Source organism: Sphingobium soli (assembly GCF_020782245.1).
In the GTDB taxonomy this organism is placed as follows: domain Bacteria; phylum Pseudomonadota; class Alphaproteobacteria; order Sphingomonadales; family Sphingomonadaceae; genus Sphingobium; species Sphingobium soli.
The window spans coordinates 114,682-211,679 of the sequence record NZ_JAJGNP010000006.1 but is presented as its reverse complement, the minus strand read 5'-3'; the positions used below and the strand labels follow the sequence as shown (position 1 = coordinate 211,679).

At 64.6% G+C, this 96,998-nt stretch carries 81 protein-coding genes, 1 tRNA gene and 1 pseudogene; 48 read left to right on the top strand and 35 right to left on the bottom strand.

Annotation, left to right across the window (positions count from 1 at the left end):
- From LL253_RS10315 to LL253_RS10305, 3 genes are all read left to right on the top strand, one after another.
- A partial coding sequence (locus LL253_RS10315) for a hypothetical protein (RefSeq protein ID WP_228227136.1) occupies positions 1-205 on the top strand: 205 nt, incomplete at its 5' end.
- A 21-nt stretch (positions 206-226) separates the two neighbouring features.
- Complete coding sequence (locus tag LL253_RS10310) at positions 227-814, top strand: hypothetical protein (RefSeq protein WP_228227135.1); 588 nt, start codon at positions 227-229, stop codon at positions 812-814.
- 53 nt (positions 815-867) lie between these two features.
- A complete protein-coding gene (locus LL253_RS10305; protein ID WP_228227134.1) occupies positions 868-1,149 on the top strand; it encodes a hypothetical protein in 282 nt (93 codons plus the stop codon).
- Positions 1,150-1,158: 9 nt separating this feature from the next.
- Here LL253_RS10305 and LL253_RS10300 read toward each other — a convergent pair whose 3' ends face one another.
- Positions 1,159-1,350, bottom strand: coding sequence for a hypothetical protein (locus LL253_RS10300; protein WP_228227133.1), 192 nt, complete (start codon positions 1,348-1,350; stop codon positions 1,159-1,161).
- Positions 1,347-4,268: an excinuclease ABC subunit UvrA gene (gene uvrA, locus LL253_RS10295; RefSeq protein ID WP_228227132.1), complete on the bottom strand. Its 2,922-nt coding sequence runs from the start codon at positions 4,266-4,268 to the stop codon at positions 1,347-1,349. The genes LL253_RS10300 and uvrA overlap by 4 nt, the downstream gene beginning before the upstream one ends.
- 467 nt (positions 4,269-4,735) lie before the next feature.
- Between uvrA and LL253_RS10290 the strand changes: the two genes are divergently transcribed.
- The 4 genes from LL253_RS10290 (at position 4,736) to LL253_RS10275 (ending at position 11,655) form a co-directional block, all read left to right on the top strand.
- A complete protein-coding gene (locus LL253_RS10290) occupies positions 4,736-7,816 on the top strand; it encodes a calcium-binding protein (protein WP_228227131.1) in 3,081 nt (1,026 codons plus the stop codon).
- 232 nt (positions 7,817-8,048) lie between these two features.
- Positions 8,049-9,818, top strand: coding sequence for a hypothetical protein (locus LL253_RS10285; protein ID WP_228227130.1), 1,770 nt, complete (start codon positions 8,049-8,051; stop codon positions 9,816-9,818).
- Between the two features lie 76 nt (positions 9,819-9,894).
- Positions 9,895-10,713 (top strand): phosphotransferase family protein, encoded by an 819-nt coding sequence (locus LL253_RS10280; protein WP_228227129.1) that lies wholly within the window; start codon positions 9,895-9,897, stop codon positions 10,711-10,713.
- Between the two features lie 588 nt (positions 10,714-11,301).
- On the top strand, positions 11,302-11,655 hold the full coding sequence (locus tag LL253_RS10275; RefSeq protein ID WP_228227128.1) for a UrcA family protein: 354 nt from the start codon (positions 11,302-11,304) through the stop codon (positions 11,653-11,655).
- A 72-nt stretch (positions 11,656-11,727) separates the two neighbouring features.
- Here LL253_RS10275 and LL253_RS10270 read toward each other — a convergent pair whose 3' ends face one another.
- The 10 genes from LL253_RS10270 to LL253_RS10225 all read right to left on the bottom strand — a co-directional run bounded on the left by LL253_RS10270 (position 11,728) and on the right by LL253_RS10225 (position 21,951).
- Positions 11,728-12,582, bottom strand: coding sequence for an SDR family oxidoreductase (locus LL253_RS10270; protein WP_228227127.1), 855 nt, complete (start codon positions 12,580-12,582; stop codon positions 11,728-11,730).
- Positions 12,583-12,630: 48 nt separating this feature from the next.
- Positions 12,631-13,950 (bottom strand): chloride channel protein, encoded by a 1,320-nt coding sequence (locus tag LL253_RS10265; protein ID WP_009822142.1) that lies wholly within the window; start codon positions 13,948-13,950, stop codon positions 12,631-12,633.
- A 166-nt stretch (positions 13,951-14,116) separates the two neighbouring features.
- Positions 14,117-15,253 (bottom strand): glycoside hydrolase family 43 protein, encoded by a 1,137-nt coding sequence (locus tag LL253_RS10260; RefSeq protein WP_228227126.1) that lies wholly within the window; start codon positions 15,251-15,253, stop codon positions 14,117-14,119.
- A 104-nt stretch (positions 15,254-15,357) separates the two neighbouring features.
- Positions 15,358-16,062 carry a tRNA (guanine(46)-N(7))-methyltransferase TrmB gene (gene trmB, locus LL253_RS10255; RefSeq protein ID WP_228227125.1) on the bottom strand — a complete coding sequence of 235 codons (705 nt, stop codon included), beginning with the start codon at positions 16,060-16,062 and terminating at the stop codon, positions 15,358-15,360.
- Positions 16,063-16,112: 50 nt separating this feature from the next.
- The gene (locus LL253_RS10250) at positions 16,113-16,508 is read right to left on the bottom strand and encodes an MAPEG family protein (RefSeq protein ID WP_228227124.1); all 396 of its coding nucleotides are present in this window, start codon (positions 16,506-16,508) and stop codon (positions 16,113-16,115) included.
- Positions 16,509-16,578: 70 nt separating this feature from the next.
- Positions 16,579-17,283, bottom strand: coding sequence for a TorF family putative porin (locus LL253_RS10245; RefSeq protein ID WP_228227123.1), 705 nt, complete (start codon positions 17,281-17,283; stop codon positions 16,579-16,581).
- Positions 17,284-17,314: 31 nt separating this feature from the next.
- Positions 17,315-17,722 (bottom strand): hypothetical protein, encoded by a 408-nt coding sequence (locus LL253_RS10240; RefSeq protein ID WP_228227122.1) that lies wholly within the window; start codon positions 17,720-17,722, stop codon positions 17,315-17,317.
- Positions 17,723-18,137: 415 nt separating this feature from the next.
- Positions 18,138-19,106: a TylF/MycF/NovP-related O-methyltransferase gene (locus LL253_RS10235; protein WP_228227121.1), complete on the bottom strand. Its 969-nt coding sequence runs from the start codon at positions 19,104-19,106 to the stop codon at positions 18,138-18,140.
- A 160-nt stretch (positions 19,107-19,266) separates the two neighbouring features.
- Positions 19,267-21,597, bottom strand: a complete 2,331-nt coding sequence (clpA, locus tag LL253_RS10230; RefSeq protein WP_009822111.1) for an ATP-dependent Clp protease ATP-binding subunit ClpA — start codon at positions 21,595-21,597, stop codon at positions 19,267-19,269.
- A gap of 156 nt (positions 21,598-21,753) precedes the next feature.
- Positions 21,754-21,951 (bottom strand): DUF1192 domain-containing protein, encoded by a 198-nt coding sequence (locus LL253_RS10225; protein WP_083784868.1) that lies wholly within the window; start codon positions 21,949-21,951, stop codon positions 21,754-21,756.
- A gap of 105 nt (positions 21,952-22,056) precedes the next feature.
- On the opposite strand from LL253_RS10225, the gene LL253_RS10220 reads away from it, so the two are divergent.
- The gene (locus LL253_RS10220; protein ID WP_228227120.1) at positions 22,057-23,061 is read left to right on the top strand and encodes an NAD(P)H-quinone oxidoreductase; all 1,005 of its coding nucleotides are present in this window, start codon (positions 22,057-22,059) and stop codon (positions 23,059-23,061) included.
- 15 nt (positions 23,062-23,076) lie between these two features.
- Here LL253_RS10220 and radC read toward each other — a convergent pair whose 3' ends face one another.
- The gene (gene radC, locus LL253_RS10215) at positions 23,077-23,772 is read right to left on the bottom strand and encodes a RadC family protein (RefSeq protein ID WP_009822109.1); all 696 of its coding nucleotides are present in this window, start codon (positions 23,770-23,772) and stop codon (positions 23,077-23,079) included.
- Between the two features lie 136 nt (positions 23,773-23,908).
- Here radC and LL253_RS10210 point away from each other — a divergent pair, with 136 nt between their 5' ends.
- The 9 genes from LL253_RS10210 to trxB all read left to right on the top strand — a co-directional run bounded on the left by LL253_RS10210 (position 23,909) and on the right by trxB (position 31,652).
- Positions 23,909-27,130: an intermembrane phospholipid transport protein YdbH family protein gene (locus LL253_RS10210; protein WP_228227119.1), complete on the top strand. Its 3,222-nt coding sequence runs from the start codon at positions 23,909-23,911 to the stop codon at positions 27,128-27,130.
- The gene (locus LL253_RS10205) at positions 27,130-27,318 is read left to right on the top strand and encodes a YnbE family lipoprotein (RefSeq protein ID WP_009822106.1); all 189 of its coding nucleotides are present in this window, start codon (positions 27,130-27,132) and stop codon (positions 27,316-27,318) included. Before LL253_RS10210 ends, LL253_RS10205 begins: the two co-directional genes overlap by 1 nt.
- On the top strand, positions 27,315-27,719 hold the full coding sequence (locus LL253_RS10200; RefSeq protein ID WP_228222898.1) for a YdbL family protein: 405 nt from the start codon (positions 27,315-27,317) through the stop codon (positions 27,717-27,719). Before LL253_RS10205 ends, LL253_RS10200 begins: the two co-directional genes overlap by 4 nt.
- 162 nt (positions 27,720-27,881) lie before the next feature.
- Positions 27,882-28,205 (top strand): AtpZ/AtpI family protein, encoded by a 324-nt coding sequence (locus tag LL253_RS10195; protein WP_037542806.1) that lies wholly within the window; start codon positions 27,882-27,884, stop codon positions 28,203-28,205.
- A gap of 47 nt (positions 28,206-28,252) precedes the next feature.
- Entirely contained in the window at positions 28,253-29,038 is a 786-nt protein-coding gene (locus LL253_RS10190) for a F0F1 ATP synthase subunit A (RefSeq protein WP_009822103.1), read from the top strand.
- 53 nt (positions 29,039-29,091) lie between these two features.
- Positions 29,092-29,319: a F0F1 ATP synthase subunit C gene (locus LL253_RS10185; RefSeq protein ID WP_004207392.1), complete on the top strand. Its 228-nt coding sequence runs from the start codon at positions 29,092-29,094 to the stop codon at positions 29,317-29,319.
- Between the two features lie 89 nt (positions 29,320-29,408).
- Entirely contained in the window at positions 29,409-29,903 is a 495-nt protein-coding gene (locus tag LL253_RS10180; RefSeq protein WP_228222899.1) for a F0F1 ATP synthase subunit B family protein, read from the top strand.
- Positions 29,896-30,510 carry a F0F1 ATP synthase subunit B family protein gene (locus LL253_RS10175; protein ID WP_228227118.1) on the top strand — a complete coding sequence of 205 codons (615 nt, stop codon included), beginning with the start codon at positions 29,896-29,898 and terminating at the stop codon, positions 30,508-30,510. Before LL253_RS10180 ends, LL253_RS10175 begins: the two co-directional genes overlap by 8 nt.
- A gap of 179 nt (positions 30,511-30,689) precedes the next feature.
- Complete coding sequence (gene trxB / locus LL253_RS10170) at positions 30,690-31,652, top strand: thioredoxin-disulfide reductase (RefSeq protein ID WP_037542352.1); 963 nt, start codon at positions 30,690-30,692, stop codon at positions 31,650-31,652.
- Positions 31,653-31,674: 22 nt separating this feature from the next.
- On the opposite strand, the gene LL253_RS10165 is transcribed toward trxB, so the two are convergent.
- Positions 31,675-31,962, bottom strand: a complete 288-nt coding sequence (locus LL253_RS10165) for an acyl carrier protein (protein ID WP_009822099.1) — start codon at positions 31,960-31,962, stop codon at positions 31,675-31,677.
- A gap of 28 nt (positions 31,963-31,990) precedes the next feature.
- Positions 31,991-33,001, bottom strand: a complete 1,011-nt coding sequence (locus LL253_RS10160) for a GNAT family N-acetyltransferase (RefSeq protein WP_228227117.1) — start codon at positions 32,999-33,001, stop codon at positions 31,991-31,993.
- Positions 33,002-33,078: 77 nt separating this feature from the next.
- Between LL253_RS10160 and LL253_RS10155 the strand changes: the two genes are divergently transcribed.
- The 19 genes and pseudogenes from LL253_RS10155 (at position 33,079) to LL253_RS10065 (ending at position 57,473) form a co-directional block, all read left to right on the top strand.
- Complete coding sequence (locus LL253_RS10155; protein WP_228227146.1) at positions 33,079-34,596, top strand: acyl-CoA ligase (AMP-forming), exosortase A system-associated; 1,518 nt, start codon at positions 33,079-33,081, stop codon at positions 34,594-34,596.
- Complete coding sequence (locus LL253_RS10150) at positions 34,593-35,825, top strand: pyridoxal-dependent decarboxylase, exosortase A system-associated (RefSeq protein WP_228227116.1); 1,233 nt, start codon at positions 34,593-34,595, stop codon at positions 35,823-35,825. The genes LL253_RS10155 and LL253_RS10150 overlap by 4 nt, the downstream gene beginning before the upstream one ends.
- A gap of 130 nt (positions 35,826-35,955) precedes the next feature.
- Positions 35,956-36,600: an XrtA/PEP-CTERM system exopolysaccharide export protein gene (locus LL253_RS10145; protein ID WP_009822095.1), complete on the top strand. Its 645-nt coding sequence runs from the start codon at positions 35,956-35,958 to the stop codon at positions 36,598-36,600.
- 2 nt (positions 36,601-36,602) lie between these two features.
- Positions 36,603-38,123 (top strand): XrtA system polysaccharide chain length determinant, encoded by a 1,521-nt coding sequence (locus LL253_RS10140; protein WP_228227115.1) that lies wholly within the window; start codon positions 36,603-36,605, stop codon positions 38,121-38,123.
- A gap of 14 nt (positions 38,124-38,137) precedes the next feature.
- Positions 38,138-39,061 carry a P-loop NTPase gene (locus LL253_RS10135; RefSeq protein ID WP_037542805.1) on the top strand — a complete coding sequence of 308 codons (924 nt, stop codon included), beginning with the start codon at positions 38,138-38,140 and terminating at the stop codon, positions 39,059-39,061.
- Positions 39,058-40,662, top strand: coding sequence for a hypothetical protein (locus tag LL253_RS10130; protein WP_228227114.1), 1,605 nt, complete (start codon positions 39,058-39,060; stop codon positions 40,660-40,662). Before LL253_RS10135 ends, LL253_RS10130 begins: the two co-directional genes overlap by 4 nt.
- A gap of 25 nt (positions 40,663-40,687) precedes the next feature.
- Positions 40,688-41,710, top strand: a pseudogene (locus LL253_RS10125) (XrtA/PEP-CTERM system-associated ATPase); the annotation flags it as partial.
- A 735-nt stretch (positions 41,711-42,445) separates the two neighbouring features.
- On the top strand, positions 42,446-43,291 hold the full coding sequence (locus LL253_RS10120) for an XrtA system polysaccharide deacetylase (RefSeq protein WP_228227113.1): 846 nt from the start codon (positions 42,446-42,448) through the stop codon (positions 43,289-43,291).
- A complete protein-coding gene (locus tag LL253_RS10115; RefSeq protein WP_228227112.1) occupies positions 43,288-44,358 on the top strand; it encodes a FemAB family XrtA/PEP-CTERM system-associated protein in 1,071 nt (356 codons plus the stop codon). Before LL253_RS10120 ends, LL253_RS10115 begins: the two co-directional genes overlap by 4 nt.
- Positions 44,355-45,569: a TIGR03087 family PEP-CTERM/XrtA system glycosyltransferase gene (locus tag LL253_RS10110; RefSeq protein ID WP_228227111.1), complete on the top strand. Its 1,215-nt coding sequence runs from the start codon at positions 44,355-44,357 to the stop codon at positions 45,567-45,569. Before LL253_RS10115 ends, LL253_RS10110 begins: the two co-directional genes overlap by 4 nt.
- Positions 45,566-47,101 (top strand): exosortase A, encoded by a 1,536-nt coding sequence (xrtA, locus tag LL253_RS10105; RefSeq protein WP_228227110.1) that lies wholly within the window; start codon positions 45,566-45,568, stop codon positions 47,099-47,101. The genes LL253_RS10110 and xrtA overlap by 4 nt, the downstream gene beginning before the upstream one ends.
- Positions 47,102-47,112: 11 nt before the next feature.
- Positions 47,113-49,008 carry an XrtA/PEP-CTERM system amidotransferase gene (locus LL253_RS10100; RefSeq protein ID WP_228227109.1) on the top strand — a complete coding sequence of 632 codons (1,896 nt, stop codon included), beginning with the start codon at positions 47,113-47,115 and terminating at the stop codon, positions 49,006-49,008.
- 233 nt (positions 49,009-49,241) lie between these two features.
- On the top strand, positions 49,242-50,612 hold the full coding sequence (locus tag LL253_RS10095; protein ID WP_228227108.1) for a sugar transferase: 1,371 nt from the start codon (positions 49,242-49,244) through the stop codon (positions 50,610-50,612).
- 2 nt (positions 50,613-50,614) lie between these two features.
- Positions 50,615-51,745: a glycosyltransferase family 2 protein gene (locus LL253_RS10090; protein WP_228227107.1), complete on the top strand. Its 1,131-nt coding sequence runs from the start codon at positions 50,615-50,617 to the stop codon at positions 51,743-51,745.
- Between the two features lie 62 nt (positions 51,746-51,807).
- On the top strand, positions 51,808-52,545 hold the full coding sequence (locus tag LL253_RS10085) for a class I SAM-dependent methyltransferase (protein ID WP_228227106.1): 738 nt from the start codon (positions 51,808-51,810) through the stop codon (positions 52,543-52,545).
- Entirely contained in the window at positions 52,542-53,843 is a 1,302-nt protein-coding gene (locus LL253_RS10080) for a hypothetical protein (protein ID WP_228227105.1), read from the top strand. Before LL253_RS10085 ends, LL253_RS10080 begins: the two co-directional genes overlap by 4 nt.
- Positions 53,840-54,985, top strand: a complete 1,146-nt coding sequence (locus LL253_RS10075; protein ID WP_228227104.1) for a glycosyltransferase family 4 protein — start codon at positions 53,840-53,842, stop codon at positions 54,983-54,985. The genes LL253_RS10080 and LL253_RS10075 overlap by 4 nt, the downstream gene beginning before the upstream one ends.
- Entirely contained in the window at positions 54,982-55,728 is a 747-nt protein-coding gene (locus LL253_RS10070; protein ID WP_228227103.1) for an FkbM family methyltransferase, read from the top strand. The genes LL253_RS10075 and LL253_RS10070 overlap by 4 nt, the downstream gene beginning before the upstream one ends.
- A gap of 2 nt (positions 55,729-55,730) precedes the next feature.
- Positions 55,731-57,473 (top strand): MFS transporter, encoded by a 1,743-nt coding sequence (locus LL253_RS10065; RefSeq protein ID WP_228227102.1) that lies wholly within the window; start codon positions 55,731-55,733, stop codon positions 57,471-57,473.
- A gap of 18 nt (positions 57,474-57,491) precedes the next feature.
- Here LL253_RS10065 and LL253_RS10060 read toward each other — a convergent pair whose 3' ends face one another.
- Positions 57,492-59,198 carry an amidohydrolase gene (locus tag LL253_RS10060; RefSeq protein ID WP_228227101.1) on the bottom strand — a complete coding sequence of 569 codons (1,707 nt, stop codon included), beginning with the start codon at positions 59,196-59,198 and terminating at the stop codon, positions 57,492-57,494.
- Positions 59,195-60,064 carry an NAD(P)-dependent oxidoreductase gene (locus tag LL253_RS10055; RefSeq protein WP_037542349.1) on the bottom strand — a complete coding sequence of 290 codons (870 nt, stop codon included), beginning with the start codon at positions 60,062-60,064 and terminating at the stop codon, positions 59,195-59,197. The genes LL253_RS10060 and LL253_RS10055 overlap by 4 nt, the downstream gene beginning before the upstream one ends.
- 97 nt (positions 60,065-60,161) lie before the next feature.
- Between LL253_RS10055 and LL253_RS10050 the strand changes: the two genes are divergently transcribed.
- From LL253_RS10050 to LL253_RS10040, 3 genes are all read left to right on the top strand, one after another.
- Positions 60,162-61,409 (top strand): threonine ammonia-lyase, encoded by a 1,248-nt coding sequence (locus tag LL253_RS10050; RefSeq protein WP_228222918.1) that lies wholly within the window; start codon positions 60,162-60,164, stop codon positions 61,407-61,409.
- A 114-nt stretch (positions 61,410-61,523) separates the two neighbouring features.
- A complete protein-coding gene (locus LL253_RS10045) occupies positions 61,524-62,339 on the top strand; it encodes an arginyltransferase (RefSeq protein WP_228227100.1) in 816 nt (271 codons plus the stop codon).
- Between the two features lie 112 nt (positions 62,340-62,451).
- Complete coding sequence (locus LL253_RS10040; RefSeq protein ID WP_407696092.1) at positions 62,452-64,959, top strand: EAL domain-containing protein; 2,508 nt, start codon at positions 62,452-62,454, stop codon at positions 64,957-64,959.
- Positions 64,960-65,009: 50 nt separating this feature from the next.
- Here the strand turns inward: LL253_RS10040 and LL253_RS10035 are convergent, their stop codons facing one another.
- Entirely contained in the window at positions 65,010-66,152 is a 1,143-nt protein-coding gene (locus LL253_RS10035) for an aspartyl/asparaginyl beta-hydroxylase domain-containing protein (protein ID WP_228227099.1), read from the bottom strand.
- A 41-nt stretch (positions 66,153-66,193) separates the two neighbouring features.
- A complete protein-coding gene (locus LL253_RS10030) occupies positions 66,194-67,390 on the bottom strand; it encodes an MFS transporter (RefSeq protein ID WP_228222921.1) in 1,197 nt (398 codons plus the stop codon).
- Positions 67,391-67,562: 172 nt separating this feature from the next.
- On the opposite strand from LL253_RS10030, the gene LL253_RS10025 reads away from it, so the two are divergent.
- Positions 67,563-68,450: an EamA family transporter gene (locus LL253_RS10025; protein WP_228227098.1), complete on the top strand. Its 888-nt coding sequence runs from the start codon at positions 67,563-67,565 to the stop codon at positions 68,448-68,450.
- Here LL253_RS10025 and LL253_RS10020 read toward each other — a convergent pair.
- Genes LL253_RS10020 through LL253_RS10010 form a run of 3 tightly spaced genes read right to left on the bottom strand, consistent with a single transcriptional unit; the run spans position 68,447 to position 72,396 of the window.
- The gene (locus tag LL253_RS10020) at positions 68,447-69,148 is read right to left on the bottom strand and encodes a L,D-transpeptidase family protein (RefSeq protein WP_228227097.1); all 702 of its coding nucleotides are present in this window, start codon (positions 69,146-69,148) and stop codon (positions 68,447-68,449) included. The genes LL253_RS10025 and LL253_RS10020 overlap by 4 nt on opposite strands.
- Before the next feature lie 40 nt (positions 69,149-69,188).
- A complete protein-coding gene (locus LL253_RS10015; protein ID WP_228227096.1) occupies positions 69,189-71,462 on the bottom strand; it encodes an NADP-dependent malic enzyme in 2,274 nt (757 codons plus the stop codon).
- Positions 71,463-71,472: 10 nt separating this feature from the next.
- On the bottom strand, positions 71,473-72,396 hold the full coding sequence (locus LL253_RS10010; RefSeq protein ID WP_228227095.1) for a LysR family transcriptional regulator: 924 nt from the start codon (positions 72,394-72,396) through the stop codon (positions 71,473-71,475).
- A 104-nt stretch (positions 72,397-72,500) separates the two neighbouring features.
- On the opposite strand from LL253_RS10010, the gene LL253_RS10005 reads away from it, so the two are divergent.
- The 4 genes from LL253_RS10005 to alaS all read left to right on the top strand — a co-directional run bounded on the left by LL253_RS10005 (position 72,501) and on the right by alaS (position 79,289).
- Positions 72,501-74,612, top strand: a complete 2,112-nt coding sequence (locus LL253_RS10005) for a malate synthase G (RefSeq protein WP_228227094.1) — start codon at positions 72,501-72,503, stop codon at positions 74,610-74,612.
- A gap of 93 nt (positions 74,613-74,705) precedes the next feature.
- Positions 74,706-75,332, top strand: a complete 627-nt coding sequence (locus tag LL253_RS10000) for a glutathione S-transferase family protein (RefSeq protein WP_228227093.1) — start codon at positions 74,706-74,708, stop codon at positions 75,330-75,332.
- A complete protein-coding gene (locus tag LL253_RS09995) occupies positions 75,319-76,578 on the top strand; it encodes a M24 family metallopeptidase (protein ID WP_228227092.1) in 1,260 nt (419 codons plus the stop codon). The genes LL253_RS10000 and LL253_RS09995 overlap by 14 nt, the downstream gene beginning before the upstream one ends.
- A gap of 56 nt (positions 76,579-76,634) precedes the next feature.
- The gene (alaS, locus tag LL253_RS09990) at positions 76,635-79,289 is read left to right on the top strand and encodes an alanine--tRNA ligase (RefSeq protein ID WP_228227091.1); all 2,655 of its coding nucleotides are present in this window, start codon (positions 76,635-76,637) and stop codon (positions 79,287-79,289) included.
- A gap of 47 nt (positions 79,290-79,336) precedes the next feature.
- Here the strand turns inward: alaS and LL253_RS09985 are convergent, their stop codons facing one another.
- Positions 79,337-80,059, bottom strand: a complete 723-nt coding sequence (locus tag LL253_RS09985; protein ID WP_228227090.1) for a GIN domain-containing protein — start codon at positions 80,057-80,059, stop codon at positions 79,337-79,339.
- Positions 80,011-80,643 (bottom strand): head GIN domain-containing protein, encoded by a 633-nt coding sequence (locus tag LL253_RS09980; RefSeq protein ID WP_228227089.1) that lies wholly within the window; start codon positions 80,641-80,643, stop codon positions 80,011-80,013. Before LL253_RS09980 ends, LL253_RS09985 begins: the two co-directional genes overlap by 49 nt.
- Positions 80,644-80,869: 226 nt before the next feature.
- Here LL253_RS09980 and LL253_RS09975 point away from each other — a divergent pair, with 226 nt between their 5' ends.
- Positions 80,870-82,465 (top strand): M28 family metallopeptidase, encoded by a 1,596-nt coding sequence (locus tag LL253_RS09975; RefSeq protein ID WP_228227088.1) that lies wholly within the window; start codon positions 80,870-80,872, stop codon positions 82,463-82,465.
- Between the two features lie 42 nt (positions 82,466-82,507).
- On the opposite strand, the gene LL253_RS09970 is transcribed toward LL253_RS09975, so the two are convergent.
- On the bottom strand, positions 82,508-83,566 hold the full coding sequence (locus LL253_RS09970) for a hypothetical protein (RefSeq protein WP_228227087.1): 1,059 nt from the start codon (positions 83,564-83,566) through the stop codon (positions 82,508-82,510).
- Positions 83,567-83,702: 136 nt separating this feature from the next.
- Here LL253_RS09970 and LL253_RS09965 point away from each other — a divergent pair, with 136 nt between their 5' ends.
- A complete protein-coding gene (locus LL253_RS09965) occupies positions 83,703-84,635 on the top strand; it encodes an NAD(P)H-dependent flavin oxidoreductase (RefSeq protein WP_228227086.1) in 933 nt (310 codons plus the stop codon).
- Here the strand turns inward: LL253_RS09965 and LL253_RS09960 are convergent.
- Together LL253_RS09960 and LL253_RS09955 are read right to left on the bottom strand one after the other, a co-directional pair.
- On the bottom strand, positions 84,625-85,539 hold the full coding sequence (locus LL253_RS09960; protein WP_228227085.1) for an alpha/beta fold hydrolase: 915 nt from the start codon (positions 85,537-85,539) through the stop codon (positions 84,625-84,627). The two genes, LL253_RS09965 and LL253_RS09960, sit on opposite strands and share 11 nt — an antisense overlap.
- A gap of 162 nt (positions 85,540-85,701) precedes the next feature.
- A complete protein-coding gene (locus LL253_RS09955; protein ID WP_009822054.1) occupies positions 85,702-87,663 on the bottom strand; it encodes a hybrid sensor histidine kinase/response regulator in 1,962 nt (653 codons plus the stop codon).
- Between the two features lie 167 nt (positions 87,664-87,830).
- Here LL253_RS09955 and LL253_RS09950 point away from each other — a divergent pair, with 167 nt between their 5' ends.
- Positions 87,831-88,754: a sugar kinase gene (locus LL253_RS09950; protein WP_228227084.1), complete on the top strand. Its 924-nt coding sequence runs from the start codon at positions 87,831-87,833 to the stop codon at positions 88,752-88,754.
- A 36-nt stretch (positions 88,755-88,790) separates the two neighbouring features.
- Positions 88,791-88,864: transfer RNA gene (locus LL253_RS09945), tRNA-Gly, on the top strand.
- An 89-nt stretch (positions 88,865-88,953) separates the two neighbouring features.
- Here the strand turns inward: LL253_RS09945 and LL253_RS09940 are convergent.
- The 8 genes from LL253_RS09940 to cyoA all read right to left on the bottom strand — a co-directional run bounded on the left by LL253_RS09940 (position 88,954) and on the right by cyoA (position 96,820).
- The gene (locus LL253_RS09940; protein WP_228227083.1) at positions 88,954-89,973 is read right to left on the bottom strand and encodes an extracellular catalytic domain type 1 short-chain-length polyhydroxyalkanoate depolymerase; all 1,020 of its coding nucleotides are present in this window, start codon (positions 89,971-89,973) and stop codon (positions 88,954-88,956) included.
- A gap of 68 nt (positions 89,974-90,041) precedes the next feature.
- A complete protein-coding gene (locus tag LL253_RS09935; RefSeq protein ID WP_228227082.1) occupies positions 90,042-90,575 on the bottom strand; it encodes a response regulator transcription factor in 534 nt (177 codons plus the stop codon).
- Positions 90,565-91,890, bottom strand: coding sequence for an ATP-binding protein (locus tag LL253_RS09930; protein WP_228227081.1), 1,326 nt, complete (start codon positions 91,888-91,890; stop codon positions 90,565-90,567). The genes LL253_RS09935 and LL253_RS09930 overlap by 11 nt, the downstream gene beginning before the upstream one ends.
- On the bottom strand, positions 91,887-92,612 hold the full coding sequence (locus LL253_RS09925; RefSeq protein ID WP_228227080.1) for an SURF1 family protein: 726 nt from the start codon (positions 92,610-92,612) through the stop codon (positions 91,887-91,889). The genes LL253_RS09930 and LL253_RS09925 overlap by 4 nt, the downstream gene beginning before the upstream one ends.
- Positions 92,609-93,055: a cytochrome o ubiquinol oxidase subunit IV gene (cyoD, locus tag LL253_RS09920; protein ID WP_228227079.1), complete on the bottom strand. Its 447-nt coding sequence runs from the start codon at positions 93,053-93,055 to the stop codon at positions 92,609-92,611. Before cyoD ends, LL253_RS09925 begins: the two co-directional genes overlap by 4 nt.
- The gene (cyoC, locus tag LL253_RS09915) at positions 93,052-93,681 is read right to left on the bottom strand and encodes a cytochrome o ubiquinol oxidase subunit III (protein ID WP_021224799.1); all 630 of its coding nucleotides are present in this window, start codon (positions 93,679-93,681) and stop codon (positions 93,052-93,054) included. The genes cyoD and cyoC overlap by 4 nt, the downstream gene beginning before the upstream one ends.
- Before the next feature lie 5 nt (positions 93,682-93,686).
- Complete coding sequence (cyoB, locus tag LL253_RS09910) at positions 93,687-95,687, bottom strand: cytochrome o ubiquinol oxidase subunit I (RefSeq protein WP_037542334.1); 2,001 nt, start codon at positions 95,685-95,687, stop codon at positions 93,687-93,689.
- A gap of 5 nt (positions 95,688-95,692) precedes the next feature.
- Entirely contained in the window at positions 95,693-96,820 is a 1,128-nt protein-coding gene (cyoA, locus tag LL253_RS09905) for a ubiquinol oxidase subunit II (RefSeq protein WP_228227078.1), read from the bottom strand.
- Positions 96,821-96,998: the final 178 nt, after the last annotated feature.

Here is a 96,998-nt window from a genome sequence, read left to right as displayed (position 1 = left end):
CTGTCTCGCAGCCATACTGGCCACCGTCAGGCAGAAAATCCACTTATCTCAATGTTTAGTTTTGCCAGGCCACCTCTGTGTGGTGGCAGATTTTGGGTTCCGAAGGGATCAATCTTTATGGCGACTACGCACTTTGGCAGGGCTAGCAGATGTTCTCGTTGTATTCTTTTCTTGGTCTTCATCTGTTTTCGTCTTCGTGTTATGAACTGCTGCTCAGGAGGTTCTGATGAAGATAACGCGCTCGAGAATCAGAAACTTAAATCTGTATGTTCACCCCGATTTGCAGAGCCAATTCGTCCGAGTTGTATCGTCATTTGAAGGACTTGGCGAGAAAGCTTTGAGCCGGATTGGTTTGGATTCTGCGCTTGCTGATGGCGAATCTTATTTACCACCAGCAGTTGGTCGGTTTTCAAGGTTCAATGCTGAAGGGAAATGGGTTCCTTTGCGCGACCAGCCAAAAGAGCGTCGATACATCCGAACGATCCATTGGAAGTGGAAGCAATGGGTTGGTCGCGACCAAACGGAAGATATGGAAGATTCGCGCGATATATACAGGCTTTGTTACCCAAGGAATTTGATAGAGCCACCGGCTGAGGAAGTCTTCGGATTTCCTGTAGATGCAGTCACGAACGCAGCAACTGAGGCTGTAGCGATGCCTGCTGAGGCGGATAGGCTTTTGCACCAAGTAAATTTGATGTTGGAGTTATTTGGGTCATGTGAAGTGTACGAGCAGACGGTACCTCTGCATCCCTTGCTACGACTCACAGAAGGTGGGTGTTTCTACCTCAGGGTCCATATAAAGTTGGAGATATAAGCAGATCCATCAGTTCTAATTTATCGAGATTGAGTGATGGAGATAAGATTATATTGAAAGACAGGCAGGATTTTCTGACTGGGTTAGAGCCGCAGGAGGTTGCTCAAGGATTAGGTGGATTTGGCGATTATCTCGCGTATGTTTTCCCGCAATTTGGTCGAGTTGTGTTAGAGAGTCTTAGGCGTGATAATGCGATCTATGTCTTTAAAGGAAAATGGGAATCATTTTCTCGGTTAACCAAGAGGCAAATTATTGATGCGAATGTGCATGACGCTCGAGTATTGCACACCAAAGGCTGGCAGGATCGGTTGATGACTGTGTTGCATAATAACTAAGGCGGCGGATTACGCCGCCGCCACAACCTCTAGCCCAAGCAGGGGTGCGAGATAACGCCCGGTAAAGCTCTCCGGCGCCTCCACCACCTTCTCCGGCGTGCCCTCCGCGACCATCTCACCGTCCTTGACGCCTTTCGATTGATCGCGTTCGACCATCCCTCGGACGGTCTCGGCGCTATCAAATGTTGAGGAACCCGTCATTCTGCGGCCTCGATCTTCGGCTGGGCCAAAAGGGGGGCAAGGTAGTGGCCGGTAAAGCTGCGCTTCTCCTTCACCACCTTCTCCGGGGTGCCTTCCGCGACGACTTCGCCGCCCTTGACGCCGCCTTCCGGCCCCATGTCGATGATGTAATCCGCGGTCTTGATGACGTCGAGATTATGCTCGATCACGACCACGCTGTTGCCCTGATCGACCAGCGCGTGGAGGACTTCGAGGAGTTTGCGGACGTCCTCGAAATGGAGGCCGGTGGTGGGCTCGTCCAATATGTAGAGGGTGTTGCCGGTGGCGCGGCGCGAGAGTTCCTTGGCGAGCTTGACGCGCTGGGCCTCGCCGCCCGAGAGGGTCGTCGCCTGCTGGCCAACCTTGATATAGCCGAGGCCGACTTCGGCGAGCATCGCCATCTTGTCGCGGATGGGGGGGACGGCCTTGAAGAATTCCACCGCATCCTCGACCGTCATGTCGAGCACGTCGGCGATCGACTTGCCCTTGAACTTCACCTCCAGCGTCTCGCGATTGTAGCGCGCGCCGTGGCACACGTCGCAGGTGACATAGACGTCGGGGAGGAAGTGCATCTCGATCTTGAGCACGCCGTCGCCCTGGCACGCTTCGCAGCGGCCGCCCTTGACGTTGAAGCTGAAGCGACCGGGCTTGTAGCCGCGCGCCTGCGCTTCGGGGAGGCCGGCGAACCAGTCGCGGATGTTGGTGAAGGCGCCGGTATAGGTCGCCGGGTTGGAGCGCGGGGTGCGACCGATCGGCGACTGGTCGATGTCGATCACCTTGTCGCAATGTTCGAGGCCTGTCACCTTGTCATGCGGGCCGGCGATGATGCGCGCGCCATTGAGCGCACGGGCCGACGCGGCGTAGAGCGTGTCGATGGTGAAGCTGGACTTGCCCGATCCACTGACGCCGGTGATGCAGGTGAAGGTGCCCAGCGGGATGGACGCGGTGACGCCGGTGAGGTTGTTGGCGCGGGCGTTGTGGACGGTGAGCTTCTTGCCCGTGCCTTTGCGGCGCTTGGCCGGCACGTCGATGCGGCGGGTGCCGTTCAGATAATCGGCGGTGAGGCTTTTCTTGTTCTTGAGCAGTTGCTTGAGCGTGCCTTCCGCGACGATGGTGCCGCCATGGACGCCCGCGCCCGGCCCCATGTCGACGATATAGTCGGCGGCGCGGATCGCATCCTCGTCATGCTCCACGACGATGACGCTGTTGCCGAGGTCACGCAAGCGCTTCAAGGTGACGAGCAGGCGATCATTGTCGCGCTGGTGCAGGCCGATCGAGGGTTCGTCGAGGACGTAGAGGACGCCCGAGAGGCCGCTGCCGATCTGGGAGGCGAGGCGGATGCGCTGGCTCTCGCCGCCCGACAGGGTGCCGGACGTGCGGTCGAGGTTGAGATAGTCGAGGCCGACATTGTTGAGGAAGCCGAGGCGCTCGACGATTTCCTTGAGGATGGCCCTGGCGATCTGGTTCTGTTGCTCGTTCAATTGGGCGGGGAGGGTGGAGAAGAAGCCCAGCGCGTCCACTACCGAGCGGCGTGTGGAGATGGAAATGTCCTCGCCCGCGATCTTCACGGCCAGCGCCTCAGGCTTCAAGCGGGCGCCGTGGCAGGTTTCGCAGGGCTGGGCGCGCTGATATTTGGAGAGTTCCTCGCGCATCCAGGCGCTGTCGGTCTGGAGCAGGCGGCGGTTCAAATTGCCGATGACGCCTTCAAACGCCTTTTTCACCTCATAGCTTTTGCGGCCGTCCTGGAAACGCAGCGTGACCGACTTGCCGCCGGTGCCGTATAGGATGATGCGCTTCGCCTCGTCGGGCAGGTCGGTCCAGGGCGTGTCGAGGGAGAAGCCGAATTCCCTGGCGAGGGAGCCGAGCACCTGCATATAATAAGGCGAGGGCGGGTTGGATTTCGCCCAGGGGACGACCGCGCCTTTCTTGAGGCTGAGGGCTTCGTTGGGGACGACCAGTTCGGGGTCGAACTCCTGCCGCTCGCCAAGCCCGTCGCAGGCCGGGCAGGCGCCCATGGGGGCGTTGAAGGAGAAGAGGCGCGGCTCGATCTCGGGAATCGTGAAGCCGCTGACCGGGCAGGCGAATTTTTCGGAAAAGACGATGCGGTTGGCGGGGACGCCCGCGCCCTTCATCTTCTTGTCGGGGGAGGCGGCTTCGTCTTCGCGGCCGGGAACGACGCCATCGGCCAGATCGACATAGGCGAGACCGTCCGCCAGCTTCAACGCCTGCTCGAAACTGTCGGCAAGACGCGTGCCCATGTCCGGGTCGACGGCGAGGCGGTCGACTACGACTTCGATGTCATGCTTATATTTCTTGTCGAGCGCGGGGGCGTCTTCGATCAGATACATCTCGCCGTCGATGCGGACGCGGGTGTAGCCCGCCTTCTGCCACTCCGCCAATTCCTTGCGATATTCGCCCTTGCGCCCGCGCACGACGGGGGCGAGCAGGTAGAAGCGTGTCCCTTCGGGCAGCAGCATCACGCGGTCGACCATCTGGCTGACCGTCTGCGCGCTGATGGGTTCGCCGGTGACGGGCGAATAGGGGATGCCGACCCGCGCCCAGAGCAGGCGCATATAGTCGTAGATTTCGGTGACGGTCGCGACGGTCGAGCGCGGATTGCGGCTGGTCGTCTTCTGCTCGATGGAGATGGCGGGCGAAAGGCCCTCGATATGCTCGACATCGGGCTTCTGCATCATCTCCAGGAACTGGCGCGCATAAGCGGAGAGCGATTCCACATAGCGGCGCTGTCCTTCGGCATAGATGGTGTCGAAGGCGAGCGAGGATTTGCCCGAGCCCGACAGGCCGGTGATGACGATGAGGGAGTCGCGGGGCAGATCGACGTCCACGCCCTTGAGATTATGCTCGCGCGCACCGCGGACGGAAATGTGAGTAAGGCTCATGGGGCGGGATTGTTCCAGATTTGTTCTGATCGGGCAAGATACTTGGGAGATGGCGATCCGAGGTGCGGTCGGCAAGGCTTAACCTTGGCGAAGCGCCTATGCTCTGCCCAGGCAGATGACCGTAATTGTCATGGCTGTTCGCCGCCAGTGCAGAGAAAAATGCTTGTCGAACCGAGTTTTAATCTGCTCTTTGCGCGTGGGGTGCCACGAACAGCATCGTGGTCAAATGACAGGGGTGTTTCATGGCCATTGCCGACACGACGAAGCCGGTACTGACGTCGCTGAGTTTTCCTCAGACTGTGGACGTGACGAATGGTGGGAAATATGTGACCTTCACCGCCGGAGCAACCGACGTCGGGATCGGGGTTAGTCAAGTTTCAATCAGCTTCACAAAAAGTTGGCAAGACGGTTACAGCAACTCGTCGTATTTTTATACATATGACTCGAATGACAGCTTTTCAGACGGCATGTCCTCAAAAAGCTTTTTCATCGACGCCACTTCGGGAGCCGGCACATATACTATTGATCGGGTATATGTATATGACAAGGCAGGCAATTATTCCACTTACGATGTTGGCGACCTCGATGCGATGGGGATCGCGACCAGCTTCGAGATCGAAAGCATCAACGCCGCCGACACGACGAAGCCGGTACTGACGTCGCTGAGTTTTCCTCAGATTGTGGACGTGACGAATGGTGGGAAATATGTGACCTTCACCGCCGGAGCAACCGACGTCGGGATCGGGGTTAGTCAAGTTTCAATCAGCTTCACAAAAAGTTGGCAAGACGGTTACAGCAACTCGTCGTATTTTTATACATATGACTCGAATGACAGCTTTTCAGACGGCATGTCCTCAAAAAGCTTTTTCATCGACGCCACTTCGGGAGCCGGCACATATACTATTGATCGGGTATATGTATATGACAAGGCAGGCAATTATTCCACTTACGATGTTGGTGACCTCGATACGATGGGGATCGCGACCAGCTTCGAGATCGAAAGCATCAACGCCGCCGACACGACGAAGCCGGTACTGACGTCGCTGAGCTTTCCTCAGACTGTGGACGTGACGAATGGTGGGAAATATGTGACCTTCACCGCCGGAGCAACCGACGTCGGGATCGGGGTTAGTCAAGTTTCAATCAGCTTCACAAAAAGTTGGCAAGACGGTTACAGCAACTCGTCGTATTTTTATACATATGACTCGAATGACAGCTTTTCAGACGGCATGTCCTCAAAAAGCTTTTTCATCGACGCCACTTCGGGAGCCGGCACATATACTATTGATCGGGTATATGTATATGACAAGGCAGGCAATTATTCCGCTTACGATGTCGGCGACCTCGATGCGATGGGGATCGCGACGAGCTTCGAAATCATCGACACTCATGCTGCCGTGACGGCGACCGTGAATAGTCCAGCAGCCGTTGCGGAAGGTGTGAGCAGTTCCTTCACTCCCAGCCTCACCCTTCACGCCGTGGGCAACTATATCGGGCAGGTGTCGGTGACCTTCGATGCGGATAATTCTACCATTTCGCTCAAAGACGCGGATGTGCCGTCATTCAGCGGTAGCTATAGCATCGCTCAGTCGCCAGCAGGCGATTATGTCATTGAATTGCCAACAATCAGCATCGTCGATGATCTTGCGATTGAGGGCGACGAGGTGCTGGCGTTCAGGGTGTCCGCCAGTGGCCGGATTTTCGATTCCGGATCGGATAACGACATCATAAAGGTCACGATCAAGGATAATGATCGGTATGGCACCAACGCTGACGACATCATGGAGGGGGACGCCGGGAATAATCACTTTGTTGGTCTTTCGGGCGACGATCAGTTGTTCGGCGCCGCCGGCGCTGATCGGTTGGTGGGCGATGCCGGGGATGACCTTCTGGATGGCGGGCAAGGCTCGGACACGATGTTGGGCGGCCTGGGGAATGACATTTTCGTGGTCGACCAGACAGGCGACAAGGTTTTTGAGCTCGCCGGCGAAGGCTTCGACACCGTCAATACGAGCATCAGTTATGCATTGGCGGCCAATGTTGAATCGTTGCGGATCATTGGCGCAAAGGGCGCGATCGATGCGCATGGCAATGGCGCGAACAACTGGCTGAACGCCGTGTGGGTCGATGTCGCGCCGGCCGCGGGCACGCAAATCCGGCTCTATGGCGAGGGTGGCGACGATAATCTGCTCGGTTCGCGTTATGGCGACCTGCTGGATGGCGGCACGGGTGCAGACAAGATGACCGGGGGCGCTGGCAATGACACCTATGTCGTCGACAATGTCGGGGACATGGTGGTCGAAAAGGCCGGGGCGGGTTTTGACACGGTCAATAGCAGCATCAGCTACACTCTGGCGGCGAACGTGGAATCGCTGCGACTGATCGATGTCACTGGCGCTGTCGACGCGCATGGCAATAACGGCAATAATTGGCTGAACGCGCTCTGGGTCGATGCCGAGCCGGCGGCCGGCACGATGATCCGGCTCTATGGCGAGGGCGGCAATGATAATCTGATCGGTTCGCGCTACGGCGACCTGCTGGATGGCGGGACTGGCGCGGACAAGATGACAGGTGGCAATGGTAATGACACCTACGTTGTCGATAATGCCAGTGACATAGTGGTCGAAAAGGCCGGGCAGGGATTCGATACGGTCAATAGCAGCATCAGCTACACGTTGGGCGCCAACGTCGAATCCCTGCGGCTGATCGACGTGACTGGTGCGGTCGACGCGCATGGTAATGGCGCGAAAAACTGGCTGAACGCGCTTTGGGTCGATGTCGAGCCAGCGGCAGGGACGATGATCCGTCTCTATGGCGAAGGCGGCGACGATACGCTGATCGGCTCGCGCTATGGCGACCTGCTGGATGGCGGGGCGGGGGCCGATCAAATGACGGGCGGCGATGGCAATGACAGCTATGTGGTTAATGACGCGCGCGATGTGGTGATCGAGAAAGCCGGGCAGGGCTTCGACACCGTCGATGCCAGCGTGAGCTATAATTTGTCGGCAAATGTGGAATCGCTGCGCTTCATCGGAACCACGGGGGCGGTCACGGCGCATGGCAATAACGGCAATAACTGGTTGAGCGCGATCTGGGTCGATGTCGAGCCGGCCGCCGGCACGATGATCCGCCTGTATGGCGAGGGGGGCGATGACCGGCTGACGGGGTCGCGCTATGGCGACCTGCTCGATGGCGGCGCGGGTTCGGACATGCTGAGGGGCGGAGGGGGCCGGGACCGCTTCCACTTTGGCGATCGGCTGGATGCCGCGACCAATGTGGACACGATCCTGGACTTCCAGAAAGGCATCGACAGGATCGAACTGGACGATTCCGTGTTTGCCGGGCTGGACCTTGGCAAGCTGGACGCGAGCGCGTTTGTCGCCAATGCCACAGGGGTAGCGACATCGGCAGACCAGCGCGTCATCTACGACACTGACAGCGGGCAGTTGTTCTACGATGCGGACGGGTCGCTGGGCGGCGCGGCGGTTTTGTTCGGCATTGTCACGGGCCATCCGCCGCTGACGGGGGCAGATTTCGTCGTGGTGTGATGCGGAGGGAGGACGACCGGCCTATCCAGACCGGTCGCCCTTCACCGATCCTGATGAGGCCAGGTTCGACAGAAGGACGCCCTTGGTCGGCTGCGTTCTGATGCGGTCAAAATCGCGCGACGCGAGCGTGAGACTGGATCATTCATGAACAAGGCCGCCACGGATCGTTCAGGACGGCTTGTGCATTGTCAGCGCACTTCATCATCCGGGGGGATGTAAAAGGAGATGCGCGATGCCGCCTTTGACTTTTCCCCGCCTGCGCTGGGCCGGGATCGGAACCATGGTCCTGGCTCTGTCCGCCTGCGGCGATCAACGGGCCGACGATACGGATTTCAGTCTGGCCGATAATGGCTGGATGGCGGCCTTGGGCAACGGCAGTGCGGGATTGCCGCCCCTGCCCGACGCCGAGCCGATGATGGTAGCGGATCAATCCGCGCCGCAGGCGCCTTACCGCGCGCCCCTGGTCGAGCAACTGCCGGCAACCGAACCGATTGCCTATGCGCAACCGCAGGGCGCCAGTGACTATGCCTGGATCGACCGGGCGGACATGTTTGCCCAAACGCTGGGCGATGCGCCGCCCGATTATGGCTTTGCCTATGACAATGGCGTTACGCCCTGGGCATGGCAAAGCAGCGACGACTATGTGCGCTATGCCGAGCCGATCGACGGCGGCTATCGTTATTATTATTATGAACCGGGCGCGGCGAGCCCCTGGTTGGTGAGCGATCCATGGTACAGCTATGGCTATCGGGACGATCGGTTGGTCGCGGTCTATGATCGCGGCGGTCGGGCATTGCCGTGGCGCGAGGCGCGAGCACGCGACGCCTATGCCGCGCGCTATCATGCGCGCGCGCGCGACATGCGGCGTGTGGCACGCGCGCGCGAACGTCAGCGGATTGAGGCGCGGCAATGGGCAGCGCAGCGCGCTGCGATCCGGCGCGACCGAGAACGCTGGCGCGAGGCGCGACAGACGCAAACGGCCTGGGCGCGCTATCGCGACAACCGAGCCGAAACGCGGGCGCGCCGGCACTGGGCAGCCGAGCGACAGGTGCGCGAGCGAGCAGCGGTGCGTTTCGCCAACTGGCAACGCGAGAATTTTCGGGGGGATGCGCCGCGCTTCTATGCCGAACAGCGGCGGGAGCGGCAAATGGTCGCGAGGCGTGCCCAGGCGCAGCGTCAGCGGCAGCAACGTGCCCAGGCGGAACGGCGGGTCGAACGGGCGCGTCATGACCGGATGCGTGATCGCCAGCAAATGCAGCAACGTCGGGCGCAGGCTGAACAGCGCGCGGAAGCCAGCCGTCGGCGAGCCGAGCAGCGGCAAGCGCAGGCCCAGCGGGCCGATCGCCAGCAACAGGACAGGCAGCGCGCGCGCCAATTGGCAGGGCAGCGCGAAGGTCGCGCGACCCAGCAGGGGCGAAGGACGGCGCAGCAGCGCCAAGTGCAACAGCGCAAAGTGCAACAGCGGCAGGCGGTGGAACAACGGCAGCAGCGCGCGGTCCGTCAGGCAGCGGCGCGGCAGCGGGCAACGCGCCAGCGCGAGGCAGAAGCCAGGCGGGTCCAACGTCAGCAGCGCGCACAAGCTCGGCGTTCGGCGCAGCAACAGGCTGCCGCCCGCACCGCGCGCGAGCAGGCGCAACAGGCGCGGGCAAAACGCGAGCAGGCCACGGTGCGGGCCGACCGTCAGGAGGCGCGGGCTCGGCAGAACGCCCAGCGGCAGCAACAGGCGCAGCAGCGAGAGGCGCGCCAGCAGCAGAGGCAACAGGCACAGCAGCGAGAGGCGCGTCAGCAGCAGAGGCGACAGGCGCAACAACGCCAAGCGCGCCAGCAGCAGAGGCAACAGGCACAGCAGCGAGAGGCGCGTCAGCAGCAGAGGCGACAGGCGCAACAACGCCAAGCGCGCCAGCAGCAGCGGCAGCAAGCGCAGCAGCGCCGGCCCGACGCATCGATACGGGTGGCTCAGGGCGGCGGCAAGCCGGGGCGGCCGCGGGGTGAGCGAGACTGATCCTTGCACGCCATAGCGCCGGTCCGTCGACAAACGGGCTGGCCAAGCGGCCGTCGAGCGGGCAGAGGGGCGGGCGATGCATGCGCCTGATCCTGCAACCTTCATCGCCGCGGGCGCGAGCGCGCAGGTGTATCGGCTTGAGGGCGGGCGGGTGCTCAAGCTGTTCCATGCCGGCATCGATCCGTCGATCGTCGCGCGGGAATATGCGATCGCGCGGGTGGTGCAGACGAGCGGCCTGCCGGTGCCGGCGGTGTTCGGCGAGACGCGGGTCGAAGGCCGGCAGGGGATCATCTATGCCGAGATGCGCGGCCCCAATCTGCTGACCTATATGGCCCGGCATCCGCATCGCGCGGCCTGGGCGCTGGAGCAGATGGCGCAGCTTCAGGAGCGCATCCAGCGCTGCCATGCACCGGCGCTGCGCAGCCGCAAGGCGGTGCTGGCCGAGGATATCGCCGCCGCCGACATATCCGAGCCACTGCGCGAAGCAGCGATTGCGCGGCTGGACCTGCTCAATGAAGGGGACCATCTGAGCCATGGCGACCTGCATCCCGGCAATCTGATCGTGACAGACGCGGGCGTTGGCGTGATCGACTGGTCGCGCGCGGCCTGCGGGACGATCGCCACCGATCTGGTGCGGACCGAGATGGTGATGCGCTTTGGCCCGGCGCGCGGAGGCGGCGACGTCGCGCGGGCGGAGGCGGTCATGCGGGACGCGGCGGCCGGATGGTATCTGCGGCGCTATCGTGCACGTACGGGGCTGGACAAGGAAGCACTGATCGCGTGGCGGGCGCTGGTGGCGCTGGCCTGGATGCGCCAGCGCGCGCCGGCGCGGGATGCGGCCTTTGCCGATTATGTCGCCCGAGCGCTGCGCGAGGCGGGGTTGCCGCCGCTTTAAGCAGTCGCGGGTGCGGGCCGTCCGCCCCCATGTCGTTGGTCGGCGCTGGCCCGCGCCTTGTCGACAGGAGACGCCGCCGGGCGGGACGCGGCGGCGGATCGTCGAAGGACGGCGGCGATGCACGGCCCGTCCGCTATGATCGATCATGTTAAGGCACGGTTCACCGCTAATAGCGTCGTCTGCCTTTTGACAGTTTACCCCGATCCGGAGTGCCCGACAGCGCCTGGATACGCCCCCGGCAATCCCTTGCGCCGGGGGCGTTTTCTTTATGCGGCGATTTCGTTACGATTCGCATATTCCCTTACGGTGCGCTGTCGTTCGCGGCGCTGGCCATGTCGTTCGTCGCGCCGTTCGTCCCCTGCCTGTCCCCCCTTTGTCGATGGTCGCGCCGTTCGCCGACGCGGCGTGCACCCGGTCGAAGCGGGCGAGCGACAGGCGGGCACTGGGCATAAAAGGATCAGGCGAACGGGAGAGGGCGCTTCAAACCCCATCCAGACCTCAAAGAAGCGCCGCCTGTTCGCACCCAGCGCCGCGACGCCCCCTGAACAGGCGGCGCGGGTCATGACAGCGACAAGAGGAGATTTGCCCATGTTCCGTATGTTTACGCTCGCCGCACCTGTGGCCGCCGCATTCGCCCTGACCGCAGGCGCCGCCCAGGCCGAGGATTTCATGTCCAATGGTCGGACCGCGCAAGTCTATCATGGCGACCTGAACCTGGCCGATGCCGACCAGCAGAAGACGCTGCGCAGCCGCATCGCCCGCGCCGCCGCTCGCGTCTGTTCGTCGAGCGACCGCATGACCGCGCTGTCGTGCAAGTCCAAGGCGATCGCCCATGTCGAAGCGCCCATGGCCGCGGCCATCGCCCGCGCCGAAACCGGTGAGCGCTATGCCGATGCCGGCAGTGAGAAGGTCAAGGAGACGCGCGCGATCGTCGGGAATTGACGGTGCTTGCGCCAACTGACGAACAACAAAGGCCCGGATGCGCTCCGGGCCTTTGTCATGATCAGGGCAGCATCAGCCGTTGACGATCATGCCGCCATTGGGGTGAAGCACCTGGCCGCTCATATAGCTGGCATCCTGACAGGCGAGGAAGAGGAAGGCAGGCGCGACCTCATTGGGTTGGCCGGGCCGGCCCATTGGCGTGGATTCGCCGAAATGCTCCAGCTTCTCCTCGCTCGCGCCGCCGCAGGGGTTGAGCGGGGTCCAGATCGGCCCGGGCGCGACGGCGTTGACGCGGATGCCGTGCCCGATCAGATTTTCCGACAGGCTGCGGGTGAAGGCGGTGATCGCCCCCTTGGTGCTGCTGTAATCGAGCAGTTCGGACGCGCCCTGATACATGGTGACGGACGTGCAGTTGACGATCGCCGCGCCGTCCTTGAGGTGCGGACGCGCCGCCTGCGTCAGAAAGAACATGCCGAAGATGTTGGTCTGGAACGTGCGGCGCAACTGATCCTCGGTAATGTCGGTGATGTCCTGATCGGGATGTTGTTCGCCGGCATTGTTGACCAGAATGTCGAGCTTGCCGAAGCGGTCGATCACCTGAGCGACGGCGCTGTCGCAAAAGGCCTTGTCGCCCACATCGCCCGCGATGGTCAGGGCCTCGCGTCCCTCGGCTTCGACGATGTCTGCCGTCTTGCGCGCATCATCATGTTCGCACAGATACAGGATGGCTACGTTGGCGCCTTCGCGGGCGTAAAGCGCGGCGACGGCGCGGCCGATGCCGCTGTCCGCGCCGGTGACGAGCGCCACCTTGCCTGCGAGGCGACCCGAGCCGGGATAGCGCGGTTCCCATTCGGGTTTGGGATCGACCCTGGATTCATGGCCGGGCAGGCCGTCTTCCCGGATCATTTCTTCATAGCTGTCGGACATGGGGCTCTCCTTCGCAAAAAGGGCCAACCCATGTCGCGCCGCTTTTGTTCAGCCGGGCGGGGCCGCCTTCGCGCGGTCGAGGAAATTGCGCGACAGGCCGTGATAGAGGCGTTCCTTGCACACGCGCTGCGCCGCGCCATCCGCGACCAGCGCCGCGCCCAGCAAGGGGAGCATGAAGCCGCGGCTGCCGGTGGTTTCGGAAATGATGATGACGGCGGTCAGGGGTGCACGAACCACGCCGGTGAAATAGGCGACCATGCCCAGCAGCACGACGGCGCTGCCCTGTTGCTCCGGGAACATCCAGCGCAGCAGGTTGCCGAACCCAGCGCCGGTCGCCAGCGAAGGTGCGAAAATGCCACCGGGAATGCCGGAGATGCTGGTCGCCAGCGTGCTGATGAATTTGGCCGGGGCGAACCAGAGCGGTTCCTGCCCCCCGGTGATGAGGTGGCGGGCGGGCGCGTAGCTGGTGCCCCAGGTAAGGCCGGTCAGCACGCCGATCAGCGCGACGACCGCGCCGCAGCAGGCGGCAAAGCGGATCGGATGAGCGCGGCTGAAATCAGTGAGGCGGTTGCGGCTGGTCGCCGCCGCCAGCGCCAAACGGGCGAACAGGCCACCCGACAGGCCGCCCAGCACGCCGGCGAACAGCGCGACGACCATCGCGGAGCCGAGCGGCAGATGCGCGGCCACGACGCCGAAATAGACATAGTCGCCCGCCAGCCCCAGACTGACCATGCCCGAGATGATGACGGCGGTGATGACCAGCAGCGTCATGCGCTGTTCATAGGCCGACGCCAGTTCCTCGATCGCGAAGCTGATCCCGGCGAGCGGCGTGTTGAAGGCAGCGGCGACACCGGCCGCGCCGCCCGCGACCATGACCGATGCGCGCAGAGGCACCTGAAGCACCGAATGGACGCGGGCGAGGATGGCGGCGGAAATCTGGACCGTTGGGCCTTCGCGCCCGACCGATGCACCGACCAGCAGGCCCGCCAGCGTCAGTGCGACCTTGAGCAGCGCGGTGCGCAGGTCGACCAGCCGCCCGCCAATCTGTTCGGGCAGGCGGGTGGCGGCGATGACCTGCGGAATGCCCGATCCGCCGGCGAAGGGGGCGTAGCGGCGGGTGATCCAGGCGATGCCGGCAAAACCGAGCGGGGTCAGGAGCAGCGGCAGCCAGGGCCATTGCCCCGCGAGGTGATCGAAGGCTTCGCTGCTGGCGTCGGCCGCCCGCGCGAAGAGCAGCGCGGCGAGGCCGACGAGAATAGCGCCGCCCATCAGCGCGAGACGGCGGCGGAAGATGAGCGACGTCGGGCCGGTGTGGCGGATCAGCGCGCGCACGCGCCGCATGGTCCATCGGCGGCCCGTGATGCTCATGCCCGGACGGACTTCCCGCCTGACGGAGTGGAAAGGGCGACGAGGGGGGTGGGCTGGGCCACAGGCTGCTCCGCGGTTCGGCTGAAAAGGCCAACGATCGGCCTTGCGCCTTCCCTCTATGGTCGCCAGCCCGCAGAGGCAAGACCGGCGACCGGGAAAAGCCGCATCAGGGCTTGGCCGTGCCCTGTGTTGCCTCGGTAACGAACGGGTTGATCGTCTGGATCGTGCCGTCCGGATTATAATGTAGCTCCGTCACCTTGACGTTGCGCAGGCGGGTTTGCCCCGACAATTGGGTGTCTGCGTAGAAGAGCCACCATTTGCCATTCCATTCGACAATGGAATGATGGGTGGTCCAGCCTTCCACCGGCTCCATGATCCGCCCCTTGTAGGTGAAGGGGCCATAGGGGCTGTCGCCTGTGCCATAGGCCAGATAATGGGTATCGCCGGTCGAATAGCTGAAATAATATTTGCCCTTATATTTGTGCATCCAGGATGCTTCGAAGAAACGGCGGTCATGGTCGCCCCCCAGCAGCGGCTTGCCCTGGTCATCGACGATCTGGACGACGCGGGGCGTTTCGGCAAATTCCAGCATGTCGCCGGTCATTTTCGCGACGCGCGGGGCAAGCGCGGGCTTGTCATCCTGGCCAAGGTCGGTCTTGGATCCGTTGGGATCATAGGCCCCGTTGACATTGCGTTGCAGCTGGCCGCCCCAGATGCCGCCGAAATACATATAGCTTTGCCCGTCATCGTCGGTGAAGACGGCTGGATCGATCGAATAGCTGCCCTTGATCGGCTGGGGCTGTGCCTTGAACGGACCCATAGGGTCCTTCGATGTGGCGACGCCGATGCGGAAGGCGCCCTCCTTGTCCTTGGCGGGGAAGTAGAGATAATAGGTGTCGCCCTTCTTCGCGGCGTCGGGCGCCCACATCTGCTTTTCCGCCCAAGGCACGTCATCGACGTCGAGCGCGACCGGGCCAAGCGTCACCGGGCCGCCGATGCGGTCCATGCGCAACACGCGATAGTCGCGCATTTCAAAATGACTGCCCAGATCATCCTCTGGCGTCGGGCCGTCGATATCATGGCTGGGATAGACGTAAATCTTTCCGTTCCAGACATGGGCGGACGGGTCGGCGGTGAAAATATCCTTTACCAGCGGCTGCGACAGATAGTCGGAAGCCGGGCGCTTGCCCGCCGCCTGCTGGGCGTTTGTAGCGTTGGCGCTGGTGTCGGCCGGTTGCTGGCAACCCGCCGTCAGCGCGGCGGCGGCCACGGCCCCAAAGGTCAAAATGGATTTGCGCATCATGCATCCTCTCCCGATTGCATTTATCAAGATAGCGCTACCATCGGAAGGGCGGTGACGTCCACGCTTTTGTTCCAGCGCCTTGGACGAAGATGCGCGTTTCCGCTTCAGCCTTCGGCGCGGCGGCGGTAACGAAAGTACCAGACCTCATGGCCCAGCCGCCGCGCCTTGGCCTCGTAACGGGTTTCGGGCCAGCCGCCGGGGCGGTTCTGGAAATCTTTAGGCTCGTGCGCCAGCCAGTCGAAATCGGGATGGCCGTTCATCACCATCAGCGCCCAGCGCAGATAGACGGGATGATCGGTGCCGAAGCGGAATTCGCCGCCGGGCTTGAGCTTTTTCGCGATCATCGCGACCGGGCCGGGGTTCATCATGCGGCGCTTGGCGTGGCGCGCCTTGGGCCAGGGGTCAGGGTGAAGCAGATAGACGAAGCTGAGCGCGCCGTCGGGAATGCGCGAGAGCACGTCGAGCGCGTCGCCCATATGTAGCCGGACATTGCCCAGCGCCTTGTCGCGGACATGGCCGAGCGCCTGCACGACGCCGTTCAGGAAGGGTTCGCAGCCGATGAAGCCATGATCGGGCAGCAGGTCGGCGCGCCAGGCCATATGTTCGCCGCCGCCAAAGCCGATTTCGAAATGGAGCGGGCGATCATAGCCGAACAGGTCGGCCGCCGTCACCGGCCCCTGCGCAGGCACCGAGATGGCGGGCAGCAACGTGTCGACCAGCTCCTGCTGGCCCTTGCGCAGCCTTGGCCCGGACTGGCGGCCATAGAGGCGGTTGAGGGTGGTCGGGTCGCCGGATTTATGCGCTGTCATGGGGCGCGCGCTTAGCGACGGGAGCGGGCGCAGGCAAGCAGGACGACGCGCTAGAAGCCGAGCAGCGGCCAGAGCGCGATGAGCAGGCCGACAAGGCTGGCGAGAAAGATGATCGAGCGGACCACGGGCACGCCAAAGGCATAGAGCGGCAAATAGAAGACCCGCGCGCCAAGCCAGATCCATCCCCCCAGCGCCGTCCATTCGCTGGTGCGCCCGGCCAGCACCACGCCCAGCAGGGCGACGATGGCAAGGGGGAGCGTTTCGCGATAATTGGCCTCCGCTCGGCAAAGGCGGCCGGCGACGGGATTGAGCGGCGGCAGGCTTTCGTCGCGCGCGCCCATATTCCATTTCGGGCCATATTGCTTCGTCTTGGCATGGCCGGCGGCGAAGATATGGACGAGGAGCAGGATCATGCCCCAGGCGAGGATCGTGATTTCGACGGGCATGACGGCTTGCTCCCTTTCCAGCCCCTTTTAGCAGAGGCGCTGGCGGCCGGATAGCGTTGCTATGGCTGCCTTAAAGGGTGAGGCCGACCCTTGCGATCAGGGTCGCGCCGGCATGGGCGGTGTCGGGCGCGTCAATGTCGCTATCGGCATAGCGCAGGCCCGCGGACCAGCGGCCGCGATACCAGTCGAGCGCGACGCCATGATCCCAATAATTGCCGGCGGGACGCAGGCGCGCGGCGCGTATGGGATTGCGCGTGTCGCCCGACGATCGGCCGACATGGCCCGACAAAGTCAGCGGGGTTCCGGGGATGCCGACCGCCGCGCTGGAGGACAAATAGAGATTGTCGCCCCCGATGCCGGACTGGCGCGGGGCGTAGCGCGCGCCAAGGTCCAGGCTGGCCGGGCCGAGCGAAAAGCCGGCGATCGCGCCCACTTCTCCATAGCCCCAGCCTTCGCCGCTATCGGCCGCGCCGGGGAAGATATGATAGCGGCCCTCGGCGGTCAGGCGAAGGCCGCCCAATTGCCGGGCATAGGTGCCGCCCAAGTCAAGAACGGCATCCGCGCCGCCATGGCGGTCGCTGCCCCAGAGCGTCGTTGCCGCGCCGTCAAGGCTGAGGCCCGGCGCGACCGGCACCGACACGCTGCCGCGCACCACAGGATCGCCGTCGCTCCAGCTGAGGCCCCGGCGGCGTTCGTCGCTCGCGGCCTCCAGCGTGATGGTGGGGCCGGCGGCATATTGCGCGGCGGCCGGAGCGACATGGCCGGCAAGCAGCAAGGCCCCCAGCCATGTCGTACGAGTGAGAAAGTCAATTCGAGGCAAGATTGCGTACCGAGTCCAGTTCAGCGAGCAGAACGCCGTGGTCGGCCTTCGCCGCCGCGACAAGATGCGCCTCTATCTTTTCGCGATGATTGGCAAGGGCTTGTTCGGCGGGATTGCGACCGGGCGTGCACGCGCCCGCTTCGCTGCCAGAGAATGTCTGGTCGGTGGCGATGGTGCGGGCGAGCGCCGGGCCGTGGTCGAGCTTGCGATCGACCATGATAGTCGCGCTCCAGCGGCATCGTTGCATATCCATGCGATTGGGGGTCTTCGCGCCGACAGTCTTGCTGCGCACGTCGATGCGGGCGGTATAGGTGGCGGCGATCGGCTGGCCATGATGCTGCACCGTGACGCTGTGGGTCGCGGCCGCAGCCGCCAGGGCGAGAAGGATGCTCATGTTGGTCTCCTGCATTGAACGCCGCGCTTTTGCGCGCGGTCGTCACCGCAGATGTAGGAAAGCCCTGTTGCTGATCCTTTGCCGAACTATGAAAAAGGGCAAAAGGTTTGGTGGGATGAGCAGGCCAGTCCATTTGTCTTGAACGGGGAAAAAACCGGTAACGAACTTGAACGGACAGCGAGACCGGGCGTGTGTTCATGCATATTGGGGCAGCGCGAATTGCGAGCGTGGTTCGAGGGAGGCAGGCGAGCGAGGCATGGGCTGTGCCACGGCTGCGCGGTGATTGGTCATAACCGTCCTGGAAGAAATGCGCCAATAGCGGGCCTGCTATAGTCCCCGATCCAGAAGTCGGGACGCGAGCCGCAGACCTTTGAACCGTCATACGGCGCTTGCACCCTGCCATGTCCCGTGCAGACTATTTAGCGATGACGACCGATCCGGCGAAGTCGGGGAGGGGCACCAAGCAGGCTCCGGTGGCGGCCACGAATGCGTCCACCGCCTTGCTGACGCCCATATATCGGCAGTTATTATAATCATGGACGAAAATATAGCCACCCGGGCTCAGCCGGTCGTAGAACCAGTGGAGGCCTGCGCGGGTCGGGTCATAGAGGTCGACATCGAGGCTGACGAAGGCGAATGTCTCCTCAAGGCCCTCCGCGGTTTCCGGAAAGAAGCCTGGGAAAAATTTCGCTCGATCAGGGTGCGGCAGCTTGCTTTCGACCAGTTCGATGCTTGTGTCGACGAAATCGCCGACGATCGCGGAGGAGAAATTACCTTCGCTTTCCGCGTCGAGATCACGGTCGGAAAAGCCCGAAAATGTATCAAATAGATAGAGAGTCCGATCGGCAAACAGCCGGTTGATGAGACAGGCCTGATCGCCCTTGTAGACACCAAGTTCAGCGACCGCGCCCGGCACGCCGCGATCGCGGATCTGACGGGCGGCAAGATGGAAAGCGCCGTTGCGGACATAATCGCCGGGACCCGCATCGGCTTGTTCCAAAGGCTGAGCCTTATCGAGATACATGGTGGCAAGGCCGGCCGGCCGCAGACCAAGGCCGATCGCCTCATTCAAAATCCGTATGTCGCGATTGGCCTGCTCGTGCAGTTGCCGGCTGTAGCTGGCATAATAGGTCACGATCTTGTCAGCGGCGACGCCCATTTCGATTAACCCGGCGCGGATTTGATCGACGGCGCGCGCGGTGATGACGACATAGTCGAAATTCATCCCCGTCAGGCTGGCCGGATCGAGAATTTCAAAGCCATCCACGGTAGTGCCATGTTTCGACGAATCATTGTCGCTAAGCCCGAGCACGGTAGTCTTGGCGGGAACCATGCTGAGAAAATCCTTGGCCGCGCTGCCAGAACCAAAAACAATTATCTTCATTTTTGTTTTGTCCCCCTCAATTCAACCCGAGCACGAACTTAGAAACCCAATGAGACAATAGTTTGAAAGGTGCCGGGTAGAGCAACGATTTTGGTAGGCGGGAGAAAAAAAAGGCGGCCCTTGCGAGCCGCCTTTTTATTCAGTTTCGCAACACTGCTTATTATTTAGTGCCCGCGGGCGCCTTCGCCTTGCCGCCTTTCTTCCCCTTTTTCGGGGCGGCGGGGGTGATTTCGAAGGCGAGGGCTTCGACGCCGTCGCTGTCCTTCATATGGACATGGACCTCGCCACCGTGGACCAGCTTGCCGAACAGCAATTCCTCGGCGAGCGGCTGCTTGATCTTCTCCTGCATCAAACGGCCCATCGGACGCGCGCCATAGAGCTTGTCATAGCCCTTCTTCGTGAGCCACGCCTTGGCGTCGTCATCCAACGTGATGTGGACGTCGCGGTCGGCCAGTTGCAGTTCGAGTTGCAGCACGAACTTGTCGATCACACGAGCGACGATTTCGGGCGGCAGGTAGCCGAAGGGCACGATCGCATCGAGGCGGTTGCGGAATTCGGGCGTGAAGAGCTTCTTGACCGCATCTTCCTGCACATCGTCGCGGGTGAGCTCGCCAAAGCCGATCGATTCCTTCGCCATGTCCGACGCACCCGCATTGGTGGTCATGATGAGGATGGTGTTGCGGAAATCGACGGTCTTGCCGTGATGATCGGTCAGGCGGCCATTGTCCATCACCTGGAGCAGGATGTTGAACAGGTCGGGATGCGCCTTCTCGATCTCGTCGAGCAGCAGCACGCTGTGCGGATTCTGATCGACCGCATCGGTCAGCAGGCCGCCCTGATCATAGCCGACATAGCCCGGAGGCGCGCCGATCAGCCGGCTGACCGAATGGCGTTCCATATATTCCGACATGTCGAACCGCTGGAGCGGGATGCCGAGCAGCGTCGCAAGCTGGCGCGCAACCTCCGTCTTGCCGACGCCAGTAGGGCCGGAGAAGAGATAGTTGCCGATCGGCTTGTCGGGATCGCGCAGGCCCGCGCGCGACAGCTTGATCGCGGAGGACAGGACTTCGATCGCCTTGTCCTGGCCGAACACCACGCGCTTGAGGTCCGTGGTGAGCGATTCGAGCACGCTCTTGTCATCGGACGACACCGTCTTGGGCGGGATGCGCGCCATCGTAGCGATGACCTGCTCGATTTCCTTGGGGGTGATCGTCTTCTTGCGCTTGGATGGCACGACCAGCATCTGCATCGCGCCGACCTCGTCGATCACGTCGATCGCCTTGTCTGGCAGCTTTCGATCGTTGATGTAGCGCGCCGAAAGCTCGACCGCCGCCTTGATCGCGTCGGGCGTATATTTGACGCTGTGATGTTCCTCGAACGCCGAGCGCAGGCCCGCCAGAATCTTGATGGTGTCGTCGATCGTGGGTTCGTTGACGTCGATCTTCTGGAACCGGCGCAGCAGCGCGCGGTCCTTTTCGAAATGATTGCGGAATTCCTTGTAGGTGGTCGATCCGATGCAGCGGATCGTGCCGCCCGACAAAGCGGGTTTGAGCAGGTTCGACGCATCCATCGCGCCGCCGCTGGTCGCGCCCGCGCCGATGACGGTGTGAATCTCGTCAATGAAGAGCACCGCATGCGGCATTTTTTCCAGTTCGGTGACGACCGCCTTCAGCCGCTCCTCGAAATCGCCGCGATAGCGGGTGCCGGCCAGCAGCGCGCCCATGTCGAGCGAATAGATGACCGCTTCCTTGAGCACGTCGGGCACGTCGCCTTCGATGATCTTGCGCGCCAGACCCTCCGCGATCGCGGTTTTGCCCACGCCCGGATCGCCGACATAGAGCGGGTTGTTCTTTGATCGGCGGCAGAGGATCTGCACGGTGCGGTCCACTTCGGCCGACCGGCCGATCAGCGGGTCGACCTTGCCCCGGTCCGCCTTCTCATTAAGGTTGACAGTGAACTGGTCGAGCGCGCTGTCCTTCTTGCCCTTGCCGTCCTGCACCTTCTTTTCCTCCTCGGCGGTGCCCTTGGTCTCCTGACGCTCGGGCGTGGGCGTGCCCTTGCCGACGCCGTGGCTGATGAAGCTGACGGCATCGAGACGGCTCATATCCTGCTGTTGCAGGAAATAGACAGCATAGGATTCGCGCTCGGAAAACAGCGCAACCAGCACATTGGCGCCGGTCACTTCATCCTTGCCGGAGGATTGGACATGCAGGATGGCGCGCTGCACGACGCGCTGGAAACCGCTGGTGGGCGAGGGGTCGGACGACCCTTCCACCTTGAGGCTGTCCAGTTCGGTGTCGAGATAATGGGTGACGGCGTCGCCCAGCTCGCCCAGTTCCACGCCGCACGCCTGCATCACCTTCGACGCATGGTCATCGTCGATCAGCGCGAGCAGAAGATGCTCGAGCGTCGCATATTCGTGCCGGCGTTCCGACGCGTGCGTCAGCGCGTTGTGCAGGGTTGTTTCGAGGGCGGCTGCGAAAGAAGGCATGTCTGTTCTACTCCATGCTCCCTGTCACGGGAGCGTCATCGAACCCCATGTCGGCATTGCTCGACGCTGGATCAAGGCGCGACCCCCGATCAGCGGAATTGCCAGACTGCCCAAGCCCGAAGAAGCCCTGAAGGGCGCTGGGGGCGGGGCGTCGGTTCATCGCTTGAATAGCGCCTCGGCACTTGCCTTATGGTTAACGGCGCTATCCTTGTGGCGTCTGGTTCGTTCAATCTCCGCCTCCAGGGCGGCGATGCGGTTTTCCAGTTCGCTCATGGACAATGGCCCCAGATCCTGTTTGATCAGGCGGGCCAGCGGATCATCGCCCTTGCGCGGCAGATCGTCATCCAAGTCCATGTCGGCAATGTTGACCCTTGGGGCCAGTCTGTCAATAAGGGCGCCGCAACGGCCTGCCGATTTGAGGCGGGCGCCTGGCACAAGCCACAGGCGGGGGACAGCAAGATGGCGGACGGTTATTCCATTCCGGCGGAGATGACGGCGATCGGCATCGCCGCGCCCGGCGGGCCAGAGGCGTTGGTGGCGCAGCGGCGCCCGGTGCCGGCGCCGGGCGAGGGCGAAGTGCTGATCCGGGTCGCGGCCGCCGGGGTCAACCGGCCCGACGTGCTGCAACGGCAGGGCAAATATCCGCCGCCGCCGGGCGCTTCGGACATTCCGGGGCTGGAGGTTTCCGGGACCATCGTCGCGGCGGGCGGCGGCGCGGACCAGTTGATCGGGCAGCAGGTCTGTGCGTTGCTGGCGGGCGGGGGCTATGCCGAATATGCGGTCGCGCCGGCGGGCCAATGCCTGCCGATTCCGCCGGGCTATGATCTGGTGGAGGCCGCCGCGCTGCCCGAAACCCTGTTCACGGTGTGGACCAATTTGTTCGAGCGCGCCTATGCAGCGCCAGGCGACACGGTGCTGGTGCATGGCGGCACCAGCGGCATCGGCACCATGGCGATCAGCCTGTGCCGCCTGTTCGACGTCACCATCATCGTCACCTGCGGCAGTGACGACAAATGCGCGCAGGCGCTGGAATGGGGCGCTGCCCATGCGGTGAACTACAAGACACAGGATTTCGTCGCCGAGGTGAAGCGGATCACCGATGGCAAGGGGTGCCAGGCGGTGCTCGACATGGTTGGCGGCGATTATGTGGCGCGCAATCTCGATTGCCTGGCGGAAGACGGCCGCCATGTGTCGATCGCGGTGCTGGGCGGGGCGAAGGCGGAAATCTTCATTCCGCAGATCATGCAGCGCCGCCTGACGCTGACCGCATCGACGCTGCGCGCGCGATCGGTGGGGTTCAAGAGCCTGGTCGCCGACGAACTGGTCCGCACGGTCTGGCCCTTCGTCGCGGAAGGGCGGCTGCGTCCGGCGATGGACCAGCGGTTCGACATGGCGGACGCGGCCAAGGCGCATGCGCGCATGGATTCGGGCGCCCATTTCGGGAAGATCATGCTGACCATGTGACGCGCGCGGCGGGGGCTAGAGCAGGCCCTTGGCGCGCAGGCTGACATGGCCCTGGCCCGCGATGATGACATGGTCGTGGACGCTGATGTTAAGCCGCTTGCCCGCGTCGATGATCTGCCGGGTGACGTCGATATCCTGCCGGCTGGGCGATGGGTCGCCGGACGGATGATTGTGCACCAGGATCAGCGCCGCCGACCCCAGGTCGATGGCGCGGCGAATGACTTCGCGGGTGTAGATCGCCGCCTGGTCGATCGACCCGTCGCCCATATGATCGTCGCGGATCAGCATGTTGCGGCTGTTGAGGTGCAGCACCCGCACCCGCTCGACGCCCAGATGGGCCATGTCGGCGCGCAGATAGTCGAGCAGGGCCTGCCAGTTGGCGAGCACGGGCCGCGCCGCCACCTCGTTGCGCAGCATCCGCAGCGCGGTCGCCTGCACGATCTTGATCGCGGCGACACTGGTGTCGCCCATGCCGGGTACGCGGGCGATCGCCTGCCAGTCGGCGGTCATCAGGCCGCCGATGCCGCCAAATTCCCGCAGCAGCAGCTTGGCCAACGGCTTGGTGTCGCGGCGCGGGATGGCGAGCGCCAGCAGATATTCGATCAGTTCATGATCCAGCAGCGCTTCGCCGCCAGCATCGGCCAGTTTCTGCCGCAGGCGGGCGCGGTGCCCGGCCCCGTCATGCGCGGCTTTCGCATCCTGTTCGGCCAAATTCCTGTCCCCTGAACCTGTGGACCCGACGCTATGCGTTGCGGAATCACGGGGCAAGGATATTTAGGAGCGACGGGACGTTATGATCCCGTTACGGATCATCAGTGTCGCAGCGAAGCCGGGGTTGGCCATAGGCATGGAAGAAGAAGACGGCGAAGAAGCGGTTCGCCGGGCATGGCTGCGCTGGCTGGGCGTGGGTACGGGGTCGCTGGCGCTGCTGCTGGCCGGCCTGTGGACGCAGCGCGCGCCGATCGCCGAGAATTTCGTTACGCGTGAACTCAACCGGCGGGGCGTTCAGGCGCGCTATGACCTGGTCGATGTCGGCCTGCGCACGCAGCGGATTGAAAATATCATATTGGGCGATCCTGCCCGCCCCGACCTGACCGCGCGCTGGGTGGAGGTGGACATCGCCTTTGCCGGCCTGACGCCAAAGGTGGCCGCCGTCAGGGCAGGCGGCGTGCGGCTGCGCGGATCGTTGCATGACGGCGTGCTGGAACTGGGCGATCTGGACCAGTTTCGCGATCCCAATTCGACGGCGCCGTTCAGCCTGCCGGACATCACGGTGGCGCTGACTGATGCGCGCATGACGCTGGATACCGATGTCGGCCCGGTCGGCATGGAAATGGACGGTTCGGGCAATCTCCAGTCGGGCTTCCGGGGGCAGTTGGCGGCTGCGATGCCCCGCGCGGCGATGGCGGGATGCGCGCTCACCATGATGCGCGCGTCGCTCGATATTGCGATGGACGGCGGGAAGCCGCGTCTGGCCGGGCCAGTCACCGCCGATGCGCTGGCCTGCCGGAATGCCGGCGCGGCGCTGGCGCAACCGGTCGGGCGCATCGACCTGACGTTGGGGCAGGCGCTGGATCGCTGGACCGGGCGCGCCGACCTGTCGGGCAAGGCGTTGCGCGGGGGCGGCATGGTGCTGGCCTCACCCAGGGCACGCGTCGATTTTGACGGCAGCGTCGCGCGCACGACCGGACAAATGCGGCTGGATGCGACGGGATTGAGTGGGCGCGGCGCGCTGCTGGGCCGCACATCGCTGGCCGGGCAATGGGCGATCGGTCCGGAAACCCGATTCCAGGGACAGCTGAACGGCGACAATCTGCGCCTGCCGGGGCGTGATCCATTCGGTGGGTTGCGCAGCGGGGCTGCGGGCACGCCGGTCGCGCCGCTGGCGGCGAAGCTGGCGGACGCGGTGGAGCGTGCGGGCGCGGGCAATCGGATCAGCACCACTTTGGCGCTGGTGCAGAAAGCGGGCGTGGGCAGTCTGGCGATCACCGACGCCGCCCTTGATGCGCGCAGCGGCGCGCGTATCGCCATTGCGCAAGGCGGGCAGATGACGATAGCCTGGCCAGGCAAGGCGGCGGGCATCGACTGGGCGCTTGATGGCGCGATCACGGCGGACGGGGGCGGTCTTCCCCGTGCCGCGCTGCGTCTGGCGCGGCGGCCGGGCGGCGGCTTTGGCGGCGAATTATTTGTCGATCCCTACAGCGCCGGCGATGCGCGGCTGGCGCTTGATCGGGTGCGCTTTTCTGCTGAGTCCGACGGTGCGACCCGGTTCCGGACCGCGATGCGGCTGGACGGCCCGTTGCCGGACGGACGGCTGCGCGGCCTTAGCCTGCCAGTCACTGGCCGGGTTGCTGCCAATGGCGCGGTTTCGGTCAATCCCGATTGCGTGCCGCTGTCGCTGGTCGAGGCGCACTATGGCAATTTCGCGTTGGGGCAGACGCACCAGACTTTGTGCCCAGTCGGTGGAGCGATGCTCGCCGTGGGCCCCGCAGGCGTATCGGGCGGCGTCGATCTGAAAGAGGTCGACCTGGCCGGACGCAGCGGTGACAGTCCGATGCGGCTGACCGCAAATCATGCGCGCATGCTGCTGGGCAAGCCAGGCTTCGCGCTGGACAACCCGGCGCTGACCATCGGGCAGGGGGACGCGCCCGTGCGCCTGACTGCCGCGGCGATGGATGGCGCGATGACGAAGGGTGGCTTTGCCGGCACGCTCAAGGGTGCCGGTGGCCGGATCGGCGCCGTGCCGCTGATTGTCGAACAGGGCGCGGGAGAGTGGCGCTTTGCGGACGGGACGCTCAGCCTCAACGCGGCGATGACGGTGCGCGATTCGCAGGCGCAGGCGCGGTTCAACCCGCTGTCGGTGCCCGACTTCGCGCTTTCGCTCAAGGATGGGCGGATCGCCGCCACCGGCACGCTGACCGCGCCGGGGAAGGGCGCGCGGGTCGCCACCGTCGACATTGCGCATGACCTTGGCCGAGGCACGGGCCATGCGGACCTCAAGGTGCCCGACCTGACGTTCGATGCGGGGCTGCAACCCGATGAGCTTACGCCGCTGGCGCTGGGCGTCGTCGCCAATGTGCGGGCCGGGGTGACGGGTGACGGGCGGATCGACTGGACCGGGGACAAGGTGACGAGCACCGGCACCTTCCGCACGGACAACGCCAGTCTGGCCGCCGCCTTCGGCCCGGTCGAAGGGTTGAGCGGAGAAATTCGCTTCACCGACCTTATCGGCCTGGTGACGGCGCCGGGCCAGCAAGTGACGATCAAGTCGGTCAATCCGGGTGTCGAGGTGCGCGACGGCGTCGTGCGCTACCGGCTGGAAGCGGGGCAGAAAGTGCGGGTCGAAGGGGGCGGCTGGCCCTTTTCCGGCGGGCAGCTGGTGCTGTTGCCGACAACGATGGATTTCAGCGCCGACGTCGATCGCTATTTGACGTTCCGGGTGATCGGGCTGGACGCAGGGTCCTTCATCCAGGCGATGGAATTGGACAATGTGTCGGCGACCGGCACCTTCGACGGCATCATGCCGCTAATCTTCAATTCCAGGGGCGGGCGCGTGGCGGGCGGCGTGCTGGTGGCACGGCAGGCAGGCATGGAGCCGCTGCTGATGCCCGAAGGCGTGTTGCCGACCATCCCGTGCGATCCCACGAAGATCGGGGGCACGCTATCCTATGTCGGGCCGGTGTCGAACGAGGATATCGGCGTCATGGGCAAGGTCGCCTTCGACGCCCTCAAGAATCTGCAATATAAATGCCTCACCATCCTGATGGACGGGGCGCTGGACGGCGAGATGGTGACGAATGTCGTGTTCAACGGCGTCAATCGCGACCGGCTGGGCGCGGCGCCGGGCGGACTGGCGCGCAATTTCATCGGTTTGCCCTTCATCTTCAACGTGAAGATCGCCGCGCCCTTCCGGGGACTTTTGGGCACCGCGCAGTCCTTCATCAATCCGTCGGACCTGGTGCAGGGCGAAATCGCCAAGCAGGCGCAGGAAAAGATGCGGGAAGAGAGCGCGCAACCCCTTGCGGTTCAGCCTCTGGACAGCGACAAGACGATAAACGGGGAGCCGTAATGAAGATAAAGAGCATCATGATGGCCGGCCTTGCCGGTGTGGCGCTGGGGGGGTGCATTCAGGTGAAGGCCCCGGACAAGCCGATCGAAATCAACCTGAACGTCAAGGTGCAGCAGGAAGTCGTCGTCAAGCTGCAACGCGATGCGCAGGACCTTATCCAGAATAATCCGGAGTTGTTCCCGCAATGACACGCAAGATGGTGAAATCCGCATGGATGGCCGCCGCCGCGATGGCGCTGGCGGGTGGACTTGGCTTTGCCGGCGGCGCGCAGGCGCAATCGCCCGATCTGGCGGCGGCTCTGTCGTCGGGCGCGGTGGGCGAACAGGCCGACGGCTATATGGGTGTAGCCGGATCGGTCAGCCCGACCGTGCGCAAGGAAGTCGAATCAATCAACATCAAGCGGCGGCAGGTTTATACCGACCTTGCCGGCAAGCGGGGCGTGACGGTGCAGGATGCCGCCGCCGCGACGGCTTGCCAGACACTGACCCGCCTGAAGAGCGGCCAGGCCTATCGCATCGGCGGTGGCGCGTGGCAGACCAAGGGTTCGGGGGCGATCGCGCTGCCATCCTATTGCGCGTCGGGCGGCTGACACATCCTGGCTGGTGGACTTTTCTTATCCCTTCGTATGGTAGGGAAAGTCTTGGCGCCAACCATGGTTGACTATCCGCAATCCCCTTTCTAAACGGGCCGCGCCTTGACGGGTGCAGCCGCAAGCGCCATGCCGCCGCGATACAGGATCGCGGAGGATGCCATGGCAGCGGACACACCCGGACAGGACCCGGCAGGGGAGGACGCGCGGATCGCTTCGCTGGAGGAGCGGATCGCCCGGGCCGAACATGCCGAAAAGGTCAGGCAGGGGGCCAAGGAGCAGCAGGCGGACGATGGATCGCGCCTGGGCAACCGGGTTCTTGCTGAACTGATCGGCGGTCTTGTCGGCGGTGCGTTGATCGGCTGGGTTCTGGACCGGCTGTTTGACACATCCCCATGGCTCCTGCTCGTATTCCTCGGTCTCGGGATCGTGGCGGCGTTCAGGAACATCATCAGATTGACGACGGTAAAGCGTCCCGACCAATAGGGGCGCTTTTATCTTAGTCCGAAGACGTGAACGTTACAGGGGTCAACGTGGCAGAATCCGGCAAAATCGATCCGATGCATCAATTTGCTATCGAACCCTTGTTCGGTACGGATCATCTGTCTCTTGGCGGCTTCAACATCGCCTTCACCAACAGCGCGCTCTACATGGTGCTCGCGGCGCTCGTGCTGTGGATCTTCGTGATCGGCGGCATGAAGCGCGAATTGGTGCCCGGCCGCTGGCAGATGGCGGTCGAATATATGACCGGCTTCATCAAGAACCTGCTGATCGCCAATATCGGCGACAAGGGCCGCAAATATATCCCCTACGTCTTTTCGCTTTTCATGTTCATCCTGCTGGCGAACCTGCTGGGTCTGTTGCCGCTTGGCCTGTTCGGGCTGCACCCCTTCACCTTCACCAGCCATTTCACCGCCACGGGCGTGCTGGCGATCATGAGCTTCTCGATCGTGCTGATCGTGGGCTTCGCGAAGCATGGCCTGCATTTCTTCTCGCTGTTCGTGCCGCATGGCACGCCCGCGCTGATGGTGGTGCCGCTCTTCTTCATCGAGCTCGTGTCTTTCATGGTGCGCCCATTTAGCCTCGGCCTGCGACTGTTCGTCGCGATGACCGCGGGCCACGTGCTGCTCAAGGTGCTTGCCGGCTTCGTCATCAACAGCGCAAATGCGTCTCCGCTGCTTGGCTTCACCGTGGGTTCGGCCAGCTTCATCCTGATGATCGGCATCAGTGCGCTGGAAGTGCTGGTTGCGGTGATCCAGGCCTATGTGTTCGCGCTGCTGACCTCGGTCTATCTTAACGATGCCGAGAACCTGCACTGATATTTCGCCAATTTCTTTAACGTTTTTGACTGTTTAACAAGGGAGTTTACGACATGGACGCAGAAGCCGCAAAGCTGCTCGGTGCTGGCCTGGCCGCGATCGGCGCGGGCATTGCCGCCCTCGGTGTGGGCAATGTCTTCAGCAGCTTCCTGGAAGGCGCGCTGCGCAATCCGGGTGCCGCCGACGGCCAGCAGGGCCGCCTGTTCATCGGTTTCGCCGCGGCGGAACTTCTGGGTCTGCTGGCGTTCGTTATCGCCATGATCCTGGTGTTCGTGGCCTGACACGCATTTGAGGCGGGCGGGGCGGCCATCATGTCGCGCTCGCCCGCTTCCCTGATTTTGACCGCCCTCTGACCGGACGGACCCGTAATATGCCTCAAATCGCGCAAATCGCCGAAACCTATTCCAGCCAGATATTCTGGCTGCTGTTGACGTTCGGCTTCGTCTTCTTCGTCATTGGCCTTGGCATGGTGCCAAAGGTTCAGGGCACGGCAGACGCACGCGACGCGAAGATCAGCGGGGATTTGGACGCGGCCAAGGCGGCCTTCGCCCGTGCCGATGAGGCCGAGGCCGATTACAAGGTCCGCGACGCGCAAAGCCGCACCGCGGCTCAGGCGCTGCTGGCCAAGGCGAAGTCGGACGCCGCCAAGGCGTCGGAAGCCCGCATCGCCGTGGCGGACGCGGATGTCGCGGCGATGATCGCCGCGGCCGAAGCCCGCATCCAGGCCGCGAGCAACGCGGCCATGGCAGAAATCGAAACCGTCGCCGCCGATGCGGCGCGCGACATGGTGGCCCGCATTTCCGGCGTGAACGCATCGGACGAAGCGGCCCGCAACGCAGTAAAGGCGGCACTGGCCCATGGCTGAGGCAGCAGCACAGCATCACGAAGCGACCGCCCCTTCGCTGGGCGAGGCGATCCACGCCGAAGGGCTGGAGCCGGTCGGTACCGTCGCGCATGAAGGCGTTGCCCCGCATACCGACCCCAAGGCGGTGGGCATGGACGCAACCGCCTGGGTGAGCCTCGCCATGGCGGTGTTCATCCTCATCCTGCTGGTCAAGAAGGTGCCCGCCCTGATCGGCGGCGCGCTCGATGGCCGGATCGCGCAGATCAAGGAGCAACTGGCCGAAGCATCGCGCCTGCGCGCCGAGGCCGAGGCGCTCAAGGGCGAATATGAAGCCAAGCTGGCCGCTGCCGCCGGGGAGGCCGACGCCATGCGCAAGGCCGCCGAGCATGAGGCCGAAGTGCTGGTCGACGACGCCCGCATCCATGCCGAGGAACTGGTCGTGCGCCGCCAGAAAATGGCCGAGGACAAGATCGGCGCCGCAGAACGCGCCGCGATCGCCGCGATCCGCGCCAAGGCGGTGAACGCGGCCACCAGCGCCGCCGCCACCTTGATCGCGCAGGGCCATGATGCCCAGTCCGACAAGGCGCTGGTCGACAGCGCGATCGGGAAGCTCGGCACGATCAACTGAACGCGCCTTGCCGACGGGAGAAAAGGGGCTGGTGCGGATCGCGCCGGCCCTTTTCCGTTGGCGGCGGCGACCCATCCGCAGACCAGCTTCATCGGCCCCAAGCAAATCCTTCGCTTGGCGCAGACCGCCGGGCTGCCTATCTCTCCTCCCTGATCCGAATCGCAGATTGAAGGCTTTTTATGTCCGCCACGCACAGCACCCGCATGTTGATCCTGGGGTCCGGCCCCGCCGGCTTGTCCGCCGCCATCTATGGCGCACGTGCGGGCCTCGCGCCGATCGTCGTGCAGGGGATGCAGCCGGGCGGTCAGCTGACCATCACCACCGATGTCGAAAATTATCCCGGCTTCCGCGACGTCATCCAGGGGCCGTGGCTGATGGAGCAGATGCAGGCGCAGGCCGAGCATGTCGGCGCGCAGATGATGTATGACCAGATTGTCGATGTCGACCTGTCCGAGCGCCCGTTTCGGCTGCGCGGCGACAGCGGCACGCTCTATGTCGCCGATACGCTGGTCATCTGCACCGGCGCGCAGGCCAAGTGGCTGGGCGTCGAGGGCGAGGAGCATCTTCAGGGCAAGGGCGTGTCGGCCTGCGCCACCTGCGATGGTTTCTTCTATCGCGGCAAGAAGGTCGTGGTGATCGGCGGCGGAAACACCGCGGTCGAGGAAGCGCTGTATCTCACTAACCACAGCCATGACGTCACATTGATCCACCGCCGCGATTCGCTGCGCGCGGAGAAAATCTTGCAGGAACGGCTCAAGGCCCATCCGAACATCAAGATCCTGTGGAACAAGGCGGTGGAACGCTTCGTGGGTGGCGGCACGCCCGAAGGGCTGGTCGGCGTCGACCTCATTGACACGGTGACGGGCGAGAAGAGCCATGAGGCGACCGATGGCGGCTTCGTCGCGATCGGCCATCACCCGGCGACTGAATTGTTCGCCGACAGCCTGCCGCTGGATGAGGGCTATATCCTGGTGGAAAAGGGCACGACCCATACCGCTATCCCTGGCGTCTTCGCGGCCGGCGACGTGACCGACAAGATTTATCGCCAGGCGGTGACGGCGGCGGGCATGGGTTGCATGGCAGCGCTGGATGTCGAGAAATTCCTGGCGGAGCAGGATTTCGAGGAACTGGTGGACGCGTAAGTCCGGCGCGCAGGGGCCAGGGTCAGCCGACCTTGGCCCGCGCAAAGGCGACGAGCGACCCGAAAGTCTCGAACGTATCGCCGTCGATATCCTCATCTTCGATGAGGATGGCGAAGCGATCCTCCATCTCTGTCAGCAAGCCTGCGACCGCCATGGAATCGAGTTCGGGCAATGCGCCGAACAGAGGCGTGTCGGCATGAAACGCATCGACCCGGTCCTGCGACAGGCCAAGCGCGTCGCGCAGCAGCGCCCGCATCTGGGTTTCGACAGGGATCGACTGGTCGGACGGCTGAGGATGGGCGGCGTGCATAATGCGCGCCTAACTATAGTTTCGCGTCCTAGCCGACAAGCGCGGAAATCATTGCCCGTACCGCGGCCGGCCACTGGTTGACGGCGCGCGGGTTAAAGGCATCGACGCGGGTGAGCGGGATGCGCCGCTCCATCCAATCGGTCTTGTAGCCATTGTCGCCCGTCCCATAATCGATCATCGTCACGCGATCCTGGTCGATCGCATGGCGGAACATGGCATGGCTGAGCAGGGTGCCGGGCGACCGGGCATCGAACGCCTTGTCATGCGCCAGCTTGTGGATGAGCGCGACGCCGCGATCGATCGTCCAGAGCTGCGTGGCGACCGCCTGGCCGCCTTGTCGCGCGAACCCCAGCCGCAGCCTGCCGGCCGCGCTTTCCCGCTCGGCCAGATCGCGCAGGAAATCGAGGCCGCCTTCGGGCTCGACCGATTTCCAGCTGCGCGCCTGCACCGCGACATAATCGTCCCACAGATCCGGCGTCATCCGGTCATGGATCGTGAGCGTGAAGGGATCGCCCCGGCCCTTGCGCCGGACCAGATTGCGTAGCCGACCCGGCCGCGCGCGCCAGTAGGTCGCGAAATCCTGCCCATCGAGCGAGAGAAGATGGCGCCCGCCCATGGTCCGGCGCACGGTCCACCATCCCGCCCGGCCTAGCGCCCAACGCAATTCGGCGCAGTCTTCCAGGGGGTAGAAGCTCATCCGCGCGCTGCTGGAGCGCAGATGTCGACCCATGGCTTGCAGCATCGCGCGCCGCGCCGCCGGGTCCGGTGCACCTGTAAAAACAGGGGCAAAGGCGAAGCTGTAATAGTTGGCCAATGCCTCAAGCCGTCCGCGCGCCAGCGCCAGAAGGAACAGCCAGGCGTCGCTTTGTCCCTGCGTTGAATGAACGACGCGAAGCGGCACATCGGCGAAACAGTGGCGATGAAGCGATTCCATCCAGTCGAGCCGGTCGAACAGGCGCACGTCGTCCAGCGCGCCAGGCCTGTGCCCGAGCGCGCGTCGCACATCGGCGAAGCTGTGATATTCCCTTGGCGACTGCAACCGACTATCTCCGCCCCAACCAGCACAGCTTTAGGAGAAAATTCTGCACATGGCGTTAAGCATCCGTGGCTGAAAGCATGTCCCTGATCGATGGCGCGGCGGTCCTGCCGATCGACCATCTGCTGTTGCGGGCCGATCCTGCCGCGCCGGCGCTCGACGGCCGGTCGGGCCGCTATAGCTATGCCGAACTGGAACAGACGCTGGGGCGGCTGGCGGGATGGCTTGCGGGCTTCAGGCTGGAGCCGGGCGCGCGGGTGGCAAGCTGGATGGCAAAGGGGCCGGTGGCGGCGCTGATGCCGCTCGCCGCGCCGCGCGCGGGGCTGGTCCATGTGCCGGTCAATCCGCTGCTCAAACATGGTCAGGTCGCGCATATCCTGGCAGACAGCGGCGCCGCCATGCTGATCGGCACGGGCGCGCGGGTCGAGAGCCTGCAACCCGGTGACGTGCCGGCCGGGTGCCAGGTCCACCGTGAGGATGATGCCGCCTGCGCTATGAGCGGCGGGGATGGCATCGGCCCGTCGCAGGCCGATCCGGGCGCGCTGGCGGCCATCCTCTACACCAGCGGATCGACCGGCCGCCCCAAGGGCGTGATGCTGACCCACGCCAATCTGTGGCTGGGGGCGGTCGCGGTCGCCGACTATCTGCGCCTTTCGCCCGATGATCGCACCGCCTGCGTCCTGCCCTTCAGCTTCGACTATGGTCAGAATCAATTGTTTTCGACCTGGTATGCGGGCGGATGCGTCTACCCGCTCGATTATCTGACGCCGCGCGATGTGGTGAAGCTGGTGGATCGCCGCGATATCACGACGCTGGCGGGCGTGCCGCCACTCTGGGTGCAATTGACGGAACTGGACTGGCCGGCGGACGTGGCGGGGAAGCTCCAGCGGCTGACCAACAGCGGCGGGGCGCTGACGCGACCGCTGGTGGCGCGGTTGCGGGCGCTGTTTCCGCAGGCGGACCTTTATCCCATGTATGGCCTGACCGAAGCATTCCGCTCCACCTATCTGCCGCCCGCGCTGGTCGACAGCCATCCCGATTCGATGGGCCGCGCAATCCCCTTTGCCGAAATTCTGGTCGTGCGCGCCGATGGCAGTATCACCGACGATGAGGAGCCGGGTGAGCTGGTCCATTGCGGGCCATTGGTGGCGCAGGGCTATTGGCAAGACGCCCCGCGCACCGCTGAACGATTCCGGCCCGCGCCGTCCGCATCCCGCTATGGCGGCGTGGCGGTGTGGTCGGGCGATACGGTGCGGCGGGACGGCCAAGGCCTGCTCTATTTCGTCGGCCGCGACGATGCGATGATCAAGTCCGCCGGCAACCGCATCAGCCCGACCGAGATAGAGGAGGCCGCCGTCGCGGTGCCCGGCGTCGCCGAAGCCGTGGCGCTGGGCATAGCGGACGACCGGCTGGGGCAGGCGGTGCGGTTGCTGCTGCGGGGGCAGGGGGATGATGTACCCGGCGCCGTCGCCGCGCACCTCAAACGCGAGCTTCCCAATTTCATGCAGCCCAGGGACATCGTCATGCTGGATCAGTTTCCCCGCAACCCCAATGGCAAGATCGACCGGGTGGCGCTGGCGCGGGAGCAGGGCGCATGAAGCCGATGGGACCCATTCCGTCCGGGTTCGGATGCGAAGACGGCATGTTGCTGATTGGCGGCTGTGGTGCGGAAAGCCTGGTCGATGAAGCGGGCGACACGCCGCTGTTCGTTTATGACATGGCGCTGGTGGAGGCGAAGGTGCAGCGCTTTCGCGACGCCATGCCGGCCGGGATCGACCTCCATTATGCGATCAAGGCCAATCCCTTCGCCCCGCTGTTGAGCCGCATGGCGGTGCAGGTGGACGGCTTCGACATCGCGTCGGGTGGCGAATTGGACATGGCGCTGGAAGCGGGCATGGCGCCTGATCGCATCAGCTTCGCCGGGCCGGGCAAGCGCACGGATGAACTGACCGCCGCCATTTTCGCCGGCGTCACTATCAATCTGGAGTCCGAAGGCGAAGCGCGCCGCGCGATCGCGGCGGGGGAGGCGATCGGCAAGCAACCCCGTCTTGCCATAAGGGTCAATCCCGATTTCGACCTTAAAGGATCAGGCATGCGCATGGGCGGCGGGGCCAAGCCCTTCGGCGTCGACGCCGACCGCGCGGCGGCGCTGGCGCGCTGGATCATTGACGCGGGTGCGGATTGGCGCGGCTGGCATATTTTCGCGGGCAGCCAGAATCTGGACGCGCAGGCGATCATCGACACGCAGGCCGCGACCATCGCCCTGGCGGCGCGATTGTCGCAGGAGGTCGGCGCGACGCCGCCGCTCGTCAATCTGGGCGGCGGTTTTGGGCTTGCCTATTTCCCCGGCGACACCCCGCTCGACATTCGCCCGGTCGGCGTAGCGCTCAGCCGGGCTCTGGAGTCGCGGCCGCCTATCCTGGCCGGCAGCCGATTCGCGCTGGAACTGGGGCGCTGGCTGGTAGGGGAAGCGGGCGTTTATCTCACCCGCGTGGTCGATGTGAAAGACAGCCAGGGCGAGCGCTTCGTCGTCGTCGATGGCGGATTGCATCATCAGCTCGCCGCCAGCGGCAATTTCGGCACGGTCATCCGCCGCAACTATCCGATCGCGCTCGCGAGTCGTTTCGATGCCGCACCGGCCCTTGATCCCGTGACGATTGTGGGCTGTCTGTGCACGCCCATCGACCGGCTGGGCGAAAAGGTTGCGCTGCCGCAAATCAGCGAAGGCGACCTGATCGCGATATTTCTGGCCGGTGCCTATGGAGCATCCGCGAGCCCGATGGCCTTTTTGGGACATCCACCCGCACGGGAGCTTTTACTTGGGTGATAGTCGAATGACTTGACTCCTAACGCTATCTTTACCCTTTACCGGCATGACATTGCCCAAAGCCCGTGCGTTCCTGCCGCTGTCACTCCTTGGTGGCGGGGCGCACCGGGGCACGGCAAGGGGTGAGAATATGCGTTTCGTGTCGGTTTCCAAGTTCCTGATGGGGGTGTCGCTGCCCGCCGTCGCCTTGTCGGGCTGCGCCTCCGCGCCGTCCGGGCCGCAACTGCCGCCGGCATCCTTCGTGTCCACGCAGGAGGGGCCGGGCGAGGAATATGTCATCGGCCCGCTCGATGACCTCACCATCTTCGTCTGGCGCAACCCGGAATTGGGCGCAAAGGTGCAGGTCCGGCCCGACGGGCGGATCACCACGCCGCTCATCACCGACATGCCGGCCGTGGGCAAGACGCCCAAGATGCTGGCCGACGACATCAAGCTGGCGCTTTCGCAATATATCGAAAACCCGCTGGTGTCGGTCATCGTCAATAATTTCAGCGGCACGTTCAGCCAGCAGGTGCGGATCGTGGGGGCGACGGAAAAGCCGGCCTCCATCCCCTATCGCGCCAACATGACGCTGCTCGATGCGATGATCGCGGTCGGTGGCCTCAGCGAATTTGCCGCGGGCAACCGCGCGCGCCTGGTCCGCTTCGACAAGGAAACCGGCAAGCAGAAGGAATATCAGGTCCGCCTCAACGACCTGCTCAAGCGTGGCGACACCAAGGCCAATGTCATGCTGGCCCCCGGCGACGTCATCATCATCCCTGAAAGCATGTTCTGACCATGGCGGGCCTTTACGATGAACTGCTCGTGCTGCTGCACGGCATATGGAACCGGCGCTGGGTGGCGCTGGCGGTCGCCTGGGGCGTCGCCATGCTTGGCTGGCTGGGCGTCGCGCTCATCCCCAACAGCTACCAGTCCAAGGCGCGGGTCTATGTGAACACCCAGTCGCTGCTGGAAGACCGCATGGGTATCACCCAAGTCCAGTCGCAACAGGATCTCGACCGGCTGCGCAGCACGCTGGCAAGCGCGGAAAATCTGGAAAAGGTCGTGCGCGGCACTGACCTGTCGCAGTCCGTGTCCGGCCCGCGCGACATCGCCGCCAAGATCACGACGCTGCGCGAAAACATCAGCGTGATGGCGCAGGCCGATCCCAGCATGATCGACATCAGCGCCATTTCGGCCGATTCGAGTCTGTCGGACGGCGCCAATGCGCGCATCGCGCAGCAGGTGGTGCAAAAGCTGATCGACATTTTCCAGGAGGAAAATCTGTCGGGCGACCGCCGCGAAACCAAGCAGAGCCTGGCGTTTCTTGACCAGCAGATCGCTGGCCGCGCCAAGCAGTTGGAGGCCGCCGACCAGCGTCGCATCGAATTTGCCCAGCGTTATGCCGGGCTGCTGCCGGGCGCGGGCTCCATCAGCCAGCGCATGGACGCGGCGCGGATGGAGATCAACACCATCGATTCGCAACTGGTGCAGGCGCAAAGCGCGCTGTCGGCGATGAACGGCCAATTGGCCGGGACGCCGCAGACGCTGCCGGGCGTGGGCGCTTCGGGCGGACCGTCGGCATTGGCGCAGGCGCAGGCCAATCTCGCGTCAATGAAGGCGCGCGGCTGGACCAACAACCACCCCGACGTCATCGCCGCCCAGCGCGAGGTCGAGGCGCTGCGCAAGAACGGCGGCGGCGGTAGCGCGAGCGGCGGCGGCACGCCCAATCCCGCCTATCTGTCGATCAAGTCGATGCAGGCCGAACGCGCCGCCACGGTGCAGGCGCTCCAGGCGCGCAAGGCGCAGCTTCAGGCCGATCTCAACGCGATGATGTCACGCCAGGTCGATGAGCCGGGTATCGCATCGGAGCAGGAAAAGCTCGACCGCGACTATGAGGTTCTCAAGACCCAATATGACAAGCTGCTCGCCGACCGCGAGGAAATCCGCCTGCGCGGCGAGGTGAAGACCGAAACCGGCGCGGTGCAGTTCCGCGTGATCCAGCCGCCCAGCACGCCGACCGCGCCGACCGCACCCAACCGTCCGCTGCTGCTGCTGGGCGTGCTCGTGCTCGCCATCGCCGCCGGCATTGGCGTCGCCTTTGCCCTAGGCCAACTCAAGGGCAGCTTTTCCACCGCCGCGCGGCTGGAGCGGGCGATCGGCCTGCCGGTCGCCGGCTCGATCAGCCAGGTGCGCAGCGCTGCCCAGCAAGCGGTTGAGAAACAGCGCATGAAATGGTTTGCCGCCGCGAGCGGAGGGCTGGCGGGCGTCTGCCTGCTGCTGATCGCGGTCGAATTTGTCCAGCGCGGCATGGCGTGAAGGAGCGCGATCCCATGAACCAGCATAGCTCCATCAAGGGCCGCGGATCGCTGATAGAGCGCGCGACCCAGATTTATGACTTCTCCGCTGCCCTGAAGGGGCGCGCTGCCCCGGCGGTCGATGTGCCTGCCGATGCGCCGCTGCCGCCGCCCGTCGACGTGCCGGTTGCGCCGGGCGCGCCCGATGCGCCGGTCACGCGCGCGCCGGCCTGGACGGGCCCGGTGCAGCCGATCGACCGCGACGCGCTGGCGCAGGGCGGCTTCCTGTTGCCCGAAGGCCCGGTGACCGTGATGAGCGAGGAATTCCGGCTGCTTAAGCGCGACCTGCTGGCGCAGCTGCGCGACAATCCGCGCGGCAACCGCATCCTCGTCTGCTCCCCCAACAGCGGCGAGGGCAAGAGCTTTTGCGCGATCAACCTGGCGCTCAGCCTGGCGGCGGAGAAGGACCTGGAAATCCTGCTGGTCGATGCCGATTTCGGCAGCCCGTCGATTCCGCAGAGCCTGGGCCTCAACCCCGGTCCGGGGCTGATGGATGCGCTGGCCGACCCGATGATCGCGATCGAGGATTGCATCGTTCGCACCGACCTGCCCTCGCTTTCGGTCCTGTCCGCCGGGCAGCGCAGCAACAATGACACCGAATATCTGACCTCGAGCCGCACTCAGCATTTGCTGGCGCGCCTGACCGAAGGCCGGCCCGAACGCGTGCTGATCTTCGATTCGCCGCCTTTGCTCGGCGCGTCGCCGGCCGCGGTGCTGGCCGGCCATGCCGCCATCGCGTTGCTGGTGGTGCAGGCCGACCGGACCAGTGAAAGCGCGGTGCGCGAAGCTGCCGCCTTGCTCAAGGGCGGGGTGCAGGTGCGCCTGCTGCTCAATGCCGCGCGCTTCACGACGGGACGGCATTTCGGCCATTATCATGACAAGGGGGAGGGGCGCGGATGACGCTCCATCGCACCATCTGGCTTGCGTCTGCGGCCATCGCCGCGCTGGCGGCAAGCCCGGCCGCCGCGCAGGAGTCGCGCGCCGATCGCCGCGTCGATGTCGTGCCGTATCTGGGCATCGACCAGGTTGTGACCGCGCCGTTGAAGGGCGGTGGCGACGTGCTGACCTACACCAACGTCACCGCCGGCATCACCGCCGAAGTGCAGAATCGCCGCGTCGAAGCGGTGATCGACGCCCAATATAATCATAGCTTCGGCTGGGGCAGCCAGGCGGTCGATCAGGATGTGTTGAGCGGCATCGCCAGCGCCAATTTCAACGTGGCGCGCGGCCTGACCTTCCAGACCGGGGGCCTTGCCAGCCGCGTGCGCACCGATGGCCTGTCGGGCGCGCTGCCGCAGCGCGATACTTATACCAGCCAGGTCTGGGCCGCCTATGCCGGGCCGTCCTATACGACGCAACTGGGCGATCTCAACGTCAATGCCTCCTATCGCCTGGGCTATGCGCGGGTGGATGACAGCGTCGACCAGAATTTCGCGGGTGCGCAGCCCAATGGTTCCTTCGCCGACAGCTGGACGCACAGCCTGCTGGGATCGGTCGGCTTTTCACCTGACACGCTGCTGCCGGGCGTCGGCCTGACCGCGAGCGCGGGCTATGACCGCGAAGATGCGCGGCAGCTGGATCAGCGGTTCGAGGACGCCTGGGGCCGGGTGGACGCTACCGTGCCGATTTCCCCCACTGTCGCCCTGGTGGGGGGTGTCGGCTATGAAGACATACAGATCAGCCAGCGGTCGCCGTTGTTGGACGAAGACGGCCTGCCGGTCATCCGCAATGGCCGCTATGTCACCGACAACAGCTCGCCGCGCGCGCTGATCTATGATTTCAGCGACATCATCTGGGACGCCGGCGTGCTCTGGCGGCCCAGCCGCCGCACCTCGCTTCAGGCGCGGGTGGGCGAACGCTATGGCGGCATGACCTATCAGGGCAGCTTCCTGTGGCAGGGCCAGGACAGCCATTTCGCACTGGTCGTGTTCGACGGCATCGACAGTTTCGGGCGGGTCATCACCTCCAATGTGGGGGCGCTGTCGGGAAGCAATTTCGACGTTGCGCGCAATCCCTTCACGGGCGACATCACCGGCTGCGCCTTCTCCGTCACGGGCGGGGGACAATGTTTCAACGATGCCTTGTCGGGCATCACGGCGGCGAATTTCCGCTATCGCGGCGTGGCGGCGCAATATGCGCTGCGGCGCGGGCAATGGGGCTGGGGCCTGGGCGCCGGCTATTCGCAGCGCAAGTTCATTACGCCGCAGGGCGAAATGGTGCTGGTGCGCGGATCGCGGGACGAAAACTGGTTCGGCAATGGGTCGATGACCTATGCGTTCAACGATCGCGACAGCCTGGAAACCGTCGCTTACATCAATTATTTCGACGCCAGCGGCGGCCGCCCGGACGTGCTGAACTATGGCGGGTTCACCAGCTATTTCAAGGGGCTGAGCCGGCGCCTGTCGGCGTCCGCCTCGCTGGGTCTGGACGGGGTTCAGGCAGACGATATCGACACGGTGATCAGCGCGCTGGGGCAGGTTGGCCTGCGCTACAGCTTCTAGCGCCTGGGGGCATGGAGACGAGCTAATGTACGAGCACTATTACGGACTTCAGGGCCGCCCGTTCCAGCTGACGCCGGACCCGCATTATTATTTCGAAAGCGCGACGCACCGCAAGGCGCTGTCCTATCTGGGCTATGGCCTGGCGCAGGGCGAAGGCTTCATCGTCATCACCGGCGACATCGGCGCAGGCAAGACCACTTTGGTCGGCCATCTGATGCAGACGATCGATCCTTCGCGGCTGACCGCCGTCAAGATCGTATCGACGCAGGTGGAGGGCGACGACATGCTGCGCCTTGCCGCGCAGAGCTTTGGCCTTGTAACCGAAGGCTATACCAAGGCGGCGACGCTGCAAAAGATCGAAGGTTATCTGCATGGCCAGGCGCGCGCCGGCCGGCGGTCGCTGCTGATCGTCGATGAGGCGCAGAACCTCAGCGTTTCGGCGATCGAGGAATTGCGGATGCTGTCCAATTTTCAGCTGGGCGGCCAGTCGCTGCTGCAAATCTTCCTGCTGGGGCAGCCGGAGTTTCGCGACCTGCTGCGCTCGCCCGATCTGGAGCAGTTGCGCCAGCGCGTCATCGCCACCCATCATCTGGAACCGATGCTGCCGAGCGAAATCGAACCCTATGTGATCCATCGGCTGGGGATCGCCGGTTGGACCGGCAATCCCGCCTTCACGCCCGCCTCCTTCTCCGCGCTCTATGCCGCGACCGGCGGCGTGCCGCGCCGTTTGAATGCGCTGATCAGCCGCGTCCTGCTGCTGGGCGCGATCGAGCAAATTCATGAGATCGACGCCGACGCGGTAGCGGCGGTGGTGGCCGATATGGGGCTGGACGTCGATATCATGCCGGAACCGATCGCCGCCTCCGCGCTGGACGACGTGCAGGAGGACATGATCGCGGAGACAGTCGAAGCCGACGAGGATGCACAGCCGTTCGTGCAAGCAGAAGTCGCTGAGGAGTTCAAGGCGGTCGAGGCGGATGAAACCGCCGACCTGGTCGACGACCCCGTGTGGGACCGTGACATTGCCGCCTCGCAGGAGGAATACGCCCCGGTGCCGGAGGAGCAGGCGCAGGAGGATTGGACCCCGGTGCCCTTCACCGCGCTGGAGGAAAGCGACCCGGTGGATGCGGCCGGCCAGGATACGGAGCCAGCGCCCTTCGTCGATCCTGTCGATGCGGCCGTAAACGCCCCGATCGACGAAGCCGCGCCCTTCGCGCCACCCGCCGACCGGGCGCCCTTCGCTCCGCCGTCGGACGTGGCTCTGCGCGAGGAAGAGGATGCCGACGTGGCCGACTGGGACTCGGAGTCCTGGTCCACGCCGGAAGCCGCGCCAATCGCGGACGGCAAATGGGACATGAATGCGGAGATCGCCGACATGCAGACATCGCTCGATCATTTCGATGAGAAGGTGCTGGACGAAGGCGACGCGACCGCGCCGGTTGCGGCAACGCCCGATCCGGCAGAGGGCATGAGTGACCTGCGCCGTGACATGCAGGACGAAATCGCCGCCCTGCGCGCGGAAATCGCGTCGCTGCGCGCCGTGCAGTCGCACGCGCCGTTCACGCCGCCCCAGACGATCGATCCCGATGCGCTCAAGGATTGCTTCACCCTGATCGAGGAACGTCTGGCTTCGCTCGAATTCCGGGCGGAGGAGCATGATGTCGCGCTGCGCCGCGTGCTGACCATGCTGGTCGAATGGGTCGAGCGGGAAGACCGGATGGACGAGGTCGTGCGGGACGCGGCCGTCGCCTGATCCGCGCCGCGCCACGAAGATAGGAACGTCATGCGGAACGCCCTTTCGGTCGATGTCGAGGACTGGTTCCAGGTCGGCGCGTTCGAACGCACGATCGACCGCGCCGACTGGGACAGCCTGTCCCACCGTGTCGAGCGCAACACCGACGCGGTGCTGGATTTGTTTGCGCAAGCAGGTGTCAGCGCCACCTTCTTCACCCTGGGCTGGGTGGCGGAACGCTATCCCGCGCTGATGCGGCGGATCGTCGATGCGGGGCATGAGGTCGCCAGCCATGGCTATGACCATGCGCGCGTCTTCACCTTCACTCCAGACCAGTTCCGCGCCGACCTGCGCAAGGCGCGCGGATTGCTGGAGGATGCGAGCGGGCAGGCCGTGACCGGCTATCGTGCGCCCAGCTTCTCCATCGATCCGCGCACGCCCTGGGCGCACGCGATCCTGGCGGAAGAAGGCTATCGCTATTCCTCCAGCGTCGCCCCGATCCGTCACGATCATTATGGCTGGCCCGATTCGCCGCGTTTCGCCTGGAAGCCGGTCGCGGATTCGCCGCTTGTCGAACTGCCGGTGACGACCGCCAAATGGGGCAAGCGCACGCTCGCGGCCGGGGGCGGGGGCTTTTTCCGTCTGCTGCCTTATGGTTTTTCGCGCTGGGCGATCCGGCAGGTCAATGAAGAGGCCAAGCGGCCGGCGATCATCTATTTCCATCCGTGGGAAATCGACCCCGGCCAGCCGCGAGTCGCTGGCGCGCCGCTGCGATCGCGCCTGCGCCATTATAGCAACCTGTCGGTCATGGCCGATAAGCTGCGCCGCCTGACGCGCGATTTTGCCTGGACGCGGGTCGACGCGCTGGCCGATGCGGAGGCCGCGCGCGCAGCATGATCCAGGGTTCAGCCGCCGGACTAAGCGTCACGACGCTCGACCTGCGCGATGGCGCGCAGGCGCAAGCGGCGGAGGATTATGTCCTGGGCCACGCGGAATCGACGCCCTTTCACCGCCCGGCCTGGCTGCGCGCGATCGAGGAGGCGACGGGGAACCGCGCGCTGATGCTGGTGGCAGTGGCCCCTTCTGGCCGCATCGTCGGATTGCTGCCGCTGCATCATATGAAAAGCGCGCTGTTCGGGCAGGCTCTCGTGTCGAGCGGATTTGCCGTCGATGGCGGGATATTGGCCGATGACGCGCGCGCTGTCGCCATGCTGGCGCAGGCGGCGCGCGACCTGTCGCACGATCGCGGCGACATAGCCATCGAACTGCGCGGCGGCCCCGCGCCGGGCGGCGAATGGCAGACGCGCGAGGGGCAGCATCTGGGCTTTTCCCGTCCGCTGGCTTCCGACGAGGAGGCCGAACTCCTCGCCATCCCGCGCAAGCACCGCGCCGAATTGCGCAAGGCGCTCGCCAATTCCGCGCTGCACTTCGAGGTCGGGCGCGAGCGGCAGCATCTGCGCGACCATTATCGCGTGTACGCCACCAGCGTGCGCAACCTTGGCACGCCGGTCTTTCCGGCGCGCCTGTTCCGCGCGGTGCTGGAGCAGTTTGGCGAGGATGCCGACATATTGATCGTGCGCGAAGGGGATCGCGCCGTGTCGGCGGTGCTCACCCTCTATCATAAGGGCCGGGCCATGCCCTTTTGGGGCGGCGGCATCGGCGACGCGCGGCGGCTGCGGTCCAACGAACTCCTCTATTTTCGCCTGATGGGCCATGCCCGCGCGCGCGGCATGGAGATTTTCGATTTCGGCCGGTCGAAGGTCGGAAGCGGGCAGGCGGCTTGGAAGAAGAGCTTTGGCTTCGAACCCGTACCGCTCGCCTATCATGCCTGGTCGCCGCACGGCGCGGCGCGCGATATCGACCCCAACAGCGCCAAATATCAGCGGCGCATCGATCTGTGGAAGAAATTGCCGCTGCCGGTCGCCAACCTGATCGGCCCGCTGATCGCGCGGGGCCTGGGATGAGCGGCGACATTCTGTTCCTGTGCCATCGCGTTCCCTTTCCGCCCGATCGCGGCGACAAGATTCGCTCCTGCCATATGTTGAAGCGCCTGGCGCAGGTCGCGCCGGTGCATGTCGGCTGCTTTGCCGACGATGATCGCGATATGGGCTTGGCCGCCGATCTGGCGCAGGTCGCCGCCAGCCAATGCGTGTTGCGGCGCGACCGGTCGAAGCTGGTCGCGGGCCTCACCGGCCTTGCCAAGCGTCAGTCGATGCTGGTGTCGTTGTTCGACCATCCCGATCTGCACCAATGGGTGCGGCAGACTCTGGCCGACCGCCCGATCCGCGCGGTGTTCGCCTATTCCGCGCAAATGGCGCATTTTGTGCCGCCACTGGCGCCAAGCGTCCGCTTCATGATGGATTTCGTCGATTTCGATTCGGCCAAATATGCCGCCTATGGCCGGCAGGGCAGCGGCCCCATGGCCTGGGTCAATCGCCGCGAAGGCCGGTTGCTGTTCGATTTCGAACGCCGCGTCGCCGCCTGCGCGGACCTGTCCAGTTTCGTGAGCGAAGCGGAAGCCGCGCTGTTCCGCGATGCCACGGGACTTGGCCCCGATCGCGTCATCGCCATCGAAAATGGCGTTGCGCTCGACTATTTCGATCCCGCCGCGGCCCTAGACCCGGTCGATAGCGGGCAAGGACCGTTGCTCGTCTTCACCGGGCAGATGGACTATCGCCCCAATGTGGAGGCGGTGGAGAGTTTCGCCCGCGATGTGCTGCCCCGTGTGCAGGCAGTCCATCCGACCACACGCTTCGCCATCGTCGGCCGCAATCCGTCGCCGCAGGTGGAGGCGCTGTCCCACCTGCCCGGCGTCATCGTGACGGGCGGCGTGCCCGACGTGCGCGGTTGGCTTGCCGCCGCCGATGTCGTGGTCGCGCCGCTGCGGATCGCGCGCGGCATCCAGAACAAGGTGCTGGAAGCGATGGCGATGGCGCGCCCGGTCGTTGCCTCGCCACAGGCGGCCGAGGGCATTGACGCCACCCATGGCGATCATCTGCTGGTCGCTGCCGATCCGGCCGGCGAAGCGCAGGCGGTTCTTGATCTCTTGGCCGATCCTGCCCGCGCGCAGGCGATGGGCCGCGCCGCGCGCGCCCGGATGGAGCAGCGTTATCGCTGGAGCGCGACGCTCGCCGACTTGCCGGCCATGCTCTGCGGCGACATGCAGCCCGCATGACGAACGCCGCGATGATCCGCGAGCCGGCCTCCGCATCCGCCATCGATGGTTGGCGCGCGCATCTGTCCGCGCTCGGCCTGATCGCTGCCGCGATCCTGGCGCTGTTCCACCGCGACGTCATCGGCATGGTATCGATCTGGTGGAATGCGTCGACCTTTGGCCACTGCCTGTTCGTGCCGCTGCTGATCGGCTGGCTGGTGCAGCAGCGGCTGCCCGGCCTGCGCCAATTGCAGCCCGTCGCCTGGGCGCCAGGGCTGCTCTGGCTGGGGGCGGGGGCCTTTGTCTGGCTGCTCGGCGCGGCGGCGGGCGTTGCGCTGTTTCGTCATGGCGCGCTGGTGGTGATGCTCCAGGGCGCGACGATCGCGCTGCTGGGACCGACGGTGGCGCGCGCGCTGCTCTTCCCGCTTTTCTACGCCTTCTTCATGGTGCCCTTTGGCGAGGAACTGGTCCCGCCGCTGCAATTGCTGACCGCGCGCCTATCGATGCTGCTGCTCGACCTCACCGGCGTGCCCGCGCATCTGGAGGGCATCTTCATCACCACGCCGACCGGCTATTTCGAGGTGGCCGAGGCCTGTTCGGGCGCGAAATTCCTGATCGCCATGGCGGCTTATGGGGTGCTGGTGTGCAATGTCTGCTTCCGAAGCTGGCGGCGGCGCATCCTGTTCCTTACCGGGGCGCTCGGCCTGTCGATCCTAGCCAATGGCGTGCGCGCCTATGCCACCATTTTGGTCGCGCACCTGACCACCGTCGATGCGGCGGTGGGTTTCGACCATGTCGTCTATGGCTGGGTCTTCTTCGCCATCATCATGATCATCGTCATGGCCGTCGCCTGGCCCTTTTTCGATCGCAAGCCCGGCGATCCCTGGTTCGATCCGCGCGCGCTGCAAGCGGCGACTGTGCGCGGGCAGCCGCTGTCCTTCGTCGCGGGGGGCGCACTGGCGCTGGTCGTGGCCGCGCCGCTCTGGCTTGCCGGGACCGCAGCGACCGCCGAGCCGCTGCCGCCGACGCTTGCCCTGCCCACCATATCCGGCTGGACCCGCACCGACGCGCCCCAGGCCTATCCCTGGCGGCCGCGTTTCGACGGCGCGGATCATTTCGTCACCGCCCGCTATCGCAATGCGCGCGGGCAGGTGGTGGACATCGCCATCGCCACCTATGCGCGGCAGGCGGAGGGGCGCGAACTGGTGGGCTTCGCGCAGGGCGCGGCCGATCCCGACAGCGAATGGGTCTGGTCCTCGCCCGCTCGCGCGCCCGCCGGCGCGCTGGGCGAACAGATCACCGCGCCCGGCCCGGTCGTGCGCCATGTCGTGAGCGCTTATGCCGTGGGGGGAGGCGCGCCGACCGGCAGCAAGCCCGCGGTCAAGCTCGCCACGCTCAAGGCCCGGCTGCTGGGCGGGGACCAGCGCGCCGTCGCCATCCTGGTGTCCGCCGAGCAGACCGAGACGCAGGATGCCGACGCCGCTGTCACCGCCTTCCTCGACAATATGGGTGACATGCGGCTTTTGGCTGACCGCGCCATTGGTATCCGCTAGAGCCTGATCCCATGTGCGGCATAGCGGGCATCTTCCACCTCGAAACGGCAAAGCCCGTCGATCCTGCGCGGGTGCGCGCGATGCTGGACGCGATGCCCCATCGCGGCCCGGACGGCAGCGGCGTGTGGACAGCGCCGGGCGTCGGCCTTGGCCATCTGCGCCTGTCGATCATCGACCTGGCCGGCGGCGCGCAGCCGATGTTGACCGAGGATGAAAGCCTGGCCGTCGTCTTCAACGGCGAAATCTACAATTTCGCTGAAGTCCGCGCCGAACTGGAGGCCAAGGGGCATATTTTCCGCACTTCCAGCGACACCGAAGTCATCCTGCACGGCTACCGCCAATGGGGCGAGGACTGCGTGCATCGCTTCAACGGCATGTTCGCCTTCGCCCTGTTCGATGCGCGCGCGCAGTCGCTCTGGCTGGCGCGCGACCGGCTGGGGGTGAAGCCGCTCCATTATGCGCTGCTGTCGGATGGCAGCCTGATCTTCGGGTCGGAATTGAAAAGCCTGCTCGCCCATCCGCTGCTGCGCCGCGCGCCTGACCTGTCGGCGGTCGAGGACTATATGGCCTATGGCTATATTCCCGACGACGCCTGCCTGATCGCGGGCGTGCGCAAGCTGGGCGCGGGCGAAACGCTGCGGCTGGTGCGGGGCCGTTCCTTGCCGCAGCCGCACCGTTATTGGGACGTCAGTTTCGCCGACCGCAGCAAGGCGAAGCCAGAGGCGCTGGAGGAGGAACTGGTCGCGCTGATGCGCCAGGCGGTGCGGTCGCGCATGGTGGCGGACGTGCCGCTGGGCGCGTTCCTGTCGGGCGGGGTCGACAGCAGCAGCGTCGTCGCGCTGATGGCCGAAGCCTCGCAGCGCGCGGTCAAGACCTGCACCATCGGCTTCGACGTCGCGAGCCTGGACGAAACCGCCTATGCCGACCGCGTCGCCCGGCGCTTCGCCACCGATCACCGCGCGCGCATCGTATCACCCGATGATTATGGGTTGATCGACACGCTGGCCCATCATTTCGACGAACCCTTCGCTGACGCCTCCGCATTGCCCACCTATCGGGTGTGCGAACTGGCGCGCGAGCAGGTGACGGTGGCGCTGTCGGGTGATGGCGCGGACGAAGCCTTTGCGGGCTATCGCCGCCACCGCTTCCAGATGCAGGGGGAAAGGCTGCGCGGCCTGATCCCCGCATCGGTGCGCCAACCCTTGTTCGGAACGCTTGGCCGCTATTATCCCAAGGCCGATTGGGCGCCGCGCGTCCTGCGCGCCAAGTCGACCTTCCTGGAACTGGCGGGGGACGGTGGCGAAGCCTATGCCGCCTCCGTTGGCGTCACGCCCCACGCCCTGCGCCGGCGCCTCTTCAGCCAGGAGATGAAAAGCCGGCTGGGCGCCTATCGCGCCGAGGATCGCTACATCAAGGCGATGGCGAATGCGCCCGCGCGCGATCCGCTCGACCGCGCGCAATATGCCGATATCCGCATCTGGCTGCCCGGCGACATTTTGGCCAAGACCGACCGGATGAGCATGGCCGTCAGCCTGGAGGCGCGCGAGCCTCTGCTCGACTATCGTCTCGTCGAATTCGCCGCACGCCTGCCGGTGGCGCAACGCATTCGCGGTAACAGCGGCAAGGCGCTGATGAAGAAGGCGATGGAGCCTTTCCTGCCGCAGGACATACTTTACCGCCAGAAAATGGGCTTCGTCACGCCGATCAGCGCCTGGTTCCGAGGCGCGCTGGCGGGCGAGGCGAGCGCCATCGCCGGCGGATCGGCGCTGGCGAAGACCGACTGGTTCGACGCCCGGATGCTGGCGAAGGTCGCCGCCGACCACAAAGCTGGCGTGGCCGACCATGGCCGGCTGCTGTGGCAATTGCTGATGCTGGACAAGGCGCTGGGGCGATTGTTTGGGGGGTAGTTCAAAGAGCGCAAACCTTTCCGTTCGTCCTGAGTAGCCATTGAGCCTGGCAAAATGGCGTATCGAAGGATTTGTGCTTCGATACAGGTCTTCGCCTTCGCTCAGCCGCTGCTCAGCACCAACGGGTTTATCTCTGCCTGCTCAACGCAAAATCGAGAAGCGCAGCGCGCCAACTTATCGGTTATGGCGCTTCCCCTTGCCACCCGCCCCGCACAATGCCAACGCAGCAGCCGATGATGATGCAGAATGCCAGCATGACAGTTTCCAAGGAAATGGTGCGGTTGCGCCTTTATGCGCTGTGCCTGGCGGGGGACATGGCCGGGCTGTTCTGCGCTTTCCTGGCCGCCAACTGGTTCGTGCTGGGCGCGCTGTGGGGCGAGCCGGGCAAGCCGCACGGCATCGTCATGTTCGCCATGGTCGCGCCGCTCTACGCGCTGCTGGCGGTGCAGGGCGGGGCCTATGGCATCAACACGATCGACCATCTGCGGCGGGGGATCGTGCGGGCGCTGTGGGCGCTGGCGCAGGCGGCGCTGCTGATGCTGCTGATCGTCTATCTGGGCAAGATCGCCGAGCAATTGTCGCGCCTGACCTTCGTCACGGGGCTGGGGCTGGGCGCGCTTTGTCTGGCGCTGGTGCGGGTGGCGGTGGCGCGGCTGGCGGTCAGCCTGCTGGGCGGCGTGCCGCATCTGACCGCCGTCATCCTGGATGGCGTGACGATCGCGACGGGCTTCCATGCCAGTATCGTCGATGCCGACGCCGCCAATCTGCGCCCCGAACGGCATGACGCTGACATGGCCGCCCGGCTCGCCGCTGCCGTGGGCATGGCGGAACGGGTGATCGTCGCCTGCCCGATGGAGCGCATGGACGACTGGTCGGCGGCGCTCAAGTCGCTGTCCGCGCGCGGCGAAATCGTTGTGCCCGAATTGCTGCGCTTTGCGCCCGCGCGAGTCGATCAGTTCGATGGCCAGCCCACGATCATCGTCGCGGGCGGCCCGCTCCAGTTTCGCGATCGCCTGATCAAGCGCCTGTTCGACCTGATCGTCGCGGGGACCGCCACGATCCTGCTGTCGCCCATCCTGCTCGGCGCGGCGCTGGCGGTGCGGTTGACCAGCCCCGGCCCGGCGCTGTTTCGCCAGCCGCGCATCGGCAAGGACGCGCGGTCCTTTTCCATTTACAAGTTTCGATCGATGCGCACGGACGCCAGCGATCATCAGGCCGCGACGCTCACGCGTCGCGACGATGATCGCGTGACCCGCGTCGGCGCATTCCTGCGGCGCACCAGCATCGATGAATTGCCACAGCTTTTCAACGTGTTGAAAGGCGACATGAGCATCGTTGGTCCACGTCCCCATGCCGCGGCCGCGAAGGCGGGCAACAGCCTCTATTGGGAAGTCGACCCGCGTTACTGGGCGCGCCATTGCATCAAGCCGGGCATGACCGGCCTTGCCCAGGTGCGCGGCCATCGCGGCTCCACCGACCATCATCAGGACCTGATCGACCGGCTTCAGTCGGACCTCGAATATGTCAGCGACTGGTCGATCTGGCGCGACATGCGCATCATCGTCGCGACGCTGGGCGTGCTCGTGCATCACAAGGCTTATTAAGCATGCCCGCGATCGACCTGATTTTGCTTGTCATTCTGGCGCTGTGCCTGATCGCCGTCGCCTGGCCGTTTCTTTGCTATCCGCTGATCCTGCGCGCGCTGCCGACGCGCGCCGAACAGCCGGTCGCAGCGCCGCTCCCCAGCGCCTCGCTGCTGTTCTGCGCCTATAATGAAGCCGACGCGATGCCGGAAAAGCTCGCCAACATCGCCATGCTGTGCCAGCGCCATCCCGATCTGGAATGCCTGGCCTTCGACGACGGGTCGAGCGACGGCACTGGCGATCTGATCGCGGCCGCGGGGCATGTCACGCTGCTGCGCGGTCCCGGACGCAGCGGCAAGGCGCATGGCATGAAGCAGCTTGCCGCCCGCGCGCGCGGCGACGTGCTGATCTTCACCGACGCCAATGTGCTGCTGGACCCTGACGCCATCGACCGGCTGCTCGCCCGCTATGCCGATCCGGCGATCGGCGGCGTGCTCGGATCGCTCCACTATGTCGGCGCGGACGAAAGCGCCACCGCATCGGTCGGGTCGCTGTACTGGCGGCTTGAGGAACGGCTGAAGGACGAGGAATCGCGGACCGGCAATGTGTTGGGCGCGGATGGCTCCATCTTCTCGATCCGCCGCAGCCTCTACCCCGAATTCCCCGACAGCGTGCTCGACGACCTCACCGTGTCGATGGCGATCGTGTTCGCCGGCCGGCGGCTCATCAAGGCGAAGGATGTCATCGCCCGCGAACGGCTGGTGACGGCGCGCGGTGACGAATATCGGCGCAAGGTCCGCATCGCCGCGCGCGCCTGGCACACGCACCGTTACCTTCGCCCGCAATTGCGCCGCATGGCCGCGATCGACCGCTTCAAATATGCGTCGCGCAAGATTGTCCGCTGGTTCGGCGGGGCGTTCATCCTGACCGGCGCGCTGGCGGCCGCGATCCTCGCCTGGCGTCTCTCTCCGCTGCTTTTGGTCATCGGCGTCGCTGTCGTCGCCTTCGCCGTCCTGACGGGCACCCGCGCGCGCCGCGGCCCCCTAGCGGCGCTGGTCGACATGCTGATCGCCTATGCTGCCACCTTGCAGGGCGTGACAAAGGCGATGCGCGGGCGCACCGTCACCATCTGGAACCCGGCGCAATCGCGCTGACCCTCTCGCTTCTGCGCGACGATATAGTATAGGCGCTGGCCTGACCCCATGCGGAGACTGACGTGATTACTGTCCAGCGGGTGGCCAAGGCCGCCGGCAAGCATCTGACCCGGACTGCGCTGAAACTGCGCCAGGCGCTGGGCGCGCGCGCGTCGCGCGGCTGCCCGGCCTGCGGCAGGACGGTGGTCGGTTTCTTCCGCTATGGCGACAACCCCGAATGGGGCTGCCCGGCCTGCGGCGCGTCCCCGCGCGAGCGGCTGATGAACTGGCTGATCGGGGAAGGCCGCCTGACCGTGCCGGTCGATGGCGCGGTGCTGCACATGGCCCCCAATGAAGGCAGCCTGGTCCGCCGCTTTTCCGCTGCGGCCGATTATGTCCCCGCCGATCTCGACCCCGCGCGCTACACCGTTCCCGGAATGCAGCGCGTCGACCTGATGAAACTGGCCGACGTCGATCGCTACGACCTGTTCTACGCCAGCCATGTGATGGAGCATGTGCCCGACGATAGGGCGGTGCTGCGCAACATATTGCGCGCATTGAAGCCGGGCGGCGAGGCCTGGCTAATTGTCCCGTTATGGGACAAGCCGACCGAGGATGGCAGTTTCGCCATGCCCCCGCGCGAGCGGGAACGGCGCTTTGGCCAGTGGGACCATGTCCGCCAATATGGCCCCGATTTCGCGGACCGCATCCGCGCCGCGGGCTTCGATCTGGAGGAGATTGACGCCGCGTCGATCGACCCCGACCTGCGTCATTTCTACGCGCTCGACGACCGGCTGTTCAGGGCGCGCAAGCCACGATGAGCCGCCTCGCCCGGTTGGAGGGCAGCGCCCGCATCCTGGCCCTGGTGAAACTCGCCAATGTCGGGTTGGTGCTGATCTGGGGCTTTGCCGTCACCTTCGTATTCGTGCGCGTGCTCCCGATCGCGGAATTTCAGGCCTTCCTGCTGCTGGTCGCGTTCGGCAATTTCACCATTTCGGCGGAATTCGGCCTCACCAGCATCATCTACGCCCGCTTGCGGCGGCACTGGCTGGGGCGCGGCGAGGGCACGGACGATGGCGGCTTCCGGCTGGAGGAAATGGGCGTACTGTTCCTGTTCCTGGGCCTGCTGGTCGCGGGCGGAACGCTGATCCTAGTGATCGCGCTCGTCATGGGCTGGCTGGCGACGGCCATGCCTTTCCTGTTCCTGCTGTTCTTCCTGTCCGCCTGCCTCAACCTGCCGGCTTTGCTCGCAAAGCGCGCGCTGGCGGCGGTCGATGGCAATTTCCTGTGGGAGGCGCTCGATTGCGCGCGCCGCGTCGTCACCATCGCACTGCTGCTCGCCATCCTGGCGGGCCTCGACCCGCGCCTGTCGGTCGCGCTGCAACTGGTCGTCAGCGTCATCATGATCGGTGTCGCCATCGGCCATGTTCACCGGCGGCTGGGGATGCGCCGGCGTCACTGGCTGGCCGTGCGCGTGGGTGGGGGCCATGTGCGCAGCCACTATATGCGCGACATCGGCGCGTCGGCGGCATTCACCGTGTCGGACATCATCGCTTATAACGCGCCCTATTTCACCATTGCGGTGGTGACGTCGGACGCGCGGCCGATGCTGGTGTTCGATTTCTTCTTCAAGATGGCGCGCGCCCTGTCGATGCTGGTCCGCGCCCTGGTGGAGGCGGTGTTGCCCCGCATCACCCGCGCCTATCATGCCGGCGACCGGCCGCGGCTGCGGCAATTGCTGGGCCGCGCGCTCGCTGCCGCGATGCTGTTCGCGCTGGCGCTGGCGGCGGTCTTGTGGGGGGCGGGCGATCGGCTGTTCACGATCCTGTTCGACGGCCAGGCGAGCATCGACCGCGCGGACATCGGCCTCATCCTGCTGGCGCTCGCCGCGCTCACGGTCGTCAGCGTGTCGGTCTATGTACAGGCGGCGCTGGGCCGTTTCGCGCATCTGCTCGGCCGGTCGCTGCCCTTTCTCGCCGGATCGCTGGCGAGCGCGCCGCTCGCCCTCTCGCTGTTTCCCGGCCGCTTCGATCTCGGTTTCCTGACGCTCTATGCGCTGACCCTGATCGCGGTGGCGGGGCTGCATCTTCTCTCGCTGCGGACACTGGCGCGCGCATGAAGGTCGCGATGCTCGATCCGTCGCTCTTCACCGGGCGCTATGACGACAGCCTGTGCGCGGCGCTGGCCGCGCAGGGTGCGCAGGTAACGTTGCTCGGTCGCCCGATGCGCGCCACTGATGCGATCGAACCCCAGGGCTATCACTATCGCCCGCATTTCTTCCGCCGCAGCGAGGCGCTGCGCGACCGGCTGGGCGAAGGGCGCGCCTTTCGCCTGGCCAAGGCAGCGGAATATGGGCTGGCCTGCGCGCTAGGCGATCTGCGCCTGCTGACGCAAGCCGATGTCGTCCACGTCCAGTGGCTGCCGCTCGGACCCGCCGACCGGCTGATGCTGAAGCGACTGGCGGGCCGCGTAGCGCTGGTTCACACCGTCCACAATGCCGACGCCTATCATGCCGATGCGGGGGTTCAGGGGCGCGGCTATCGCGCGCTGCTTGACGGCTTCGATGCGCTGATCGTTCATGGGGACACGACCCGCGCAGCGTTGGTCGGGCAGGGCATCGCCCCGGCCCGCATCCATGTGACGCCGCACCCGCCCATGCGCCTGGCGCGCGCGACGCAGGCGGACCTTGACGCCGTGCCGCAACCGATGCTGCCGCGCCTGCTCTTCTTCGGCACCATCCGGCCCTATAAGGGCGTGGACGTGCTGGTCGACGCCTGCATTTTCCTTTGGCGGCAGGGTCATGGCTTTGAACTGGTGATCGCGGGCAAGCCCTTCATCGACATGACGCCGATGATCGAGGCCGTCGCGCGCGCCGGTTTTGCCGACCGGCTGGTGACGGATCTGGGCTTCCTGACCGAAGGCCGGCTCGACGCGCATATGGCGCGCGCGGACATGATCGCCTTTCCCTATCGCTATATCGATTCGAGCGGGGCGTTTCTTTCCGCGCTCCATCATGGCAAGGCGATGGTCACGTCGGACGCGGGCATGTTCGGCCAGTTGCCCGATGGCGTCGCGACGCGCGCGCCGGCCGGGGACGCAGCGGCCTTGGGCGAAGCGCTCTTGCCCCTGATCGAAAGCCCCGCCATCAGGCGGGAACAGGGCGCCCGTGCGCGCGCCTATGGAGACACTATGGGGTCCTGGCGGGAAATGGCGGCAACGACGATCGACATTTATCAGCGCGTGCTGGAGCAGCGGGCATGAGCCGCTATCGCCGCGAACTGGGCGATCGGCTGCTGGCGCTGCGGCTGGCGGCGGCGGGCCGCGTCCACCAATATCCGGAGGTGCAGGCGCTGCGCCGGTTCCTCATCAGCTTCGCCGTCGATTGCCTGTTCGATGTCGGGGCCAATCGCGGCCAATATGCGACGATGGCGCGCCGGGATGCCGGCTACAGAGGCCTCATCCTCTCCTTCGAGCCCAATCCCGATATTTTCGCGCTGCTGGAAAAGCGCGCCGCCGCCGATCCGCGCTGGCATGTGTTCAACATGGCGCTGTCCGATTTCGACGGGACGGCCAGCTTCAACATCATGGCGGCCGATCAGTTCAGTTCGTTGAAAAAGCCATCGGGTGTGCAGGACGCCATCTTCGCCGATCGCAACAAGGTGACGAAGACGGTCGAGATGCAGTGCCGCCGGCTCGATACGCTGTTGCCGGAATTGCTCGCGCAGCATGGCTTTGCCCGGCCGTTCCTCAAGATGGATACGCAGGGCCACGACCTGTCGGTGTGCGAAGGGGCGGGGGATGCCATCGGTCGGATGTTGGGCGTCCAGACCGAACTGGGCGTGCGCCCCATCTATGACGGCGGCACCGGCTATCGCGCGATGATCGACTGGCTGGAAGCGCGCGATTTCATGCCGTCCGCCTTCTTCGCCAATAATAAGGGGCATTTCCCGCTGCTGGTCGAAATGGACGGCATTTTCGTCAACCGGACGCTGGTGCGCGACTGACCATGGGCGCGCCCGGATCGTTCGTGTCCGCGCGACGCCTGTTCCTGGCGGGGGCCGTGTGCCTGACGCTCTGGGTGCTTGGCACCTTCCTGTGGCATGTCACCTATCGGCAGGGGATCAGCCTGGCCGTCATCCTGCTGCTCGATCAGGATTTGCCCGCGCTGCTGGGCGCTCTGGCGTTGCTGGCGCTCGCCGCGCCCTGGGCGGAAGGGCGTGGTTTCAGCCTGCCGCCGCCCACCGCGCGCATCGTGATACCGTTGGTCGTGCTGCTGGGCCTTGCCGCCTGGACCGGCCATTATGCGCTGTTTCAGGATTATGCGATCAGCCGGGACGAGGAAGTCGCCCGCTTCGCCGCCGCCTATATGCGCGAAGGGCTGTTCGCCCGGCCCATCCCGATCGAATGGGAACCCTATCGCCGGGCGATCATGCCCGAATTTTTCTCGCCCTTCGGTGCGGCGGATTACTGGACTGCCGCCTATCTGCCGGTGAACAGCGCGATCCAGGCTTTGTTCTGGCAATTGGGCGATCCCAATCTGGCCGGGCCGGTGCTGCTGATGACTGGCCTTATCGCCCTGTGGCGCGTGGCGCTGCGCCTGATGCCAGACCGGCCCGATGCGGTGTGGGTCACGCTGATCCTCGCCTTTTCATCCTGCCAGCTGTGGGTCACGGCCATGACGCCCTATGCGATGACGGGGCATTTCGCGCTCAACCTCGTCTGGCTTGCTCTGGTGCTGCGCGGCGGATGGCTGGGCCATGGCGCGGCGGGGCTGGTTGCGCTGATCGCGGCGGGGCTGCACCAATGGCATTTCCCGCCCTTGTTCATCGCGCCCTTCATCCTGTGGATGCTGCTGGCGCGCCGCTGGCAGGTGGCGGCCTTCCATGCGCTGACGCTGGTGGCGATCGTGATCGTGTGGGCCAAGCTGTGGCCGGGTTTCCTGTTGCACGCGCTGGGCGCGCCGGCGGATGTTCGCCCGTCGGCCGGGGTGGCGGACAAGATTGGCAGCCTGTTCGAACGGCTGGGCGATCGCTGGCAGCCGCTGGTCAACCTCACCCGCTATATCGCCTGGAACAACATATTGATGGTGCCGCTCGCCGCGCTGGGCGTCGCGGCGATGCGCTGGCGCGCGCTGCTGGCCGGTCGGGAAATCGCACTGCCGCTGGCGCTGGGCTGTGTGGCGGGGTGCGGACTGGCGTTGGCGCAGGGCTATGGCTGGGGCTTTCGCTACGCCCATGGCTTCATCGGCCCCTTCTGCCTGCTTGCCGGCCTGGGCTGGGCGCGTTTCCGCCCGCAGGACGCGATGCGGCCGGTGCTGATCGGCCTGCTCGTCACCATCCTGTCGAGCGGCTACCTTGTCTGGCGCACCTATGAATTTGTCGCGCCCTACGCCGCCAGCCATCGGCTGATCGATTCGAGCGAAGCCGACGTCGTGTTGGTCGACCCGCGCGGCGGCCTCTATGTCACCGACCTGGTGCGGGGGCGCAACGGCGTGCCGGGGCGGCCGATGGTCATGAACCTTGGCATGCTGACCATCGAGCAGGTCGATGAACTGTGCCACAATTATGTGGTGCAGCTGTTCGAGCGCGCCGACTTCCGGCCGCTGGGCGTGCCGCTGGCGCGCTGGAACCTCGACCGCATGGACATGCTGCGCGCGCATATGAAGGAAGCGGGCTGCGACAAGCCGGTCCAGCCGCCGCTGCCCGAGACTATGGAAGAGGCGTTCAACGCCGCCGACAACGCGATGTAAGGCGACAGGGAAGGGGCGTTACTGCCCCTTCACATAGACGCGCTTGCCCCCGATCCAGGTTTCCAGCACCTGCGTCGTGCGAATATCGGCCGGCTGCGCGGTCGAAATATCGCGGTCGATCAGCAGGAAATCGGCGCGTTGGCCCGGCACCAGGCTGCCGAACTTCTTTTCCGCAAAACCAGCATAGGCCGCCTGCCGGGTGAAGCCGTCGAGCGCCGCTTGAAAGCTCACGCGTTGCTGCGGCATCCATCCGCCGACCGGCTGACCCTTTGCATCCTCCCGCGACATGGCGACCGCGATGCCGGGGAAGGGATTGGGGCTTTCCACCGGCACGTCGGAGCCGAAGGCGAGCGGCACGCGATTGTCGAGCATCGTCTTCCACGCATAGGCGCCCGCCAGTCGGGCTTCGCCCAGCCGCGCCGTCGCCATGCGCCAGTCCGACGCTTCATGCACCGGCTGCATCGAAGCAACCACGCCCAGCGGACCGAAGCGCGGCAGGTCGGCCGGATCGATGATTTGCGCATGTTCGATGCGCCAGCGCCGGTCGCCCTTGTAGGTTTCGGCCAGTTCCTGAATCGCGTCCAGCGCCTCGCCATTGGCGGCATCGCCAATCGCGTGCATCGCGACCTGGAAATTGTCCATCGCCGCCCGGCTCATGATGTTGCGCAATTGCGTGTCGGGGATCAAGCGAAGGCCGCGCTGGCCCGGCGCATCGGCATAGTCGCCCTTCAGCCATGCCCCGCGCGATCCCAGCGCGCCGTCCAGCAGCAGCTTGATCCCGCCCATGCGCAGATGGTCGTCATACAGCCATGGCGTCGGTTCCGGCCCGGCGATCAGCACCATATTGTCCAGCCCCATGGCGTAGGACATGATCCGCACGCGCAGCGCGCCGCGATCGGCCGACCGGCGGAACGCCTGCCAATCCTCGATGCTGGTGCCCATGTCGGCGATGCCGGTGATGCCCATCGACAGTAGCGCGCGCTGCGCCTTTTCAAGGGCCAGGTCGCGATCCTTGGGCGCGGGCGGCGGCACGACCTTCTGCATCAGGTCCATCGCCCGGTCGACCAACACGCCCGCAGGCTTGCCGCCCGTCATTTCGATCCGCCCGCCCGCCGGCGCCTTGGTCGCGCCGGTGATCCCGGCCGCGCGGATGGCGGCGCTGTTGGCCCAGCCGGCATGGCCGTCCACCCGTTCCAGCCACACCGGAATGTCGCTGACCGCCGCGTCCAGGTCAGCGGCGGTGGGAAATCGGCCCAGACCCCATTGTTCCTGGTTCCAGCCCGTGCCGATGATCCATTTGCGGCCCGGATTGGCGGCGACATAGGCGCGGATCTTCTCCTGCGCCTGCGCCAGCGATGTCGTGTCCGACAGGTCGAGCGTGATCAGCGACAGGCCATAGCCCATCACATGGCCATGCGCGTCGATGAGGCCGGGGATCAGCGTCTTGCCGCCGCCGTCCAGCTTGAATGCCAGCCCCTTGGGCGGCTCGGGCCAGGGCTCGCCCTTCTTGCGCTTCTTGGGCCGTTTATATTCCGGTTCCTTGTAGCGGCCCTCGATCAGCTTTTCGACCTTGCCGTCATCGTCGATCATCAGCGCGCCGAAGCGCACGATCTTGCCATTGGCGTCCAGCGCGATGCCGTTCACATTGTCGATGACGCCCGCCGCCAGAACCGGCAGCGGACACAGGGCGAGCGCGATCGCGGCGCTCGAAACGAAAATCTTCATGCTCGGGTCAGTCTCCGCACCAATGCGCTCGTGTCCTGCCGATGGCCGCCCATGGCCTGCACATCGGCGTAAAATTGATCGATCATCGCCGTCACCGGCAATGTCGCGCCATTGGCGCGCGCTTCGTCCAGCGCCAGTCCCAGATCCTTGCGCATCCAGTCGACGGCGAAGCCGAAGTCGAATTCGTCGCGCGCCATCGTTCCCCAATATCGGTCCATCTGCCAGCTTTGCGCCGCGCCGCCCGAAATCGCCTCGAACACCGCGTCCAGATCCAGTTCCGCCGCCTGCGCGAACCGCAAGGCTTCGGACAGGCCCTGGATAATGCCGGCGATGCAGATCTGGTTCGCCATCTTGGCGGTCTGGCCCGCGCCCGCGCCGCCGACATGGACGATGCGCGTGGCATAGGCCTGCATCACGATCTTCGCCGCCGCGACCGCCGGTTCGCTGCCCCCGCACATGATGGCGAGCTTGCCGTCCTGCGCGCCCGAATGGCCGCCGGTGACAGGCGCGTCGACGCTGTGGATGCCGCGGCTTTCGCCTTCCACGAACAATTGCCGGGCGATGCGCGCGGATACGGTGGTGTGGTCGATGAACAGGCCGCCCGGCTGCATGGATCGGAACGCGCCTTCGCGCCCCAGCGCCACCTGCGCCAGATCATCGTCGGTGCCCACGCAACTGATGACGATGTCCGCATCCTCTGCGGCCTTGGCCGGGCTGATCGCGACCGCGCCGCCATAGGCTTCGGCCCAGCTTTTCGCCTTGCCGATGGATCGGTTGTAGACCGTCAGCTCATGCCCGGCCTTCGCCAGATGTCCAGCCATCGGAGCCCCCATGGTCCCCAGGCCGATAAACGCGATCCTAGCCATCCCGCCTCATATATTTGCGTGCTTGGACCTCCGCCATAGGGCCAGTGCCGGGACAGTTCCAGTTTCTTCGCAGCTGTTTTTGGTCTAGGGGGCGGGCATGAATACGCTCGCGAAGATCGAAAGCGCCCTGCCGCTGCCCGTCACCGTCGATGACATATTGGCCGCCCGCACCCGCATTGCCGGAGCGATCGTCAAGACGCCGACGTTGATCAGCCAGACGCTGTCCGACATGCTGGGCTGCAAGGTCTATCTGAAGTTCGAAAATCTCCAGTTCACCGCCGCCTACAAGGAACGCGGCGCGCTCAACCGTCTGCTGCAACTGGACGATGCGTCCAAGGCGAAGGGCGTCATTGCCGCTTCGGCGGGCAATCACGCGCAGGGCCTCGCCTATCATGGCAAGCGGCTGGGCGTGCCCGTCACCATCGTGATGCCCACGACCACGCCGATCATCAAGGTGACGCAGACCCGCAGCCACGGCGCGACCGTGGTGCAATTTGGCGAAAAGTTCGATGACGCCTATGCCCATGCCCGCGAACTGGAGGCGGCGCAGGGGCTGACCTTCGTCCATCCCTTCGACGAACCCGACATCATCGCGGGGCAGGGCACGGTCGCGCTTGAAATGCTGGAAGATGCGCCGGAGATCGACACTTTGGTAATCCCGATCGGCGGCGGCGGCCTGTTTTCGGGCATGGGCACGGCGGCGCGCGCCATGAAGCCGGATATTCGCCTGATCGGTGTGCAGGCGGAGCTTTATCCGTCCATGTACGGCTTCCTGAAAAGCACGGACCTGGCCTGCGACGGTGACACGCTAGCCGAGGGCATTGCCGTCAAGCAGCCCGGTTCGGTCACGCGCCGCTTCGTCGAGCGGCTGGCCGACGACATCGTGCTGGTGAATGAGCGGCGGCTGGAAGAATCGCTCAGCCTGCTGCTCCAGATCGAAAAGACGGTGGTGGAAGGGGCTGGAGGTGCGGGTCTTGCCGCCTTGCTGACGCATCGCGATCAATTTGCCGGGCGCAAGGTCGGACTGGTGCTGACCGGCGGCAATATCGACACGCGCCTGCTGGCCAATGTGCTGCTGCGCGATCTAGCCCGTTCGGGCCGGCTGGCACGGCTGCGCATCATCTTGCAGGATCGGCCGGGCGCATTGTTCAACGTCGCGCGCATCTTTGATCAGGAAGCGGTCAACATCCTGGAACTGTCGCATCAGCGCATCTTCACCAACCTGCCGGCCAAGGGCCTCAGCCTCGACGTCGAATGCGAAACGCGCGACCGCGATCATCTCCAGAACCTGCTCGGCGCGCTGCGCGCCGCCGGCTATGAGGTCGCGCCGATCGAGGTTGCATAATGGGACGCTTGACCCCCATTTTTTGATAGTAAATGCGCTTTTCTTGCGCGCGCGGGATCGGCATAACGAGCGCATGACGCAAGGGATTGACAGCACAGGACCGGGGGGAGCCGCGTGACCGCGCCGTTTCGCTTCCCGCGCTTCTTCGTGACCAATCCCAGCCCGTGCCCCTATCTGCCGGGCAAGAGCGAGCGCAAGGTTTTCACCGAGCTCTCCGGCGACAATGCGGCGGAACTCAACGACGCGCTTGGCCGCATCGGTTTTCGCCGCAGCCAGAATGTCGCCTATCGGCCCAGCTGCATCGATTGCACCGCCTGCGTGTCGGTCCGCGTCGTCACGCACGAATTTCGGCCCAATGCGACCCAGCGCAAATTGCTGCGCCGGAACGAGGATCTGGTGGTCAGCGCCTGCAAGCCCTGGTCGACGCAGGAGCAGTTCGCGCTGCTCCAGCGTTATCTGAACGTACGCCACCCCGGCGGGGGTATGACCGAAATGGACGAAATGGACTTTGCCGACATGGTCGAACAGACCCCGGTCGATAGCCATGTCGTCGAATATCGCGAGCCCGGCAGCAATGGCCGGCCGGGCAAACTGGTCGGCGCCTGTCTCACGGACCGGCAAGGCGACGGCCTGTCGATGATCTACAGTTTCTTCGACACCCAGTCCCCGGATCGCCCCGGGCTGGGCAACTATATCATCATGGACCATATCCTGCGCGCGGCCGCCGCGGACCTGCCTTATGTCTATCTGGGCTATTGGGTGAAGGGGGCGGCGCGGATGCAGTATAAGGTGCGGTACCAGCCGCTCGAAAAGCTCGGCCGCGATGGCTGGACACGCTTCGATCCGATCGAAAGCGATCCGGGAGCCGTCGGTGCAGCACCAGAGCGCGCGCCACGAACCGCCGATCTCGCGACGATTCTGCGCAGATAGGCCGCTGGTCCGGCCGGGATTGCCCGCCAGGCTGGAAAATATCCAAATTGTTTAACCTTTTCCTCTAAACGGGTCTCCATGACGCAGGAATGTGCCTGGAGGGAGAGGAGCGGTGGACCGGTTCGTTGACCACCGGTTTTTGCAGGGTTGGGACATAGCCGGACATGGCTATGTCGGCGCCGACCCGTTGCTCGCTGGCGTCGATATGGCGCCCTCTGCCGATTTCGTCGAGATGTCGCCGCGCATCATTCGATGGGTGGCCGACCGGCATGGTCGGCTGATCGGATGGTGGTCGGTATCGGGGCCGTCGCTGCGACCGGCGGTCGATCCTGTCGGCCGTGGCTGGCGGGCGCTGCTGGACGCGGCTGATCGCCGCGCCCTGATCGCCGCCAGCAAGGAACGGCAGCCGTCCCCCATCATGGTGACATTGTCGCTCGAACCGGGCCGCCCGCGCTGGTGCCGCGTCGAGATGCGGCGTCATCCCCTGCCCGGCGGGGACTGGCGCTATTACGGCATCGTGGCGGATGCTCAGCCCTATCATGAATTGCTGTCCGCAGCTGTCGCCGAAAGCCGCGATCATTATCGCTGGTCGGTCGCGCTCAGCCCGCAGGTTCCCTGGACTGCCGGGCCTGACGGAGCGATCGAGGAAGTGGGGCCTCGCTTTGCGGAAATAACCGGCATTTCGAAAGACGAAGCGCTTGGCCAGGGATGGGCCACGGTGTTGCATCCAGAGGATGAGGCCCGCGTGCTGGGGATATGGGATCGGCATCTCGCCAATGGGGAACCGGTCGATATCGAATATCGCGTGCGGTTGCGCTCTGGCCATTATCGCTGGATGCGAGCCTGCGCGGCGGCGCGACGCGACGCGGATGGCCGGATCATTCGCTGGTATGGATCGCTGGAAGACGTGCATGAACGGCATATGGCCGAGCATGATCTCGCCCAAAGCGAGGAGCGGTTCCGGCTGGCGATCCAGTCGGCCGGACTTGGGATATGGGATTTCGACAGCAGGACGGGACAGCGCAGTTGGTCGCCGGAACTGCGCGCAATGCTGGGCGTGTCCCCAGATGTCACGCCAACGACCGAACTGGCGCTGTCGCTCGTCCACGCTGATGATCGCCCGCGCTTGCAGGACAAATTGGCCGCGGTCGCCGGCGGCGGCCTGCCAGCGCATTTTGAAGACATGCTGCGGATATATCGCGCCACCGACGGCGCGCTTCGCTGGATCAAGAGCACGGGCTGGACGACGCGGTGCGACACCGACGGGTCGGTTCGCATCATCATCACGTTCCTGGACGTGACCGAACAGCAGGACAGCGAACGGCGTATTCGCTGGGCGGCCACGCATGACGCCATGACGCGACTGCCCAACCGGTCGTCATGGCAACAGACGCTGGACGACATGGCCAAGGCGGCGCGCCGGTCGGGGGACAGTTTCGCCCTTCTTTTGATGGACATAGACGACCTTAAACGGACCAATGATTCGCTGGGCCACGATGCCGGCGACGCACTGTTGTGCGCCTTTGCCGAGCGGTTGCAGGCCGCGGCTCCGCCCGATGCGGTCATCGGTCGCCTGGGCGGCGATGAATTTGGCCTTTTGTCCAGCACGTTGAGTGATGCGACCCGCGCCGAAGCCTGGGGCAAGGCGCTGATCGAAACCCTGCGCCGACCGCATATGCATGAAGGGCGCTCGCTCGATTGCGGCGTCAGCATGGGCGCGGCGCTGTTCGGCGGCGACGCCGGCAGCGAAGGGGATGAGCTGTTCAAGGCCGCCGACCTGGCCCTTTACGCGTCGAAGGCGGCCGGGCGCGGGCGGCTGACGCTGTTCCATTCCAGTCTGCGCGCCGAGGCGCAGCAGCGCAGCTCCATGATCCGAATGGCGCGCCAGATCATCGCCGACGACCTGATCATGCCCTATTACCAGCCCAAGATCGACCTGCGCACCCGTATGGTCACGGGCTATGAGGCGCTGTTGCGCTGGTGTCATCCGCGCCTGGGCGTGCAGTTGCCCGGCAGCATCGCTGCCGCCTTCGACCATGGGGAGATCGCGGTCGGACTGACCCAGACGATGCTGGACAAGCTGCTGCACGATATCATCCGATGGCTTGATGCGGGGCTTGATCCGGGCAGCGTTGCGTTCAACGCGTCGGCAGCCGATTTCACTCATGCCGGCTTTGCCGATTCGGTGTTGGAGCGACTGCGTCTAGCCAATATTCCCACGCGCCATCTTGAGTTGGAGGTGACGGAAACCGTGTTCCTGGGCCGGGGCGCGGATCAGGTCGCCACCGCGCTGCGCTGTTTCGCCAAGGAAGGGGTGCGAGTCGCACTGGACGATTTCGGCACCGGCTATGCCTCGCTCAGCCACCTCAAACATTATCCGGTCGATGTGCTCAAGATCGACCGCAGTTTCGTCAGCAACATGGACAATGACGCGGGCGACGCGGCCATTGTCGATGCGATCGTCAAGCTGGGTGACAGTTTCGGCATGGAAGTCGTGGCGGAGGGCGTCGAGACGGAACTTCAGGCGCAATTACTGCTCGCCCATGGCTGCCCCATCGGCCAGGGTTTTCATCTGGGCCGGCCCCAGCCTTTTGACGTCGTCACCGCCAAGATGCGCTAGAGCATTCCCAGGTTGCTCTCTCGCGGTCGGCGCTGCCGCGAACGTTCCATTCAGCCGCCCGTATCGACCTGCGCCGGGCCGAACCGGTCGATCGCCTGGAACAGTTGCGTCAGCGCGTCGCGTTCCTCCGCCTCGATTTCAGGCCGCCATATCTCGAACAACAGCACGACCCGCGTGTCCGAACTGCGGTTCCACGCCTCATGCTCGATGGTGTCGTCGAACAGCAGCATCTCGCCCTTGCGCCATGTCCGCGTTTCCGCACCGACCCGCAGCGCGCATCCGTCTGGCGTCAGCAGCGGCAAGTGACAGATGAGGCGGGTGTTGAGCAGGCCGTGATGCGGCTGGATATGCGTGCCGGGCTTCAATAGCGACCAGAGCGCCATGGGCGACCGGCCGACGATGACGGGAATGGGCGCCAAAGCCAAGGTCGCCATCACCGCCGGGCAGCGGTCCGCATTGGCCGCGACCTGCTCGCCATTCTGCCAGAAATACAGCGCTCCCCAGCGATCATCGTCGCGCAAGGGGTTATTGGGCGCGGGACGCAGCGGGGACGTCTGGACATAGGGGGCGAAGGCGGCGGCCTCCTGCGCACGCACCTGTTCCAGTTCCGCGACGATGGCCCCAGTCATCGCCTCCATCGGGGCGACCCAGTCAAACTCCGACCGCTCGTAAAAGGCGCGCTGCGGCAGTCCGGGGAAATAGAACATGCTGGGCTGTTGCAGGAACAGGCTCTGCTTGCCCAGCAGCAGGTCGGTCGCCAGCTGGATGCGGGGCAGGGCCGGCAGTCCGCTGATCGCATCCATCAGATGGTCTTCGAAAGTCCGGCTCGACCGTGCGACATAGTCCTGCGCCTTGTGCAACAACGGCTGGAGCTGGGGCGGCGCGCCTGTGGCCGCGGCTTGGGCCAGCGCGGACCGATACCAGCTGGTCGCGCCGCGCGCGTCGCCCCGCCGATCGGCATTCTGGCCCATGGCCAGCATCGCGGGCAGATTGCGAATGTCCTGGTCAAGGATGCGTCGCAGCGCCGCCGCCTCGCCATCCAGGTCGCCGCTGCGATTGCAGGCCTGCGCCAGCAGCATGGGCGGCGGTTCCTGCATGTCGCGCAAGGTGGCGAGTGCTCGTTGCGCATCGCCCTGCCGCAGCGCCGCCATCGCTGCGTCCGCCAGCGCCCGTTCCCGTCCCGTATCTGTCATCGCGCCTGTCTAGTCGGCGTCGGCGGCCCGCGAAAGCGCCTTTATTCGGCCGGCGCAGCGATCATGGGGGCCGCGCGCCGTTGCAGCATGATGGCGACCAGGAACACTGCAAGGCCGCCCAGCGCCAGCCCGCTGCCGATCCAGCCGGTCGACACCAGCCCATGGCCGGCGGCGATCGACAGGCCACCCAGCCATGGGCCAAGCGCATTGGCGACATTGAAGGCGCTGTGATGCAGCGCGGCGGCCAGCGTCTGCGCGTCGCCTGCCACGTCCATCAAGCGCGCCTGCAACGGCGTGCCAAGACCGCCGCCCAGTCCGATCATGAAGATGACGAGCCCCAGCGTCCACACATTGCCCGCCATCAGCGGGAACAGCGCCAGCGACGCCGCGCTCCACAGCATGATGCCGATGACGGTCCGATTGAGCGCCCGGTCCGCCAACCAGGCCGACGCCAGATTGCCCAATGTCATGCCCACGCCGAAAATGGCCAGCACCAGCGGCACATAGGCTTCCGACACATGCGTCACTTCGATCATGGTTGAAGCGACATAGGTGTAAACCGCGAACAGCCCGCCAAAGCCGATCGCCCCGGTCAGCAGCGTCAGCCACACCTGCGGGCGCTGCAACGCCGTCAACTCGCGCATCGGGCTGGCCTTGGGGTCGCCCCTGTCGCGCGGCGCATAAATGGCAACCAGGGCCACGGTGGCGATCGCCAGCACCGCCACGACGCCAAAGCCCCAGCGCCAGCCGAGCGCCTGGCCCATCCAGTTCGCCACCGGCACGCCGATGATCGTCGCGACCGTCAGACCCGCGAACATGCGCGCAATCGCCTGCGCCCGCTTTTCGATCGGCACCAGGCTGGCGGCAACCAACGCAGCGACGCCGAAATAGGCCCCATGCGGAACGCCCGACAGGAACCGGAACAGCAGCATCCAGTGATAGCTGGGCGACAGCGCCGACAACCCGTTGGCTAGCGCGAACATCGCCATCAGGCCGATCAGCAGCGTGCGTCGCGGCAGCCGGGCGCCAAAGGCCGCGATCACCGGCGCGCCGGCGACCACGCCCAACGCATAGGCGCTGATCGCATGGCCCGCCGTCGGCGCATCGATGCCCAGGTCGCGCGCGAAGAAAGGCAGCAGGCTCATCGCCGCGAATTCGGTCGTGCCGATGGCAAAGGCGCCGACCGACAGCGCGAACAGGACAAGCGCTGGGTGCGCCTGATGGGGGTGGGCGTTCATCGCCGGCTCCATGTTGCAGTGCAATATACAGAAGCGATGCAGATGGGCGCGATGACAGCGTTGGTCAATCCCGCATTCGTATGACTTTGTTGCACCTGCCTCCGCAATGCACACAATCGTACGACGATCAGAATCATGGCGCCGTCCGCGCGATAGGCTATAGCGCCCGGCGATGGCCAGCAGCGAAGAACAGGGCGCGCATGACGCGCTGATCGGCACCGGAGCTGTGATGCTGTCGCTTTTGTCGATGAATTTGGGCGCGGCCTTCGCCAAGACGCTGTTTCCGCTGGTCGGAGCGCCGGGCGTGGCGGGCTTGCGGATCGTGCTGGCGGCACTGTTGCTCCTGTCCTTCCGTCGGCCCTGGCGGCAGGCGGTGCCGCCTGGCCTGCGCTGGCCGCTGCTGGCCTATGGCGCGACGCTCGCACTTATGAACCTGTCCATCTATCAGGCGTTCGCTCGGATCCCGCTCGGCACCGCCATCGCGATCGAGGTGACGGGGCCGCTCGCCATCGTGCTGTTCGGATCGCGCCGTCCGCGCGATTTCGTTTGGCTGGCCGCAGCAGTGGCGGGCCTGCTGATCCTGCTCCCCATTCGTGCCGACGCGCGGCTTGATCCCGTGGGCGTCGCCTTTGCCTGTGGCGCGGCCTTGTGCTGGGCGCTCTACATCCTTGCGGGCAAGCGCGTGTCGGCCGGGATCGGCGGCAATGCCGTCGCCTGGGGGATGCTGGTCGCCGCCATCATCATCAACCCGGCGGCGGTTAGCGCCATCGATACGGCGGTTCATTCGCCCCACCTGCTGCTTGTCGCGCTCGCCGTCGCCTTTCTGTCCAGCGCCTTTCCCTACACGCTGGAAATGGAGGCGATGCGGCGGCTGTCCGCCCCGACCTTCGGGCTGCTGCTCAGTTCAGCGCCCGCGATCGGCGCGCTGGCGGGATTTGCCGTGCTGGGCGAGCGGCTGACGTCGATCCAGTGGATCGCGATGCTCAGCATCATGGTCGCTTCGGCCGGCAGCGCGCTGACCGCCGCGCCCAGGCCACGGATCGAAACGACGCCGCTCTAGGCGCCGACCTTCGCCTTGCCGACATTCAGCATCTTGCCGTTGGTGATGACCGCGACGTCGCCGATCTTCGTCACGCCGAACAGCTTCTTGGCAAATTCTGTCGGCACGCCGATGCAGCCATGGGTGCCGCGCCCATATTCGACATCGCTGCCATGGATGAAGACGCCGTCGCTGGTCAGCCGCTGCGCATAGGGCATGGGCGCATCATACAGGTTGGACACATGATCCGCATCCTTCTGTGTGATCGGAAAGGCGCCGAGCGGACTGGGCTTGTCCGTCGCGCCATAGAGGATGACCGCCGCGCCGATTTCATAGCCATCGCGGAAAACGGACAGCGTCTCGGCCTTGAGGTCGATGGTGATGATGACCGGCCCGGTTGCGGGCGCGCCCTTTTCATCCCAGACATAATCGCCATGACGAAATGGTCCGTCGATAGCCAGCACGCGCTTCACGGTCAGCGCGCGCGGGTCGATCTCCATCGGCTGGTCGCTGCGTCGTTCGACCGGCTGGGCGGACGTTGTGGGGGGCGCGGCGGCCTCGGCAGCGGGGGAGGCTGCCTGCGCCGCGATCGGTTCGGCATCGGGCGCGGTCGGCCGATCCAGCATCTGCATCGCCCCCCACGCCGCACCGCCCAGGCCAAGGACGATCACCAGCTTGGGACCGATGCTTTTCGCCATCGCGTTGAACCATGATGCCATTTGGCAATCTCCTTTCGCCGCGCAGGCTAGCAGGCAAAGGTTAAGTGACGCCTTCCCGCACGACCTCGGCCGCCGCAATGGCTGTCAGGTTGAGGATACCGCGCGATGTCACGCCGGGCGTCAGCACATGGATCGGCTTGGAAAGGCCCATCAGCATGGGGCCGACCGTAGGCGAACTGGACGATGCCGACAGCGCCGTCAGCGTGATGTTGGCCGCGTCCAGATTGGGCATGACCAGCAGGTTTGCCGACCCTTCAAAGCGCGAGTCGGGGATCAGCCGATCGCGCAGCGCCTGGCTGAGCGCCGCGTCGGCATGCATTTCGCCATCGGCCGCCAATTCGGGGGCCATGTCGCGTACCTTCTTGTAGGCACGGCGCATCTTGCGCGCGCTGTCGGTGTGCGATGATCCGAAATTGGAGTGGGACAGCAGCGCGACGCGCGGCTTGAGGCCGAAATGCGCGACTTCCGCGGCGGCCGCGATCGTCATCTCGGCAATCTGCTCGGTGGTCGGATCGGGCACCATATGCGTGTCGGTGATGAACAGCGCGCCCGCGTCCAGGATCAGCCCGGACAGCGCGTAGACGCGGCTGTGGCTCGGCACCCGATCGATGATGCGCAGCACATGCTCGACCTGCCCCCAATATTCCGACCGACCGCCGACCAGCGCGGCGTCGACCCGCCCGGTGCGCAGCAGCATGGCGGCGGTGACGGTCGGGCGGCGATAGACATGGCGCAGGATTTCATCCGCTGGCACGCCCTTGCGCGCGGCGACGGCGCGATAGGCCTCGACCAGTTCGCCCATGACCAGATGGTCGGTTTCCGGGTCGATCACCTCGACATCGCGGTCGAGGTCAAAGCTCAGCCCCAGTTCGGGCAGCTTCTGTTCCAGGATGCGGCGGCGGCCGACGATGGTCGGGCGGACAATCCCTTCGTCCAGCGCATCGCGGATTGCGCGCAGCACGCGGTCATCCTCGCCCTCACCATAGGCGATGCGGGTGCCGCTGCCGCGCGCGGCTTCGAACACCGGCAGCATCAACTGGCCCGACCGGGTATTCTGGTGGTTCAGGTTGCGCTTGTAATCGTCCAGATTGAGCGTCTTTTTCGCGACGCCGCTGTCCATCGCGGCCTTCGCGACGGCGACCGCAATCTCACCGATCAGGCGCGGATCGAAGGGGGTCGGGATTATGTAATCCGCGCCGAACACCAGCCTGCGCCCGCCATAGGCCTGGGCGACACTGTCATGCGCGGGCATGCGGGCGAGGGCGGCGATGGCATCGGCAGCGGCGACCTTCATCGCCTCGTTGATCTGCGTCGCGCCCACGTCCAGCGCGCCGCGGAAGATATAGGGGAAGCACAGGACGTTGTTGACCTGATTGGGATAGTCCGACCGGCCGGTCGCGATGATCGCGTCGGGGCGGACCTCGCGCGCGGCTTCGGGGCGGATTTCCGGCTCTGGATTGGCGAGCGCGAAGATCAGCGGATTGGGCGCCATCAACGGCAGCCATTCGGGCTTCAGAACGCCCGGCGCCGACAGGCCAAGGAACAGGTTCGCGCCCGGCAGCACGTCGGGCAAGGTGCGTGCATTGGTAGTGCGGGCATAGCGCGCCATATTGGGCAACATGCCCTCGCGGCCCGCATGGATGACGCCGTCCTTGTCGGTCATCGTGACATTTTCGATCGGCAGGCCCATCGACACCAGCAGATCGACGCAGGCCAGCGCCGCCGCGCCCGCGCCCGACGTCACCAGCTTCGCATCGGCCAGCGTCTTGCCCTGCAACACCAGCGCGTTGCGCACGGCGGCGGCAACGACGATCGCGGTCCCATGCTGGTCATCGTGGAAGACCGGAATGTTCATCCGCTCTTTCAGGCGCCGCTCGATCTCGAAACATTCGGGCGCCTTGATGTCTTCGAGGTTGATGCCGCCGAATGTCGGCTCCAGCAGCGCGACCGCTTCGACAAACTGGTCGGGATCGGTCGTGTCCACTTCGATGTCAAACACGTCGATGTCGGCGAATTTCTTGAAGAGGACGGCCTTGCCCTCCATTACCGGCTTGGACGCCAGCGCGCCGATCGCACCCAGCCCCAGCACCGCTGTGCCGTTCGATATGACCGCGACCAGATTGCCACGCGCGGTATAGTCCAGCGCCTTGTGGGGATCGGCGGCGATTTCGACGCAGGGCGCGGCGACGCCGGGCGAATAGGCCAGCGCCAGGTCGCGCTGGTTGACCATGCGCTTGGTGGGTTCGATCCGAAGCTTGCCGGGTTGCGGATAGCGGTGATAGTCGAGCGCGGCGCGGCGGGTATTGTCGTCCATGGACGCGGCCTTAGAGGCTTGCTTCCGCTAGGGCAATGGTGGAGCGTTCCCAGGGCGGCACCGGCCCGTAAAGGCTGGCCAGAAAGGCGATAAAGGCGCTGATCGCGCGCGGCGGATGGCTTTGCGGAAGGTGCACCGCGAACAGGGCAACATCGGCCGACCCGGCATAGGCCGGCAGGACTTGGCGCAACGCGCCCGATGCCAAGGCGTCGCTAACGTCCCAGAGCGATCGCAGCGCGATGCCGCCGCCCGCCAGCGTCAATTCGCGCACCAGTTCACTGCTATTGGTGCGCACATGGCTCTGCCCTTCGATGCTGACGGGTCCCCTGGGGCCGACCAGCCGCCACGGCATCTGCCCGTCCGCGGCGAGCAATCGGTGGGCTTTGAGCGCCGCGATCGTGTCCGGCACGCCATGACGATCGAGATAGCCCGGCGCAGCGCACAGGATGCGGCGATTGGTGGCGAGCCGCGTTGCAGATAGGCCGCGCCCGGGATCCGCAGTGATGCGCAGCGCCAGGTCCGCCCGCGCCTCGATCAGGTCGGCGAACGCGTCCGACAGGTCGATGGTTAGAGCGACCTTCGGATAGGCGTCGAGAAAGCCCTGAAGATAGGGCGCCAGATGCATGCGCCCGAAGGAGGTTGGCGCGGTCACGCGCAGTGGGCCGCTCACCATCGCCGACTGCCCCGACACCCGCCGCTCCGCTTCATCGAGCGCCGCCAATATGCCCCGCAGATCGGCATGTAGCCGCTCGCCGGCCGGGGTCAGTGCCATGCGCCGCGTCGTGCGGTGGAGCAGTTTCGCGCCAAGCCGGTCCTCCAGCCGCGCCAAGCGCTTTGACACCATCGCCGGGGAAATATGCAGCCGCCGCCCGGCCGCCGCCAGCCCGCCCTCATCGACGACGGTCACGAACAGGTCATGGTCGGGGTCCATCATATTCGTTCACCACAGGAATGACTATGTTCGCATAATAGCGGCTACACGGCATAATAGCGATAGGGTAGGGGGTGGGGCGACATATTGATGCTGGGAGAAGAGCCATGACCGACCGCATGATCGACAAGTCCGGCCTCATGGTCGCGCCGTCGTTCGCCGACTTCATCGAAACGCGTGGCTTACCCGGCACCGGGATCGACCCGCACGCCTTCTGGGCCGGAACGGCGGACATCCTGGCCCGCTTCGCGCCGGAAAACGCCGCCCTGCTGCGCAAGCGCGATACATTGCAAGCGCAGATCGACAGCTGGCACGAACAGCGCCGGGGCCAGCCCCATGATGCGCAAGCCTATCAGGCCTTTCTGCACGACATTGGGTATCTCGTTCCCGAACCTGAACCATTCGCGATCGGCAGCCAGAATGTCGATGACGAAGTCGCCCGCCTTGCCGGACCGCAGCTGGTCGTCCCGATTCTCAACGCCCGCTTCCTGCTCAACGCCGCCAATGCGCGCTGGGGCAGCCTCTATGACGCGCTCTATGGCACTGACGCCATCACGGGCGCGCCGGCCGGAAAAGGCTATGACGCTGCGCGCGGCGGGCAGGTCATCGCCTGGGCCAAGGCGTTCCTTGACGATGCCATTCCGCTCGCCGGCGGTCGCTGGGCCGACCTGACCAACGCGGACATCGTCCTGCGCGATCCTGCCCAGTTCATCGGCACCAGCGAGAAGGGCAAGCTGTTCCGTCATAACGGCCTGCATATCGAGGTTGTCTTCGACCGCGACCATCCGATCGGCGCGACCGACCCAGCCGGCATCGCGGACGTCATCCTCGAATCCGCGCTGACCGCCATTTGCGACCTGGAAGACTCCGTCGCCGCCGTCGACGCGCAGGACAAGGTCGCCGCCTATGCCAACTGGCTGGGCCTGATGCGCGGCGACCTGACCGAAACATTCGAGAAGGGCGGGACGCAAATGACGCGTGCGCTCAACCCTGATCGCGCCTACACCCCGCTGGACGGCAGCACCTTCACGCTGCCGGGCCGCAGCCTGCTGTTCGTCCGCAATGTCGGCCATCTGATGACGACGCCCGCCGTCCGCCTGCCCAATGGCGACGACGCGCCCGAAGGCATTATCGACGGCATCGTCACCAGCCTGATCGCGCTACACGATCTTAAGGGTTGTAGGGACAACAGCCGCACCGGCAGCGTCTATATCGTCAAGCCCAAGATGCACGGTCCGGACGAAGCGGCCTTCACGAATAGTCTGTTCGACGCGATCGAGGATATGCTCGGCATGGCCCGCCACACGATCAAGGTCGGCGTCATGGATGAGGAACGCCGCACATCTGCCAATCTGGCGGCCTGCATCCATGCGGTGAAGGACCGCATCGTCTTTATAAATACCGGCTTCCTCGATCGCACGGGCGACGAAATGCATACGTCGATGCAGGCTGGTCCCATGATCCGCAAGGGCGAGATGAAGTCGAGCGACTGGATCACCGCCTATGAGGATCGCAATGTCCAGATCGGCCTTGCCTGCGGCCTCAGTGGCCGGGCGCAGATCGGCAAGGGCATGTGGGCCGCGCCCGACCGCATGGCCGACATGCTGGAGCAGAAGATCGGCCATCCGATGAGCGGTGCCAACACCGCCTGGGTGCCATCGCCCACCGCCGCGACGCTGCACGCCACCCATTATCACCGCGTCGACGTCTTCGCGCGTCAGGCGGAGCGCAAGGCGGAAGCTGTCGCGCCGCTGGACATGCTGCTGTCCATTCCCGTCGCCCTCGGCCGCAACTTCTCGGAAGACGAAATTGCGCAGGAACTGGATAATAATGCGCAGGGCATACTTGGCTATGTCGTCCGCTGGGTCGATCAGGGGATCGGCTGTTCCAAGGTGCCCGATATTCACGACATCGGCCTGATGGAGGACCGCGCGACGCTGCGCATCTCGTCGCAGCATATGGCCAACTGGCTGCTGCATGGCGTTTGCACGGCGGACCAGATCGACGCCGCTTTCACCCGCATGGCGGCGAAGGTCGATGCGCAGAATGAAAGCGATCCGCTCTATCAGCCGATGAGCGGCCGGGAAGGGCAGAGCCTCGCCTATCAGGCCGCCCGCGCGCTTGTGTTCGAGGGGGTCGAACAACCCAACGGCTATACCGAGCCCCTGCTCCACGCCTTTCGCGCAAAGAAGAAGGCGGAGGTTCTGGAAGACGCCTGAAAACATATCGTCAAGGACAAGGCGCTGGCCTGAACTTGGCAACGGCCCCATGCTGCGTTAGCCATCACGCTCCGCAGCACGGGAAGGGCCGTCATGACCATCATCGTCCATCATCTCAATAACAGCCGGTCGCAACGCATCCTCTGGCTGCTGGAGGAAATGGGCGAGCCCTATGAGGTGCGCCGCTACGAACGCGACGCAAAGACCATGCGCGCGCCCGCCTCGCTCCGCGCCATCCACCCGCTCGGCCGGTCGCCGGTCGTGGAGGTCGATGGCCACCGGCTGATCGAAACCGGGGCGATCATGGACTATCTCGTCGCGCGCGCCGGCAACCGGTTCGGCGCGCCGGCGGACGCGGAAAACGCGATCCGCTATCGTCAGTTTATGCATTATGCCGAAGGGTCGATGATGCCGCCGCTGCTGGCGCTGCTCGTGGTCGGCAAGCTGGGCCTGCTCGGTCGCCCGGCCAGGCCCACGGTGCAAAAAATGCTCGATGATCATCTGGACTGGCTGGAAACCGAACTGGCGACCCGACCCTATTTCGCCGGGGATGATTTCACCGCCGCCGACATGATGATGAGCTTTCCGCTGGAAGCCTCCCGCGCGCGCGGTGGCCTCGACGAAAGCCGCCCGCACCTCATCCGCTGGTTGCACGAGATGCACGGCCGGCCCGCCTATCAGGCGGCGCTGGCGGCGGGAGGTCCCTATGCCTATGCCTGACCGCCGCGCTGTCCTGCGTCTTGCAACTGTCGGCATCGGTGTCGGCATCGTCAGCCCGCGCCTGTTCGCGCAGGAGAAAGCGGGCGAGATGCTGGCCTCGATGACCGGTGAGGTTACGCCCATCGGCACGTCCGAGCGCGCCGGCAGACTGGCCCGCGCGCAGGCAGTGATGCGGGAAGCGGGCATCGACGCCTTGCTGGTCGAACCGGGGGCGAGCCTCATCTATTATAGCGGCATCCGCTGGCATCGCTCGGAACGGCTTACGGCGCTGGTGATCCCGGCCAGCGGCGCGCCGCTCGTCGTCTGTCCCTTTTTTGAAAAGCCCTCGATCGACGAATCGCTCGCAATCCCCGCAGAGGTCCGCGTCTGGCAGGAACATGAAAGCCCCTATACGCCGATCGCCGATTTCCTGACGGCGAAGGGATTGGCCAAGGGGAGCATCGGCATCGAGGAGACGGTGCGCTATTTCGCGGTCGATGGTTTGAAGGCTGCCATACCCGCCGCCACCTTGGTGAAGGACCCCGTCACCCGTGCGCTGCGCATGCGCAAGACCGCGGCCGAAATCGCCCTGATGCAAAAGGCGGCCGATGTCACCATGGCCGCCTATCGCTGGACCTACCCCCAGGTGACGGCCGGCATGACCCCGGCCGACATCGGCGCTTTGATGAGCGCCGCGACGAGGCAGCTGGGCGGCAAGGTCGAATTCAACCTCGTCCTGCTGGGCGAAGCCGCTGCCTATCCCCATGGTTCCGGCAAGCCACAGGCCGTACGCGCCGGCGATGTGGTGCTGATGGACTGTGGTTGCACGGTGGAGGATTATCAGTCCGACATCAGCCGGACCTGGGTCCATGACGCGACCCCGACGCCGCAGCAGCGCAAGGTCTGGAACGACGTGGCGCACGGCCAGCAAATCGCCTTCGCCGCGGCGCAACTCGGCGCGCCGGCCGGTTCGGTCGATGACGCGGTGCGCGGCTGGTATGAAAAAAGCGGCTACGGCCCCGGCTACGCGCTCCCCGGCCTCTCCCACCGCACCGGCCACGGCATCGGCATGGAAGGGCATGAGCCGGTCAACCTCGTGCATGGCGAAACGACGAAGCTGGACATCGGCATGTGCTTTTCCAACGAACCGGGGCTCTATCTGCCCGGCACCATGGGCATCCGCATGGAGGACTGCTTCCACATGACGCAGCAAGGACCCGCTTGGTTCTCGAAACCGCCGGTGTCGATTGAGGAGCCGGTAGGCTGATCGCACGATCAAATCCCCCGCTTGTGCGGCGGGCCGCTTCCTCTTAAATCGCGTCCATGACCTCGACCAACGACATTCGCCGCTCTTTCCTCGATTATTTCGGAGGCAACGGCCACACCATCGTTCCCTCGGCGCCGCTGGTGCCGCATAATGATCCGACGCTGATGTTCGTCAACGCCGGCATGGTGCCGTTCAAGAATGTGTTCACAGGGCTTGAAACACGCCCCTACAAAACCGCGACATCGAGCCAGAAATGCGTGCGGGCGGGCGGCAAGCATAATGACCTCGACAATGTCGGCTATACCGCGCGCCACCATACGTTCTTCGAAATGCTCGGCAATTTCAGCTTTGGCGATTATTTCAAGGAACAGGCGATCACCCATGCCTGGACGCTGCTGACCAAGGAATGGGGTCTGCCCGCCGACAGGCTGACCGCGACCGTCTATCATACCGATGACGAGGCGTTCGACCTGTGGAAGAAGATTGCGGGCCTGCCCGAAGAGCGCATCATCCGCATCGCGACCAAAGATAATTTCTGGGCAATGGGCGACAGCGGCCCGTGCGGTCCCTGCTCGGAAATCTTCTACGATCATGGCGACCATATCTGGGGCGGTCCGCCCGGATCGCCTGAGGAGGATGGCGACCGCTTCGTCGAAATCTGGAACCTCGTCTTCATGCAATATGAGCAGGAAGCGAACGAGATCGTTTCGGAACTGCCCAGGCCCAGCATCGACACTGGCATGGGGCTGGAGCGCGTTGCCGCCGTGATGCAGGGCGTCACCGACAATTATGATACCGACACGTTCAAGGCGCTGATTGCCGAAAGCGGGGCGCTCAGTCGTACCGCGACCGACGGCGCGCATAGGGCCAGCCATCGGGTCATCGCTGATCATTTGCGCTCGACCGGGTTCCTGATTGCTGACGGCGTGCTGCCGGCCAATGAAGGACGCGGCTATGTGCTGCGCCGGATCATGCGCCGCGCCATGCGCCACGCGCACATCATCGGCGCGAAGGAGCCGCTGATGTATCGCCTCGTCTCCAGCCTCGTATCGGAAATGGGCGGTGCCTATCCCGAACTGGTCCGCGCCCAGCCGCTGATCGAGGAAACCCTGCTGCGCGAAGAAACGCGCTTTCGCAAGACTTTGGAGAACGGGCTTAAGTTGCTGGACGAAGCGACCGGCGGTTTGGATGAGGGCGGCACGCTTGCCGGTGAAACCGCCTTCAAGCTCTATGACACTTATGGCTTCCCCTATGACCTGACCGAAGACGCGCTGCGCTCGCGCGGCCTGACGGTGGATCGCGCCGGCTTCGACGCGGCCATGGCCGAACAGAAGGCCGCCGCGCGCGCAGCGTGGAAGGGATCGGGCGAAAAGGCGTCCGACGAAATCTGGTTCGACATCGCAGAAAGGGCAGGCAACACCGAATTTATCGGCTACGCCACCACGCAGGGTGAAGGCGAAGTTCTGGCAATCGTCAAGGACGGTGTGAACTTCGACAGTGCTGCGGCTGGCGACACCGTCACGATCGTCACCAATCAGACGCCCTTCTACGGCGAAAGCGGCGGCCAGATGGGCGACGCGGGCCGGATCACGACACAGGGCGGCTTTGTCGCGGTGGTCGATGATACGGCCAAGCCGCTGGGCCGCGTCCATGCCCATCACGCGACGATCGAGGCGGGCAGTATCAAGGTGGGCGACACCGTGCATCTGAGCGTCGATGTCGACCGCCGGGACCGCATTCGCGCCAACCACAGCGCCACCCATTTGCTTCACGCCGCGCTGCGCAACGAACTGGGCGCGCATGTGACGCAGAAGGGCAGCCTGGTTGCGGCTGATCGCCTGCGCTTCGACTTCTCGCATCCCGAAGCGCTGACGCATGCGCAGATCGCCGCGATCGAGGCGGATGTGAACGCGCAGGTGCGCCATAATGAGGAGGTGACGACCCGCCTCATGACCCCGGACGACGCGGTCGCGGCGGGCGCCATGGCGCTGTTTGGCGAAAAATATGGCGACGAGGTTCGCGTCCTGTCGATGGGCCGGGGGGACGATGCGCATTATTCGGTCGAACTGTGCGGCGGCACCCATGTCCGCGCGACCGGCGACATTGCTCTGTTCAAGATCGTGTCGGAAAGCGCCGTCTCCTCGGGCGTGCGCCGGATCGAAGCCTTGACCGGCGAGGCCGCGCGCCTGTGGCTGGTCGAACGCGACGACAAGCTGCGGCAGACGGCCGCCGCGCTCAAGACCACTCCGGAGGACGTGCCGGCGCGTATCGCCGCGCTGGTCGAGCAGAGCCGCAGGCTGGAGCGCGAACTGGCCGAGGCGAAGAAGGCTCTGGCGCTAGGCGGCGGTAGCGCGGCACAGGCGGCGGGGCCGGAGAAGGTCGGCAGCATCGACTTTCTGGGCCAGGTCATCGAAGGGCTCGACCCCAAGGAATTGCGCGGCATCGTCGATCAGAACAAGGCGACGCTGGGCAGCGGCGTGTCCGCCGTGCTTGCGGTGGTCGACGGCCGCGCCAGCATCGCAGTCGGCGTCACCGATGACCTCAAGGGTCAGATCAGCGCCGTCGACCTCGTCCGCGCCGGTGTTGAGGCGCTGGGCGGCAAGGGTGGCGGTGGCCGTCCCGACATGGCGCAGGGCGGTGGCCCCGATGGCGACAAGGCGGCGGCGGCGCTGGACGCGGTGAAGACGGCGCTCGCCAGCGTGCCGGCCTGAACAGGCTTAGCCCGGCCGGGTCGTATTGATGGGTAATCAGGCCGGGGTCAGTAGCTTTCCCCGCCGCACAGCACCCGGCCGGTGCCCCGATGATCGACGGTGCAGGCGGCCTTGCCGTCAATCTGAACGTCGCCTGATCCACTGGCGACGATCTTGACGGCGACGTCCCCGGTCAGCGCCACGCTGCCCGGCCCGTCATTCCCGACCTCGGCCTGTCTCGCGCGCAGGCCTTGCGCGGCGACTTCGCCCGGTCCGTTCACATGGATGTTCGCGACCCCGGCGCGTCCCGCCAGCGTCGCTCGCCCGCCACCGGCCAGCAGCAGGTCAAGCCGGTCCAATTGCACATCGCTAACGGTGACGTCGCCATTGCCGCCGAGCACGATCTGGCCCCGCAGCCCTTTCAGGTGGTCGATCTGCACGGAACCGCCGCCGGTCAGCATCACGCGGTCGATCATCCCGGTCGACAGGCGCAAGGTCGCAGCGCCGCCGCTTTTCTCGCCCGGACGCAGCCTGTCCATCCCGATGGTGAGTTGTCGCCCCGACACATCAACGTGCAAGCGATCAAGCACAGCCTGATCGCCCTCGGCACGAGCAGATGGTCCTCGCCCGGTGGCCAGGATGACATTGACCGGAGCGTCTATGCGAATGCTGTCAAAGCTGGTGATGGTATAGCCGCGCGTTGCCGCCGTCGCCGGCGATGCCGCCGCCAGCCCGAACAGGATCAGGGCGCGCAGCGCGCCTCGCCGGGGCCAAGCCCTTTTATCGTGCATTGCGCCTTGCCTTTCACCGTCACGTCGCCCGGACCCATGATGTTGATAGCGACTTTGCCGTCCGACGCGAAGTCGATGTCGCCGGCACCCAGAACGGACACGTCGGCGTCCCCGATCTTCAACGCTTCGCCATCAATGTCGCCCGCGCCGGTGATGGACAGTTTGGCCTGGTCAGTCGCGCCGGCGATCTTGATCGAGCCCGCACCGGTAATGTCGGTGGTCAAGGATTTCAGCTTCACCTTGGCGATGCGAAAATCGCCCGCGCCGGTCAGCGACAGGGTCAGGCTGTCGCCTTCCGCCCGGTCGAGATCCAAGTCGCCCGCACCGGTCAGGTCCGCGCCGGTGATGGCAGGCATCGTCACATGGATGGTGGCGCGATTCGCGATTTTAGGACCGGACCATGTGGTGCTGGACTTGCGACCGATCAGCAGCGTGTCGCCCTTCACCCGGATATCGAGGTCGGCGATTGCCCGTTCATCGCCCTGCGCCCGGACGGAAAATTGGGGGCTGATCGTAACTTTGACATTGTCGGGGCCGGTCGCGTCGATGGCGGTGAAATCGCGAAGGGAGGACCAGTCCTGCATTTTAGCCGCGCCACTCTCCGCCGTGGGCGACTCATCGGTTCGCGAGCAAGCGCTAGTGGAGAGAAGCAAGCTCGATAGCGCAAATGTCAGAAGGGGGAAGGACCGGGACATCGCAATCTCCTGATGTGTATTGCTTATATAATACACAAGATGATGGCGGTTCCAAGCCTCTTGTTCGTCGGCGCTCTTGATGATCAATGGACTTTTGGAAAAGCGGAGTGTGACCATGAAGCGCCTAGCCCTGACACTGCCATTTGCGGCGCTCATGCTCAATCCGGCGGCAGTCGGCGCCGAAGATGCCGCCCCGGACGATGGCACGCGCTGGTGGGGTCATGTGCAGGTGCTGGCCGGCGACGATATGGAAGGGCGCGGCACGGGCACGCCCGGCTATGACAGGGCTGCGGACTATGTCATCGGCGCATTCCAGTCGCTCGGTCTGAAGCCCATGGGGACCGATGGCTACAAGCAGCCGGTTGCCTTTGTCGAGCAGATCATTCGATCCGACAGCAGCAGCGCTGTCCTGCTCGGTTCGGGCGGGGAAACGCCTTTGTCCGTTCCTGGCGACCTCATCTTTTCTGGCGGCGGCGGTCCGGTTCCCGAGCGGATCGACGCGTCGATGGTCTTTGCCGGATATGGGTTGCATCTGCCCGAAGAAGGGCATGACGATTTTGCCGGCCTTGACCTTCAGGGTAAGGTCGTGGTGGTGGTTTCAGGCGGGCCGGCAACGATCTCCGGCGCGCTGAAATCTCATGCCCGGTCCGAGCGCGCACAATATCTGGCGTCGAAGGGGGCGGTCGGGCTGATCAGCCTTGTGACGCCGAGGCAGGTCGAAATCCCCTGGAAGCGGCGCGTCAATCTGGCCGGCGCGCCCGCTCTCTATTATGCGGATGCGGCTTTACGCGAAAGTGACCGCCCCTTCCTGAACGCGCAGATCGATCCAGCCCGGTCGCAGTCGGTGTTCGAAGGATCGGGTCATGATTTTGCGGCGATCGCCGCCGCAGCTGATGCTTCCGCGCCCATCGCCGGCTTTCCTTTGGCCCAGCGTTTGAGTGCGCGGGTCGCGGCGACGCGGCGAAACCTGTCGTCGCCCAATCTCATTGCGGTCATGCCCGGCAGCGACCCCAATCTGCGCGATGAGTATGTCGTCCTCTCCGCGCATCTCGATGGCTATGGCATTGGCACGCCGGTCAAGGGCGACGCCATCTATAATGGCGCGTTCGACAATGCGTCGGGTGTCGCCAGCCTGCTGGAGATCGCCCGCGCCTTGCAGCAGGCGGAGCAAAAGCCCAAACGCTCCATTCTTTTTGCTATCGTCACGGCCGAGGAGAAGGGTTTGCTTGGGTCTCGTTATTTCGCCCGGCGGCCGACAGTGCCGGCCGATGCGATGGTCGCTGACCTCAATTTCGACATGGCGCTGCCCATCTTTCCGCTGACCAGCATCACGCCGATCGGCTATGATCAAAGCTCGTTGGGCGAAGACGCCTCTGCCGTCAGCGCGGCGATGAACTTGCCTATTACGCCCGACCCGTTCCCTGATCGGAACGTCTTCATCCGGTCGGACCAATATGCCTTCATCCGCCAAGGCATTCCCGCTTTATTCTTCAAATATGGGTTTAAGGCCGGGACGCCTGAGGCTGTGGTGGAAAAGGCATGGCGCGCCAATCTCTATCATTCGCCCTTTGATGATCTCAACCAACCGGTGCTACCGGCGGAAACCGCGAAGCTGAACGCCTATGTCACGGCGGTGGCGCTGCGCGTGGCCAATGCACCGGAACGCCCAAGGTGGAATGCGGACAGCTTCTTCAAGCGGTTCGCGCAATAGAAGCCGGCGCCGATCAGGAGCCGGCTCCCATGGCTATGGACCTTAGGCTGGCGCTCGATCGAGATAGGGCAAGCGGTCGGTCAGCACCGACGGAAGGCCGTTGACGATGATCGAGCGCGCCTGATGCCAAAGCGCGGAAAGCAGCAACAGGGCCGATCCGATCACAAGACTGGTGAGCGCCCAGGAAAGCTCCACTGCGCCCGCCTGCTTGAACAGGGCGTAGAGGGCGAAGAGAACATAGGCGAGGCTGGAGACCAGCAAAGCGCGCCGGTCGATCGCAAGCGCGACAAGGCCAAAGGCGATGTAGAGCGCGACAACAAGCAAGGCGCGGCCGGCACCAATTTCGCCCCCATTCAAAACGCCCAACAGATGAAAAAGCGAATGGGCGATCATCGGGGCTGCGGCCAGATGCAACCAGAAAGCAACGTCCGATCGACGCGTCAGGCGCGCCCGGTCGGTCATGTCCCAGCGCATCGCCAGCAGGAAAATCACTAGACCCGATGCCAGCAGCATCAGGAAGGGCAGAGTGCGGTTATCCGGGAACGCGGCCATGACGAGGCCAGCCACCACGCCGGCGCCGGCCGCCGCCCCCGCGGCTACGGTGATCGGGACCATGAACCGCCGCCAGTGCAGGGCCGCGCCAGCCACGCCGACGGCGGCTGCGGCCGACAGGATCAGGGATTCGGCGCGATCGCCGGATCCGGGCCAGATTTGAGCGCCGAGCGCGCCCGCAGCGAACGCAATCCCCCCAACAAAGCCGCACAGCAATAAAATGGAGGGCAGGGCCATACGCCGCTGCCGGGTGAAATATTCCGCAAGGCCCCAGCTCGCCGCCGCGACCAGCAGGCCGGACATGAAGGTGGGATGATGGTCGGGCGCTCCGAATCGCAGGCTGTCGCCCAGCCAGCCGAGCGCGACCAGCAGGATGACGCTGGCGATAGCGACGAAGATGTCGTTGAATCCAGTCAGTAGCCGGAATTGTTCTTCATCCACCGCAACGGTCGCCCGCGATCGCGCGACATGATCGCGCAACGCCTGTGCGGCCTCGGGAGACAGAATGCCGGCCGTTACGGCATCCTGCAAATCGCTGTCGCTATACATGGCTTATCCTTCCCGAAAGGGTTCGATGCCGGGATATTAGCATCACTGTATTATTCAATCAATACAGTCGTTTTATGCTTTTTCTGCGACTTTCCCGATGTTAGCGCGGAACGATCGATAAGAGAGGACGCTGTTCATGACCTTGCCGCCGTTGCTTAGGGACCGGTTGTCGCTGCCGTTGATCGGTTCGCCGATGTTCATCATTTCGCAGCCCGATCTTGTCATTGCGCAATGCCGCAGCGGTATCGTGGGCGCCTTCCCGTCGCTCAATGCCCGACCGGTGGGCATGTTCGAAAGCTGGTTGCAGCAATTAGGGGAGACGTTGGGCGAAAGCGATGCGCCCTTTGCCGTCAACCTGATCGTCCACCGCACCAATAGCCGGCTGGAAGAGGATCTGGCGCTGTGCGTGCGCTATCGCGTGCCCATCGTCATCACGTCACTTGGCGCGCGGGAAGACGTCAATGACGCCATTCACAGCTATGGTGGCATCGTCCTGCACGATGTCATCAACAATGTCTTCGCCCGCAAGGCGGTGGAAAAGGGCGCGGACGGCCTGATCGCCGTTGCGGCAGGGGCAGGGGGCCATGCGGGCACGCTGTCGCCCTTCGCCCTGATTCAGGAAATCCGTGCGTGGTTCGATGGACCGCTCGCCCTGTCGGGATCGATCGCGACGGGCCGGGCGATCGCGGCCGCGCGCATGATGGGTGCGGACCTTGGGTATATGGGCACCCCCTTCATCGCGACCGAGGAAGCCAATGCGCAGGCGGCCTACAAGCAAATGATCGTGGACGGCAGCGCGCAGGATATCGTCTATTCCGATGTCTTTACCGGTGTACTGGGCAATTATCTGCGGCCCAGCATCGTTGCCGCGGGACTTGATCCCAACGCGCTGCCCAAGGCGAAGGATATGGATTTCGCCAGCCTGACGGGCGGAGAAAAAAAGGCATGGCGCGACGTTTGGGGCGCGGGGCAGGGCATCGGCGCCATCGCGAAGGTTCAGCCGGCCGCCGATTTCATTGCCGGGCTGAAGGCTGACTATAGAGCGGCGGTGGAGGGGTTTACGGCCTGACGCGCGCGACCGCGCCGGACGGGATGTCCGGCCGCAAGAAGCGAAGCGTCTCCGCAATGAAGCGGTCGAACTGATCATGGTGCAGCCAATGGCCGGCATTGTCGAACTCGGTCAGGCTGGCATCGCGAAAATGCGTCATGCGTCCGTCCTTGGCCGGGTTGGACGCCCAGCTGTCGCGCCCCAGATACAGCTGGACCGGACAGGTGATCCGGCTCCAGAAACCCGGCAGTTCTGAGTCCGATGCCGCCTCCGGCGCGATGCCTTTCATATAAGGATCGAATTTCCAGCTATAGCTGCCGTCTTCGTTGCGATTGATGCCATGCTGGGTCAGATGCATCGCCTGCTCCAGCGTCAGTTTCTCGTTACGTTCGCGCATCCGGCCCACTGCGGCCTCCAGCGTTGGGTAGGAACGGGGCGTGCGATGCGCGCGGGCCCGGCGACCTTCGATCCAGTCGACCCAAATGTCAGGCGCTGCCTGTTCCTGTCGTTGAGCGACGGCGTCGGGAGACAGACCCAATCCCTCGATCGCCACGATCTTATCGACCTTGTCCGGAAAGAGGCCAGCGAACCGCAGGCTGATCGATCCGCCCAGCGAATGCCCCATGATCGTCACTGGCGATCGGTCGAGCAGATCGACGAGCAGAGCAAGGTCATAGACGAAATGGGCGATCGGATATGCCCCGGTGGGCGACCAGGCGCTGTCCCCATGTCCCCGCAAATCGGGGGCGACCACGTGAAAATCCTGCGCCAGGACACGCGCGGTCCAGTCCCAGCTATGCGCATGATCGAATCCGCCATGGACCAGGATCAACAAAGGGGCAGAAGGATTTCCCCAGTCCAGATAATGGAGGCGCGACCGCAGGGAGGTGAAGAAATGCGATGTCGGAGTAGGTACAGCCGGCATGTTCCAGGATCCTGCGGTAGCGTTTTGCATGTCCGCACGACCATTGGCGCGCCCACTGCATCTTGCAAGCGCGAATAAACAATAAGGCGTATTTTCCGTGATTTCTGAGCGCTATGCGGTGAAATTGCCGTCTTGCGGCAAGATCAGGGACAATGATTGTCGTTAAAGTGGATCGGTCGATGGGCCAAACGAGATGCGCTCTTTCCCTGAGGAAAGTGCGCCGACCTGATTGACCAGGCGAGCCAGTTGCGCCTGGCGGAAGGGTTTGTCCAGTCTTGGCCGGCTGCTGGAATGGGCTGGCAGTTCGGCAAAGCCGGTGATGATAATGACGGGAAGGTGAGGATGGGCCTCCTCGATGGCGTCGGCCAACTGCGCGCCCGTCATGCCGGGCATGGCATGATCGGTGACCACCATGTCGATGCGGGATTGTTCGAGCATGCGCAACGCGTCGGCCGCACTTCCGGCCCGAAACACGGTGTGTCCCAGATCCTCCAGCATGCCAGCCGTGTTTGTCAGGACCAGGTCGTCGTCGTCGACCGCCAGGATCACGAGCGGAGTCTGCATCAGTGGGCCTTCCGGGGTGTCGGTCCCGACGATCGATGTCTCTTCCTCCTGCGAGACGGGCAACCATAGCGAGACGGTCGTGCCTGCGCCGACGGTGCTTTCGATGGTCAGCGCGCCACCGCATTGTTCGACAAAGCCGTGGACCATAGAAAGGCCAAGGCCCGTGCCCTTGCCGACGCCCTTGGTCGTGAAGAACGGCTCGCGAGCCTGTTCCAGCGTCGCGCTGTCCATGCCCTGGCCTTCGTCGATCACCGACAGCTTGACGTAGGTGCCGCTCGCAAGGCCTGGAACGGTCCCCTGCGCCGTCAGCATCTCACTGGCGCTGATCAGGATCCGCCCGCCGTCGGGCATCGCATCGCGCGCATTGACCACCAGGTTCAGTAAGGCCATTTCCAGTTGGCCGGTGTCGGCATGAGCGGGCGCAAGGCTTTTCGGGAACAGACTGTCGATGATGATGCCCGGTCCGACGCTGCTTTGCAGCATGTCGGTCATGCCGTGGACCAGCGCCAGGCAATCGACGCTTTGCAGCTTCAATTCCTGCCGTCTGGCAAAGGCGAGCATGCGTTGCGTCAAGGTGGCGCCCCGGTCTGCCGCAGCCATGGCATTGTCCAGGAAACGTTCTATGTCGCCGCCTTTGGCAAGGCGCATCCGGGCCAGCTCGAGACTACCGACGATCACGGCAAGCAGATTATTGAAGTCATGCGCGACGCCGCCCGTTAATTTGCCGATTGCGTCCATTTTCTGCGCCTGCATGATCGCTGCGCGGGCATCCTCCAGCGCCAGCTGGGATTCGCGCCTTTCGGTCAGGTCACGCGTGACCTTGGCAAATCCGATCAGCTGTCCTGCGGAATCGCGTATGGCGTCAATAACGGCATTGGCCCAGAAGCGGCTGCCATCCTTGCGGATGCGCCAGCCTTCCGATTCGAACCGGCCATCGCGCTCGGCGCTGTGCAGGGCGCGGGAAGGAAGGCCAGCAATGCGATCATCCTCCGAATAGAAAAGGGCGAAATTCTTGCCCAGAATCTCATCCGTCTTATAGCCCTTGGCGCGCTCGGCGCCCATGTTCCAGCTCGTGATGGTCCCGACGGGGTCGAGCATGTAAATGGCGTAGTCTGATACGCTCTCGACCAGCAGGCGAAACCGCTCCTCGCTTTTGCGCAGCGCTTCGTCCGCCGCGCGACGTTCGGTCAGATCGCGCGTGACCTTTGCGAAGCCCAGCAATCGCCCATCGGTATCACGGATGGGATCGATCACGACATTGGCCCAGAAATGGGTGCCGTCCTTGCGCACGCGCCAGCCTTCGGCTTCAAATCGCCCTTCCTGCTGTGCCGTCGCCAGCGCGGCTGCGGGTATCCCTGCGGCCTGATCCTGGGGTGTGTAGAAGCGGGAAAAATGCTGGCCGATAATCTCGTCGGGCTCATAGCCTTTGAAGCGGCGCGCGCCGGCATTCCAGCTGGCAATCCGGCCATCGGTATCCAGCATGAAGATCGCATAATCCGTCACGCTCTGCACCAATAATTCAAACCGGTTGCCGCTATATTCCGATGGGAGGGTGTTCATTTAGTCCCCTTATGGTTCGCTGGCCCGAGCGAACCTGCTTTTGCCTGAGCAAAACGTCCCGTGTCCCCGATCGTTCCCGTCGAGATGCGGGTGCGCCGGGCAAGGCGACTTGACTTGGCGACCACCTCTGCCCACCACGCAGGCGCGGATCAAGGAGCAGCCAAGGCATGGAAATGAAGGCAGGGACGGTCATCACGGTCATCGGCGAAGCGATGCTGGAACTCAGCCATGGTGACGGCGACAGCTGGAATTTGCGCTATGGCGGGGACGTCATCAATACGGCCGTTCATCTTGCCCGTTTCGGGGATAAGGTTCGGTTGGCGAGCGCGCTTGGCACCGATCCGATGAGCGCGCATCTTATCGCGCAATGGCAGGCGGAAGGCGTGGATACGCAGCTCGTTCTGGCTGCGGCCGATCGCCTGCCCGGCCTGTATGCGATCGAGACGGATGCCGCGGGTGAACGCAGCTTTCACTATTGGCGCAGTGAAGCGGCCGCGCGGCGCATGTTCGCCTTGCCCGACAGCGATATGATGGTGGCAAAAGCGGCGCAGTCTGACCTGCTCTACTTCTCGCTCATCACGCTGGCCATTCTTCCCGATGAAGGGCGCGAAGCGCTGCTGGCGCTGTGCGAACAAGTGCGGGCCAATGGCGGGCGCGTGGCGTTCGACGGTAATTACCGGGCGCGGCTCTGGCCCGATGTAGCGACGGCGCGGCACTGGAGGGATCGCGCGATCGCGATGGCGGATATGGGCTTGCCCACGCTGGCCGACGAGGTCGAGATGGGCGAGGCCGACGACGCGGCCGACGCGGCTGCCCGCTGGGGCGCGGGCGAGGGGCGTGAAATCATCGTGAAGCTGGGCGGCGACGGGTGTCTGGTCGATGGCCAGCAGGTCCCTCCACCACGCCGGATTGACGTGGTCGATTCGAGTGGCGCGGGCGATGCGTTCAATGCCGGCTATCTTCATGCCCGGCTCGCCGCATCCTCTCCGCTCGAAGCGGCTTTGGCCGGCCATCGCCTTGCCGGATGGAATATCGGCCGGCGCGGCGCGATCCCGGACAAGGACGCCAACGCCCCATATGACGCCCGTTGACAGTATCGGGCCGCTGCGCCATTGAGCTTCAGCCTCGCGGGTGTAGCTCAATGGTAGAGCAGCAGCTTCCCAAGCTGACGACGGGGGTTCGATTCCCCTCACCCGCTCCAATCTCACGGTTTCTTTCGGAAGCGCCAGCGCGGCGGACCTGCGGTGTCTAGTGGCCGATCGCTGCCGGTTTATGGAGGTGGGGAGCAGGTCAGACGCCCCGTCTGCGAGCGAGAAAGAAGCGCAGCATCTCGCGCGATGCATCCGGTCCGGCAGGATCGGTATGCGACCCCAGCGGACTGCCGCCCGACCAGCCATGGCCGCTACCGTGGACGATCCATTCCTCTAACAAGGCGCTTCCCGCTCGACCCTGAAAGACACGGCGCGTGAAGGCGCGGCCGCCGTCGGACATGCCCGTTACGGTCCGCAGCGTCAGCGGTCCCATGGCGGCGCGTTCCAGATTATGCAGGAAGCCTCCGGCATTGGACGGGTGTACGACCTTGTCCTGATCGCCGTGAAAGACGATGGTGGGCAATTGCCGCGGAAGCTTGCCCGTTGGCCGCGCGCCCCCCTTGCCTTGCATGGCCGTCAGCGCCGATCGCAGGGTCTGGATATCTCCCACAGCAACGCCGGAATGGACGCCGATCGCAACATATAGCCGAGGATAGGCGGCGCCGATGATCGCCGCGGCCGCGCCGCCTGCCGATATGCCGGCAATATAGATGCGGGCAGGATTAGCGTTGCAAAGGCCGATGACGTGGCGCGTCAGCGAAGCGATCATGCCGGCTTCACCAGCGCCTGCACTTTGATTTTCGGGTGTGTGCCAATTCCAGCAGCGCGCGAAATTGGCCTTCTGCGACTGTTCGGGATAGAGCACCAGCACGCCAAGCTCGTCGGCGAGCTGATTCATGCGCGTGCCTGTCGCAAAGTCTTCCGCCGTCTGGGTGCAGCCGTGCAGCATGACGAGCAGCGGCATGCGACGCCGGGACGAGCCGACCGGAGTGTAAAGACGGTAGGCGATGACGCCATATCGGCTCTTATGCTTTGCGGTGATAAAACTGCCTGGGTTCGGCCGCGTTTCCTGGGGGCCTGGTTGCGGCTTGGACCGCTTGCGAACGCGCGCCGAAGCGGCGGGCTTGAACAAATCCTGTAAGGCCAAAGCTGCTGAAATCGGGCGCCGCTTCTGCGCCAGCCGTGTCGCCTTGCGCCATGTCTTGAACATGTCGGCCATGCTGTCCCCCTTTGCGCCTGTCGGCATCCAACCATAACGTCAGTGGCGGAACAACGATCCGGCCTTGTCTAGCCGACCTGACGCTTGGCGAGCTTGCGCGCGAGTGTGCGGCGATGCATGCCCAGGCGCCGGGCCGCCTCCGATATGTTGAAGTCGCTATCCTTGAGCACTTCGTGGATATGCTCCCATTCCAGCGTCTTGATACTGGTTGGCCGAGGGGCGAGCGGCGCATCCGGGTTTCCGTCCGAACGCGCGAAAGCGGCCTCTATATCGTCGCTGTTGGAGGGTTTGGCGAGATAGTTGGTGGCACCCAGCTTGATTGCTTCGACAGCCGTCGCAATGCTGGCAAAGCCTGTCAGGACCACGATCACCATGGCAGGATCATGCGCGTGCAGCGCCTGGACGCAGGCAAGGCCCGATTGCGCGCCAAGCTTGAGATCGACGACGGCAAAGCCAGGGCGGTGTGACGCCAGCAGGACCGTCACCGTCTCCAGGCTGTTGGCCGACAAGACGTCGTAGCCCCGCCGCTCAAAGGAGCGCTTCAGCGTGCGCGCAAATCCTTCGTCATCCTCCACGATCAGCAATTGCTTGTCAGTCGACATCGCCATCCTCCTCCAGAGCGACGGTCGAAAGCGGTAGACGCATCTGGACCATCGCGCCGCCGTCCGCGCCATTGCTGGCGTCCACGCGGCCGCCCAGTTTGCGCACCACATTCACGACCAGAAACAGGCCAAGGCCGCTGCCCTGCCGATCCTTGCTCGATCGATAGGGCTTGCCGAAGTCGGCCAGCATATCCGTGCTGAAGCCCCGCCCATTGTCGCGGACCGCCATGTGGAGCCATTCCCTGTCCCGGCTGACCATCAGATTGATATAGGTCGCCCCGGCTTCGCGCGCATTGTCGAGAAGATTGGTCACGGCTTGGCGGATGACCGGATCGGCGATGATGCGCGGATAATCATGCGGGCCGAAATCGCAGCGCAGCGGCAGGTCAGGATTGGCATCACGCCATTGCTGGGCGATGTGGTCGATGAACGCGCGCACGTCGGTTACCATCGGCGCTTCGCCGCGCGCTTCGCCCGCGGACAGAAGGATGCCGCTGAGGATCGTTTTGCAGCGCTGCACGGCGGCCTGCATCTCGCCAACCTCTTCCATAAGGGTCGGATGGCGGTTGATTTCGGGCATGTGTCGCCAGTCGCCCAGCACCACGGCCAGTTGCGCCAGCGGCGTGCCCAGTTCATGCGCGGCACCCGACGCGAGCAGCCCCATGCGAACGATATGCTCTTCTTCCGCCGCATGTTGCCGCATCTTGGCCATATAGGTTTCGCGATCCTGCAGATTGCGGTTGATGCGGGTCATGAACAGCACCAGCAGCACCGCGATCATCACGAAACAGACCCAGGTGCCAAGGATATGCAGGTCGAACAAACGGCCTTCGAGCATTTCGGTAAGGTCGAGCGGCCGGTAGACGAAGGTCAGCCCGGCAGCGCAGAGCGCCGACATGGCCACGATGCCCCACGCGCTCCAATGATGCAGCAGCATGGCGCCGAGCGCCACCTGCACCAGATAGAGGGAGATGAAGGGATTGGTCGCCCCGCCGCTGAGATAAAGCTGCGTTGTCAAAGCCACGACATCGAAGAGGAGGGCGAGGAACAATTCGGCATGGCTGATATCGGTGCGCCCGCGCACAACCAATATGCTGCCCAAATTCATGGCCGCTGCGATGCAGGGGACGACGAGCATGGGCAGGATCGGCAGGCGGATGCCCATGCCAAAATGCACCAGCAAGATGGTGGCGATTTGACCGGCAATGGCGATCCAGCGCAACTGGACCAGCAGGACCATATTCTTGCGCCCGGCGGCGTCGGCCGGCCAGCGGCTCGGGAGCCAGCGCGCGCGGGTCGGCGCGGGGCTGGTCATGGGCGCTTGTCGGTTGCCGTGTGCCGCATGACGATGATGTAGGCTGCAACCGTCATGATCGCCAGAGCGAACCAGGTGATGGCATATTGCAGGTGGTTGTTGGGAAAGCGGACCACGGTCAGCCCCCCGACGGGCAACCGGTCGGGGAAGGGTTCAGCCTGCGCATCAATGAAATAGCTGGTGACGGCTGGCGCCAGCCGCCGCGCGGTGGCGATCGCGGCAATGTCGCGCGAATACCAGCGATCGTTGGATGGATCATTGGCGCGCAAGAAACCACCGCCCGGTTCGGACAGGCGCAGCAGGCCCGTCACCGTCACTTGCCCTGCGGGACGATCATACCGGGTCTTCGCATCGGGCGGCACAAAACCGCGATTGATCACTAGAAGCGCGCCGTCCCGCTGCCGCAAGGGGGTAAGGACCCAATAGCCCGCGCCGCGGACCGTCGCTGCCTGAACCAATGTGCTGCGATCATGAAGGAAGGTGCCGGTTGCAAATATATGCCGATATTCGTCGGATGGATCGGCTTTGGCGGGAGCGGGCACGGGTGTGGCATGGATCCGGGTATCCACCCGGGCGATGAGGTCCCGCTTCCAGCCGAGGCGCTGGACCTGCCACGCGCCCAGGGCGCAGAATCCGGAAAAGAGAAGCAGGGCGATCAGCGTCAGGCCGATCAGGAAGCCCGGGGACCGCCGGCGGCGCTCCCCGGTCTCGGGCGATATCACGGCATCTCGCTCATTTCGTTGGACATACGCATTTCCTGCGTCGAACCCATATCCATCTGCATGTCGGCATGCGGCATCATGTTCGCATTGAGGTGATACATGACCCACATCGAGCCCGACAGGACGATGACGACCAGCACGATGGTCAGCATCATCGCCATGAACGACCAGCCGCCTTCGACGCGGCTGTTCATGTGCAGGAAGTAGATCATGTGCACGACCACCTGGACCGCTGCGAAGGCCAGGATGATGAAGCCGGTGACCTGCGCATCGGCCAGCGTCCCGGTCATCACCAGCCAGAAGGGGATGGCCGTCAGTATGACCGACAGGGCAAAGCCGATCATGTAGCTGCGAAAGCTGCCATGCGCGCCTTCTTCATGATGATCGTCATGATGATCAGCCCCATGTCCATGGGCGTTGTGGCTGTGGACGGCGTCGCTCACCGCAGGACTCCCATCAGATAGACAAAGGTGAAGACGCCGATCCAGATGACGTCGAGAAAGTGCCAGAACATCGACAGGCACATCAGGCGGCGCTTGTTGGCGGGAATGAGGCCTTTCTTCGCGACCTGGACCATCAATGTCACCAGCCAGATCGATCCGAAGGTGACGTGCAGGCCGTGCGTGCCGACCAGCGTGAAGAAGGACGACAGGAAGGCCGAGCGCGTCGGGCCTGCGCCTTCATGGATCAGGTGCGAAAATTCATAGAGTTCAATGAAGAGGAAGGCGCCGCCGAACAACAGGGTGACGAACAGCCAGCCCTGCGTCGCGCTGATGCGGTTCTTTTCCATCGCCAGCATGGCAAAGCCATAGGTGATGGATGAAAACAGCAGCATCGCGGTGTTGAGCGCGATGAGGTTGAGATCGAACAGGTCCTTGGGACCCGGCCCGCCGGCATAGCTGCCGCCGAGCACCGCATAGGTGGCGAACAGGATGGCGAAGATGAGGCAGTCGCTCATCAGATACATCCAGAAGCCCAGCATGGTGCTGTGGCCTTCGTGGAGGTGGGGTTCCTCGGGCAGATGATAGGCCCGAGGCTCCGCTGGCGCGTTTGCAGTTGCGCTGCTCATATGGATCAGACTCCCGCCGCGAGGATGCGCGTACGCTCTTCCTCGGTGCGCGTCACTTCCTCTACGGGAATGTAGAAGTCGCGCTTGTAGTTGAAGGTATGGGCGATCGCGACCGCCACGATGCCGATGAAGCCAAGCCCTGCCAGCCACCAGATGTACCAGATGAGGGCAAAGCCGCAGAGCGTCGACAGGGCGGCGAGGATGACGCCGGTGCCGGTGCTGCTGGGCATGTGGATCGCCTTGAAGCCGGTGACGGGGCGCTGATAGCCGTGCTTCTTCATATCCGCCCAGCTGTCGGCGTCGTGGACGACCGGCGTGAAGGCAAAATTATATTCCGGCGGTGGCGAACTGGTCGCCCATTCGAGCGTGCGCCCATCCCAGGGATCGCCCTCGACCGCCAGTTCCTTGCGCTTCCAGATCGACCAGGCGAACTGGATGAGCATGGCGCCGATGCCCGCTGCGATGATGGCGGCGCCGATCGCGGCGATGACGAACCAGATTTGCAGCGACGGATCGTCGAACACGCGCATGCGGCGGGTGACGCCCATCAGGCCCAGGACATAGAGCGGACCGAAGGCCAGCCAGAAACCGATGTTCCAGCACCAGAAGCTGACCTTGCCCCAGAACTGGTTCAGGCGGAAACCGAACGCCTTGGGCCACCAATAGTTGATCGCCGCGAACAGGCCGAACAGCACGCCGCCGATGATCACATTATGGAAGTGCGCGATCAGGAACAGGGAATTGTGGAGCACGAAGTCCGCAGGCGGCACCGCAAGCAGGACGCCGGTCATGCCACCGACGGTGAAGGTCAGCATGAAGGCAACCGCCCACATCATCGGCAATTCGAACCGGATGCGGCCGCGATACATGGTGAAGAGCCAGTTGAACAGCTTCGCACCCGTCGGGATCGAGATGATCATCGTCGTGATGCCGAAGAAGCTGTTGACGCTGGCGCCCGATCCCATGGTGAAGAAGTGGTGCAGCCAGACAAGATAGGACAGCACCATGATGGTGCAGGTGGCGTAGACCATGGAGGTATAGCCGAACAGGCGCTTGCTGCAGAAGGTGGACACGACTTCCGAGAAGACGCCGAAGAGCGGCAGGATGAGGATGTAGACTTCGGGATGACCCCAGATCCAGATCAGGTTCACGTACATCATCGGGTTGCCGCCGAAGTCGTTCGTGAAGAAGTTTGTGCCAACATAGCGGTCGAGCGAGAGCAGGACCAGGGTGGCGGTCAGGATCGGGAAGGATGCGACGATTAGCACGTTCGCGCACAGCGACGTCCAGGTGAAGACGGGCATCTTCATGAGGCTCATGCCCGGCGCGCGCATCTTGACGATGGTCGCGATCAGGTTAATGCCCGATAATGTCGTGCCGACGCCCGCCACCTGCAGCGCCCAGATATAATAGTCGACGCCGGTGGCCGGGCTGTAGTCTATGCCCGACAGCGGCGGATAGGCGAGCCACCCGGTCTGGGCGAATTCGCCCAGGAACAGCGAACACATCACCAGCACCGCGCCGCCCGTCGTCATCCAGAAGCTGAAATTGTTGAGGAAGGGGAAGCTGACGTCGCGCGCGCCGATCTGGAGCGGGACGATATAGTTCATGAGGCCCGTGATGAAGGGCATGGCCACGAAAAAGATCATGATGACGCCGTGCGCGGTGAACACCTGGTCATAATGGTGGGCGTTCAGATAGCCTTCGGAACCGTTGAAGGCCCAGGCCTGTTGCAGGCGCATCATGATGGCGTCGGCAAAGCCGCGCAGGAACATGATGAGGCCCAGCACCATGTACATGATGCCGATCTTCTTGTGATCGACGCTGGTGAACCATTCCTTCCAGAGATAGCCCCACAGGCGGAAATAAGTGAGCGCGCCGACCACCGCCGCGCCGCCCAGGACGACGGCGCAGAAGGTCGCGACGACGATCGGTTCATGCCATGGGAAACTGTCCCAGGTCAGACGACCGAAGATCATCTGGGTTGTTGTGAGTGTACCAGTCATGGGCCTTACCGATGCTGCGCGTGCGCGTCAGCGCCGCTGTGGTTGCTGTGGTCGATCGCCGGTTCTTGGTGCGGACCGGGTGCGCCAGGCGCGTCGGGGGCGGTTTCCTGCCCCTTATTCTGGTCGCTCTGTTCGATCACATGGCTGTTGGGGAAGTCATATTGCAGGCCCTGCGTGTCGTGCGCCGATTCCTTGCCTGCACCGCCCATCATGTCGACGTGCATAAGCTCGCTCATGCAACGCTGGCCGGGCTTGGGGCACAGGTTGACGATGGCATCGAACAGCTTGGGGTCGGTCGCGCCGAAATAGGCGACCGGGGCCTTTTCGCTGGGCCTGGCGAGGGCCAGATAGACATTGCGATCGAGCGAGACCTTGCTGGCCCTGACCTGCGCCGCCCAGGCGTCGAACCCGGCCTTGTCCATTGCCTTGTACGCGAAGCGCATATGGGTGAAGCCAGCGCCCGAATAATTGGCGGAAAAGCCGGTGCCCGTGACGGGCTTGTTGGCGACGGCATGCAACTGCGTCTTCATCCCCGGCATAGCGTAGATCTGGCCCGCCAGTTCAGGAACGTAAAAGCTGTTCATGACGGTCGATGCGGTGATGTCGAAACGCACCGGCACATTGGTGGGCAGAACCAACTCGTTGACGGTCGCAACGCCAAGGTCGGGATAGATAAACAGCCATTTCCAGTCGAGCGCCACGACTTCCACTGTCATCGGCTTGACCTTGGGATCGACAGCGGTCTTCGCGTCGATCCGGTCGAGCGGCCGATAGGGGTCCAGCTTGTGCGTGCTGACCCAGGTCAGCGCGCCCAGCGCGATGATGATCAGCAGCGGCGCCGACCAGATCAGCAGTTCCAGCTTGGTGCTGTGATCCCAATCGGGATCATAGTCGGCATCGGTCGCCTTGTTGGTCGCGCGATAGCGCATGGCGAAGACGACGACGAGCGCCATGACCGGCAGCACGATCAGCAGCATCAGCGCCGTCGAAATCAGGATCAGGTCGCGCTGTTGCAGTGCAATATCGCCCGACGGGTTCATCACGACCCAGTTACAGCCCGCGAGCGGCGCTGCCAGAATCGGAGCGGACCAGCGCAAAAGCCTGATCCTTAGCGGAGAGTGTGGCTGTGACATGGCGCGCGCCTAGCCTGTCACGTCTGAGTCGGCCAGTGGGCAATTTGTCCAAAGCTGTGCAGGCGCAAAAATTCTGTCTGGCCTGGGATACTGCTTAGACTCTGTCGGTTTTCTGTTATGTTGCCATTCCCTGGCCGCTGGAAGACGAGCATACCGCACCGGCGGCCCAGCCAAGGAG

Coding starts and splice junctions, on each gene's coding strand:
- LL253_RS10020 (WP_228227097.1), bottom strand. CDS start 69,148: ATGGCATCATGGTTCAACGCGATGGCGAAAAGCATCGGTCCCAAGCTG.
- LL253_RS10235 (WP_228227121.1), bottom strand. CDS start 19,106: ATGAAGATAATTGTTTTTGGTTCTGGCAGCGCGGCCAAGGATTTTCTC.
- LL253_RS10280 (WP_228227129.1), top strand. CDS start 9,895: ATGCATGCGCCTGATCCTGCAACCTTCATCGCCGCGGGCGCGAGCGCG.
- LL253_RS10300 (WP_228227133.1), bottom strand. CDS start 1,350: ATGACGGGTTCCTCAACATTTGATAGCGCCGAGACCGTCCGAGGGATG.
- LL253_RS10165 (WP_009822099.1), bottom strand. CDS start 31,962: ATGCACGCCGCCCATCCTCAGCCGTCCGACCAGTCGATCCCTGTCGAA.
- LL253_RS10285 (WP_228227130.1), top strand. CDS start 8,049: ATGCCGCCTTTGACTTTTCCCCGCCTGCGCTGGGCCGGGATCGGAACC.
- LL253_RS09960 (WP_228227085.1), bottom strand. CDS start 85,539: ATGCCGGCTGTACCTACTCCGACATCGCATTTCTTCACCTCCCTGCGG.
- LL253_RS10025 (WP_228227098.1), top strand. CDS start 67,563: ATGGCCAGCAGCGAAGAACAGGGCGCGCATGACGCGCTGATCGGCACC.
- trxB (WP_037542352.1), top strand. CDS start 30,690: ATGTCCGCCACGCACAGCACCCGCATGTTGATCCTGGGGTCCGGCCCC.
- LL253_RS09935 (WP_228227082.1), bottom strand. CDS start 90,575: ATGTCGACTGACAAGCAATTGCTGATCGTGGAGGATGACGAAGGATTT.
- LL253_RS10090 (WP_228227107.1), top strand. CDS start 50,615: ATGCCCGCGATCGACCTGATTTTGCTTGTCATTCTGGCGCTGTGCCTG.
- LL253_RS10150 (WP_228227116.1), top strand. CDS start 34,593: ATGAAGCCGATGGGACCCATTCCGTCCGGGTTCGGATGCGAAGACGGC.
- xrtA (WP_228227110.1), top strand. CDS start 45,566: ATGACGAACGCCGCGATGATCCGCGAGCCGGCCTCCGCATCCGCCATC.
- LL253_RS09975 (WP_228227088.1), top strand. CDS start 80,870: ATGAAGCGCCTAGCCCTGACACTGCCATTTGCGGCGCTCATGCTCAAT.
- LL253_RS10225 (WP_083784868.1), bottom strand. CDS start 21,951: ATGGACTTGGATGACGATCTGCCGCGCAAGGGCGATGATCCGCTGGCC.
- LL253_RS10135 (WP_037542805.1), top strand. CDS start 38,138: ATGAACCAGCATAGCTCCATCAAGGGCCGCGGATCGCTGATAGAGCGC.
- LL253_RS10100 (WP_228227109.1), top strand. CDS start 47,113: ATGTGCGGCATAGCGGGCATCTTCCACCTCGAAACGGCAAAGCCCGTC.
- LL253_RS10080 (WP_228227105.1), top strand. CDS start 52,542: ATGAGCCGCCTCGCCCGGTTGGAGGGCAGCGCCCGCATCCTGGCCCTG.
- LL253_RS10185 (WP_004207392.1), top strand. CDS start 29,092: ATGGACGCAGAAGCCGCAAAGCTGCTCGGTGCTGGCCTGGCCGCGATC.
- LL253_RS10005 (WP_228227094.1), top strand. CDS start 72,501: ATGACCGACCGCATGATCGACAAGTCCGGCCTCATGGTCGCGCCGTCG.
- clpA (WP_009822111.1), bottom strand. CDS start 21,597: ATGCCTTCTTTCGCAGCCGCCCTCGAAACAACCCTGCACAACGCGCTG.
- alaS (WP_228227091.1), top strand. CDS start 76,635: ATGACCTCGACCAACGACATTCGCCGCTCTTTCCTCGATTATTTCGGA.
- LL253_RS09985 (WP_228227090.1), bottom strand. CDS start 80,059: ATGCACGATAAAAGGGCTTGGCCCCGGCGAGGCGCGCTGCGCGCCCTG.
- cyoA (WP_228227078.1), bottom strand. CDS start 96,820: ATGTCACAGCCACACTCTCCGCTAAGGATCAGGCTTTTGCGCTGGTCC.
- LL253_RS10180 (WP_228222899.1), top strand. CDS start 29,409: ATGCCTCAAATCGCGCAAATCGCCGAAACCTATTCCAGCCAGATATTC.
- LL253_RS10205 (WP_009822106.1), top strand. CDS start 27,130: ATGAAGATAAAGAGCATCATGATGGCCGGCCTTGCCGGTGTGGCGCTG.
- LL253_RS10175 (WP_228227118.1), top strand. CDS start 29,896: ATGGCTGAGGCAGCAGCACAGCATCACGAAGCGACCGCCCCTTCGCTG.
- LL253_RS10120 (WP_228227113.1), top strand. CDS start 42,446: ATGCGGAACGCCCTTTCGGTCGATGTCGAGGACTGGTTCCAGGTCGGC.
- LL253_RS10030 (WP_228222921.1), bottom strand. CDS start 67,390: ATGAACGCCCACCCCCATCAGGCGCACCCAGCGCTTGTCCTGTTCGCG.
- LL253_RS10260 (WP_228227126.1), bottom strand. CDS start 15,253: ATGATGCGCAAATCCATTTTGACCTTTGGGGCCGTGGCCGCCGCCGCG.
- LL253_RS10310 (WP_228227135.1), top strand. CDS start 227: ATGAAGATAACGCGCTCGAGAATCAGAAACTTAAATCTGTATGTTCAC.
- LL253_RS10130 (WP_228227114.1), top strand. CDS start 39,058: ATGACGCTCCATCGCACCATCTGGCTTGCGTCTGCGGCCATCGCCGCG.
- LL253_RS10195 (WP_037542806.1), top strand. CDS start 27,882: ATGGCAGCGGACACACCCGGACAGGACCCGGCAGGGGAGGACGCGCGG.
- LL253_RS10210 (WP_228227119.1), top strand. CDS start 23,909: ATGGAAGAAGAAGACGGCGAAGAAGCGGTTCGCCGGGCATGGCTGCGC.
- LL253_RS10075 (WP_228227104.1), top strand. CDS start 53,840: ATGAAGGTCGCGATGCTCGATCCGTCGCTCTTCACCGGGCGCTATGAC.
- LL253_RS09940 (WP_228227083.1), bottom strand. CDS start 89,973: ATGGCCGACATGTTCAAGACATGGCGCAAGGCGACACGGCTGGCGCAG.
- LL253_RS10140 (WP_228227115.1), top strand. CDS start 36,603: ATGGCGGGCCTTTACGATGAACTGCTCGTGCTGCTGCACGGCATATGG.
- LL253_RS10250 (WP_228227124.1), bottom strand. CDS start 16,508: ATGCCCGTCGAAATCACGATCCTCGCCTGGGGCATGATCCTGCTCCTC.
- trmB (WP_228227125.1), bottom strand. CDS start 16,062: ATGACAGCGCATAAATCCGGCGACCCGACCACCCTCAACCGCCTCTAT.
- LL253_RS10145 (WP_009822095.1), top strand. CDS start 35,956: ATGCGTTTCGTGTCGGTTTCCAAGTTCCTGATGGGGGTGTCGCTGCCC.
- LL253_RS10220 (WP_228227120.1), top strand. CDS start 22,057: ATGGCGGACGGTTATTCCATTCCGGCGGAGATGACGGCGATCGGCATC.
- LL253_RS10065 (WP_228227102.1), top strand. CDS start 55,731: ATGGGCGCGCCCGGATCGTTCGTGTCCGCGCGACGCCTGTTCCTGGCG.
- LL253_RS10240 (WP_228227122.1), bottom strand. CDS start 17,722: ATGAGCATCCTTCTCGCCCTGGCGGCTGCGGCCGCGACCCACAGCGTC.
- LL253_RS10035 (WP_228227099.1), bottom strand. CDS start 66,152: ATGACAGATACGGGACGGGAACGGGCGCTGGCGGACGCAGCGATGGCG.
- LL253_RS09995 (WP_228227092.1), top strand. CDS start 75,319: ATGCCTATGCCTGACCGCCGCGCTGTCCTGCGTCTTGCAACTGTCGGC.
- LL253_RS10115 (WP_228227112.1), top strand. CDS start 43,288: ATGATCCAGGGTTCAGCCGCCGGACTAAGCGTCACGACGCTCGACCTG.
- LL253_RS10060 (WP_228227101.1), bottom strand. CDS start 59,198: ATGAAGATTTTCGTTTCGAGCGCCGCGATCGCGCTCGCCCTGTGTCCG.
- LL253_RS09980 (WP_228227089.1), bottom strand. CDS start 80,643: ATGCAGGACTGGTCCTCCCTTCGCGATTTCACCGCCATCGACGCGACC.
- cyoC (WP_021224799.1), bottom strand. CDS start 93,681: ATGAGCAGCGCAACTGCAAACGCGCCAGCGGAGCCTCGGGCCTATCAT.
- LL253_RS09930 (WP_228227081.1), bottom strand. CDS start 91,890: ATGACCAGCCCCGCGCCGACCCGCGCGCGCTGGCTCCCGAGCCGCTGG.
- LL253_RS10265 (WP_009822142.1), bottom strand. CDS start 13,950: ATGAGCATCACGGGCCGCCGATGGACCATGCGGCGCGTGCGCGCGCTG.
- LL253_RS10275 (WP_228227128.1), top strand. CDS start 11,302: ATGTTCCGTATGTTTACGCTCGCCGCACCTGTGGCCGCCGCATTCGCC.
- LL253_RS10155 (WP_228227146.1), top strand. CDS start 33,079: ATGTCCCTGATCGATGGCGCGGCGGTCCTGCCGATCGACCATCTGCTG.
- LL253_RS10070 (WP_228227103.1), top strand. CDS start 54,982: ATGAGCCGCTATCGCCGCGAACTGGGCGATCGGCTGCTGGCGCTGCGG.
- LL253_RS10200 (WP_228222898.1), top strand. CDS start 27,315: ATGACACGCAAGATGGTGAAATCCGCATGGATGGCCGCCGCCGCGATG.
- LL253_RS10095 (WP_228227108.1), top strand. CDS start 49,242: ATGATGATGCAGAATGCCAGCATGACAGTTTCCAAGGAAATGGTGCGG.
- LL253_RS10010 (WP_228227095.1), bottom strand. CDS start 72,396: ATGATGGACCCCGACCATGACCTGTTCGTGACCGTCGTCGATGAGGGC.
- LL253_RS10270 (WP_228227127.1), bottom strand. CDS start 12,582: ATGTCCGACAGCTATGAAGAAATGATCCGGGAAGACGGCCTGCCCGGC.
- LL253_RS09965 (WP_228227086.1), top strand. CDS start 83,703: ATGACCTTGCCGCCGTTGCTTAGGGACCGGTTGTCGCTGCCGTTGATC.
- uvrA (WP_228227132.1), bottom strand. CDS start 4,268: ATGAGCCTTACTCACATTTCCGTCCGCGGTGCGCGCGAGCATAATCTC.
- LL253_RS09950 (WP_228227084.1), top strand. CDS start 87,831: ATGGAAATGAAGGCAGGGACGGTCATCACGGTCATCGGCGAAGCGATG.
- LL253_RS10055 (WP_037542349.1), bottom strand. CDS start 60,064: ATGGCTAGGATCGCGTTTATCGGCCTGGGGACCATGGGGGCTCCGATG.
- LL253_RS10000 (WP_228227093.1), top strand. CDS start 74,706: ATGACCATCATCGTCCATCATCTCAATAACAGCCGGTCGCAACGCATC.
- LL253_RS09970 (WP_228227087.1), bottom strand. CDS start 83,566: ATGTATAGCGACAGCGATTTGCAGGATGCCGTAACGGCCGGCATTCTG.
- LL253_RS09955 (WP_009822054.1), bottom strand. CDS start 87,663: ATGAACACCCTCCCATCGGAATATAGCGGCAACCGGTTTGAATTATTG.
- cyoB (WP_037542334.1), bottom strand. CDS start 95,687: ATGACTGGTACACTCACAACAACCCAGATGATCTTCGGTCGTCTGACC.
- LL253_RS10015 (WP_228227096.1), bottom strand. CDS start 71,462: ATGGACGACAATACCCGCCGCGCCGCGCTCGACTATCACCGCTATCCG.
- LL253_RS10290 (WP_228227131.1), top strand. CDS start 4,736: ATGTCCTCAAAAAGCTTTTTCATCGACGCCACTTCGGGAGCCGGCACA.
- LL253_RS10050 (WP_228222918.1), top strand. CDS start 60,162: ATGAATACGCTCGCGAAGATCGAAAGCGCCCTGCCGCTGCCCGTCACC.
- LL253_RS10110 (WP_228227111.1), top strand. CDS start 44,355: ATGAGCGGCGACATTCTGTTCCTGTGCCATCGCGTTCCCTTTCCGCCC.